We start from the raw sequence: 114,166 nt of genomic DNA, 5'->3' as shown, positions 1-114,166 counted from the left end.
CTTGGCGCCGATCGCAGCCCCGTATCCATAACCCATGGTCCCCAGACCTCCACTGGTCAGGAATTTCTTTGGTTTCCTCATATGCAGATACTGGGCTGACCACATCTGGTGCTGCCCCACATCCGTCACATAAATGGTGTCCTCATCACACATATCCGAAATGGTATGCAGGATCTCCATCGGATCCGTCCCGTGATCCATGGTCCGTGGAAGTACCTTCTGTTTCCAGGCAGTGACCCGGTCATGCCATTCCGGATGAGTCGTCTTGGCCACGTCCGGAAGCGCCTGGGTCAGGAAATCCTTCACATCAGCAACACAGCAGGTGTAGGTCTCCACATTCTTGTCGATCTCACTGGCGTCGATATCCACCTGTACGATCCTCGCTCGCCGTCCCCACTTCTTGGTGTTGAGAGCGACCCGATCGCTGAACCTGGCTCCCAGTGCCAGGATCAGATCCGCCTGATCGATGGCTCGGTTGGCAGCCACTGTTCCGTGCATTCCTACCAGCCCCAGATCCAGTGCATCCTCACAGCTGACAACACCATCCGCCATCAGCGTATGAACGGAAGGAATATCGGCCTTGTGAAGAAGCTCTTTGACTTCCTTCTCTGCATCCGAAGCCACGCAGCCACCACCGATATAGGCCACCGGCTTCTCTGCGTTGTTGATCAGCTTGACGATCTCCTTCAGTTGCTTCTCACTGACTTCCGGTTTAGGATCCAGAGGCAACGGTGCCTTGTTGGTAAACTCTGTTTTGGCAGCGGTCACATCCTTGGTGATATCCACCAGCACCGGCCCTTTCCGTCCACTGTTGGCGATACGGAAAGCGTTGCGAAGAGCATCCTCCAGATTATCAATGTCATTGACGAAATAGTTCATCTTGGTGATTGGAATGGTGATGCCGGCGATGTAGATCTCCTGGAATGCATCTCTTCCGATCAGATCGTTGGTAACATTGGAGGTAATCGCGACCATAGGTACGCTGTCCATATAAGCGGTCGCGATTCCGGTGACCAGGTTGGTCGCACCCGGTCCACTGGTGGAGAACACCACGCCTGTCTTTCCTGTCGCTCTGGCATAGCCGTCTGCCGCATGGGAGGCCCCCTGCTCGTGGGCAGTCATCACATGCTTGATCTTGTCACTGTACTTATATAGTTCATCGTAGATGTTCAGCGCAGCGCCTCCGGGGTATCCAAATACCGTATCCACCCCGTGATCCAGCAGGACTTCCAGAACGATCTGTGACCCTGTCAATCTCATAGTTATCTATCTTCCTCTCATCTAATTATTGTCTTTCGCGCACAAAAATGCGTCAAGACAATTATAGCCCTTTTCTAAAAAAAGTCAACTTATATCCCCACTCTCTCAGACTGTCCGGAAAGTTTCCATCGCATGCTGCAACGCATATGGTGTAGTCATGTCATCCTTGATGTAGAACCCGGCGAATTTGTAGTAGTTCTCTCCTGCCGGATATACATAGAACATGCAGACCATCTCACTGTTTCCGGTCTTCAGAATGTATTCGATCCCCTTGACCTTCATCCCCTTGACAGATATCTGTGTTCGAACAGGTCTCACGGACATCTCCTTTTCCTGACTCTTCAGCAGATTCTCGATCAGTGTGTCAAAATACTGATCCAGATCCCCGCCAAAAGAGATAGGCTCCACGTCAAAGTGGGGAACCTTCTTACCCTTCTCGATGTATACATAACTGTGTGCCTCCTGGATCTCGCTCTGGAAGGCTTTGTCCATCTGGAAGGAGTACCCGCCGCGATCGTTATTCACCTCCACGTAGTTCCCGGAAGGTGTACCGGTGCCAGCGGATCCCACGGAAGCTCCCACCGCATCGATAGACTTGTAACTTCCCTCCTCCCTGGTATTGGAAGGCGCCGCTTCCCTGCCAGCCGCAGTGTACTCCTCCGGTATCAGGAACAAAGCCTCGTCCACCTCGCCATCCAGCGCGTTGATCTTCAGGACCTGCTTCTGTCCACCCCGGGTCAGGGCAAAGTACCCCAGCTTGCCATCCTTGTAACCGAACACCGCCTCGTCCTCGCCATCTCTGAAGGTCTCTGTGGCATACTCTTCTCCATCATACTTGACGCTCCCCTCCTCGTAGTCGCCGGAGACACTCTCTCCCGCCGCCATGATGGCATCCGTGCCGCTGGCGATCTGGTCAAGCTGCTTCTGATACGCCTCGTTGATTTCCTCCTTCACCATGGTCTTGCTGGCCGGATCAAGGGTCGTGATCGTCCTTCCATCGCTGAGTATGATCGCCTTCTGCCCACCCGCTTCCACGCTGGCATACAGGTGATCGCCCTTCTTGGCGACTCCGATGATCGTCCTGGAACCGCTATCCAGCTGCTCCACCTCCATGTGAACGCCCGTCTTCTCGGTGATCGACTTGAACGTCTTTTCGGTCAACGACTCCTTGTCACCGCATCCCGCAGCGAGCAGCGCCATCGTACACAAAGCCGTCATCGCCAGGATCCATTTCTTCCACTCTCTACTGAACATAGCAATCCTCCTCTACTATTCCGGCAGAAACTCCACCCTTCCATCCTCCACATGATACAAAGCCCCCACGACCTCCAGGCCCTTTTCGTCCTCGATGGGATGGATCGCAAGTTCGTGGCGGATCCGCTCTACACCGTGCATCACGTTCAGGCAGCTTGCCTTCTGATCATCTGTCTCATCCCCGATGGCCAGCGAGATATCCTTCAGAATGTAGTCGATGAACCCGCCGGAATGTCCGGCGATCACGGAGCCCACTGCGCCACACCGGGTATGCCCCATCATAACGATCAGTTTTGTTCCAAGATGTTCTGCCGCGTACTCGATACTCCCAAGCTGATGGTTATCCAACACATTGCCGGCTACCCGGATCACGAACAACTCACCGATCCCTGCAGAGAATATACTCTCCGGGATCACTCTGGAATCGGAGCAGGTAATGATGATCGCATAGGGATGCTGCCCCTTCTCCGCTGTCTGCAGCCTGATTTCCGGGGAAATGTCTCCCTGCCCTGTTCTGGCCTCTATATATGCCTGGTTCCCGTCGATCAATTTCTGCCTTGCTTCTTTTGCCGAAAGCATATCGTCACCTCACTTCTCCTGAAACAACTCCACCTTCTCTCCCAGAGGTCCGGTAAAGAAAGCGATCCGGATGGGAAATACCGGGTCAGAGTCCAGTTCCACGTCCTTCGGTTCGACCAACACCTCATAGCCAGCCTCCCGGATCCTGGCGATGCATGCGTCCACCTGATCGGTAGCCAGCGCAAAGTGCTCCACGGCTCCGTTCAAAAACACGCCTTCTGTATCCATGAAGATCTCAATCAGTCCACATCCAGTGTCGATCTGGACCCCCCGGTGCCACTCACGCACCACACGCATCCCCAGCACATCGCGGTAGAATGACACTGCCTTCGAGAACTCCTCCGGTGAGTTGCACTGCATTGAAACATGATGGATTCCCTTGATCATAATACGCCTCCTATAGTATTCCTTCGTGTACAAGCAGCCAGCGCTTGTTTTCTATACCACCACCATATCCAGTCAAAGATCCGTCCGCACCGATCACCCGGTGACACGGGATCATGATACAGATGGGATTCCATCCCACCGCACCGCCCACTGCCTGGGCAGACATGCGCCCGGTCGTACTGCGCTTCTGTGCGATCTCCTGTGCGATTTCCCCATAAGTCACCGTTTCTCCATAGGGGATCTCCATGAGCCTGGACAGTACTTCCTTCCGAAAGGGAGTCAACTCCTCGATCCGGATCTTCGGCAACGTGCTCCCAGGATGCCCGGCAAAATAATCGTCCAGCCAGCGTGCTGCTTCCTCAAACACCGGGACTTGTTCTTCCGATACAGGGCTTTGTGCCCCGTTCTGCAGAAAACGCAGTCCGGTGATTGCCGTGCCGTCGCTGGTCAGCAGGATGTCATCCAAGCCCGAGGGGGTGTGATAGACCATGCGATAAAACTCCGGAAAAAAGGTTCTGATCACCTGGCTGTCCGGCCGCCCGATCAGCGCGCTCATGATCTGTTCCCCGGCACAGAGACCGCCTTGATCACTTCCATCGCCCATTTCTCATCTACGATCAGATCCTGTCTGCCCCGCAGATCTGCCATCTGGCCGCCAAAATTATCCACCGTCTCCTGGTACAGTTCCTCCGGAATTTCCAAGGATCCAAGAGGACCCTCCATGCCTATTACCACAAAGACGTCCTTCCCTTCGTCATCGGCATAGTACAGTTCCACATCCCCCAGTTGCGGCTGCTCTGACATGATCCGGTTCTGAAAAAACACCTTCAGCAGTTCTATCACACGGTCATCACGTCCGGCATCAAAGACCCGGATCTTCTCCTCCAGTTGGTTAATATTGAAGATGATCCGCTGCACGTACTCCTTCTGAGCATCGTTCAGGGCCCTGGCAAGCAGGGCCTTCTCCGGGTCCTTCTCCTCCACCTGCAGATCGCTGGTGAAAAAGTCTACCGCCTCCCGGAAAGTCTCTTCTTCCTTGACCATATAGAGCATGAGCCTCTGTTCCACATCGTGATACAGGAAACTGTGATCCACCGTAGCGACTTCCCCGCATTCCGGACATGTGAACTGAAACAGCGAGCGGTCCAGCACCTTCTCCTTCTGTGCGGGGTCCATTCCCGTGTTCACACTGCTCCAAACGACGAAATCGCTCTCCGCACCACACTGCGGACAGGTGATTCGCCTTATTTCATTTCTGGACATACCGTCTCCTTTCCACTCACATATCGAAAAAACTGATCTGATCATCCTTTTCCTGAAATTCTGAAAGAAAACGAAAGCAGTCCTCCGGTGTGTCAATGATCCCGTGTTTCCGGCAAAAGCCATGAAAGAGTTTCATCAGTGGCCGGTGGTTAGGACTTATCAGTTGGTAATTGAGTCCAAAGGAACGAATGTATCGGTCTTTCATTCCTGGAAAATGACGATCCAGCGCTTCGTAGAAATACTCCCGGTTCCCCTCACGCATGGTGACACCCATACCAAAACAGATGATCCCCTGCACTTCAGCTTCTGCACAAGCGGAGAGGATAGACAGCAGGTTTTCTTCTGTGTCGTTAATATAAGGAAGAATGGGTGTGAGCCATACCACTGTTGGGATCCCATGATCCCGCAATATGCGCAGCACCTCCACTCTTCGCTGGGAACTGCACACTCCTGGTTCCAGTACTCTGCACAAAGCCTCATCCCAGGTGGTCAGCGTCATCTGAACCACACATCTGGCTCTCCGGTGGATCTCAACCAGTAGGTCCAGGTCTCGCAGGATGCGGTCGGACTTGGTGATCATAGTCACTCCGAAATCGTGGTTTCGGATAATCTCCAGGCAACGACGGGTCAACTGCAGTTCCTCCTCTAGCGGAATATATGGATCTGACATGGACCCAGTACCGATCATGCACTTTTTGCGTTTGGTGCCAAGGGCTTTTTCCAGAAGTTCCGGAGCATTTTGTTTGACGGCGATGTCCTCAAAGGGATGATCCATCTGGTATACTCTGCTGCGACTGTCACAATAGATGCAGCCGTGGGAGCACCCCCGATAGAGATTCATGCCCACTGCACCGTGATTGTTATTCAGAATGGTCCTGGCATTGATATAATGCATGTTCACCCCCTACAATCCTCAGTTCGTCTGGCTCCACATGGCAGGGAAGGAACAAGATCTGCACGCCCGCCTTCCGGGCATCCTCCATGGCCTCCCCGAAAGCAGGATGCGTAGCCACATTGGGGCGCACCTCTGTTATGCCGTCCATCTGGATGACGAAGGCCAGAGCCGCCTCATAGCCTTCTTCTCGTGCGCGGATCAGTTCCCGGATGTGCTTGACTCCCCTCTCCGTTGGGGCATCTGGAAAGTACCCGACACCGTCGATCTCCAGCGTACAGCCCTTCACTTCCATCAGACAGCGGATATCCTCCCGCTCCATATAGAAGTCGATGCGGGAATCCCCGTAGGTAAACTCAGGCTTCACCACCTCATAATTCTGTTCAGCCAGCCATTCCGCGACCACCTTGTTGGGTGCCTGGCTGTCGATGTTAAACAGCAGTCCGTTGTCCTTCCGCACCGCCACCAGATCGTATTCCGTCTTGCGGCCCGGGGTACCGGGCTTTGTGAGCCAGATCTGGCTGCCGGGGATCAGCAGCTCCCTGCAGCGCCCGGTGTTCTTAACATGCACCCGCTCCTGTCTGCCATCGATCTCCACCTCTGCCACAAAGCGATTAAGCCGACGCAGGAACACTGCTTCTCTGATATTCTCGTACTTCATTCTGTCTTACCTACATCCTGCAGAAGCAGACGAACGGTCTCCTGCTGCTGTGCATCCGCGGAGATCTTTGCCGTTCCGTCTCCTCTCTGCGTGCCGTAGTTGCCAAACTGAGCGTGATTGCCTCCCCGGATCACGTGCTCCCGGAAGTCGGACGAAGCAAATCCCCTGGCTTTCTCCATGCTCGTCATATTCAGCACCCGGTCATGAGAGCCATATATGCTGATTTCCGTAAGTGGATCCGCAAGCTTCTTCGAAGGATAGGAGGCAAGGAGCACGACCCCTTCCACCGCATCCTCATGGTCTGCGGCGTAATCAGCTGCCATCACACCTCCCAGAGAGTGTCCGCCGATGTACCAATGGCGATAGTCGTGCGCTTCTATGACATTCTCTGCCTTCCCTGTCCCAAAAACCGCAAGCCGAAAAGGCATCTCCACCAGCATTGCGTCCATTCCACCGGCAGCCAGCCGGTGCAGCAACGGCGCGTAGGCAGAGGCCTCCACCTTGCCTCCCGGGTAGAAGATCAATGCACTGTCCTCAGAGGGTCCATCGAACCGCCAGCCGTAGGATTCCCTGGAAACCGACACATCGCTGTCCGAAACCAGCGCCTTGTCTGCAGCAGGATCTGCGTGATAATAGTTCCCTGTATATAGGAAGAATGCGGCAAGGCATAGCAGCAAGATCCCAAGCAAGATGGCCGGGATCCATATCCGTCGCCTTCGCATCTCAGTCTCCTTTCCTTCGGTCCAGGAGAAGAAACCCCGCCAGACCGATAGCGATGATCACCAGCGCGATGATCTCTACCTTCTTTCCGAACACCTGTCCCAGAGCACCGGTGATCATAAGGATCACCAGAAAAGCGATCAGCACTAGCAAGGAACACAGTATCGCCGTTTTCTTCATCGTCGCTTACCTCCTGTGTATATCACATATTTTACTATCGTAAGTGATAGGTGTCAACGGAAGGACCGGCGGTGGGGCGGACCTCCTCGAACAGCTTGACAGCCTGTCTGGAAACAGGCGTATCCAGGAATACATAGTTGAACTCCCGCAGGATCTCCCACCCCTTTACCGCAAAGGCGGTCAATCCATCATTCTGGTCGAGCACCGCCTGGTATGCAAAGGTGATCCCCCCTGTATCCCGGACGAGCCGCATCATCAGCCCGAAATTGCTGATGGTGGTGACCATGCGAAAATCCTTTACACTTCGGTTATGCTCTGCCAGCACCTGCTCCAGAATGTTTCTGGTCCCGGAACCCTCTTCTCGCAGGATCAGGTGCTCTTTCCAAAGAGAGTCCAACGGCACGATCTGCCCTGCAAAAGGGTGCTCCTTGCCGCAGATCCCCAGAAAGAGTTCCTCCCGATATAGCTGACTGGCGAACATCTGCCGGTCAAACGTGCCCTCGATCAACGCGAAATCAAGAGAACCATCGGAGAGTTTGCCCAGCAGATGCTCCGTGTTATCCACTTCCACGGACAGACGATTACCCGCCACCGCCAGCCATGCCTCCACATGCTCCGAGATCACGAACTCCCCGATGGTCTTGGTCGCGCCGATAGAAAGATCCCACCCTCTCTGCTCCGCCAGTTGCTCCCGCAGTTTCTTCTCCTGGTACAGAACATTCTCAGCGTATTTCAGAAGCACCTCTCCTTCAGGGGTCATGATCAGCTTCCGCCTGTCATACAGAAACAGTCTGCACCCGTACTGCTTCTCCAGATACTGGATGTGCTGCGTCACCGCCGGCTGCGTCATATTCAGCGCCTCCGCCGTCCTCCGATAGTTCATCAGCCTGCACAATACCACAAATGTCTTTAGCCTCTGGTCGATCATCTCGCACCTCATAAATCTATATTATCACCACATCACAAATAATAATTAGATATTATCACGATACGGTGCTATAATCAACCTTGGAAATCACAGAAAGGAATCAAAAAAATGAAAACAAAGCTACCCGGAATACTTCTCTGCGCGGCCATCGCAGCCATCGCCACCCTCTTGTCCCGCCTGCACATCGGAAGATTCTCGCTGGATCTGGTGGGGGCCCCTGTCTTTGCCATCCTGCTGGGAATGGTCATCACCATGGCCATTCCCACTCTGGCCTCTATGGATACCACCAAGGACGGCATCCGATTCACCTCCAAGAAGATCCTGCAGTACGCTGTGATCATCCTTGGCTTCTCATTGAACCTGGGCACCATCGCCAGCGTGGGGAGCATGAGCCTTCCGGTGATCGTGTCCACCATCAGCACCTCCCTGCTCGTGGCCTATATCCTGCACAAAGCCCTGCGCATGAACGGCAAGATCGCCACGCTCATCGGTGTAGGGTCTTCCATATGCGGCGGCTCCGCCATTGCTGCCACCGCCCCGGTGATCGATGCCGATGACGAACAGATCGCCCAGTCCATCTCTGTGATCTTCTTCTTTAACGTCATCGCTGCCCTGATCTTCCCCACCCTGGGCCATGCCATCGGCCTGGGGTCAGAGGGCTTCGCTGTGTTCGCCGGCACAGCGGTCAATGACACTTCCTCTGTCACCGCCGCTGCCGCCACCGCAGAGAGCATCTATGGAACAGATGGTATCCTGTCTGCCGCTGTCACCGTGAAACTAACCCGTACCCTGGCCATCATTCCCATCACACTGGTGCTTGCAATTTACCACGCTTCCCGCCACAGCCATATCCAGGACCAGGAAAGCAAAACGGGAAGCTACTCCGTCAAGAGCGTCTTCCCGTTCTTCATTCTGTTCTTCATTGGGGCCTCCCTGATCACCACACTGGCAGGCCTCCTGCCTGCCGGCGCCTTCGCCGCCGGCTACATGGACGGCTTTGTGCCGGTGACCAAATGGCTGGCACGGTTCTTCATCGCCATGGCCATGTGCGCCATCGGACTGAATACCAACCTCGTGGACCTTGTCCGCAAAGGCGGAAAACCAATCCTCCTGGGCTTCTGCTGCTGGTGCGCCATCACCGCCGTATCCATCGGCGTGCAGTTACTGACAGGGATTTTCTACACCGACCTGTGATCTACCGCAGCTGGTTCCGTACGTATGCGTACACCTCGTCGGCCTTCCGGCCGTAAACGGACAGGATCGCCTCGGTCTCCCGGTTGATGTCTGCTGCCTGCTTTCGGTCTTTCATGGATCTGGTGTTGATGAACACATTCAGCGCCGCACCTTGCATGGCGGACTTGGCGAAGAGCACACCAACACCGGCATCGCTCACCGCCAGACGGCTGCCCTTGTGGGCAAACGCATCGCAGATCTCGATGACCTCTCGACATCCCCGGACGATCTCCAGCGGCGCATACGTCGCCTCCGCCAACACCTCTTCCATAACACGGGCTTTCTCTTCAGCCTGTTCCGGGGTATCCTCCGGCATACGATAAGCGGCTGACAGGGGCCGGAATGCCTCCGCGTCCTTCTCAGCCATGGCCAGCATCTCCTTCTCCAGCGCATCGCAGCGCTTCATGAGTGTCTGGATCTCCTCCTCCACCTCTGCGTATTTCTTCTTTCCGACAGTCAGATGTCCCACCATATTGGCAAGGGCAGTCGCCAGTGCCGCCACCAGACCGGAGGCACTTCCGCCTCCCGGCACCGGCGCATCGGATCCCAGTTGCGCCACGAACTCATCGCAGCGCAGGGTCGTCAATCTCTCAGTCATTATTTCTCATCCTTTGGTTCTTCCTTGCGGATAGCCTTTGTGCGGATCTCCTCGCAGATCTGATCGACGAACGCGGACAACGGCTTGCTGCCTTCATCTCCGGCGAACCGGCTTCTGACGGAGACAGTCTTTTCTTCTTCTTCCTTGCCGCCAACTACCAGCATGTACGGCAGACGGTCAAGCTGCGCCTGGCGGAGCTTGTAACCAAGACGCTCAGCACTGTTGTCCACAGTAACATCCACCCCGTTCCTGCGGAGTTCCTTGAATACTTCCTGTGCGTAGTCCGCGTATTTCTCGGAGACCGGGAGCACGCGTACCTGCTCCGCACAAAGCCATGTGGGGAACTTGCCGGCATACTTCTCGATGAGCCATGCCAGCGTTCTCTCGTAGCAACCCATGGAAGTTCTGTGGATGATGTATGGACGCTTCTTGCTGCCGTCCTTGTCGATGTAGTACATGTCGTACCGCTCCGCCAGGAACATGTCCAGCTGGATGGTGATCATGGTGTCTTCCTTGCCGTAGACGTTCTTGGCCTGGATATCCAGCTTGGGCCCATAGAAGGCGGCCTCGCCCTCTGCCTCTGTATATTCCAGTCCGATCTCGTCCAGGATCTTCTTCATCATTCCCTGAACCTTGTCCCAGGAGGCTGCGTCCCCGATGTACTTATCGGAATCGTTCGGGTCCCACTTGGAGAACCGGTAGGTCACATCTTCTTCCACACCCAGCGTGGTCAGGCAGTATTTCGCCAGGCGGACGCAATCCTTGAACTCCTGGTCGATCTGCTCCGGTGTGCACACCAGATGCCCCTCAGAGATCGTGAATTGGCGGACACGTGTCAGCCCGTGCATCTCACCGGAATCCTCGTTTCTGAACAGGGTCGATGTCTCTCCCATTCTGTACGGCAGGTCACGGTAACTCTTCTGGGTGGCTTTGTACACATAGTACTGGAACGGGCAGGTCATGGGGCGCATGGCGTAGACGTTGGCATCCGCGTCGTTCTCGATGAGTGCCAGGTCTTCCACGCCGCGGATCTCGCCGGAGCGATCCTCTGCCTTCTCCATATCCTCCTTGCTCTCGTAGCCAAAGGTGAACATTCCGTCCTTGTAGTGATACCAGTGGTCGGAGATCTTGTACAGGGTGGACTTGGCCATCAGCGGTGTACGGGTACGCACGTAGCCCCACTCGTAATCCTCCAGGTCCTCGATCCAGCGCTGCAGCTTCTGGATCATCTTGGTTCCCTTGGGCAGGAACAGGGGCAGCCCCTGGCCGATCACATCTACGGTGGTGAACAGACCCATCTCACGCCCCAGGCGGTTGTGGTCTCTGTTCTTGATGTCTGCCAGGAACGCGAGACGCTCCTCCAGGTCTGCCTTCTTGGTGTAGGCAGTGCCGTAGATACGTGTCAGCATCTTGTTATGCTCATCGCCTCTCCAGTAAGCACCGGAGCTAGAGGTGAGCTTGAATGCCTTGATGGGCTTGGTGCTCATCAGGTGCGGTCCAGCACAAAGCTCGATGAAATCGCCCTGCTGGTAGAAGGAGATGGTCTCATCCTCCGGCAGGTCCTTGATCATCTCGACCTTATAAGGCTCCTCCCTGCTCTCCATCAGCGCGATGGCCTCTTCTCTGGGGAGAGTGTAGTATTTCAGTTCGTCCCCCTTCTTGATGATCTTCTTCATTTCCTTCTCGATCTTGTCCAGGTCCTCTCTGTCCAGTGGACGCAGATCGAAGTCATAGTAGAAACCGTTGTCGATGGACGGTCCGATGGCCAGCTTGGCCTCGGGGAACAGGTTCTGCACCGCCTCTGCCAGCACGTGGGCGCAGGTGTGGCGATAGGCTTCCTTGCCGTGGTCGTCCTCGAAGGTCAGGATGTTTACAGAAGCATCCTTATCGACAACCGTTCTCAGGTCTACATATTCTCCGTCTACCTGGCCGATGCAGGCCATGCGGGCAAGCCCGTCGCTCAGGTCTCTGGCAATGTCGATGACCGCCATGGGCTGGTCATACTGTTTCTGACTGCCGTCTTTCAGTGTGATGATCATGTTTGGTTATTCCTCCTACTCCTAATAATTCTCCGCCGAAAGCGCGGTAAGTTGCATCCTCGCTCCGCTTCGGGCAACTCTCGCGGCTGGCCTACCATCGATTCTGTTATCGCTTCGCTCTACAGAATCGGGTTAGGACAAGCAAAAAATCCCTTCCGACAGATCTGCTGTCAGAAGGGACGTATACTCTCATGTATGCGCGGTTCCACCCATCTTCCGGAGCCTATTGACTCCGACTCTCATTCGGCCTGTAACGCAGCCACGCGGGCATGATTGGTGCCACTCCGAGGTGGTCTTCAGTCCGTTCCTGCCGGGATGCTTCCACCGTCCATCCCTCGCTGCGGCAGGGCCACGAGCCTACTCTCCTCATCAACGTATTGAATATACTATACCACCAAATAAAGGAAATGACAACTTGAAAATCGAGAATTTTTCCTGGTCTTTTACTCTATTTCAACGAACTTCTCACAGTATGCCTTCACCTGCTTGCCTTCCTTTTCGACTACGCTGTCCTTGTATTCGCTTTCGAGCAAAAGCACATCATCGGCAAACCCCTTGATGTAGTACTCTCTGAAAACATATGTGATCGTTGATTCGTCATCATCAGCAACAACAAAACTAACTTTCTGGATGGCTGATGCGCCATCTTCCTTGGAACTACACCCCGTTATTAATGCGCTGCAAATGAACAGTGTAAGAAACACAGTTATTAGCTTTTGGCCGAAGTATTCCATCCCGACACCTTTCTCCGTTTGTATCATTATGATAACTCGAGTACAGGGTATCGAATAATGTAGTGACTGTCAATAATTATAAACATACCATACACTTTTCGCAGTCATATTCTGGCGGAGACAGGTTATGGATATTTCCTCTGATTTGACGATGAAATATCCACTTGGTCAGTTTGAAGAAGAAACACTGTATGCAAGACACGAATATTTATAACGGTAGTTAGATATTCCCGTCTCGATAGGCGGCGAGTCATTCAGCAGGTCTACACGCACTGGGTAGCAGCGGTGCCACCCGGCACCTTGCACAAAGCCATCCTCCCGCCAGGTAAAAAATGTAGCCTCACCAGCAGGATCCGTTGAGTCTTGACAGTACTGACTCTGATCATCCTGCTCGTTGCTCTCTAGAACAGTCCTGTAATTCTTCCTTCATTATCAACATCGATCTTCTCTGCTGCAGGCACCTTGGGAAGTCCCGGCATGGTCATGATGGTTCCTGTCTTGGCTACGATGAACCCCGCGCCGGCATTCACCTTCACCTCGGTGACGGTAATCTCGAACCCTCTCGGTGCACCGAGCAGGGATGCATCATCGGAGAAACTGAACTGTGTCTTTGCCATGCAGATCGGCAGATTGCCGTATCCGTTCTCCTCCAGACGTCTGATGGCCTTGCTTGCCTTCAGTTCGTAGACCACACTGTCCGCATGGTAGATCTTCCGGGCGATCATGTCGATCTTGTCCTTGATGGGAAGATCCAGCGGATAGACGTAGTGGAAGTCGTTCTTTCCTTCCTCGACGAGTCGCAGCACCTCCTCGGCAAGCGCCACGCCGCCTTCGCCGCCCTTGGCCCATACTTCGGAGAGAACTACATCTGCTCCCTGCTCCCGACACATTTCCTGAACCAGGCTGATCTCTGCTTCCGTATCTGTGGGAAAAGCGTTCAGCGCCACCACTGTCGGCAGGCCGTACTCATTCTGAATGTTGGACAGATGCTGCAGCAGGTTTGGCATCCCCTTCTCCAAGGCCTCCAGATTCTCCTCGTTCAGATGGTTCTTGCCTACGCCGCCGTGATACTTCAACGCACGTACCGTAGCTACCAGCACGCAGGCATCCGGCCGAAGCCCTCCCTTGCGGCACTTGATATCCACAAACTTCTCTGCTCCCAGATCTGCCGCAAAACCAGCCTCTGTCACCACGTAATCCGCCAGCTTCAGCGCAGTCCTGGTGGCAATCAGAGAGTTGCAGCCGTGGGCGATGTTGGCGAAGGGCCCGCCGTGAATGAATGCCGGATTGTGCTCCAGGGTCTGGACCAGGTTCGGCTTCAGCGCGTCCTTCAGCAGGGCCGCCACAGCGCCTTCCACCTCCAGTTCTCCCACTGTCACCGGCTGATCGTCAAAATTATAACCCACAACGATGGAAGCGATCCGCTCCTTCATATCCTCGATGTCCTGGGCCAGGCAAAGGATGGCCATGATCTCACTGGCTACGGTGATCTCAAACCCGTCATCCCGGGGGACACCGTTGGCCTTACCACTGAGCCCATCTACAATATGGCGCAGCTGGCGGTCATTCATATCCATGGCGCGCCGCCAGGTGATGGTCCTGGCATCGATCCGCAGCTTGTTCCCCTGCTGAATGTGGTTGTCGATGATGGCGGCGATCAGGTTGTTCGCCGCCCCGATGGCGTGCATGTCACCGGTAAAATGAAGGTTGATATCCTCCATGGGGATCACCTGGGCGTACCCGCCGCCGGCAGCACCGCCCTTGATGCCGAACACCGGCCCCATGGAAGGTTCACGCAGGCAAACAACGGTTTTCTTTCCCAGCTTGTTCATCGCATCCGACAGACCGACAGAGGTCGTGGTCTTTCCTTCTCCTGCCGGTGTGGGCGAGATGGCGGTAACCAGGATCAGTTTCCCGTCTTTCTCGTTGCCCTTCTCGCGCATCAGCGAATAGTCCAGCTTGGCTTTGTATTTGCCGTACTTCTCCAGATGCTCCTCGCCGATCCCCAGTTTCTCCGCAATCTGGCCGATCTCCTGCATCTCTGTCGCCTGGGCGATCTCGATATCACTTTTTATTCTCATCTGTAGTTCCTCCTGTCTATAGATTTTTCAGAAAGGATACCCGGTGGATCCTCGTGATCCCCTGTGCACGTATCCCCTCGTAATGTGCTTTTGTGCCGTATCCCTTGTTCTTCTCGAACGCATACCCTGGAAACTCGTCTGCATACGCGATCATCTGTCGATCTCTGGTGACCTTGGCTACGATGGACGCTGCGGCGATGGATACGCTGGCGCCATCTCCCTTGATGATGGCAGTCTGCGGCTTATGCAGATCATCCAGCGACAAAGCATCGATCAGCACGTGTTCCACGGATGCTCCCGTACGCTCCCGGAGCATGGATTCACAGCCTGCCACTGCCTCCAGCATTGCAAGCTTGGTGGCCTCCAGTATGTTGATCTCGTCGATGATGTGATTGTCCTTCTCTCCGGTGCCCCAGGCCAGTGCGTGTTCCAGAATCTGGTCGTAGAGCGTCTCCCTGCGCTTCTCGGAGAGTTTCTTGGAGTCATCTACCCCCAACACACTGAAATCCGCAGGGAGTACCACACAGGCGGCTACTACCGGCCCTGCCAGCGGGCCGCGACCCACCTCATCCATCCCCGCAATATACTGTACGCCCTGCTCCCGCAGGGCATTCTCGTATTGCTTCATCTCTGCCAGACGAGCGACCATCTTCTGTTCCCGCTCCTGTTTGGTCATGGCGCAACCTCCAGAGTGATCTGACCGATCTTTCCTCCTCTGAACTCATCCAGCACCGTACGGGCGCAGCGCTCATAGTCGATGCGCTTGCCGGGGAGGATAAACCCTCTCTTTTGGGCGATCATCTCCATGGTCTCCACCGGCATCTCTGCCAGTTCCTCCAGCTTGTACCGTTCCATCAGGAGGCCTGGATAGCGCTCCTGCATCTCCGTAATGAAGGAAAGCGCCAGCTCCGCCACATCCAGAATCTCATCCCGGATGCTGCCACAGTATGCCAGATTCAGCCCTACCTGCGGGTCTTCGAACTTGGGCCACAGGATGCCCGGTGTGTCCAAAAGCTGCATGCCACCTGGAATGGTGAGCCACTGCTTCCCCTTGGTGACACCGGGTCTGTCGCCGGTCTGGGCGGACTTCTTTCCTGTCAGCCGGTTGATCAGGGAGGATTTCCCCACATTGGGAACGCCTACAACCATCATACGGAACGGTGTGGATTTCCGCTTGGCAGTGATGGCCGTATGTGCGGATGCACCCTCCGCAGACGCTCCAGTGCTCTCTGCGGCTTTATTCAGTGCCTCCACCCGCTTGCGCTGCGCTTCCTCCAACATGCGCAGCAGTTTCTTGATCCCGTCACCGCTCATACAGTTCAGTTCCAGAACGCTGGTACTCTCTGTAGAGAGTGCATCCATCCACCGTCTGTTTTCTGCCGGATCCGCCAGATCTTTCTTGTTCAGAACGATGATGCGGGGCTTGTCCCCCACCAACTCGTCGATGATTGGATTACGACTGGACTGCGGGATCCTGGCATCGATCACCTCGATAACGATGTCTACCATCTTAAGGTTGTTCCGGATCAACTCCCGTGTTTTCTTCATGTGGCCGGGATACCAGTTGATGTTCTCGATCATGTTTCTTACCTTGTATACAACGCTTTAGTTACATAAAATAAGGGGAACCGCGAGGTTCCCCTTAAGAGTCTATTTAACGACTTTCTTCTGTCTGATCTTAGCAGCCTTACCGGTTCTGCTACGCATGTAGTGCAGTCTGGCTCTTCTGACTCTGCCCTTGCGAACAACCTCGATCTTCTCGACCCAGGGAGAATGCAGTGGGAAAGTCTTCTCAACGCCGATTCCGGACGCGATCCTTCTGACTGTGAAAGTCTCTGCGATCCCTCCGTTCTGGCGCTTCAGTACATATCCCTCAAAGATCTGGATTCTCTCTCTGTTTCCTTCCTTGATCTTGATGTGTACTCTGACTGTATCACCTACACTGAATTCAGGAATATCGTTCTTCATATAATCCTGAGCAACAGCATCTAAAACGTTCATTCTGTGTATCCTCCTTCCTCTCGTAGACGTTCGTGAAATCCTTGGCTCTGCCTCCTCCAGAGGAACGCCCGTAATACATCAGCCATAATATCACATTTTCCATCACAATGCAAGGACTTTTTTGCTGTATGGTGTGTCAGTGTGTCAAAAAGAACCGTCCCCTTTGACACACGCTATGCACGAGGGTGCGTGCGGTCGTAGACATCCTTGATTCTGGTCCTGGTGTTCTCAAAATACGCCTGGGTAGCCAGTATATCCTCGTGCCCCATCATCTCCTGAAGAGACTTCATGTCGATCCCGTTCTCCACCATGTGCATGGCAAAAGAATTCCGCAAAGTCTGCGGAGTCAGCTTCTCAGAAAGATCCGCCGCGTCCCCGTACTGCTTCAGTACCTTCCAGAACCCCTGCCTGGTGAAGGCCTTTCCCACATAGTTCAGGAACAGCGGACTGTCCTCGGTATCCTCTTCCTCCCGAAGCAGCGCCATCCTGCTCTCCTCCAGATAAGTCTTCAGCGCTCTTCGGCACGGCTTACCCATAGGCACGATCCTGGCTCTCCCGTGGTTGCCGTTGCATTTCACAAAGCCCATCGTCAGGTTGATATCCGCCATGGTCAGTTCGATGATCTCGCTGACCCGGATCCCAGTGGCGTAAAGCAGTTCCAGCATGGCTTTGTCACGTTTCCCCTTGATGGACTCGTCCGGGAGCTCCAGCAGATGTTCCACCTCCTCTACAGAAAGATAGGAGATCTCTTTCCGCTCGATGCGAGGCGACTTGATCCCCTCTGTGGGATCCTCCTGGATCACTCCCTGTCCGATAAGATACCGGTAAAATGCCCGTAGGGAAGCCAGTTTCCGGTTCACTGTGGCGCGGGACTTTCCTTCCTTCTTAAGGAGCATGATGTATGCGACCACCTGGGTATTGGTCGCCTTCTCCAGCGTCATGCCCTTCTCCTCCAGATAATGGCCGAACCCGTTCAGATCCTGCCTGTATGCCGCCAGGGTGTTCCTGGAGGCTTTCTTTTTCTTTTCTATATATTCCAGAAATGCAGTTGTCATGATCTTCCTCTCTATCCGATATATTCATCCAACTCACCGCTGTCTACAAGGGCCCTGGTCATGAGGATCCCGATCTGCGTCTTGGCATCCGGGATCTCACCTCGCATACACATGTCAGACAGTTCCCATATGTCATGGTATTCCACATCCAACGCCTCATTGGCATCCAGCGACTGCTCCCCGCTGTTCAGTCCGGTACAAAGATAGATGTAGACCACCTCATCCGTAAACCCAGGAGAAGGCATCATCGGCGCCAGCAGCCGGATGTTCTCAGCAGAGTATCCAGTCTCTTCCTTCAGTTCTCTGCCTGCAGTCACCAGTGGATCCTCTCCAGGATCCGCCTTCCCGGCAGGAAGCTCAAACACCACCTGCTCAAAGGCCTTGCGATACTGCCTTACCATAGGAATTCTTCCGTCCGGCAGCAGTGCCACCATTGCGGCCCCGGCACAGTGCTCAGCTATTTCCCGAATAGACTCACCGTCCACCGTGGTGACCCGATCTACTCGTACATTGATTAGTTTCCCTCTGAACGCATACTCCGAACTGAGTGTCTTCTCTTCAAATATCATGATGGTATACTCCATTTTCCTTGTTTTACAATATTATAGCACTTGTCAACAAAGTTTTTAAGTAATATTCAGAAAAAATCCTATAAATTTTGTTTTTTGGTATTGCATTTTACTTTATCATCCAGTATAATCAAGATGTGGTTATCCCCCTGATAACCTCATTAATCTCTAATCCCAATACCCCTTTTGAACAAAGTAGACTGCTCCCCTGCGGTCTATTTTGTTATTTTTGTCACAACACGGGTATAAGGATAGTAAACCAAGTGTTTTAACCGAGGAGCCAACATGAAAACCATCACAGAACGCTATCGCCTGACACCCTACAGTAGCCGGACGTTTGATATGTACTTCGGTGGTCGGTCACTTTGCATCTTCGATATCGAGACCACCGGCCTCTACCCGCGCCGCGATCAGCTGATCCTGAGCGGGTTGATTTCGATCGACAATAACCTGGCAACGGTAACCCAATATTTCGCAGAGGATCCCTCTCAGGAGAAGGCCGTTGTGGACGCTACACTGAAGCAACTAGCCCTATCCGACGTCATTATCACCTACAACGGGCGCTCCTTCGACCTACCCTTTCTGCAGGCCCGGGCCAAACGATATCGGCTCCTAGCCCCTGCTTCCTTCTGTGACCTGGATCTCTACACTGTCCTGCGCTATCACTCTGACCTGAAGGATATGCTGGGCAGTCTCCGCCAAAAGTCCATCGAAAAGTTCATGGATCTGGCCACCACCAGAGATGACGAGATCGATGGCGGCGAAAGCGTCCGTCTCTACAACCGGTACCTGGAGTCGCCTAACACCGCTCTGGAGAAGACCATCCTCCTGCACAACCATGACGATATCATGCAGCTTTACCGCATCCTTCCGGTCATCGAGAAGTCTCGCTTCCACAGAGCCATGGCCTGCCTGGGATTCCCCGCCGGACAAAGCTTTGTGCAGCGGTGCCAGGTAAAGAAAGACGGTCTGCACATTGCAGCCCGCCTTCCGCAGCCCGTAGACTATATTCACTTCCCAACCGAGGCATTCCCCTGCAGCATCACCGCCTCCAGCGGAGAAGACACCTGCGAGATCCTGGTGCCTGCCATCACCGCCGCGAAAGGGCTTAGCGTTGCCGATGCCCAGAATCTGCTGCAGGACGCAGGAGGCATTCCGGAGGATCTGGCCTGCATGCCCGGCATGGAGAGTGGCTACCTGATCCTCTCTGATCACGGCACATCCAGCGACGCCACCATCAATCGATTCGTCATGTCACTGATGCCGGTGATCGAAGGGATGATACCCCTGGTTGAGTAAAAAATAACTGAAATACTTCTTGGCATTTCTACCCGGTTGTGCTATAATGGTAAAGACGTTTTGCGCCAGTAGCTCAGGGGATAGAGTAGCACACTCCGAATGTGAAGGCCGAGGGTTCGATTCCCTCCTGGCGCACCATCACAGGAACCATTGGAATTTCAACGATTCTATGGTTCCTGTTTTGTTTTTTGGCAAGCTATCGGTGGTCATCCCATTCCTTCCGTCAGTGCCCGCAGGCCTTTCAGATCTATGAGACGCAGACGGCCGCGACCGGTTTCCACCAACCCATCGGCCACGAACCGGCGAATGATCCTGGCGACCACTTCACGCGCGGTATTGATCTCCCGAGCGATCTGCTCATGGGTGATATGGATCTCCGGCACCTGCCCGGACCCGATCCCATTCCCAGCGACCTGATCCAGTAGAAATGCCGCGATCCGCTGATCGATACCATAGAACAGGATCTGCTGCATAGTCCACATCACATCGGAGAAACGCTCTGTCAGGACCTCGTAGATGTAACTGCGGACATAGACGTTCTCTTCCTTCAGCCCCTTCAACACCACCGTAGGCAGGATCAGGATCCGGCTGTCCTCCTCCACCACCATCTCCGTGTCGAAGGTGATCTGGTACAGAATGCAGGAGGCGGTAAGCACATCCGTCTCTCCTTTGTTGATATGATAGAGGGTGATCTCCCTGCCCTCCTCTGAGACCATGTACGCACGAACAGAGCCCTGCAGGACTACCACCATCCCCAAACAGTCCCCATCGGTAGCATGAAGCATACTCCCCGCCTCATACTCCCGGATCACCGCAAATTCCATCAGTCTGGTCCGTTCCCGCTCTGACATATGCGCCCAGAAGGGCATCCTCTCGATCTGGTTTCTCGTCTCCTGACTCTTGTCCATAGTCTCTCCTATCCAAAAAAAACAGATGATATACATCAAGTATACCATCTGTCAAAGGCTATTTTCAATAGTTACATCCGGCAGCTTACTTCATCATCTCCAGGATGCTCTCCTTGGGCTGCACACCCATGGTGTGGCTCACAGCCTCTCCATCCTTGAACACATACAGTGTAGGAATGCTCATGATCCCGTACTGCCGCGCCAGCTCCGGCTGCTCATCCACGTTCACCTTGCCGACCTTGAACTCCGGGTGCTCCTCCGCGATCTCCGCGACCACAGGTCCCAGCATCTGGCACGGTCCGCACCAGCTCGCCCAGAAATCCACCAGTACCGGCACCTCAGATTCCATTACCTCTGCCTGAAAATTGTCCTTTGTCAATACTACTTCTGCCATTGTATTCTCCTTTCCTGCACCCTGCCATCCATTGGCGGCGTGCGCTTTCTTCACTGTTTATGGTTTTATTATAGCGTTTTGGCGAGAGTCGTTCTGTGACCTTGTCACAAAACCTCGTATCCCAATCCCCTCAGATGTGATATAATCTTCTCAGGGACAAAGCCATGGGCTGTCCCCAAGGAGGCAAACCATTATGAAGATCATACTCTCAGGCATTACGACACTGGGCATCGAGCTTTGTGCACGGCTGCAGGACGAAGGCCACGAGGTCATCCTCATCGAGCGGGAACTGCCGCGGATCCGCTACAGTCTGGATACCAAGGACATCCGTGTCATCCGGGGCAACTGCGCCGCCATCAGCGCCTTGCAGGAGGCGGGCATCATGGAGGCGAACATTCTGATCGCCGCCACAGAGTCCGATGAGAAGAATCTCCTCAGCTGCATCACTGCCCACGACCTGAACAGTGAGATCCGTACCATCGCCAGAATACGCACGCCGGACTACTCAGAGACCACAGGGCTCTACTATGACAAGTTCGGGCTGTCCATGACCATCGACCCGGAGCTCTACGCTGCCAAGGATATCGAGTCCTTGCTGGCCTATCCGGGTTTTCTGCATAGGGAACGGTTCGCCAGAGATATGACGGATGTCATGACCCTTGACATTCCGGAGGGCCACCCCCTGTGCGGCCACCCACTGATCGATATGCCCAAGATCACCGGGCTCCGGGCGCTGATCTGTGCCGTGGTACGCAACGGGAAGGCGGAGACACCGGGGGCGGATTTTGTTTTGCAGGCCCACGATCAGGTCTATGTAACTGCCTCTGAGAAGGACCTGAAGACCCTTCTCACCTCCTTTGGCAAACGCAAGAGGACACGTGACGTGATGATCATCGGCGGCGGCGATACCAGCCGCGAGGTGATCCGCCGTCTCAGGTCCAGACATTACCGCCTGACGGTCATCGAGCGAAGCCGCAGCCTCTGCGAGCAACTGGCCTCCAACTTCCACGATGTCACCGTCATCTGCGGAGATGCCAGCCACCTGTCCTTCCTGGATGAGCAGGGACTCGCCCAGCAAGACGCGCTGCTCTGCCTATCCGGCAGCGACGAGACCAACACCATCCTGGGCGTGTATGGAAACAGTCTGGACGTGCCAGAGATCATCATCAAACTGAAAGACGACGACTATCAGCGGATCTTCGGGCACAAGACCCACGGGAACATCATCAACCCCCGAAGGCTTTGTGCTGACAGCATTATCCGTTTCGTCCGGTCGCTGGAGGGCCAGTCCAACGCGGCTGTCTCCGTTCGCACCATCGCAGGAGACACCCAGATCGCCGAGTTCATCATAGGTCCCGGCGCGCGCCACTGCGGCGAGAAGCTGAAGGACATCCGTTTCAAGAGCAACGTATTGCTGGCATCCATCAACCGCTACGGAAGCAATATCCTTCCGGGTGCAGACTCCATGTTCCTCAGCGGCGACCGTGTGCTGGCTGTCTACTCCCGGGATGACATCAAAGGATTCAACGATCTGTTCAGATAAACTATAGACAGGAGACACCATGAACTACAAGAGAATCGGATGGTTCCTTGGAATCGTCCTTTTGATAGAGATCGCGCTCATGCTCCCCTCTTTGCTTTTCACCGCCAACAACGGCGATCACCAGGTGACGGGAGCCTTCCTGAAATCCATCGCGATCACGGGGGTGGCCGCGTTGCTGCTCCTGGGCCTGACCCGTTCGGAATCCAGACGATACGCCGGTTGGGAGATGTTCCTGTGCGCCGGGCTCAGCTATGTGGCTGTCTGCCTCACAGGGGCTCTGCCCTTCTGGTTTTCCGGTCATATGCCATCCTATATAGACAGCCTGTTCGAGATCACCTCCGGTTTCACCACCACAGGCGCCTCACTGCTGTCAGACGTGAGTGACCTGGGCCCCGGACTGTTATTCTGGCGCAGCTTCAGCCAGTGGGTCGGCGGTCTTGCTGTGCTTCTGTTCTTCCTTCAGCTGCTGCCAAACAACTCCTATCGTCGCGGCCACCTGCAGGAACTGATCCAGAGCGCCTCTCTCCGGCACAAAGCCGGGAGCTACCTGCCCATGGTCTCCCGCACCACGGAGAGGATCCTGTTGATCTACGCAGGCCTGACCCTGCTGGACATGCTCCTTCTGAAGCTCAGCGGCATGCCCATGTTCGATGCCTGCTGCATCGCCTTTGGAACGGCAAGCACCGGCGGATTTACCGTGCTGAACACAGGACTGACCAGTTATCCGGTTGCCGCCAAAGTCATCACCCTGCTTTTCATGCTCCTGTTCGGTATCAACTACGCTCTGTATCTATTGGGGAGCACGGGCAACTACAGGCAATTCCTACGGGACGAGGAGCTCCGCACCTATCTTCTGCTGATCCTCCTGAGTTCCCTTCTGGTCGCCTGGAGCATCTATCGCCGGGGTGACGCAGGCACAGCCCTGGGCGCCCTGGGAAGCGCTGCCTTCCAGGTCACCAGCATCATTACCACCACCGGCTTCACGGTGACCAATTTTGCCCAGTGGTCCGGCCTGGCCCTGACCCTGCTCTATCTGCTGCTGTGGTGTGGAGGCTGTATGGGAAGCACCTCCGGCGGGATCAAGATCGGCCGAGCCCTGCTGCTATCCAAAGATATCCACCGCACCATGGTGGAACGGCTGGAGCCCAACCGGGTCATGGTCATCCGCCTGAACGGAAAGACCGTCTCCGAAAGCACGATGCGCCGCATCGTCACCTTCCTGACGGTCTATTTCATGGTGGTCATCGCCTCTTTTCTGATCATCTCCGCAGATCCCAACGGCCACAGTATAGATGCGAACTTCTCAGCAGTGATCGCCTGCATCAACAACACCGGCACCGGCATCGCAGAGATCTCCGCCCAGGGCAGCTACGCCACTTTCAGTCCACTCTCCAAGATCGTTTTGATCCTGGACATGCTGGTGGGTCGCCTGGAATTCTATCCGCTGGCAGCCTTGGTCGCGGCGGTGGTCCGAAAAGGTTGAGTTCTTCCTGGCTTACCAAAAGGCGGCTGTTCCTCGAACAGCCGCCTTGTTTTTTACTGTGTGATCATGCTGCAGATATCCTTGCTGAGCTGCACAGGATCCTCCACTGCAAGTCCGCTCACCAGCGCTGCCTGGTCATAAAGCAGTCTGGCGATCACTGCCGCCCGCTCCTTGCCTTCTGCGCCGTGCGTGAACGCATCCTGCAGTTTCGCCATCACCGCATGCTCCGGATTGATCTGAAGCACCTTCTCCGCGCTGATATGCTCATCGGTAGGCATGGCGTTGATGGTCTTCTCCATCTCCAGAGAGATGCCGCCCTTGCTGATCAAGCAACACGCCGCGTCCGCCAGTTTTGCGGACAGGCTGACCTCGGCCACCTTTCCTCCCAGAGTCTCCTTCACAAAGTCCAGCAGATCCTTGTTTTCTTCCTCTGCCTTCTTGACGGCTTCCTTCTCTTCCTCCGACAGCTCCTCGGTCATGTCCTCGTCAGAAATAGATTTAAACGGCTTCTCCTTGTATTCGTTCACCATGCGGATGGCGAACTCGTCGATCTCGTCCGTCATATAGAGGATCTCATACCCCTTGGCCTTGGCAGCCGCTGTCTGCGGGAGCATGTCGATCTTCTCGATGGTCTCGCCGGGAGCATAGTAGATGTTCTTCTGGTCCTCGCCCATGCGCTCGATGTACTCGTCCAGCGTGACCATCTTCTGCTCCGACGAAGAGTAGAACAACATCAGATCCATCAGGACGTCTTTGTGCATGCCGAAACTCTCGTACAAACCGAACTTCATCTGTCGGCCAAAGTTCTTGAAGAACGCCTCGTAGCCTTCCCGGTCGTCTTTCATCCACTTGACCAGTTCCTTCTTGATCTTCTTCTCCAGGTTCTTGGCGATGTTCTTCAGCTGACGATCCTGCTGCAGTGTCTCACGGGAGATGTTCAGCGACAGGTCCTGAGAGTCCACCAGCCCCTTCACAAAGTTGAAGTAATCCGGCAGCAGGTCCTTGCATTTCTCCATGATCAGCACGCCGCTGGAGTACAACTGCAGCCCCTTCTCATAGTCCTTGGTGTAGTAGTCATAGGGCACGTGACCGGGAATGAACATCAGCGCCGTATAGCTGGATACACCCTCTACGCTGGTGCGGATGACCCTGGCCGGATCCATGTAATCGGTGAACTTGCTCTTATAATACTCGTTGTAATCCTCGTCCTTGACCTTGCTCTTCTGGCGTTTCCAGATAGGCTCCATGGTGTTGAGGGTCTCCAGTTCGTGGATGGTCTCCATCTCCGGCTTCTCATCCTCCTCGGTGCCTTCCTTGGGCTGAGTCTTCTCCACCATCATCTGGATCGGGTAGCGGATGTAGTCCGAGTAGCGCTTCACCAGGTCGCGGATGGTGTACTCGCTGAGATAGTCGCTGAACTTTTCTCCTTCCACGTCCTCCTTCAGATGCAGCACCACACTGGTCCCGTTGCTCTCCATCTCGCTCTCTTCCACGGTGTATCCGTCAGAGCCGGTGGATTCCCACACAAAGCATTCCTCGCTGCCATAGGCTCTGGAAGTCACCTTCACCTGATCAGCCACCATGAACGCAGAGTAGAAACCGACACCGAACTGCCCGATGATATCCGTTGCCTTCTGTGCCTTGGCCCCAACGATGTCATTCTCATCCTTGCCATCCTCTGCATGCTCCTGCTTGAACGCAAGACTTCCGCTCTTGGCGATGGTGCCCAGGTTCTGCTCCAGCTCTTCCCTGGTCATGCCGATGCCATTGTCGCTGATGGTCAGCGTCCGCGCGTCCTTGTCCGCATCGATGCGGATCACAAAGTCAGAGCGCTTGATGCCGGTATCTCCGGACTCCAGGCTCTTGTAATACAGCTTGTCCAGCGCGTCACTGGCGTTGCTGATCAATTCTCTGATAAAGATCTCCTTGTTGGTATAGATGGAATTCACCATCAGGTCAAGCAGTTTCTTAGATTCTGCCTTAAACTGTTTCTTTGCCATTATCTCGCCTCCGATTATTCTGATTTAGCACTCTACATCTACGAGTGCTAACACACATATATACTCTACCACGTTCGCTGAAAAAGTCAAGTCCCTGCAAACAAAAAAACAGGGCTTTGTGCCCTGTAAAAACTATGATCAGTTGTGTACCACCACCGGCATGCCGGCATCCACGTTGTAGTAAAGCTCCTCTGCCTTGCTGTACGGCATGTTCACGCACCCGTGGCTTCCGGAATACCGATAGATGCTCCCGCCGAAGCTGCCCCGCCATGTAGCGTCATGACAGCCGATACCGCCATTGAATGGCATCCAGTAGGAAACCTTGGACTCGTACTTGCTTCCGTCCGCATTCTCTCCCCGCAGCGTGCACGGAGAGACCTTGTAGGCGATCACATAGAGACCGGTCGGTGTTCCGTACCCTTCTGCCTCGTTACCAGTGACCACATCGCTCTTGACGACGGTCTTGCCGTTCACCACGCACCAGAGTTTCTGGCGGCTGATGTCGATCTCCACATAGGAGTTGCCGATGTCGTTGCCGCTCGCCGGTGTCCTTCCGCCCTCATAGAGGAGGTCTCTGGTCACGTTGGTGCCTGCCGCAAAGTCCTTCTTCAGCTGCTTGTACTCCGCAGAGGTATCCACATAGACACCGTAGTTACCGCCGCTGACATGGACATGGCCGCCCACCAGATCCAGGTCATACTCCCCGCCGCTGACACTGAAGTTCTCCCGGAGCTTCTTGACGTATTTCTTGAGTTTTTTCTTCTTGATAATGCGATTCCCCTGCGCATCCGCCTCGATGAACTTGTTCATTTCCTTTGGCGGAATGGTGTAGGGACCCTTGAAGGTGTTCAGCTTGATCTCCTGCGACAGGTACTTCTTGCAGTACTCCAGCCGCTGCTGGATCTCCGGGCTGTTGGCCTTGATGGTGGGCTGCAGTCGGAAATCGTCCGGATCGTACTGGAACTCCATCTCGTTGGCACCGACACTGTCCATCAATGCCTGCTTGAGTTTCCTGGTATCAATGCCGTTACCGTAAACCTCGGACACCACGTTGAAATCATGAGTCGTCAGATCCACGTAGGCGTTCTTGGTCTCCTCGGTGCCCTTGGCATGCTTGACGATATCCAGGGCCGCGAACTGCTTGTTGAAGTTCTTGTCCTGATTGATGGGCTTCAGATCGATCTCGTACTCACGCTGATCCTTGTCGAAGAGCCTGGTGAACTTCTTGGGGAATCCCGGGTACAGGCACTTGCTGATCTTGTTTCCGAAATCATAGTTGAACTCAAAATCGCTGATCGTGCCAATGGGTTCCCCATCCTGATAGAGCCGCAGGGTCTCACTGTTGATGTAGTCCCTGACCTTCGTCTGGGCCTGCTCCTCTGTCAGCCCGGATACGTCCACGTCGTTGATGGTGCTGTCCTTCTGGAAGGTGTTCGGGCTCATGAGGTAACGGTCGGACAACACGTAGCCCGCACCCAGAAGGATGGCCAGTATGATCAGGACCGCTGCGATTTTCAGCCCTTTCCCGCGGCGCCTGGACTCTTCCTCCCGGTCTTCTTCCTCAAACACCTCAGAGAAGGTCAGTCCCTTCCCTTCCGGTTTTGTCGAAGGTTCCTCGGCCGGGGCTTCCTCTTCGGCTGGCGCCTCCTCATCGGCCGGGGCTTCCTCTTCGGCTGGCGCCTCCTCTTCGGCCGGGGTTTCCTCCTCGGCTGGCGCCTCCTCTTCGGCCGGGGTTTCCTCCTCGGCCGGGGTTTCCTCCTCGGCTGGTGCCGCCTCTTCGGCCAGGGCTTCCTCTTCGGCTGGTGCCGCCGGTGCTTCCACCTCCTCGGCTGCCACAGCGACCGCTTCCGGTTCCTCGACAGGTTCCTCGACAGATTCCTCTACCTCGATATATGGTTCTTCCTCCACAACCACAGGGTGGCTGTAAAGCTTCTTCCTACGCTCATTCCGCTTGGCCTGATGCTTGTTCCTTGCGATCTGACCATGCTTGGCATCGTGCTTTCCTCTATTTCTTGCCAAATGTCTGGTCCCCCTTTGTTTCTAAACACATACGAGACATTATACTCTATTTTCCCTGCTAATTCAAGCGCTATCCTCGACTATTTCGACAGTTGCTGTGTGTGATATAACCTGGCGTACTCGCCCCCTCTGTCCAACAGTTCCTGATGCGTGCCTTCCTCTGCGATCTGCCCGTGTTCGATCACGATGATCCGGTCCGCATCCCGCACGGTGGACAGCCGGTGTGCGATCACCAGACTGGTACGACCTTTGGACAGCTCATCAAAACTCTTCTGGATGTGCTGCTCGGTGATGGTATCCAGCGCCGAGGTGGCCTCGTCCAGAATGAGGATCTTCGGGTTCTTCAGAATGATACGGGCGATGGATACCCGCTGCTTCTGCCCGCCGGATAACTTTGTGCCACGTTCTCCCACGTAGGTCTGGAACTGATCCGGCATCTCCATGATATCGTCGTAGAGCTCCGCCTTTCTGGCCGCAGCCACCACTTCCTCGTAAGAGGCGCCCGGCCGCCCGTAACGGATGTTCTCAAAGATCGTGTCCGCAAAGATGAATACCTCCTGCTGTACGATACCGATGCTTTCGCGGATGGATGTCTTGGTGACGTCGCGGATATCGGTACCGTCGATGAGGATGCGGCCCTCCGTCACGTCATAGAACCTGGGGATCAGCTGACAAAGCGTTGTTTTGCCGCCGCCGGAATGCCCCACCACGGCCACCGTCTCCCCCGGATGTACGTGCAGATTGAGATGGTCGATGACCTCTGCCTTTTCGTTGTAGGCGAAGGAGATATCTTCGATGCGGATATCCCCCTCGGAGACTCTGAGCGGCATGGCATCCGGTTTCTCTGTCACATTGGGCCGAAGTGCCATCAGTTCCATGAACCTGGACAGTCCCGCGGTGCCATTGGCGAAGACCTCCGCAAAATTGGAAAGCTTGCGGATGGGGGTCACAAAGGTGTTGACGAACAGGGTGAAGGTGATCAGGTCGATGTAGTTCAGGTGCCCTTTCATGATCAGGTAACCACCGAACGTGATCACGGCCACCGGCATGATGCACATGAAAAACTCCTGGCTGGCGTTAAATGTGCCCATGGCCTTATAATAGTCGCTCTTGGCCCCCACAAACGTGTCATTGGATTCCGAGAACCGCTCCCTCTCCACACCCTCGTTGGCAAAGGCCTTGCTGGTGCGGATGCCAGAGATGCTTGTCTCGATCTCCGCGTTGATGGCGGCTAGTCTGACCTTCACTTCCTTGGACGCCCGGGCCATGTTCCGCCGGCGGTTCATGACGATGATCAGGAAGATCGGGATCAGCACCGCCACCACCAGCGCCAGCCTCCACTCGATGGTAAACATGAAGGTCAGCGAACCGACGATAGTGAGCACAGAGATCAGCAGATCCTCCGGCCCGTGATGCGCCAGCTCCGTGATCTCGAACAGGTCCCCGGTCACCCGGCTCATCAGCTTGCCGGTGCGGTTGTTGTCGTAGAACTCAAAATCCAGTTCCTGCAGATGGTTGAACAAAGCCGCCCGGATGTCTGCCTCCACCAGCACCCCGAAGGTGTGACCGATGTATGTCATGAAATAATAGCAGAGAGATCTGAGCATGTAGAACACCGCCACCGTAGCCATCAGTCCAAAGAACACGCCGAACATCTGGTTTGGAAGCATATTGTACATAGCGTGCCTGGAGACCAGCGGAAACGCCAGATCCACCACCGCCACCATGATGGCACAGAACAGATCGATGGCAAACAGTTTCCTGTGCGGCCGGAAATACGTCAATAGAGTTCTGATCATACTCATGCACTCTCCTCCTTTTCTATCGTATTGCTGCCACTACAGCATATCTCAACTTATAATACCCCCGATCGAATGGGTCCAAACGCGGAACTGGCAATAAAAAAATCGTTGAAATTTCAACGATTTAGATGGTGCGCGATGAGGGACTTGAACCCCCACGGTCTCCCACTAGAACCTAAATCTAGCGCGTCTGCCAGTTCCGCCAATCGCGCAAAATATCGCCCCAACGTAGCAATTATATCATATCGGTGGTGGCAGAACAAGATGTGGCGGAAAACTTTTTGGCGGACTCTCCCTACTCTTTCCTCATCCGAGCGATACATCCAGCGTCATCATGACGGAGAATCCCACCGCAAACAGAAGCACACCTACATGCGAGTGCTCCCCTTCGGTCATTTCCGGGATCAGTTCCTCCACGACCACGTAGATCATGGCCCCTGCCGCAAAAGAAAGCAAATACGGCATGGCCGGGAGAATCACACTGGCGGCAAGCACCGTCAACAATCCAGCCGCCGGTTCCACAACACCGGACAGGAACCCATCGACGAACGCCCGGCCCCTGCTCCTTCCGGCAGCATACAGCGGCATGGAGATGATGGCTCCTTCCGGGAAATTCTGGATCGCGATCCCTGCGGCAAGAGCCAGCGCGCCACCTGCCGTGATCATCCCGGAGCCGGACACATACCCGGCATATACGATCCCTACCGCCATTCCCTCTGGGATGTTATGCAGCACCACCGCCATGACCATCATGGTGGTTCTGGCCATATGGCTGTGCATTCCCTCAGCCTTGCTTTCGTTCACATGCAGATGCGGGATGAGGTGATCCAGCAGGCACAGAAACAGCACCCCCAGCCAAAACCCCGCCACCGCCGGAAGAAAGGCAAGCCGCCCCATGGCGTTTGCCTGCTCCAGCGCAGGGATAAGAAGACTCCAGATGGAAGCTGCCATCATGACACCCGACGCGAATCCCGCCAGCGCCTTCTGCACCTGCATCCGCAGCCCGCGCTTCATAAAAAACACACAGGCGCTCCCCGCCGTCGTTCCCGCCAACGGGAGCATCAGCCCCAGTAATACCTCTTGTGACAACATGTATTCCTCCTGCTCATACGGATCGATTTCTAACAATTATACCCTATCCCTTGTATTTATTCAACCACAAAGCAGAAGCACACCACCCTTCCCGGTGGTGTGCTCCAGACTGTAGACAAACCTGCTTACGAGGGAGATCAAGACATGCGCAAAGTGATGTGTGGAATGATTATATCGACATTTTCAACATTTTTAGGATTGCAAGCAGATATGTGGAACTATTGTCTTGGATTTTTCAACATTTTTGGATTATAGAACTGATATGTAGAATTGCTGTCTTGGATTTTTCAACATTTCTAGAATTAAAAATGGATATGTGGAATTATTATCTTTATTTTTTCTACATTTTATAATTATAAATCCGATATGTGGAATTGCTGCCTGTGATTTTTCAACATTTTTAGCGTTCCATGGATAATCTGTGGAATTCCCGCGCTGAAGTATTCCACATCTTCAGGAAACCAAAGGCAGTATGTGGAATTATGAGTCGCATGAAAATTGTGAGAAGCGTAATTTCAGGCTCTATCTACCGACTTTTCCAAGCGGCCCTGTCGACTATAGCCAGAGCACACCATCTACCGATGGTGTGCTCCTTGCTTCTCTCTATTTGACTCTCGCAACCTTCAGACCGCTCCATATGGAGTAGTAATCCTGTCTTTTAAACTACTTTATAAAAATTATAACCGAAACAATCCTATATTGCAACGAAAAGTTGGGTGTTTTCGTATGTCATATTTGAACGCTCCCACCACTTAATACACTGACGCGTATTTGAAGTGGGGGATTCCTGCTTCATCGAGAACTGCAGGTTCCCTTGTGAACTCCGTCTTACAATCTCTCCACAGGCTTTACTTCCCGTGCGACCCACGGTACGATATTTCGTCCCAGAGGCTCTATGCCGCCAGGATCTCCTTCCCTTTCTTCAGTATATTGATCGCTGCATTCACATCTCTGTCATGCAGCGCTCCACACACCGGGCACTTCCATCTCCTGACCGAAAGATCCTTGACCCCCGTGTTTCTCTTTCCACAGCATGAACATTGCTGGCTTGACGGGAATGTCCGCGGTACCTTCACCAGTACCCCGCCATGATCTGCCAGCTTGTATTCCAGCATCCGGTAGAACTCCCCCCACGACGCGTCTCCGATGGACCTGGCGAGCCTGTGGTTTTTCATCATCCCTTTTACATTCAGATCCTCTACGCAGACGACTTGGTTCTCGTTCGCCAGCCGACAGGTCTCCTTATGCAAATAGTCTCTTCTGATGTCTGCTACCTTCTCCTGTTCTCTCGCAAGTTTCTTCCTTGCCTTCTCCCGGTTCTTCGATCCTCTCTTCTTTCTCGAAAGCTTCTTCGCAAGTCTTGCGATCTTCTTCTCGTGCTTCTTCTGTGTCCTTGGGTTCGGAACGCTCTTCCCGGATGAATCAGTATACAGGACCGTCAGCCCAGCATCCAGCCCCGTTTCTCCTCCTTTGTTCGGAAGCACTTCTGCCTCCTCCTCTACCTGCAGCGTGATGTAATACCTCCCGCTGGCTGTCATGGATACCGTGGCCGACAGGATCCTTCCGTCAAAGACTCTTGTATTTCGGATCTTAACTTCTCCCGCTTTCGGTACCCGGATCCGGTCTCCTCCGATCCGGATGCTGCCATTTACATTCATCGTTCGGTAACTCTGAGCATGCCGTTTGCTTTTGAACTTCGGATACCCTCCTCGCTTCTGAAAAAAGTTCTCATATGCTTGTTCCAGGTGTCTCAGGGCTTGCTGCAGCGCGATGCTGTCAGCTTCTTTCAGCCATGGTGCCTCCTTTTTCAGGTGATGGGACAGATCTCTGCTTTCTTCTGTGTATTTCAGCGTGTCATGACACTCCTCCCAAAACGTTTTCTTCTGTTCAAGATAGTAGTTATATACAAAACGACAGGCCCCAAAGGTCCGTGCGAAGAACGCCTGCTGTTTCCGGTCTGGATATGCGCGATACCGGTATCCTCTGATACGCTTCATGATACACCTCCGAACGTATGTTCTTATCGTATCACATGTCATCCGTTTATGCAATATCGAAACAGGAAGTTCCTATCATTTTACTCAGAAATGGCTCTCCTGCAGAGCGACACTCGAGGGTATAGCCGTATAGCATTCTTTGGCCCATACCGAACGATTCATCCCTCCACTTGCAGAAGTGGGGGTTTTCTCGTTAAGCTTTTAGATAAAAACATATACAATAAAAAACCCCAGCCACCGCCGGGATTCTACTGTTACCTCACAGATCGATCATCCACACTCAACCAACCTCCACCATCTTCCATGTAGCATGCCGCAGGTTGAACTGGAGCACATAACTGTGCATGTGCCCCCCGATCAGTCCGCAACACTCATAGTTCCACACTCGGTCGCCAAACACATTCAGCAATCGGATATCCCTGATCTCCCCGATGCGGTACTCATACCGCTCGCCATCCAGGCCCTCGATCCTGAACCGATGCGGTTCCGGCGGCTCTCCGATGCGAAAAGTCGCAATGACGTCGATCTCCTTCTGCACTTTCCTCACCTGAATCACCTCCACCGCAAAGCATGCCACTCCGGCTCGCAAGCCTTCCGCTGGCACTTCTCTCTTCCTTAACCTCGTACCAGTATTATAGCACCTCCACAGCAAAAATGCAAACATATGTTCGATATTTTTTCAGCCCTGTGCCATTTCCGACAGAACCTCGTAGAACTCAGGTTGTTCCCTCTTCAATCGGATCGGTCTCCCCTCTTCATTCACAAAGCAATGTTCCGAGTGTCCCTCGCACACGGTCTTCCCATGCTGATTGGTCATCACATACCGCAGCCGCAGCCGAACCCCCTTCAGGGCTTCCACTTCCACGCTGATCTCCACCACGTCAGCAAACGTGGTAGCTGTCGCATATTTGCACTCGATCCCGATCACCGGCGAGATCACCCCCATCTCCTCCAGCCTCGCATAGTCCCATCCGATCTGCGCCAGGAAATCTACCCTTGCCTCCTCCATCCAGCGAATATAATTCGAGTGGTGGGTGATCCCCATCCTATCTGTTTCATAGTATTGGACAGTGTGTCTGTATGGTTTCATTCGATGCTCCGTTTCTTTACTTTTCCAGTTTCTTCAGACGTTCGGTGGCGGCGATCTGGTCGATGATGAGTTTCACGGTTTTGTCCAGAGCGGAGTTCTTGCTGTAGTCCGCCTTCAGAGCGAAGTTTGCCCGGTTCTCGTTGATCAGCCTCTCCGCCTCCTTGCGATCCTTCTCGTAGACCACGATAGAATGGCCGCCGTTGGTTCTGGTCAGTTTCATGCAGGGAACGTCCGTGTCCCCATCCCCGAAATAGATCATGTTCCGGAACGGAACCCTTCGGTCATCCTCCGGCACGTACTGGTTCAGCTGTTTCTGCTCCGTCACATCGAACACGCCTTTGTTGATGCGGTAGAGAAACTGCGTCTTGCTGGTGTAATTCACCGCCATAGCCGGCCACTTCGCCAGCCCGTCCTCCCCATAGAGGAACTCCGCGGCGTAGACTTCCTTGAACTCCCCTGCGATCTCTGTGCCCTCGATGATCTCCTTCAGTCCAGAAGAGATGATGTAGTGCTCACAGCTCAATCCCTGCGCCTCGCAGTACTCGTTCATGCGCCCAAACCAGTTTCTCACCCCAGGAAACAGTTTTACGCTGCGGCCCAGCGCCTGAAAGTTCTCCCTCTTCAACAGAAACTGGTTGTGCCCCTTCTCCAACATCATATACATATAGGAAAGGATGCTGTCCATGTTGTTCTGCTTTGTCAGCGCCGAACAAAGCGACCAGAACTCCTCGCTGCTCACGTCCAGCCCCTGCATGAACCCATAATCCTGCATATTCTTCGGCGACAAAGTCTTGTCAAAATCATACATCATCGCTACGATCGGTTTTGGCATGATTGTTATTCTCCTCTCATTCAGCAAAAAACTGCCTCATATATTCACGCAATGCAGCATCACATACATAGACATATGTGCCGCGAATCCCACGAGTCATCAGCGTCTGGTAGATATTACACAGATACGCTCGCAGCGCCTCTGGATCATCCGTCACTCCAGCCTTGCCCTGTTTATCGAAATAACAGGATTTGTCTGCGTATATTTTCTTTGCTGTAGAGTCGTATTTCAGGTCTTCCCCGATGATCACGCCGCAATAGTTCAGGTCATACCCCTGCACGGTATGTATGCATCCCACCTCTTCACTTGCGCCTTTGCTGGTGATCCAATTGTTATAGGTCCGATTCCAGCGGTACTTAACCCCCTGGATCTCGATGGTGTATGCCTCTGGATCCTTCCGGTCCCAGGGCCACGCATAGCCTGCAACGACCCGGCAGAGTCCCATTTGCTTATTCTTCTTTCTGATATCCGCGATCATTTGGGCACAGTCATCATACATCCGAAACTCATAGTTTTCAATAGTTCTGGATGCGGTTACTGTCTGCGTAAGAATACCATGGACATAGTCCGTATAATCAGCGCCTCCCTGACAACGCCATTGCGTATCCAGCGAGAACTGCGCCAAAGGCTCAGCATATCGTTCACAAAGGATGTTCAGAAAGTCTTCCGCATCAATATCACATGGTCTGACTGTCTGTCGCTCATCCCGGAACAAGATCTGCTGATGACTACATCGCATGATCCAGTCCAGTTCTGTTCCCGTTTCTTTGTCCAAACCCAAAGCTCTATTGCATTGATCAAACACCCGATAGTTCGACAGATGCCCTTTGTAGCGGCACTTCAGACGATGCGCCTCATCTACGATCAGCAGGTCGAACTTTCTTCCGGTTTTCATATAGTCCTTCACGACGTCCGCGGGACTAAGCACCATGGTCTTTTCCAGCGATTTGATTCCGGAAAATACATCCTTCAGGGACGTCTGCAAAGACTTCTGGGGGATCACGATCCCGATCTTCTCCATATGCCCCAACTGTTCCAGCGCATAAACGGAGAACGCATCGTCCACCTCAAAATACTCGTCTACAGGTGGTCTCTCCTTAAATCTTGGATCCGCCGCATCCGCCAGGAGTTTCATCAGGTAGATTCCCAGTATCGTCTTCCCGGTACCTGCTCCCCCGCGAATCAATATGGTCAAAGGGTCTGTTCCCTGATGCTCCGCAAGCAACGACAGAACCTCCTGCACGACCGCCTGTTGCTCTTCCCCCAGAGACTTGTAAGGCGAGTACTTGTACAATTCCGAGTTCTCGATCTCCTCGATAGACTTCTGCGTAAGACCAAGCTTGCGCAGTTTGTTCCAAATCCCCTTGAATTCCTCGATATAGCGATGGCGCTCGTAATACTCATGATCTCTGATCCCATTGTTTCCATTCTGTAATGCAAAAACATCATCTGCCGCCATATACTTAATGAGAAAGGATTCCAGATCCAGAACTACCGACTTATTGAAATCGCTGTCACTGATAATACGAATCTCCGTCAGCACGCGCCTCTCCTCGTTCTGAAGGTGCTGCTCGATCCGGCGAGAAGCATTCACTGTCTCGCCAACATACGCCTCCCGCTCATTATTGATCACATAGACGATGGGCCAGTTTTCCCCAATATTATGGTTATAATGACGAAGCTCCTTCACCTGTTTCGGTGTGGATATATCAAACTCAAAACGGTCTATGCTTGCCATTGCCTCACTCCTGTTGCCTATATTAACTTAAGTGCCTGTTTCCCCGTCCTCCGCAAACATTCCGCCGCAAGGTTTACCCAACTCTCGCAACGATCCAGAATCACGGAATCCGATGTAATAACATTATACTTCTGATACAGCGTCCGGTCCACACTTCTTATGATCTGAATATCCAGCGCAAACGGATAGGCCTCCCCGATTTCCGCAATCAACGTCTTCAGCCGCCCGGAGTTCGACACAGGTTCATCCAAAAGAATATTGACTTTTGTCACACCCGCATCCCTCAGCACATCAAACGCCAGTCGTACCGCCCCTTTCGTCTCAGGAATGATGCGATACGTTCCGCGAAGCGCTGCCAGATCCCTGATGCAGCCATCCATCCCCTCCAGCAAAACAGAATCACTCAGCATCACTTCCAATATGATGATCAGATTGAACCCATCGATCCACACCTCTTCGCCGCGCAGCTGCTCTATCTTCCGCTGTTTTTTCCCTCTCCTGTCAAGCTGCTCTATCGTGGCCAGACTCCGAACAACTGCCAAACGCTGCCGCTCCGACAACAAAAAATGGTTTCCCACAAACGTCGAGGCCTGCTTCAGGTCATACCCCTCGTTGATCAGGTAGCCTATATGCCGCGATGCCTTCTTCAGTCTTTCCATCGCTTCTGCAGAAAAGTTCCTCACATCCTCTGGCACAAAGCCTCGCTTGGCATTCACACCCTCACCCCCGTTTTCTTGAGCGATACGACGCTCAAAGCAGAATACCAACCACAACCACCACCGCCAGGATCAACAATCCCAGGCAGCCGGCACCTTTGCTCCGGCCAGTCCTTTGGGTGGTATCCGCGTCAGCGGCATCCTTCTCCGCATCCTCCAACATGATATCCGTCAGAACGAATTCCTCCGGATCGATCTTTCCGTTGTTGTTCCAATCAATCATTTTCTCCAACCTCGATCCTGATCTCAACATCACCGTTCCCCAGCAGGGTCTTCAGTTCCTGTTCCGAGAGATCCATATGGCCAAGCCTGGTGTAACTCCAGGAATTGGATCCGTAGAACAGCACGATCTGATCACCGGAATACAGGACGATATCGCCCGCCCCGGCGGTCATCTCCTCGTCGTCGCTCACAAGGTTTTGTCCGATCGGCCCCACCTGCTCAAAACCTCCGTACATGCTCATCCGGATCGTCAGGGCTTTGTCCTTGACAAGCGCACGCAACGCATCGACGGAGCGGTTCTTCTCCCAGATGACCGGCACCGACCGGCTCCCGATCATTAGTTTCATCTCGCTGCCCGCCGCGGGTTCCTCTGTCACGATCTCGCCAGGCCAGGTGTTGATCCCGCCAAATTCATAGATGTTGGTGTATCCCATGTCCGCCAGTTTCTGTGCAGCCTGCTTGCTGCGATTCCCGCTGCGGCAGTAGATCAGAATGATCTGCTCCCGATCAGGCAGCTCCTTCGGCGGCTCTGTCCCGATGCTCTCGTTTGGGAGCAGGATCGCGCCTGGGATATGTCCGGCATCGTATTCCTCCTGCCGGCGCACGTCGACCACGACATGCCCGTCCTTCTGCTCCATCATCTGCGCCGCTTTCTCCTGGGAGATCTGCTGATAGTTCCCCTCATTCGAGGAGCACCCTGCCAACAAAGCCATCCACGCCGCAATCATAAGAATTACCCCTCGTTTCCACCTAATGCGCATACTATTTCTTCCTCCTACAGCTGGTCATACTTGGCGGCACTGCCCCAAGCCTTCTCCACCGGGTACTTCGCCTCGTTCTGATCCATCTTGGCATTGACGATCTCGTCCACGTCCAGCTCCAACTTGTCCAGCATATTCTGGCAGTATACGATCACATCAGCCAGTTCCTCCTTCACATGCTCCCGGTCGAACTGCGTATCGCTCCACTGGAAGCACTCCAGTAGCTCCGCAGCTTCGATGCTGATGGATTTTGCCAGATTCGCCGGTGAATGGAACTGTTCCCAATCACGGTCGTCCGAAAATTTTCTGATACGGTCAATCGTCTCTTGTTTCATGTTCTCTCCTCTCGCATATCTTCTCCCGGTCATACCACGGCCTATTCACCATGCTCCACCTCACCAAAATAGTATAGAGCACCTTCGGTGAGATTCCCGCCACTCCAGGCGAATGGTTCAGTAGCCCCCGGCAGGACTCGATGCATTTCAAACTCTTCTTTGTCACTCTCCGAGAAATACCAAAAGTCACGCCCTGCTTCTGCCATTTCCGGCTCCAGATATACGCAGACATCCAGTCTTCCGTATTGATCCTGCGCTGCTCTCGCGCGGTCCGACCAGGAGATCCTGTATATCGGCGCCTTTTCGTCCTTCACTACGGTTTTGGAGCAATGCTGCTTGTCCGGCACATGGTATCCGCCGTCTTTGTTCTCCTCCGCCACCTCGGGGAGCGCCTCATAGCGCTCGTCCAGTAACGTCTGAAGTCCCGCGCCGGTGCCGATCTGTTCCATGACAAGGTCGCCGGGCTTCAGCACAAAGTCTTCCTCGTCGCTTGTCATCCACACTCCCCTCATGACCTCGATGTAGATGTTCTCGATCCAGTGCACCGCCTCGGCAAGATCAAGTCTGCCGATCCCGCGCACCATCCTATTCCCCTCCGGCTGTCTGATCTGGCGGTATGGGATCAGTTTCCCGATGTAGTTGCGTGACAGGACGTAGATCCTTCCCTCGTCCCCGGAGAAGAAAGGATGCAGCTTCCGGCGCAAACGTTCGGCCTGTGCCCGAAACCTCTTTCCCTGTTCCTCACTCACAGCCTCCCGCATCACGACGTTATACTCCATCAGCAGCGGTCTCTCTGCTTTCGCAAAGGCGCGTATGTCGCCGTCGTAATACGTCCCAAATACAGCGTCCCCCTGGGCCTTGGTATAATCCTGAAATACAGAAGATGTGACCGTATACTCTGAAAGGAGGATATCCTTCCCGAGCACCTCCTCCGTGGATGGGCGGACCAACTGCTCCCGCAGTCCCGTCAGGATCTCCTCCGCCTGGTGCGTGTCCGCGTACTGTTCCGCCTCGCGGTCCCATAGCACCGTGCTCCCATCAGACATCCGAAAGACCATCTGATTGATCTTGGTGGGCAGGATAGCGGTCGTATCGCCCCATGTCTTAACGGAAACCACATCGACCTCTACGCCATACTTATTCTGATAATATGTCAGCGCGCCACGCTCCCCTTTTGCCCTGATCCAGCCATTTTCACAGGCGGCCAGCAACAGAACGGAAAGGACGATCAGCATGAGCACGGAAACTCGCCTGGTTCGGCTTTCGGCTATTTCGGATCTCGACAGTGTACGAAGCATGTCTCCCTCCTTGCTTTTCTTAAGCTTCAAGTATCAAAGGACTTTTCCAGTATACACTATCCCTACTAACGCCGAACAAACATATTTTCCATTTACGCCCGCACCACTATATACCCATGCTCCGCAGCCTCCAGAACACGCCCGAAAAGGTCCGTTGCTCTGATCCTGAGGCTCGACGTATTGATGCACGGGTGGCAACCAACCCACTCCGCCTTCAGGACATCCTCGTCCACCAGAAGCTGCACCTGCTTGTCCTTGTCATTGATCAACCCCATCACACTGGCGGAACCGGGCGCGCAGTCGATCAGGGCCTCCATGTATTCCGGCTCCGCAAAATGAAGCCTGGAACTGCCCGCCTGCTTCGAGATATCGCTGCTCCTGAACCGCTTGTCGGCCGGGAGCATCAGCAGGTAGAACCTGGTCCTCTGCCGATTTGCCAGAAAAAGATTGTTGCAGATCTGTGCCCCGAGCGTCTCCTCGATCGCACTCTTCAATTCCGGAGCATCGCCTGCCGCCGGAGCATGGTCGATCCTGTCATACTCTATTCCAAACCTATCCAGGAAATCATACACCCGGATCTCCTTCTCCAGCCTGCCGGTTTCCTCCTCCGGCCTGCCTTTTCTCAGTTCCATCTCCATTCCTACTCCTGCACAAAGCCTTCCTGTTCTTCTTATGGCGCCTCAAACCTTCGATGGTGGCGCCTCGCACCTACAATGATGACGCCTCGCACCTTCGATGATGGCGCCTCGCACCTTCGATGGTGGCGCCTCGCACCTTCGATGGTGGTGACTTGCGTTTACGATGATGGCGCCTGTCGCGTGCGATGATGGCGCCGCCACTACTATATTCGAAAACCGCCACTATCACTTCGGAATTATGCCCCATTCCGTATGGTGATATCCGCGTGAGGTAATGGCGCCGCCAGTACTATATCCTGAAGCCGCCAGTATCAGGGTAATCACTTCAAGCAATAAGTTATTAATTAGATCAATCGTTCTCTGTTCTACCTTCAATAACAACTATTCTTTGGATACTATTACTTCATCTTTTGTTCTTTCCATATCTGTACACTCCAAATTAATCTGTAATTATATCACAATCTTCGACGTCAACCACATCATCAGGATTACATATAGTATTGATTCTAACCTCTTTTTCTTCAATAAATCGCTTACTGTAAAAGATGTCCGCATAACTAATGACTTTGCTCATCTGCGCTGTGTCAAATAACGCTCCAAATACTCCACCAACTACAGGCATGGCTCTCCCAGTAGACTTAAGCGAAGCCTTCTTGCCTAACTGTTCAAGAATACTTTTAAATACACTTTGCTCCAACCCTTTTTGTCCAGCCTTCTCAAGAGCATTCTTTGCCGCCTTATTGGATAGTGCCCTTATTTGTGCAATTATCAACGATAACCCGCCACGGTTAATCATTTCTGCCCATGTTTTTTTTGATGTCTGTCGAACAGCTGTTGTCTCGGTAAATACCATGAATTTCCCGACTGCCGCCGTCAAACCATTGTTGCCCACATCTTTACCTGGTGAAATCGAATTCATCATTACGGCCGATGCAATCTCCATTTCTTTTGCATCATTTTTTACATCATATCCATAAAACATGGCAACAGACTGTACTGCTCTGAAATACAAGAATGTGCTCGTAACAAAATTTGGAATCAATCCCACAAACCCAAGCGCACCAGTTGATGCACCTTCTACTGCAGCGATTATAGTATCAGATTTTTTATATTTGTTCACAATCTTTGAAAGATCATAAGCTCTTGCGAAGCAAATCTCATCCAAGGAAGTGATCTCACCTTGTGGGATAGTCTTATTCGCCAGTTTAAGTACAGTCTTTTCACTTATAGTCATATTAGCAGCCAATTCTTCAAGAATCTTAAAACCCTCTGCTGCATAATTCAAAGCCTGTTTAATGAAATCTTGTTCACTGACTGCATCTTTGACTTTAACTCCTGCATCTTTTATGCTATCTGGTAGAATGTCCGTTGCTTTTGAGGACAACTTTTTCAAACTATTTGGCTCAATAAGCTTGTTATATCTTTTTTCAAGATCATCCAAACAATCAATTTCATGATTATCCAACACAGGGTTTGGATAAGGTAAACTACTACTCATACTCGTCCCCACTTTCTCTGAAATATCCCGTCTCAAAGTCTTTTCCATATCGGATCTTTCTATAAGGCTCCGCATGCTACACATCCATTAATCTTCGTCCGCTCCACTCTTTGGACTCGCTTGATGCATCGTCAACCCACTATTCTTCAAGGCCATTTGAATCTTCCTCTTTTCCTTGTTAGACAGTTTTATATATGGTTCCCCAAAAACGTCATATGAAGCCAAATCATATAATGACTGACCTTTGCTATCTCTGCTCGCATAATCCTTCCAGACAGAACTCTGTAACATCTTCAACCTATCATTAAGATCCTTTTTCTCCAGGACAGCATTCTTCATTTTATTATATCCTTTGGAAAACCGATCATTCCGGAAATGCCCTGTTCCATAATTGTTGATGATGCGTCTGTAACATGGGGCTCGCGATATCAGGATCCTTCCCTCTGGCATCCTCGGTAAAGTCAAAATCAATATCGATCTCCATATATTCTCAAACCTATAGTTCTGCTTGATTTTTGGGGTATTTCTACCGGCCCATCTCAATGATTACATATTCGTTAATACATAGCCATCATTATTATACTACGAGTATCATTACCTGACAATTCTCATAACCAAATACAGATACTTACTTACCGTCTTTTGTTTACTCTTCTACAAATCTATAAAATTCACCTTCCCTTTCAATATACAAACCCTCAAGTCCACCAATGCATTTATAGCCAAAACAGCTCCCGACCATCAACCTGGCCGGGAGCTGTCTATCATCCGTTCACTTTCTCAAACCTATACCTCTGCCTGATCCCTGGGTACTTCTCCCGATCCACTTCTCCGAGAAACATTTCCAGCGGCCGGGCATATTTCTTCCCCTCCCCATACAAGGCTTTGTATATCATCAGTTCCTCGCCGGTCTCAGTGTGCTCCGCCACACCGACGATCTCATACAGATACATCTTCTCGTCCCGCTCTTCCGGGCTCAACGTCTCCCACTTGAAGTGACAGACAATATCCCCCGGCCGAAATCGCTCCGCTCGACCAGCCTCCTTGACGCCTGCATCAAGCAACCACTCCTGCAGGCACAAAGCATGATTGTGCTCCCGATCCCGCGCTCCATAGAGCAGTGTCACGTTCTCCTTCTTCAGATGCTCCCGAACCAGCTCCAGAAATCCTGCTGCCGTGTCAGAAGCCTCCAACTCCAGCCAGTACTTGGCTTTGAACTCTGCAAAATGTGCGGGGTCGTGTGCATACCACTTCCGCAGTTCAGTAGACGGCGCAATGTCCCTTCTCCAATATGCCAATGCAGCCCGCTCTTTGCTGATCCCTCTCGGCCAAAGCCGATCCACCAGAATCCTACATCCGTCCTCTGGTGACTGCGCATCATAGATTCTCTTACAAAAAAGTCTCATACTCCCCATCCATTTCAGAAAACACTGCCCGCCACTCAGCGGACACTCTATCATACTGGTGGCAGCAATAGCCTAACTTTCCTTCTTCATCACAATGGTAATCAGAATGTTATCAAACACCTCATCCTCATCGAAATCATAAGGCTTGTCCAAACTGACATCTTCTAAAAACAGCACTGAACTACTATTGGAAACCGGGTACAGCCGGACCAACTGTTCGCCTTCTTCGTCTTTGACAGCGAAACCTTTCCATCCCTGCAAGTCGCCTTTGAATCCATCTATATCAAAATCAAAGGAGGACACATCGGTCCCACCATATGCAGCAGAACTTCCATCGGCTGCCTCCGTGTAGGTATTATCACTCAACACGGCTGTGACCTTGCCCTTCTTGCCTTCTATCTTGACATCGTTATAATGTCCTGGTACTGGAGTGCACGGAAAACTCGCGATCTTCTCCCATGAATGATTTTTCGGATTCACATGATATACATTGAATACTATATCTTTACTCTTGACTTCATTAAGGTCATACCCCAGGTTTGGATCATACTCAAGTTCACCAGAAGAGCATCCTGCAAAGATCAGCATCATCACTGCTGCTATAACTATTATACGTACTTTTCTCATACTCATAAGCACTACCATATCTTCATCCATACCCATGATCTTTGTGCTTCCACTTGCCACCTTTATCTCTGGCAAGGATCCACTGCCAGCCGGTGTACGTGTCATTCGGATCCAGCGAACCATCGCCGCCTTTGCTGTCCGTGGTGAACTCCGACTCCAGTATGATGACTTCGTCAACACCATACTCTTTCGCCCATTCCTCCATCGAATCCTTACTATCATCGCCGGCATACTTGACCTCGGTCATATTGCAGCCGGAGAATCCCTTGAAGTAATCGAACACCACACCGCATGCTTCTTCATAATCCTCCTGGGTATAGATCTCCGACTCGATCGGAACGATCTTGCAGTCGGATGTCTTCCCTTGTCCGGAGCACGCACAAAGCCCCACTATCACCGCGATACCTATAACCAGGATACTGATTCTTTTAACCATCCCTTGACCTCCATTTCTCACAAGGATCCGTTTCATCTGTATTCGCAGTCCTCCAGATGATCGTTCACAATGCCGACCGCCTGCAGAAAAGAATACGTGATCACCGGTCCGACATAAGCGATCCCGCGTTTCTTCATATCCTTCGCCATCGCTCGGGAAATCTCAGATTCTGTCGGAACCTCCTCCAGCCTCTTCCAGTGCCCGTCGATCTGTTCGCCCTCAGTGAAACTCCAAAGGTAAGCATCAAAACTCCCGAACTCTTCCCGGATCCTCTGCACGGCCTGCGCGTTCTTACGCACACTGAAGAGCTTGTTACGGTTCCGGATGAGCCCGGTATCCGCCAACAAAGTCTCCAACTCCCGATCCGTCATTGCCGCACATGCATCGATGTCAAAGTCATGAAAGGCTGCCCTGTACGCCTGCCTCTTATGCATGATGATCGCCCAGGACAATCCGACGCTCGCGCCTTCCAGACAAAGCATTTCGAACTGAAACTGATCATCGTGATTGATCCTGCACCACTCGCTATCGTGGTAGGCTTCCAGTATTGGATCGCCTTCACTCCATGAACGACACGAATTATTCCCCTGCATTTCCTCATCCTCCCTTTCATTACCAGGCACAGTTCTATCACCAGTTCACAGAATCTTCACCTCAACAAACTCTTCATTTCAGCATATGCCTCGCCATCTCCACGATCGCCTCAACTGCCTTTTCCGGCGCCAGGATCCGCATCCCTCCATCAAACTGAAAGACCCATGCATAGAACGTGGGGCTCAGGGACACCCCTACGGTCACTTCGAACCGGTCATCCGATACGATCTTCGTTTTCAGACCGGTTCCGAACCGGTCCACGATGTACTTGGCCAGATCATTTCTGACCTCCAACCTGACCGCAACACGCTCCTTGCCCTCATACATATCAAAGATCGGCTTGGAATAGTCAGCGACACTGAACCCTTCCGGACGCGGCACCGCCTTTTCCTCCAGCATCTCCGGCTTCACCATCCGGTCCACGCGGAAGGTGGACACATTCCTATGTTTCTCGGACCACCCGACCACGTAATAATAATCCTCATTCCAGAGAAGGGCGTACGGACTCAGTTCATATACCTCGCCCCCTCCCCGGAGCACCGGCTTCAGCTCCGGCGAATAGTCGCCATACTGAAACGCGATCTTTCTCCGCTGGTTGATAGCCTCATTGATCGTGTCCACCATGTAGTAGATGGACTCATTGCCAGACTTCACCCGGTTGGTTGCCTGGATCTGCCGGTGCAGCGCCTTCTTCTGCGGCTCACTGGCCAGACCACTGATCTTCTGGCTCAGGTCCGCGCTCTTTTTCTTTGTGATAAAACGGGAGGCAGAAACCGCATCGATCAGCAGCTTCAGCTCCGGCATCTCAAACTGCCGGTCCCCCCAGAAGTACCGGTTCGGTCGGCTGATGATCTTCACGATATCCATACCCAGCTCCTGCAGGAGTCGGATGTCCCCACGCAACGTCTTCTCATTGGCCGGCACGCCATGGTTCTCCAGATATTCCAGGATCTGCGGACTGGTCATGGAATGCTCTTCATCCGTCAGCGTGTAGAACATCCGGGCCAGTACCACCAGACGCGCCTTGATCATGTTTTTGTCTTTTGGTTTTCCTGCCGGCATGAGCTTACTCCTTTTCCTCTATTGCAGCCTTTCGGCCATCTCCCGGATCTTCTCCAGAACATCCTTATCATGGTTGGTGAAGATCCCAACATCCTCCAGTCCCAGATAGCCGAGGAAGTCGCCGTCGTAAGAGAACTTTGCGCCTTCGTACATGTCATCATCCCCGGAGCTCAGGAACATGGCCACCTTCTTCAATGTTTCCGGCGCTTTCGGATACAAAGCCGAATAGAACCGGTCGATCACGCATTTCAGCTGGCCGGAGATGTTGTGGTAGTAGATCGGCGCTGCCAGCACCAGCATCTCCGCATCCCTCAACAGGTCATAGATCTGCTGCATGTCATCCTTCTGGATGCAGCTACCCTGCCCCTTGCCATGACAGTATTCACAGGCCATGCAGCCCTTGATATCCAGTCTGCAGACATCCACCGCAACAACGCTTTGTCCCGCATGCTCCGCCGCCTCTTTGAAGACAGCCACCATCTCCGCCGTGCTCCCCTTCGGACGGGGACTTCCGTTCAGTACAAGTATTTTCATTTCTCGTATACCTCCTTATGAGTTCCGATTCAACACATACCCGGCCACCGATCCTACGACTCCGCCGATCAGGTGTCCCATATTGGATATATTGTCTTCCACAAACATTCCCTGATACACCTGCTGTCCCAGGTAGAGGATCGCCACCAGCACCACGGTCAAAGGGATCTCCCCCTGCCGGAAACTCGTGAACGACGTCATCATGATGAAAGCGAACACCACCCCGCTGGCGCCGCAGAGCGCCGTCTCCGGAAACAGGATCCAGTTGACGATCCCCGTAACCAGCCCCGTGATCATGATCACCGCCACGACGATCTTCGGCCCGTATTTCTCCTCCAGCATCGGTCCCAGCAGGAGGAGATACATCATGTTACCGATGTAGTGACTCCATCCCCCATGCCCCAGCACGTGGGTGAAGAACCGCACATACGTCATCGGCGAAGTCAGCGGCGAGTGATACGTCATGAACAAAGCCTGGTTGCTCCAGCCCCCTGTCACGTAGTTCGCCACCATCGCCCCGAAGCTGATGAGCACAAAGCCCAGTACCACCGGTGAATTGAATGTGATCTGTCGTTTTTTCATGCTACACCCCCATCTCGATCTGCTCGCCCCCATCATGGCAGTAAGCATAGTACCAGCACTCATAGGGCTTGGTGCACTGCTCGCCCACGGGCACCTGGAGCTCTTCGCGCTGCTTCTGCATTCGGTTCAGGTCCCAAATGTGCTCATTGACCCAGGGGGCATAGCCCTTCGCCTGCTCTGTCATATCATTGAGCACAAAGGGTTCTGCCTCCCCTTCTCCATGTGTCACGATGTAAATGTTCCCAATCTTGACCCCGCATCGATGGATGATGTAGTACTGGAATCCGGCGTCCCGGACGAACTGCTCCCGCACCCGCGGCGCATTCTTCACCTCGTACAGATCGTAGCCGGTCTCGGTCTTCCGCAGGATGTCCACGGCACAGTAATTGTTATAGTTGCTGAAGGCCGCCTCACAGATCACGGTAGTGCCGCGGCGCAGATGCTCCTGCGTCCTTGCGATCATTTTCTTCTTATCCGGGATGGTCGTTCCCGGCAGATAGACCGTCATCTCCTCATATTCGCCGAACATGGCCATGGCCCTGTCGCCGAAATCGTTCCCCGCATCCAATGCCCTCTGCACCTCCGGCGGGATGACCTTCAGACCTGGCTTGTGCCGGTCCAGCCAAAGCATCTTGGGGCACTGCATGCCCCGCATGAAATCAGTTTTGGTAATTCCCATAGTATTCTCCTCCGTCCTTGCGGCCGCACCTCATATCACTTCCCGTGGAACACCGATCACCCCATCTTTATTCTCCGCCGCATAGACGGCACAATTCCCGATGTATGTGGACCAGTATTTCCCGTTGGCATCCGGTGTCAGATACTCCAGCAAGCCCTTCATGGCGATGGCATGGGTGGAGAGCAGGATGTTGCCCTCCAGGTCCCGTATCTCCTCCAGGAACTCTCCCGCGCGGGCTACGACAGAAGCCAGGTCTTCCATCCCTTCCGGCGCCGGATTGTGCACAAAGTCCTGAAAGAACGTGATCACTTCCGGTGCGGGGTCGTTCAGATCCATTCCCTCATAGGGTCCATAATCCATCTCGATGAGCCTCTCATCCACAACCGGCATCACACAGGGAACCACGATCTCCGCGGTCTGGATCGCCCGGGTCAGAGGACTCGTGAAAACATGTTCGAAGCGGATCCCCATCTCCTTCAGTTTCTGCGCTGCCTCCCGGGCCTGCCCCATCCCCGTCTCGTTCAGGGGATAGTCGCTCCTGCCCTGCAGGACCTTCGCATTATTCAGTTCCGTCTGTCCATGTCGAATGATATAGATCATGGCTTTCACTCTCAACTTTCGTTCATTAGTTCTCTTATGTTGCTTATTATCTCCTGGGCCATGTCAGCACAAAGTTTATGGAACGGTGCATTCATAATAGGAACGAGTGCCAGACAAGGCTGCTTGTTCCACTTGCGTGCAACATTGCATGGAGCCTGAGAATCGAACCATGCTTGTATGGAATCGCTCATCTTCCAGTCTGAATCACTGATCCCCAACCAGAATGGAGTCGTGACAGATTCAGGATCCTCCCAATTAGCCTTGTCAAATAGTATAGCACAGCAGTAATCACCTACTCTGAGGTATCTTGCATATCCATTCGAATAACGAGTTGCTCTTAGGCCCTTGGTCGATACACTCAGAGAATCATCCCTCTTCAATAGCTCTACCACTCCATCCACTATTTCGAAATAGGTATCACAGTATTCAGGGGAATGATACTCATTATCACTTTCAGAATAACCAAATGATTGATTCTGATATGTCTCATCGCATTCGATGGCTCGCTGCATCCTTTCAGCTCTTCTTCTGACGAACCGTAAATTCTTTTCCAGCCATACCAAATGCTCCCCCGCTGTCCTTGGTAATGGTGTTGTCTTCGTCAGGGAACAGTCATCCTGCCAGAAGATCACACTTTTGTAATCAGTTGTGACGCAATCCTGTAGGAAGAAGAACTCCACATATCCCTTGAAATCCACGAACAGTTCATAAAACTCTCTGTCCCGGTTAAGCACCTCCGAGAGAGGGCTGTCTTCTCCCAGATAGAACCTTCTGATGCATTCCATCGTAAGGTCCCACCGATCCATAATGTATGGATTGGTCCCTTTCTGCTGGTTCATGCTGTTGTCATGTTTAGGGAATATGATCTCTCCGCCAATGGTCCAGGTGTGATGCTGGAAGTCTTCCACATACTCATCATAATCACGCAGGATCCTCTTCAGTTCAGGAACAGAATTCTTCGCTCTCTGGAAGAACAAGCCATTGGCAAATGAATCGCTGCCAAACTCCAGGTCCTTCCACTTCAGATATCCGCCATTATCATGAGTAAGCTGCATGATCTCGCCATTTGGAAGTGGCTTGCTCCATAATAAACGATGATAGTGCCGGAGAGTGGGACTGGCTATATCCGGATCCTTGCCACCACTATCGTTTCGGAAATCATAGAAGATATCAAAAACAGGTTCTTTTCTGTTCATCACTAACTTCGTCATCTACAACCTCTCCGTCATGGCACAAAGCCCATCTGCCTTAGTAACCGTTCCCTGTCATTGATGAACATGGAAGTGATCTGATAACTGTCCGTGTCTTCGTATTCAATCGGATGGATCACACCTCCATCAAAGCTCAAGATCTCCGCCTCGGGAAATCCGAGCAGGATCGGCGAGTGCGTTACGATAATGAACTGCGACCCCTCCTTGATACAGCGGTCGATCTCCATCAGGAGTGTCAGCTGCCTCTGTGGAGACAAAGCCGCCTCTGGCTCGTCCAAAATATATATTCCGTCAGGACGGAAGTTACTCTGCGCCAGTGCGAGGAAACTTTCCCCATGGGATTGCGCATGTAAATGCAGAGGGTTCCCGCCAGGCTCACGGCTGTATTCCTCTTCCTTGGTCGCGACATTATAGAAGCTCTCCGCACGCAGGAAATAGCCGGTTTTTGCCCTTCTGACACCCCGCGAAATCCTCATTGCCTTGTAAAGCTCCGAATGAGAATCATACGTCGAGAAGCTATAGTTCCTAGTTCCCCCTTCTGGATTGAAACCATATGATACTGCGATCGCCTCTAGCAGCGTCGATTTGCCGGAGCCGTTCTCCCCCACAAAGAATGTGACCGGCCTTTGGAACTGGATCTCCTCCACATCCCGGAGTGCTTCTATTTCGCGCAGGTAGTTGTCCGATTCAATTCTATCCCATTCTATGATGGCCCTATCAATGAATAAAGAAGTCATCATGAACCCCCATGGATCACGCGGATCCGATAGACGTGCTCCGGCGCCTCCTCAATGATCCGGTCCAAAGCCTTCACGGCTTCCTCCGCCTGCATGCCGTGGATATCGATCTCAGTTATGCTGTCGTACTTCATCTCTCTACCCCCTGTACAAAGCCTGGTGCTCCCATACAGTCTCCGAAACTTCAACTTATCTGTGGTTTACTGCTCTTATAGAAGCAGATCCCCTACTCCCTGACAAAACCGATCTCGTGATCCTGACACCATTCCTTTGCAAGCTCCACATAATATATATGCCGATACGCATAATACTCGTCAGCGATTCCATAATGGTTCAGGGTGTTTTTGAATCTGCGGAAGGCACCACGCCCTTGAAGTGCTTCGTATAGTTTGTGTCCAATTTCACTGGCTTGCTCTTTTGAAACGTATTTCAAACCGCCTCCTGCAAAATCAGCAAATTCCTCCATGATGCGATATTCGTTGATCTCATATTGGTTTGGCAACCGAACAAACTGCTCTCCTTCCTCAATCATGGAAATGATTTCTTCCCACTCATCAGGATCATCACATATCCCCTTGCTTTCTGGTACAGCAATGATCCTCCCTGTATCTTTGTTCAAATACTGCTCCCAACCATCAAATGACTCCTCAAAAGCATCTGCAAGACTGGGAAGTCTGATTTTTTTCACACTCATTTTCTCACTCTACTACTTCCCAATATCCACCATGGTCAGATCCATGTCTGACTAATTTCCCTCTATCCTTAAACTTCTTGATAATACGCTCAACTTGCCGGCTGGACAATCCGATCTGTTCTGCTGCTTTTGCCGCGCTGAGTTTCGGGTTATCCCGCAAAAGCTTCAACAATTGCTTTTCATTATCTCCGACATTATCTCCGACATTATCTCCGACACCCTGAGTTGCCGCCTTAATTTCAAGCAAAGCATCCTTGAGCAACCGCAGCATATACTCAACAAACGGATTAATATTGTCGCAGTTATTCGCCTTCCCCAAAGCATCGTAATACTCCTGCTGGCTATCATGGATCAATGACTCAATCGGCACCCAGGCAAAAAATGGTTTCCACTTTGATAGAATCAGCGTGTGCCAGAGTCTTCCGATTCTACCATTTCCATCTGCAAATGGATGAATGAATTCAAATTCATAGTGAAAAATGCAGGCTTTGATAATAGAATGCAAAGTGCTCTTCTTCAGCCAGTCAAACAGGTTGTCCATAACTTCTGGAACGTAATTTGCCGGAGTTCCGGCATGTACCAGGGTTTCTTCATCATAAACACCTGCATTCTTTGACCGAAATCTTCCTGCCTCCTTGATCAAATCCTTCATCATTACTTCATGAGCCAGAAGCAGATCCTCCATGGACAGCGGATTCAGATCATCCAGCCTGTCATATATTTCATATGCATTCTGGACCTCCTTAATATCTGCAGGCGGAGCAAGGACTCGCTTCCCGTTAATAACGTCGGTCACCTGGTCAATCGTCAATGTATTCTGTTCAATGGCAAGGGAAGAATGAATCGTTCTGATGCGATTCTCTCTCCGCAGTTTCGGATTTGTTGTCAATCCCTCATAGACAGATATCTCACCTGCAAGTTCAGCGATTTCTGCCGTCAGATTTGCAATTGTTTCCGTCATTTCAAATGGTGGCTTATAGTCACTCATAACAAAATGTCTCCTTTCCCTTCCCTCTCTTGTCCACGGTCTCCTGTCCGTCCTTTACCGCAAGCCTATCTTGTCTGCCCATTCCTTCAGACTCCCCGCATCCAAAGGCAGGTTCACCCGCGCGTCCACGATCTCGGCCCCCTCCACATAAGGCTGCAGCCTGGCCGCAGTCTTGCCGATCCCGCTGCCGCCGGAGGTCGCGAAGATGCCGATCTGTTTACCCTTCCAGTCATAGCCTTTGGCAAAGGAATTCACCACATTGGGCGCCGCTCCGTACCAGATGGGAAACCCGATGAGCACGACATCATACCGGTCGAAGCCATCGATGCTCTCAGCAACCGGTACGTCCTTCCTGCCAAACTTTTCTTTGTTGCATCTGGCCAGCGGATTCTTCCAGTTGACGTCCGCGGCCGTGTACGGCCTCTCCGGCACGATCTCAAACAGATCCGCATCGGTGACCTGTGCCAGTGCCCGCGCCACCTCCGCAGTGTTCCCTGATACGCTGAAATATACTACTAATGTTCTCATAGCCAAATCTATCCTTTCTATTCATCCTCCCGAACACCTTCTCTTCCCAATTTGATTCATATCGCATCCATCTACCACTCCCGGAGCACGATCTCCGTGATCCCCGGGTTGCTCCCGCCTTCCATACGGAGCACCCTGTCCGAGGTATGGAAATAGTCGAACTCATCATAGATGGCCCGCTGCAAAGCATTCCCCCTGCGATACCCATGGATCACGCGAATCCGATAGACGTGCTCCGGCGCCTCCTCAATGATCCGGCACAAAGCCTTCACGGCCTCCTCCGTCCGCATGCCGTGGATGTCGATCTCGGTTATGCTGTCGTACTTCATATCTCCTCCCTGCACAAAGCTTGGTGCTCCCATACAGTCTCCAAAACTTCAACACTCTTATGACAAAGTTGAAGTTTCTACCTCAAAAGTTGAAACTCTCAATTGAAAGTTGAAACCAAGTCCTTCAAGTTGATACTCCTTCTATCTCCATTGAAATTTCAATCTCTGTCCATCTCATTATTATAAAAAAACGACACTCATCATTTTTGATCTTTTCTCCATCACCCCAATATCAACACATTTCTTATTTACCACAGATGCTGAATTTTCAACGATTCCAAATGTGTCTGCCACAGTTCTCCGATTAAAAACATAATCATATCGATATTTCTTAAATAGTTCAACTAACTGTGTGATTCTCCCCTCCCTAAAATTCCTAATACGTTTTCAGATACACCGCCTCGTCATCTATCAGCATCAGTTTAGGCTTGTTGAAAATATCATCCATTTCCCTGACACCATCCACAAATTGTTTGACGCCACTACTTCTGCTGCCTTTGAAAATATCCATCAATTCGTCACTTTTCTTATCATTCAATTTGTCGAGTTTTCGTCCTGCTTTGATAAGAGAATCATCAAGGGGAGTCTTCTTTACGAGCGGCACCTTAGCCATTGCGTGTCCCACATTTTTGCTGAAGTTCGCAGTTCCATCCAGAACATAGGACTCCACTGTTGTATCAACTAACTTCTCAAGTTTATTATAAACATCAGTGTAGAACAATCTGTATTCATATGACAACTCTTCAATCTCTGAAGCAACACTATATAAATACTCCGAGGATCGCTTGTCCAAAAACAATGCCTCGAGGAACGAGGAGAATGCAAAAACATACACTGCCAGTCTATAATACATGAGATTCCTGTGCACCTCTTTCACTCGTTTTTCTATCATGCTGGATTTCTTGATCGGCTCGTGCTTGTTCAGCAAATCAGCAATTTCCTTCCGATAGAACAAAATCTTCTGTCTTGCTGAACGTTTGATGTCTCCGGCTTCCTTGTGCTTGTTTATTCTATAGGTTTCACTGTCCCAGTTGTATTTATACTCATTGGCGAGAGCTGTAAGGGTCTTCAGATCTCCTTCCAGTTTCGACGCTTTATCATTATTAAGAAAGCCTATTATTCTGCTCTGTGTTTCCTGAATCGAATCCAGCTTATGTTCAATCCTCATCAACATCGCAGCCGCAAAAATCATCGATGGATTATAAGGTAGAGTTGTAACTTGTTGCACAGTGTCTACCGGGGTAAACCGTGCCTGTCCCACAAGATGATTCCCAGAATCAAAACACGCTCCCAGTAATCCTGATCCGTTATTTGCTGCGACCATATGTGTTCCGACAGGAATCTTCGCCTGAAACAACCCTGCAACCTGTACGTTCTGCGTTGCTGTGCGAAAGGCATTTGGCAATGACCCAAACGCCACCCCTAATGCCTCCAGTTCAGCAAATGGGACTTTCATGTAATCATTTGATCTTATTTCTTCCTCTGTAATAGACGGATAGTAGTCGAGTCTGATTATCTGCTCTTTCTCATTCATTCTCATTGCTTTCACCTTTCTCCTTCAGTCCCCTATCCCCCAATACTTCTTCAATCGCTCAACCGTAAACTCCCACTTCTCAGTCAAAGGCCTGCAAACAGAATTCTGATTTCCGAAGAATCCCAGTTCTCTGATAGCACCTGCTTCCGGCACAGTTCTGATCCACCGCACCTTAACTACATATTCCGCCTTCTCCGGGGTGTCTTCACTGTAGAAGTAATCACCCTTCAAAGGCAGCTCCCTCATATTCTTTTCTTCGCCCTCTACCACAAAACTAACGTCTTTCGCCTGCTGCACTTCATCCATCACAATCCCTACACCCACATAGCCTGTATGGGGAATGTTGACCCAGACACGGTCTCCCGGAGAAAGCATTCCCAGTGTATTCGAGTACCATTCACCACCACCGGCAGAAACAAAACCATATTGAACAGCATCCTCCCAGTTCCGAAATTCATCGTCTATCCCAAAGGAAACATAATACTCCCCATTCCATGGATTCTTGGTGCTCGTTTTCGACGGAATCACATCCTCAACATCTTCGCGGAACCATGCTCGACTGATGATTCTTTGCTCACCACACTGGAAAACTTGAAAGAACAATATATTGATGTCTACCTGATAAGTGTCTCTGAGGAAGGATATAATTCTTTCCGTACTTCTGTCCATTTGGGTAGCGACAATCACCATCTTCACATGCTGATTGACGTTCTCTGCATCCAATGCCTTGCCATATTTTTCTTTATAAGCAACATCCAGATTCTTTACCCCTGCAGAGTGCTTCAGATACAGTTGCGCAATCTCTTCAACCGTCATTGCTGAAACACTCGCAGCATAGTCAATGACCTGTGCCGTTACATCTCTGGGAGTCATATCCTTCTTCAATTCCACGATAACCAGATCTCCATCGTGATCCAGGCACAGAATATCAATACGCTTACCGGCATTAGTCGTGACCTGATGTCCGATCACCAGCCAGCTATTGTTCAGGATCTCTATATTATCTAGAAGAAGAGTTTCCAGTTCTTCCTCATTCCTTAATTCCGCACTCATCAGCGGTGCTTTCTCGTCCAGAGACCATACTGTGTGTTCAATGCTCATTTATCATTCCCTTTCTCGTTTACGACACATCCTTTTCAATTTCATCGTTCCCTCTACCACTCCCTCAGCACGATCTCCGTGATCCCCGGGCTGCTCCCTCCTTCCATTCGGAGCACCCTGTCCGAGGTATGGAAATAGTCGAACTCATCATAGATGGCCCGCTGCAAAGCATTCCCCCTGCGGGACCCATGGATCACGCGGATCCGATAGACGTGCTCCGGCGCCTCCTCGATGATCCGGCACAAAGCCTTCACGGCCTCCTCCGGCCGCATGCCGTGGATGTCGATCTCGGTTATGCTGTCGTACTTCCTATCTCCTCCCTGCACAAAGCCTGGTGCTCCCACTATTGCCTCTGTGATTCCCTCATATAATTCTAGTCAGGTTCCTCTTAATCAGGGTTGCACCTGCCACAGGGAGATAGCCCTCTTTCAAGAGCCGCTTTTCGGGGCACAGCATAAGCATTGGTTGTTGTACTGCACCCTAAAGAATGGTAATGCTTTCCAGTAGGAGTGATATATACAGTTTCATTCAACCATCTTTCTCTTTTTTCTTCTTTGCTTTCTTTTTTGCTTTTTTCTTGGTCTTTTCTTCAGCAGCTTTTTTTGCCTCTTCTTTGGCCTTTTTCGCCTTTGCCTTCGCTTCTTTCTCAGCCTTTTTCGCAGCCTCTTTCTCTTCCTTCTCTTTCTAAAGAGCCGCTATGCGATTATCCGCTGTCTGAAGATCTTTGTTGTGCGGTCTCATCATTTTGGACAATTCCCTATGTCCCAATATTTCTGCAAAACTTAGAAGAAAAGGCTACTTCAAGAAGACCACATCATTATGATATTCAATAAACCTCTGAACTAATATGGCAATTGAATACTTGAGTATTCCGGTGTGGTTTCCCGCACCTGTCCGGCGTGAGGAAATCACCATTCTAACGGAATGGAAATCACCCTTCCGGTCATGAAATCGGCCTCATATAATTAAAATATGCACCACGGCTGTAAATTCAATATGCGGAGGTCACAACTATGACCAAGTATCACGAGATCCTGAGACTTACAGCCTTAGGATTATCATAGCGAGCGAAATACTCAGTTCTTCCGAAAGACCTTCCCTGGTATTCCAGGGAGCATGCATTTTCATGAACGGTACATTCTAGCCAGTATATAAAAGGATTTAAAAAACTATACCTGCATCACCGACCTGCAATCAGAAACTAAATGGCAAGCTATTAGATGCGGAGAAGTTGTTAATTGCTGCCTTTACTGTACCCACGCTATCAGGCATATACTCCTTCGCATATTCAATTGTCTGTCCTGCCAATTGTTCTGCTTTATTCCCTAATTCACTTGCAGTGCTTGATCCTATTTCGACAGCAGTTTTATATGCACCTGATGCTACTGCACAGCCAACCATGCCTCCAACGAGGCCACCAGCAACGGTTCCTACTCCAGGAGCTACCATTGTTCCAATCGCAGCGCCATATTGCATCCCAACCATTCCACCAGCCACCTGCGCTGCATTATCGCCCAAATCATATGCGAGTTCAGCCCCATCAATTTTTCCAGTAGAATAATCAAGAATATCTTCATAAGATTGAACACCAAATAATACTACCGCAGTGGGTACCCCTGTACCCGCAAGCGATTGGATCATTTCGTTGCCTGTTGCTCTCATCCCCATTGCAACGCCTTCACTGATAAAACCGGTTCCATATCCAACAGCACCTGCAACAGCGGTTTCTTCAGTAATGTTTGCTACCATCTCATCAGCAGTGATTTCGCCAGAGGCAAACTGAACTGCATTATCAACCGTGGAAATAGCAAACGTTAATTTGGCCGCCTCTTTGCCCTGCTCGAAACCACGCTGATGCATAGGTAACACTCTCTCCTGTAGAGGTGACACAGTATTATGAATGCGTGTTAAACCCTCTTTGGCTGTAACCACAGCCTTACCTTTTATGTCCCAGTCGTCATTGTAAATTTTCCTAAATCTCTTTAACTCCCCATCCAATTTATAAGGTTTCCCATCTACTGTTATTTTGAATTCAGCAGACGTGGGCCTGCGATCCTTACCAACGTAATTTGACTTTACCTCGTAATCAACAGTATGCCCTGCTTCCTTCAGTTCTCTAATGTGATTTTCTACTCTTTTGAATTGTGACTGATTGACCTCTCCAAGTTGCGGCACTATGTTTTCTTTAGATGCAGGTCCCCCAAAAATGTCTGCGATTAGGTGTCCACGTTGATCACCCACTCTGTAAGAATCATCTCTCAAATGCTGACTTAGCGGTTCCCTGCCTTCACAGATTTGAAGATCTACAATCTTGTTACTTATAGGTCGTCCCATTGCATCTGTTTTCACAGAGAAATTCCCTTTTTTTATCTCCGTATTAGGTTTCAAATCAAAGGAATGGGCCACGATGGTATTTCCGTTTCCTTTCACAGACGTTTCTGTGAGATACGCAATTCCATTATCATCATAGCGAGTCACTTTCCAAGCTTTATCTGCTATCTTTTCTCTGGATTTTGTCAGGATTCCATCCTGAAAATAATCCTTTTTGACATGACCTAATTCATTGCGCGACAGTTTCTCGATAAGTTCATTACCCTTATCAATTTCTGTCACACCGAATACACCTTTGGCAAGAGAAAGCGAAGAATGAAACGCACTGTTTAAAATTGCCATTTTCTCATTCCGATCAAATCCTGGGGCATCAATTTTTACCTTGTCCAGTCTTTCAATTATTGCTGTATTCATTCCTCCACCGCCTTTGTCAACACATTGCAGATTTCATCTATTTCTTCCATATTGAACCCTTCTGTCCGACTAATAACCAGCGTTCTCAGACTATCTGGATTCTGTTCCAACAGCAAGCTATCAAATTGTGAATCTGTCACGCATAATACTGCTTTTAAACAATCTTGTAGTTTTGGAATGTCTTTGAGTTCCCAGAATAATTTCCCGCCAAGGAAAACGTAATCATCGATAAACCCTGCAATTCTATTTCTCTGCACTGCTTGTAGATCGAGAACTTTCAACGAACTCAAAAGATCCACTCTTCTCAAACGTTCCCGATCTATCCATGGCTGCATCAAAGCACATATGACTTCACTCCTTGCCTGTTTCAGCGTTTTGATGATCTCTGGATGTTCATTCACATAAACATGTTCCTGGACATTTGCTTTGTCGATGATCGTGAGCACAGGACTCACCCAGTTGTTTTGGTAAACAACCGCAACACCGCTTGGGAGTTTTGCGATTTCATTGACCTGATCTTCTGTCAGACCCATCGAACGACCAATTGCTTCTCGATCATTTGCCTCTGGCGTGCGTAATACGATTTTAGTATTTGTATTCTTTATTGCGGCGATATCCACTGATGAAGGAGACTGATCGACAATGACAAAGCCCTCACCATATGTTCGGATTTCCGCAATCGTCTGGGTCAGCATTTCGACGGATTTTCCAATCAGTTCCGATTCTCTGCCGGATGTGTTCTTAAGAAGGTTATGTGCCTCTTCCAATACAGTGACATGTTCTAACCCCCGGTTGCTTCCCTTTCTTTGATCTACTCTGTACTCATTAAGGATATAGACCATCAATCCCATGAGCAAAGCCTTTGTCTCAGTAGATTTCACTCGGCTGATATCCAGGATACAGTTCTGATCAAAGAGAACTGTATACGGAGTTTGATCCGATGTGAACATATACTTGTTCAATCCCACGGTAAGGGATCTTACTCTCGTAATCAACGCTCCTCTGTAGTTTGATTTGATATCTGAGGCATAATCAGATGCACTTATTAATTCATCAAGTTTCTCCGCAAGTAACTCAAAGTCTGGGTATTCATGCTCGGTACCATCAAAGGTCGAAGTTCCGAGATCCCAACCTACAGCCTCATACGATCTTAATATTGCATCCTTGAAAAAAGCAGGCATCGCATCGTACATTGGCCAACAAACGCTAAAAATCTCTACCAGGCCATCCACATGTTCGAGAACATGAATTGAATCCGGGAATCTAAACGGGTTCAGATGGATAAGCTGCGCAACTTTAGGGTTAGTGGAGAACACATTTACATCAGGTAGATTCCCAAAGACATCTTTGTATTCCCCCTTAGCCGGCTCAATAACCAGGAAGGAAATCCGATCCTGATATAGTTCGTTCAGCATCTGATACACAGTATTACTCTTTCCGGAGCCTGTAGACCCTGTGATAAATGTATGCATATTTAGGCTCTTATTCTCCAGTTCGACTGCCTTTCCGGTTTCCTTTCCAAGGTCAAATACTTTTCCTAATGTTATCCTCTCTTCTGGCCCAAGTTCTTTCTTCTGAGACCGAAGATTGTACGAAGTGACTTCTTTCCCGAATTCTGCATGTCGAATCACCGGAAATCCGGAAACTGACGAACGTGGAAGACCCATATGTATGCCAAGTTCTTTCCCGCTGATCCATGTCGATGCATCTGTTAGAGCGTCATCGACATCTACCCCATAATAGAATTGCGGATGGATAAATCTGGATAATGACAGTGCAAGATTATTATAGTCTTCCTCTTCCACTTCAGTATCGTCCTTACGCCATGAATTGATTGCAGACACCTCTCGACCAGAGTTTTCTCCATTCATGAGTGAACGATAATTACTCGCTGCAATCTCCGCCGCCGACATATCATCCGATACAAAATATCCAGCAACATTCCACATCCCGTAACTGTCAAACTCTTTTGTCCGTTGTATAGCATCGTCCAACATCTGGAGAACATCAGTAACCTCTTTATTCTCTACTGTAGATGACTCACTGATAGACATCGAATGATTAAGCTGCTCATTGGGTGCGAGTGAATTAAGAAATCCGCTTAAATGACCTGCTATCGAGCCACCGATCATTGCACCTGTAGCCCCTTCAGCAACAGCTCCAACAACTGTCCCTGCAATTGCTGCAAATGCTCCGGCGATCATTGCTGCTTTCTGTTTCCCGTCCATCTCTACAAATGAATTGGTTCTACTTTTACCATCTGTCAGGCTTTTCGAAGTCTGAACCTTCTGATAAGGCGATAGCAAGGTATATTGTGTCTGATAATTTTTTCTGATTCTGGCAACTGTCTGCTGGGTTTGATTTTCGGCAATTATAATCCCGGTAAATGCTCTGCCTTGCATGGCAAGTGCCAATTTCTCAAGACCTTGTACGAATTGATCATTGCCTTGAGTCTGCTCTATTTTTCGGTCTGCAACCACGCTAACAGAAGCAACATTTTTCTTCTGATTGATAGCGTTCGATAGCACCTCTATTCTACTCCGATCAACGTTCTCAAGTTTTATTCCCGGAAAATTTCCCACTAAAGTGTTCTTCAAAGTATCTCCCAGAGTTACAGTGGATCGTTTATACCGGTCAATTAGTTCCCCGTTCCTGACTCCAATATAGAAATCCACTTTCTCTCCATCGGAATCGATAAGGATAAACAAAGATGCTTTATATGTTGACAGAGTATTGAACACCGTTGTGAATTTTTCTGTGATTGGTTCCCCTTTCTGATAGACCATCTCTGAGATCTTAAATAATCTGATATTATCAACCAGATCTTCTTCAAGCGGAGGCAAATCAAACAACTCTGCAGGATCAGCTACTTGTAATTCTTTTAATCTGGAAAGATACTGTTTCCTTATTACCTCCTCTGTGACTTGAAGATAGTTTTCGATCGAAAACTCTTTTGCTTTTATCTCGCCATCCTGTATGCTTTGTAGTTCATTCATTCGTCTACTCCCTCTCAATTGCCATCAGCTGTTCTTTAAATTCCGCAAGCCATTTATTATCGTTTTGGATAACCTTTTCTTCTCCGGTGAGTTGGTGGGCGATGGATTCTTTTTCCTCCGTTTGCTGTTCGATTAGTTCAACCAGATGCTTGTGGTACTGCTCAGCAATTAATGTATCATATCCACGCAAGGTTTCGGTCCTGTCTTGAATCAAAGAATCCATTCTGGTTTCAACCACATCCCTGGCATATTCACGCCATTCCTGGATATTATATGTTGTCACCATCTCTATCTCACCATTGTCATTATCCTCTCCTGGTGATCTGAAAAAGAAAAACTGTTCCTTTGGTTTAACTTGTACAACTTCATTCAATTGCATCAATTGCTGATGAATATCAGGGACACTTTGTTTGATTCCAGGATCATCAAAAGTATCAATCGGAGAAAATTCTTCATCGTATTCTGCAACATCGTATAGACCCCTCAATGATAATGCAATCTCTGCAGACCTAGTATTTGATATTTCCCCAACAATAGTCGTGTAATCCTTGAACACACGCTTGATTTCGTCGCTTAATTCTCTAGACAATTGTACTGCTTCAGCCTCAATTGTGGTCTTCGTTTTCTTCTTTCTCCATTCGGATATCTCATCGAGGAGGCTGTTTTTCTTTTGTTGAAATACATTAGGATCATCAATATTATCTCTGTTGAGAAGGCGACTGTCTGATTCTTTTAACTTTTCTATAACATTATCAATCTCATCCATTCTTTTCATCGTCTCAGAGTATGATCTTTTCCCCTGTTCATTCTCTTTTTGCAATCTGGACTGTACTATATCTGCAGCATCTCGGAGTACTTGTATAGCCGAATTAATAAAATCTGTTTCGGGGTATAACTGGAAATATTTTTGTATGGATTGATCATCTATGGAATCCACTATGTTAAGATGGACAAATCCGAGATCATGAAGAGTACGTTTCAATGAATCAGCATTTAAACTCTTGTCAAAAATGAAAAACACCTGATTGTCGGAAACATCCTTACGATTCTTCAAAAAAGAGGTTATACCTTGCAACTCGAAGATATTCCAACCGTCAATGAACACAACGATCGGAATATGCTTCAAATCATTCTTTTTCAACTCATCCACATCATTGATTTCCTCTATTGAAACGCGTTCCCAATCGATGCTTAGAGCGAGACTGTTCTTGCTTTTCAATAGCTTAAGCGGGTATGCATCATGATATAAATGCTCATTACTTTCTCGAAAAACGATTCCATTAAAATTATGATTCGGATTATCACTGAACCACTTCAGAAGATTTTTAATCCTATCCAATTTTTCATGACGTCCCTCCAGTTCTCCCTTATGGAATATTTCGACCTGATCCTTTGTCACTCCAGCCTGTTCAAAGGCTTGAACAACCTCTTCGCAGTCAAGCTTTGGCCCTGAAAACTCCAATTCGAAATCATATCCATTCATTTCGTTATAAAAGATTTCAGGAACCTCTTTGACCCAGTCTTGCAGGTTTGCGTTCTGATATTTTTCTACAAGACTGTTTATTCTCGGCTCTCTTCCGTTGAACTTTATCTCTGTTTCTAAAAGGTACGGGTTATATGACAGCTCGGCTTTAATCATGTCTTCACCTCGTTAAGTGTCCATATCTTGTTCAATTACAACGATTCAACTACGTCTACTTAATCAAACCATGCAATTTGGCCTGTCTGATTACCTCTGAAAAAGCTTTCAGGGAAAGATCAAGATCGTATTTGTGAACAAAGGCAATAAATTCTGCAGGACTTTTATCATCAAGTATTTTGTCAACTTGTAAATGGTGCTCCCTGACCAGTTCCAGGAAACCATTTGCTTTGTTAATCCTCGTACTTAATATGCTCGGCAACGGTAATGGAAACTTTACTTCCTCTCCGAATCGAACCTTTTAAGTCATCACGCAGCAAGCTATTTATGTTATCTATAATTTTCATATTACCTCTAAAAAACAAACAGAAAACACATCTCATCAATCTAACTATTCAACTATATATTATACCTTATTTTACGTTTTCTGACAATTCCCATATTATGAAACGGGCATATACTTACCGTCTTCTGCATGTAATTGCACGAGTTGATATAATCATTCTTCCATCAAAAAACAGTTAGTCTCCAAATCATTCCCCCCCCGGGAGCACGGCTTTGTGCATGCAAAAAGCACCTCCTGCGAGGTGCTCCCTGCATCCTTTCGGACTGGTCCCTCCCCAGCAAATCACCGGAGACTTCCGCCACCAGGATCGTGAGGCCGGCAGCCGGAAGCTTGTCGGCCTGTTCTTCCCAGAGGGGAAGCCTGCTTTGTTCGTCGAGAACATCGAGACCAATGGATACTAAGCAATGCTCCATCCGACGCTCTCGCTCTACAGCTGCGCCATACGCCGGAAAGCTTTGTGTCATTCTCACCGATCGCAAAATGATAAGGGGAAAGACTTCCTATTACGACTATTTTGCAGGTTATTGACGCCTTAAGGTAAAGTTGTTATCTTGTATCTCCATCGGTGGTTTTTGTCACAATGCTATGCTATAATGGAGGCACAGAATGAAGATCAACAGGAAGAACAAGGACCGACTTTTTCGCTTTATCTTTGGCGATGCGGAGCACAAGGAGCGCGCTCTGGAACTCTACAATGCGCTGAACGGGACGGCATATCAGGATCCGGCAGCCCTGGAGCTCACCATGACAGAGGGCATGTTGTACCTGTCCATGCGGAACGACGTAAGCTTTCTGCTGGACACGGAGATGAACCTGCGGGAGCACCCGGCTGGTACTCCCAACGCCGCGGTATTACGTGTTCTATAACGGGGATGCGGACCTGGAGGACGAGGGAGAACTCCGTTTTACAGATCTGGTGGACAAGCCGGAGCTGAGCAGCATCGAGATCACGGCTCGGGTGCTGAACATCAATGCCGGGCATAACCAGGCACTGATGGAGGCGAGCCGGCATCTGCGGGAATATGCGGAGCTGATCCTCCGGCTGAAGGTGGCCTGCAAGGGAAAGAAGACCCCGGAAGAAATCGTAGCAGCGGTCACCCGCGTGGTGGAACAGTGCATCGCCGATGGCATCCTGGCAGAGATCCTGAAACAGAACAAGGGGGAGGTCATAGAAATGTTTTTTACAGAATACGACGAGAAAGAAACCATGCGACGTCTGGCACGTGATGAACGCCAGGAGGGCCGCAAGGAAGGACTGCAGGAAGGACGCCAGGAAGGACGCATGGAAGAGCGCATTGAATTGCTTTCTCAGCTGACCGAGGAAGGACTGATCACCGAAGAGATCGGCGCGCAGAAGGCCGGCATGGGACTGAGCGACTACAGGAAGGCAATGGAAGAGTACCGCAAGAGGGCCGCCTCGATCGTCAGCGACAATACCAGACAGTCCGAGTAACGAGCCCCTTTCGTTCTATTGATTGGGGTGACCTTGACCGGGTTGTTCGTGGTCGGACGGCGCACCGGGCTACACTTTTCCAGGTAAAGCGGGTTTTTGTAGTAGGTTTTAGGGGCGACCTGCTACAAAAACACCGCACCTGCCCAATCGTGTAGTTTATTTTGGGTCAATTTACTACAAACCCATCCAATCTGCCTGATCGTGTAGCAGGTTCCCTTTGATAATTCCCAGTATATGGAAATTTTTAGCCGCCTCCCACGGAAACCGACTACACTTTTCCCTCCTCTCTGATTTTTTGTAGTCGTTTCCCCCCAGAACCTACTACAAAAAACCGCCCCACCGCTAATTCTGTAGTCCACCGCCGACCATCTCTTTCCGAAGCTCTTCTAGAGCCAAGTCGCTGGGTATTGACATTCTCTGGAACTCCACAACGCACTGAACGGGCAGCGGTCACCCGCGTGGTGGAACAGTGCATCGCCGATGGCATCCTGGCAGAGATTCTGAAAGAGAACAAGGGCGAGGTAATAGAAATGAAAAGGAAATCATGCGGCGCCTGGCACGAGACGAACAACAAGAAGGGCTCTAGGAGGACCGGGAGGAAGGCTTCCAAGAGGGGCATCTGGATATCCTGTCCCAGCTGACCGAGGAAGGACTGATCACCTGACGTGCTCGCACGTCGAGGACGAAACGATCGCCAGGAGCCTCAGCTCCTGGCGATCGTTAATGCGTGCTCAGCAACCGAAAAGGCTTGTATTTCCAATTACAGCAAAGCCTTTTCGGTTGCCGAGATGCAAGGTTTAATGACCAGTTTTTGAAAAACCTTGCATTTCAGCGATTCGGAAACGGCCGAATCGCTGAGCACAAGCATCAAGTAGTGACTGCCAGCGTTGATGAAATCAACGCTGCAGCGAAGATCACACAGTGATCTTCGCTCAATAAGTCCGACGGGGACTTATTGAGCAGGCACTAGTTATCTTCTTGCAAACACATTCAGCCAGCGGAACTGGTCTCTTCCCAGCAGGTCTCCGGTGGCTTCCACCTCCAGGATCGTGAGACCGGCGGCCTGGAGCTTGTCGGTCAGGTCTTCCTGGGTGTAGTTGCGGAAATAGCGGCCTTTCTCGTCGGGGCCGGTCTGGATGCCTTCCTTCACAGACACATACAGGATTCCTCCCGGCGTCAGGTTGTACCGCAGGTTATGGAGAAACTGCTTTGTGCCCTCCTCTGGCAGATGCAGAAGCGACGCGCAGCACCAGATGCCGTCGAAAGGCTCTTCGCTGATCCATGTGGTCATATCTGCCGAGAAGACCTGGATCCCGAGTTTGCGAAAGGCCATCTGGGCAAGCTCCTCCGAGGCGTCCAGGCCTTCCGCCTGAAATCCCATCTTACAGAAGGCCTTCACGTCCCGGCCGCTGCCGCAGCCAACATCGATGATGCGGGCGTGCTCCGGAAGGTAGGCGGCGAACCTGCTGCGCATCCTGTCGAAATCCACATCGATGGTGGACTCGTAGTAGTCGGCCGCGTTCAAATTGTAATAGTCGATCGTGTTCATCATCTATCGTATACCCACTCCCGAAATCCCATATTCTTTGCGGAATCGTAGATCGGGAGCATAATCTCCTCAAGTTGGTTGGCGAAGTGCTCCCGGCTTTGTCCGGGCTGATAAAGCCGGTATCGGATCTCTTCGCTATTCAGATTCTCCCTGGTGCACTTGTTGAACAGCTGGCTCGCCTTCTCGTCCTGCGCCGTGAGCAGATACGCGTCGTACTCCGTCCTGGCAAGGCGCTGGAAGTAGGTGCTCCAGTTCGGCAGGTGGTTGCTCTTGCTGCTGTTGACGCTGCGGATCGTGGGCACCAGGTTCCAAAGCTCATCGCTTGCCACGTAGGACCACGGGACGAAATGATCGATGGAAAGGCCCCTGGTGGTCAGGAGGTCGCCGGTGTAGATATCGATCACAGGCTGCTTTCGGATCATGTACTTCCAATACCCGGTCACTGCAGTGAGCTTCCGCTCCTGCGGCGGGTAGATCTTGCTGGCGATTCCCGGCACCGCCGGATTCCTTCGCTGCAGGTACATGATCAGGTTGTAGTCCGTCCAGCCCAGAAGGATCCCCAGATTGCTCTGCAGGTATTCCATCCAGGGCTGGGTGATCACGATCCGGCTGTCCAGCGCACCGTCGCGATAGATGGTGTACATCACGCCTGTCTGGGTGTTGATGTAGTCTGTGATGGCGGCGGTCTTGTACCAGATCTTCTGCCCAGGGTTGGGCATCAGCGGAGCCTGAAGGCGGTACGGCACGTTCAGGGACAAGGTCCTCATGTACTCGCGTACCTGCTTATCCTCCGTGCTCCGGAGATAGTTCAGGAGCACCTCCTCCTTCTCGGTAGGACGGAAAGGCTCCTGCCCGGCGATATAGAGGACGGTCTTCTCCAGGGTGTCCGATGGTCCCAGGTTCAACTTGTATTCGCTGACCATGTACCAGGCATCTACGATCATCCGCTGGATCAGTTCCCGGAATGGGATCTCTCTTCTGCCCCGGGCCACCTCGTGGAGGATGGCCTTGAACCAGAAGAGCTTGTAACTCTCACTCTTGTTGTCAAATAGTCTGGCGAGGCTTTGTGTATTTACTTTTTCGGATTGTGGGATCTGCATGGTGGTTACTCTCAACACTTTAATTACGGAGCATGGTTGTCCAGATTGTAAATGAGGCATTATTTGTTCCCAAAATACCCTACTTAGGAACCTTTGGATACGGCTTTTTTGAAAATCTGGTATCCAGGCGATCGGCATGAAGCAAAGCGGGAACAATATTTGAGGAATATAGGTTTTGGGCAACGGATCTGGGATTGGCGTGAAACTACAGCGCCCCCTTGATCTTCTCGATCAGGGTGATGTCGGCGGGAAGCCAGTCCACGCTGTCGATGGTGTCTGCGGTGAGCCACCGGGCGTCTTCGGCCTCCTTCAGCACCAGGTTGCCGGACTGAATGGTGCACCAGAAGCAGTCCATGGACAGGTGGAAGGCCGGGTAATCGTACTCGATGGTGTCCAACAGAGCGCCGACGCGGACGACAGTGTCCAGTTCTTCTCGGATCTCCCGGACCAGGGCCTGCTGGGGTGTCTCTCCCCTCTCGATCTTGCCGCCGGGAAACTCCCAGCGGCCTTTGAATTCGCCGTAACCTCTGGCGGTGGCGAAGATGCGGTCCCCGTCCCGGATGACCGCGGCGACTACACGGATGGTGTTCATAAAATGGATGCCTCCTTACACAGCGATCGTCTTGTTTGCCTTGGGCAGCAGTTCTGCCGGCAGCGGGGTGTGGAGCCGCCAGTGGAAGCTGACGGGCTGCTCGCCTTGGTGACTCACGTAATCTGCATTCCCCAGGAAGACATAGGGCGCTGTGTACGCCCCGAACTTCTTGAACTCCCGGACGAACAGAGATATGACACTGCCCTGCTCACGGTGATGGATATAACGCTGGATCTTGGGGCTCTGTTCCTTGTCCTGGCTCTGGCTTTGCCAGTGAAACAGGGTCTGGTTGATGGCGTAGTCCTCGTACATGGTGGAGGGCGAAAAGTCCTTCTCTGACTTGTTCAGGTTGATCAGGAAGATGTCTGTCTTCTTGTCCTTGAATTGCTTCACTCCCTCGCGGAATTCCGGGGACTCTTCCTCGTTGTAGTAGCCAAAGGCCGCCATGATCTGACTGGTGTTGTAGCTGCAGTGCAGATCGATGGGACACACGTACGCATACTCGTTGGTGCCTGCCACAAAACTCACATGGGATCGGTTATACTGCAGGATCTGCAGCACCTCCTCCCGAATGAACCGCTCGTCCAACACGGCGTTGATCCCCTCGTCGATGCTCCCGTACCCTTCCTTCCGCGGGCACTTCCTGTGGAAGGTGTAGTACAGCATGTTTCGCATCAGGCGCTCGGTCTCGTTCCGACAGGATAGATTTCCCTTCACGTAGCGGATCCAGTAATCCAGCAGGCGGATGGAGTTGATGTGGAACAGACCGTTGAACCTGGCATAAAGCTTTGTGTACCGATCCTCCTCCAATACCTCCTCGCCGGGGAGTAGCCCCGCCCAGTACATGAGCCGGTACAGCGATCGCTTCCCTGTGTTCTGGTAGAAATCGTAGAGGGACAAGTCGTGCTCCGGCAGGAAATTCTCCAGGGTCAGCGGCAGCCCGGTGTCGGCCTGGAAGGTGCGCACCTCTTCTGTCAACACGGACTTAGTGTTGTCTGTCTGCTTCAGATTGTCCAGTATGTGCTCCCTCGCCAGCTTTTCGAACTCGATGTAGCAGCCCTTGGGGAGCTGGGAGAACCCCTCGTCGATCTGCTTCCGCAGCGACTTCCGTCCTTTCCCGACCAGGGCCTCGTACTTGGCCGCAAACTTATATCGCTTGTTGGCGCGCCCCACAAAATCCAGTACCGTCAGGCAGTCCTTCCCTTCCGCGATCCGAAGGCCCCTGCCCAGCTGCTGCAGGAACACCGTGGCGCTCTCTGTGGGCCGCAGGAACAGGATCGTGTTCACCTCCGGGATGTCCACGCCCTCGTTGTATAGATCCACCACAAAGATAAACTTGATTTCCCCCTTCACCAGCCGGCGCTTGGCATCGTCCCGGATGTCGTCTATGCTCTGTGCGGAGAGAGCGATGGAGGGAACCCCCTGCTCATTGAAATACCTGGCCATGTACTCGGCGTGGGCCACACTGACGCAGAATCCCAGGCCCTTCACCTCGGCCATGTCTGCCACGTATTCCCGGACCTTCCGGAGCACCAGCTGGCATCGAGCCGTGTCAGCCGTATAGACGGACTCCAGTTCCCGCACATCGTAACGTCCATTCAGCCAGTGAAGCTTCTGATAATCTACCTGGTCCGTGACACCGAAATACTGGAAGGTGCTGAGCAGATTCCGGTCGATGGCCTCCCCCAGCAGCATCCTGGAAGCGATCCGCCCATCAAAATACTTCAGGATGTCCTCTCCATCCATACGATCCGGGGTAGCCGTCAGCCCTAGCAGGATCTTCGGCTGATAGTGGGTCAACAAGCCCTGATAGGACTTGGCAGAGGCGTGATGAAACTCATCCACGATGATGAAATCATAGTAATCCGGGGAGGTCCACTCTGTCAGCCTGGCGGAGTTGAGGGACTGCACGCTGATAAACAGGTGCTCTATATCCGAAGGCTTCCTCCCGTCCACATATAACTCACCGAAATTGAAGTCGTTCAGCACCTCCTGAAACTTCTCAATACTCTGCTCCAGGATCTCCTTCCTGTGGGCCACGAACAGCAGCCGCGCATGGGGCTGATGCTCCCGGAAGCGTTTGTAATCAAACGCAGCCACGATGGTCTTGCCCACGCCGGTCGCCGCCACCACCAGGTTCTTGTAGTGGCCGTAGTTCTCCCGCTCCGCCTGCAGATTATCCAGAATCTCCTGCTGGTAGGCGTAAGGCCGGAAGGACATGTGAAGCCGCCTGCGATTTTCAACCTCCCACTGGGGCCGATCCAACTCGTCCTGCAGTTTTCGGCGGCAGGCCTCCTCTTCCGGATCAAACCTTTCGAAAGCCGCATCGTTCCAATAGCTCTCAAAGGAGACCGAGAACTTCTTCACGATATCGAAAGACTCCTTCTCCGTCACCTTCACATTCCACTCCAGACCCCCGGTCAGCGCCGGGTTGGAAAGGTTGGAAGACCCGATATACGCGGTGGAAAACCCGGTCTCCCTATGAAAAAGATAAGACTTGGCATGCATCCTGGCATGCCCTGTCTCGTAGTTGATCTTGACCTCTGTGCGCGGAAGCTTCGCCAGCTCCATGATGGCTTTGTAGTCGGTGGCCCGGGTGTATGTCGTCGTGATCACCCTGAGCCTCGCCTCCGGCCGGGCCGTGAAAGCCCGCAGCTCCGTCAGCAGCGGCCGGATTGCGCTCCACTTGATAAAGGAGACCAGCAGATCCACCGAATCTGCGCTGAGGATCTCCCTCTTCAGTTCGTTCATCATGCTGGGTTCCGTTGGTGCTCCGGTGAACAAAGCATTCTCCACGATGGATGTCTCCGGCCGAATCACCTTCTGCACGGAAATGCTCCGCACGGAATTCAATTTCTCATAGAGTGCCGTCAGCACCTCTCCCTTCTCCAGGATCCGTTTGTCCCGAAAATCCGGTTCCTCGGTATGCGCCGCTACCTCTTCGATTATATCGTTACAAAGCCTTATCTGCGCACTCAGTGCCTTCGCATCTTCCCTGCTTGGATAGCTGTCCCTGATATAGCGTAGCCCCTTCTGGATCACATAGGAGATATAGATCGTCAGGATCTTCCTGGCATCCTCCGCCTGAAGGTTTTCCAACTGAATGTCGTACTTCTCAGGATCCAGCTCTGCCAGTTCCCTGTTGATCCTTGTGTTTACGATCTGTTCGTAAATTCCGTTCCTTAGCATAATCGTTCCTCACATATGCGTATCGTCTGTCTCTCAATTATACTGCACTTGCAGGCCAGAGGCAATATCCGAGGTGTTGTCCATTATTCAGAAAAAAAGCTTTGTGCAAGCAGACGAGAACCTCTGTCAATGTGCCTTTCGATCAATCTCGTGGGCGACACCCACGAAAACAAAGCAATCGCCCACGAAAATCGATGGATATCCACACATTTACTGGGAGAATTCATACAATTTGGCTGGTGGCGCCCACGAAAAACAAGGGACCCACCCACGACTCATTTAAAGTCGAAAAAAACTATGCAACCCGATGCTTTCGATCAGATCAGCGATATCTTTTTCGTCGTCTACAACCAAAATCTTCTCCATAAATATCAACTCCTACTTTGGCTTACGGAACAACAATAGTATTATAGCAGTTCCAAAAAAGCAATTCTCAAACAGCTGCTTAAGGAAATGTTAAGAATGTCCTTACAGCTCCTTTCTCTCGAAAACGCGAATAGTTATTTTCATAGACAAAAGAAGTATAGCAATATCAACGCCAAGAAGGATCGGAACTATAATGGCCGGAGGATCTTGCAGGAACGCTATGATCAATGCCATATCCGGATGGAGCATGCTGGCAACAACGGTCGGAAGAAGACAAATGAACAGCAAGCCGAATGTAAACACGTGACGCGCCTTGGTGATGCTGTATCGTATGACGACCGGCATATATATGCCATAAAGGATCAATCCAATCAGCAGAAGTATCAGAACCTCCAACAGGCTCAGAGGACTAAGCCTGGGATAGAGCAATGCGACAATGGAATACGCTGCAATACACGCTGCACAGAAAAGCAGATAGCAAATATACTTGGCAATGATGTAACTCTTACGTGAGTATGGCGCTGCGCAAACAAGGGCTGTCGCTTTTGGGTTCTTCTCCTCCTCTGTTGCCACTGCCTGCATATAGGAAAGATCAGTTAGTACCGCCATATAGAGAAATGCCAACGGCCCCATCTGTGCATGGGTCGAATCACCATCCGGGATCATGATCAGCACCGGGACAAGGATACATATCCCCAAAAGGATCAAAATATTCCTCCTTACCAAAATATAATCTTTTCTCACAAGACTAGCGTTCATCATTCTCACCTCCAATGTATCCGAGCATGATGTCCTCGATGGCTGCCTTCTCCAGCAGAACATCCGGCATTTCTTTCTTCAATTCCAAAGCATGGTCTGTGACCCCTGTGAAGCCAAAGGAGGAAATCCTAAGGTTCCTTATGAGCTTTCTGTTTTGATCGTTGAGCAGGGCGGGATCTCCCTTGATGATACGGAAGGTGTCGAGCAGATTATCCTTGCTTTGTTGAAAAACGATTCTACCCCCGTGAATGAGAACGAGCATGTCTGCGATCTTGTCCAGGTCAGAAGTAATGTGTGTCGAGAAGAAAACGCCCTTGCCGCCGTTGTTCATATAGTCCCTGACGATCTCCAGGAACTGACTTCGTACCAGCGGATCAAGCCCACTCGTCGGCTCGTCCATGATAAGCAGTTCGGCCTGATGAGAGAGAGCCAACACAAGGGCGAATTTCATGATCATGCCGCTGGAAAGCGAAGCAATCTTCTGCCCCGGATCAAGCGCAAACTTCTCCATATAGAATCGATAATCCTCATCGCTCCATCGGGAATAGGCCGGTGCAATGATGCTTTTCATTTCCTTCATGGTCAGGTCCTTGTAGAAATAGCTGCCGTCCATGACGACACCGATCCGGTCCTTGATCTCCTGTTCGTATTCCTCCGCATCCAAACCAAATACTCTGATCGTACCGGCATCTTTGGGTGCGAGGTTCAGGATCGTGCGGATCGTCGTCGTCTTCCCCGCGCCATTGGCTCCAATGAAGCCGGTGATGCATCCCTCCGGCAAGGAAAAGGAAACATCGTCAAGGGAAAACTTGGAATAGTGTTTCACTAGACCAGACACTTCCAGGATATTATCCATAGTTAATCCTCCTCATACAGAATATCCAACATTGCGTACAGGTCGTCCTTCTCAATATCAAACAGTTTCGCATTATGAACAGCCTTCTGTAAGTCCTGTTCAATGATGCGGCGTTTGGAATCTCGGAGCAGTTCCAGATTTCCCATAGATACGAAGGTGCCTCTTCCTGCCTTACTGACAGCAAAGCCTTCCTTCTCCAATTCCTCATAGACACGGCGAATCGTCAGGACGCTGACTTGTACGTCGTTTGCAAGGCTGCGGATAGACGGCAGCAGCGCCCCCTCCTCTAACTCGCCTCTCAGGATGGCGTCCTTGATCTGCTCCTTGATCTGCATATACAGCGGAGTGTCTGATGAATTGGATACGATTACGTTCATGTTCTTCCCCTCCCCAAACTGTGTATTTATCACATACACAGTATATACTTAATGTACAGATTTGTCAAAAATTCATTTTTAACTTTGGGGTGTTCCGCAAATTCAACAAAAAACAGTAAGCGCGGAACAATTGTTCCGCGTACTGAGAAAAAACTGCACATTGCGGAACAGACGTTCTCGCAACCTGGAATACGCTCCCTTTCAGCTACCGTGCCGTTACCGGGTTCTACAGAAGAGGTGCTCCCTGGGTGTCCGATATGGCTTTGTGCCGGAATCTTCTTCAGCGCTGCCCTTTCCCTCCGCGCCGCTTATAGTCCTCATCGATGCGCTTCTTCCAGTCTGCGCCGATGGGGGCTGCCGCTGCACGCATCTCGCAAACGGTGTCTGCGAGGACCTCATAGTTCAGCACTGTGCCTTCGTGGTCGCTGTTGTAGTTTGCCGCGCGATCTGCGGAGATCCCGAAACGTCCGGCGGTTTCGATGGCGTCGATATTGGCCCCCAGGAACAGAAACTCCCAGCCGTACTTCTCCTTCTGGCGCTCGACCATCCTTTTCACACGATCGTAGGAATACTTGCGGCTGGCATTTTCCATCCCGTCCGTGGTGATCACAAAGATCGTCTTCTCCGGCCGGTCTTCCTCCCGCGCGTACTTATGAATATTGCCGATGTGGTGGATCGCGCCGCCGACAGCATCCAACAGCGCTGTGCAGCCTCGCACAAAGTATTCCTTGTCTGTCATCTGCGGCAGTTTCTCAAGGGGCACACGATCGTACAGCACCTCGCTGCGGTCATCAAACAATATTGTGGATACCAGCACCTCACCGTCGGCCTCGCGTTGCTTCTTCAGCATGCTGTTGTATCCGCCAATGGTATCGCTCTCCAATCCTGACATGGATCCGCTTCTGTCCAGGATCATCACCAGTTCTGTTAAGTTCTTTTTCATATCTGCAATCCCTCCTTGTTCTTTGATGATACAAGTATATCGGATCTGCAGATGTAAGTGGTCGCTTGCAAAGCGACAGAAATCAGCCCAGGATCGGCTGCTGGAATTGGAACAGCAGTGCATTCACCTCATAGATATCGTAAATGCCATTCTCTATACAGAAGCTCACGATCACGTCGGATTTGCTGTTATTGGTCAGCATGAGTCCTGCGCTGGCCAGTAGATCTCTGGTGTCATCCAGGTTTAGCCGCAGCGCGATCGCAAGGGCAACGATGGTTTTCTTCTTGGGTATGTAGTTCTCGTTGCACCGGATCTTGGAAAAGAGCTTGCGGTCAACATTTGCCCGCTTATACACTTCCGGATCTGTCATCCCGCGCTCATCGATCATGCGCAGCAGTCTTGCCTGAAAGCTTTCCCCCAGATTGTTTAGCACATCCTCCAGAGAGGCCTTCTTCTGTTGTGGAGCATACTCTGGTTCCGCGTCCAATGTCATGCTCTCTGCCAACAGTCTGCGCCTGTATCTCTCTCCCGAAAGGGTTCCAATAGGTCCGCCGTATTCCTCTTCCGCGCGCTCGGAGACGTAGTTTTCATCGATGTATTCTTCGATCTGCTCTGTCAGTCCCGCAGCGATCTGATAAGAACTGCGCCCAAATACCACCAGAACGACGTTCAGATCGGAGTCCTTCAGGTGCTCCCGAATGATCTCCAGGGCGATCTCCAGGGCCTGATCCTTCGGGAAGCCATAGACACCGGTTGCGATCAAAGGAAAAGCAATGCTCTCACAGCCTAGCTGATCTGCAATGAGCAGGGACTTCCTGTAACAGGAGCGCAAAACATCATATTCTCCGTGACTCCCATCGACCCAGGCCGGGCCTACGGTATGGATGATGTATTTTGCGGGAAGCTGAAATGCGTCGGTGACCGCTACCTCCCCCGGCGCGATCCTGCCGATCTTTCGCCTTTCTGCCAGAAGCTCATCCGCCCCTGCTGCCATGTAGATGGCTGCATCTGTGCCGCTGGCGTATATTGGCTCCGGGTTGGCAGTGTTCACGATAGCATCCGCCTTCACCTTCGTTATGTCATTTCTGATGATCTTAAAAGGCAAATCGTCATCCCCCTTCTCTGATTGCAATATATCTCCGAGAAATTGTATCATATTTCAATTGTCGTGCCAACCCGGCTTTGTGATGAAATCCACGGCTTCCTGGATCCCGCCGCATTGCCGGAAACTGTCGGATATTGTCTCTGCCGCCTGTTTGAAGCGCGGCTCCCGGAGCACCCCCTCGATGGAAGTCACGATATCTTCCTCTTCAATGGAAGGAAGCCTGAGCCCGGCGCCGAGTTCCTCAGTCCTCCTGGCGACCGCATCCTGCTCCGGGGTCTGCGGGAACAGAATCAACGGGACGCCGAAGTACAACCCTTCCGATGCCGAGTTCATCCCGCAATGGGTGAGGAAGGCATCTGCGATGGAGAGCACCGCCATCTGGTCGACGCTTTCGTAGAGCTCAATATTCTCAGGCACGCTTTCAAAATGATCTGTATTGGCCCCCATCGAGATAATCACCTGATACTCCGTCTCCCCAAGTGCACGGATGCAATTGCGGTAGAACGCCCGGTTCTGGTTAACCGTACCCATGGAGATGTAAACCGTCTTGTCCGCTTTCTTCTGAAACGGCTTTGTGATCGGCCGGATCGAAGGCCCGATGAAATGATACCTGTCGGAGAATGTCTCGGAGCACGGCTGAAAGTACCTGGATGTATAGACCACGGTGTTTGTGTCGTTATCATTCTGCACGATATCCAGGAGGCCTTTCACCGGGTACCCTCTCTCCTGCAACCGCCGGATCTGCTTGTTGACCTTGGGCATGGAGAAAAGCATTTTCAGTGTCTCCCCTATCCCGTGTTTCATGTACTTTGCGGAATAACGGTTGAAGGCAAAGGTGGTGGTGGAGGAAATGTAGGGGATCCCGTGCTTCAGTGCTGCCAGCTTTCCCCAATAGGCGACGGAATCTGACACGATGACATCCGGCTGAATCTCTGCGATCTTCTGTGTCACCATCTCATCAAGCGCAAGGGTGGATGAGACGAGCAGCTCGACCGCAAAAGCCTGATCCTTCCCTACGCGATCCGCATTCCCCTTGTCTTCCATCTCGAAATCATATCCGTCACATGGGATGAACACTGCGCCGGCGCTCTCGATCTTTTCCCTGAACATCTCGAAAGAAAAATAATAGATGCTGTGTCCTGCCTCCGTCAGTGCCTTCACAAGCCCGAGGGTCGGATTGGTGTGTCCGTGGGCAGGGATACAAAACCATGCGATCTTCATTGTGGGACCTCCTCATCTTCAAATGCCAGACCGAATAGTTCAGAGAATGCTCCCTTCGGCGGTATGGCGATACCGCGTTTCTCATCTCCAAGCAACAAAAGCGTATCTCCAGGTTTGATATCAAACACATCTCTCGCCTGCTTGGGGATGACGATCTGTCCTTTCTCCCCAACGGTGGCTGTCCAGGCGTATTTCCCCTTCGGTGTGTTCATGTGAGTTCCTCCTTTGGCTCCTCTCTTCTGCGGTATGATTTGTATAACTTATCATACTATAAGGTGGGGAGGATTGTCAAACTGAGTGATGGACAGTTGGTCGTGCGTTGAAGCCGGAGTGCCCGCCGCCTATAGCGAGGGATATCTGGCGCTCATTATATAATTATACGTCTCGACAAACTACTCCCGTACCTCACCTTCTCAAACCTTCACCAAATGATACAAAAATGCCAAAGGCTCCAAAAAACCTCTGGCATATACTACTATTTCTACTTAATTCCTCCAGAAATCTGGGCGTCAGGTATACGAAAAAACATGCATTTTTGTGCATGGCCTGAAAAAGTGGATATTTCGTCACAAAACCATGCAAAATATCCACAGCCTATATCCATAGCCAGCTACAACAAGATCCAACCAGTTCCAATTACACGTCCATGCCCAGGCACCCTGCCCTATAGGCTTCGGCCATGGCCTTGGTGGACAGTACCTCCCCCTTCTGCCAGACTCTCTCGCCCCAGATGATCTCTTTCACAGTGTTTCCAAGTTCGCTGAATACTCTGGTCAGTTCCTCGCCGACAAGGGACAGCCCTTCCTTTCCATCATGCCCCGTAACGATCAGGTACACGTCGTGACCGCCAAGATCCTGCCACTTGGGGAGAAATCGGTCTATCGTAGTCTTCAACATCCCGTTCATTGTCATGAAATAGGTCGGGGTCGCCACGACGAGCACATCCGCAGCCTGTATCTTCTCCAGGAGTTCTTCCATATCATCCCGGAGCACGCACTCCCCCGTCTTGAAACAGGAGTAGCATGCCCTGCAAAATCCGATTTCCTTGTCATACAGGTAGATCTGCTCTACACTGTGCCCCGCTTCCTCTGCTCCTTTCTGAAACTGCTGGCAAAGGATATCCGAGTTCCCATTCTTTCTCGGACTTGCCGAAAGAATCAATACCTTTTTCATATTGATGCGTCTCCTTTCTTAATAAGCATGCTCGTTTTTGCCATAAGTTTTTTGTGATTTCGGGGGTTTTCTTATGGCAGAATGGCTCATGTTTATGGCACTGCCATAAGTATAGCCAAATCTACCATAAGCCCTTCTCTTCCCTCCCCTACGCCTCTTCAATGACTCCGACGGGGCAGCTGTCCTTGGCTTCGGCGGCACTGTCCAGTGCGTCGGCCGGCACCTCCTCGCTGATGGCCACTGCGACGCCCTCGTCTGTCATGGAGAACACCTCCGGACAGGTTGCTTCACAAAGTCCGCATCCGATGCATCCATCATTCACTACATACTTCATACTCTTTACCTCCTGTTCTTCTTTTCTTCAGTATAACAATGGAGCGCAGGCAGGTATGTGGCCTGAACCACGTTCAGGGAAACCTTTATCTCTCTCGTCACTTCTGCTTCCCCTGCACGTCGATGATGCAGAACTCTGACCTGGTGCCTGTCTTGAATTTGATAGCCCAGTCCGAGATGCCGGAACTCACCAGGAAGGTGGTTCCCTTCCGTGTTTCCATTCCGTAATTTCGGTCGTTTGCCCTCATCAATTTGCTGGCCAGATCGATGAAGATCATCTGGCCGCCGTGGGTGTGCCCGCAGAGTACCAGATCTGCCGCCGTGGCTGCCTCTGCCGCAAAATCATTTGGCTGGTGGTCCAACATGAGGATGTATCTGGATGGATCCAAGGGCGAGATGAGGTTGCCAGCCTCCTCCCGGCTCGGATCCGAACGGTCTTTCCTTCCCACGATATAGAACCTGTCGTCCACCAGGACCGCCTCGTCCTCCAGCACCTCGACGCCGGCATGCTCCGTCAGTTCTGACTCAAGCTCCCGCCAGGAAAAGTTCCTGTAGTTGTAGTAACCCTTGTCGTGGTTGCCGTAGATGAAATACTTGCCCAGAGGCGCATCGAACTCTTTCAGCGCCTGGCAACAGCGAAGCATGTCCTCCCGGCTAGTCCCGTCATCCACGTAATCGCCCGTGATGACCAGGATGTCCGGGTGTGTCTTCTGGATCCGCGCCATGTGCCGAGCGAACCCTTCGCCATCAAAGGTCGCCCCCACATGGGAGTCCGTCACCTGGGCGATCCGAAGTTCCTTCCGTCCCAGATCCTTGGTGGTGGTCAGCTGGTAGTCGGTCTCCCAGACATGGTGATCCAGGTACCAGCCGGTTGTGAAGTAGCACACCTCGATGCAGAGGACGATCACGCCCACCCAATAGGGGCGGAAGGCTTTGTGCGCCTGATCCTCGCGAGGATCCCGTCCGCCGCGGATCCGCCGGATCCCCCAGGCGATCAGCTCGGCGATGGCCCAGTATGCGGCCATGTGCACCAGAACGATCACCGTGTTCACCGTGTCGAGCCATGCGAACACGCCAAAAAACGCCAACGGGAGCAGCGCCAGCAGCCTCCGCCGCCATGTCCGCCCTCCCGCCAGTTTCTGCACAAAACCAAATTTCTGGAATCGCGTCCACAGGAATACCACACCTGCTACGGCTCCGGCTATGGCAACGAGGAGTATTGCAATCCACATCACCATACTATTAGCCTCTCACCATCGATACGCCCAGATCGAACGCTTCCTGACGTTTCTCAGGAAACACCGTCTCGTGCTGTCTGTACTTTGCATCCGGATCAAACAGCGTCCAGGGCCAGTCCGTCTTGCTGTAGTCCTTCAGCTGGAGAGTGTTTCCGCACACAAAGGTCTTGGTAGGGCCCACAAAGGTGTTCAGGGTCTGCTGGTATCCCCGGATGAGCCCCTGAAAAGCATCGTCCGGTGCGTTGCTGGTCATGATCAGCAGCACGGGGATCGGATGCTCGTTGCAACACGGGTTTTCTACCGCGTAAGTCAGGTTCTGGAAGATGAGGCGCTCGTACAGCGCCCGGAAGGATGCCGTCATCTCGCTGAGATAGTTGGGCGATCCGATGATCAGGCCGTCGGACTCCCGGATGGCGTCCAGCACCTGTGTCAGTCCATCCCGGCAGATGCAGTGGCCCTTGAACTTCTCCCGCTTACAGCCGAAGCAGGAGATGCAGCCGGTGTACCTGTCCAATCGAAAAAGATCGAACTTCTGTACTTCTGCCCCTGCGGACTCCGCTCCTCTGGCGGCTTCTGTGATCAATGTGTCTGTGTTCCAGCCCTTCCGCGGGCCGGCGTTTACTGCTATGATTTTCTTGCTCATATAATCCCCCTATGCATTATAATGTAACATAATTCACTCGTTGTGCCAACCCGGAAACCGCAGTATAATGCAATTAAAAAGACAGGAGGTACAGAATGAGCAGTTACGTGTTGAATCCAAACATCCCGCATCAGCGGTATTTCGAAGATATGACCAGGATCCCCCACGGCTCCTACCACGAGCAGGCCTACAGCGATTATCTGGTCCGGTTCGCCGAGGACCACGGTCTCCGCTACAGGCAGTATGACTCCGGCAGTGTCATCATCTACAAGCCAGCGGCGTCCGGTTACGAGGACCATACCCCTGTCATGCTCCAGGCCCACATTGACATGGTCTGGGAGAAGACTCCGGAAAGCACTCACGATTTCGAAAAGGATCCTCTCACTCTGGTGATCCGGGATGGCCAGCTCTGGGCGGATGGCACCACCCTGGGGGCGGACGATGGCGCCGGCGTGGCCTACATGCTGTCCATCCTGGAGAATGCCTCTCTTCCTCATCCCCCGCTGGAGTGTGTGTTCACCGTGCGTGAGGAGGCGGACATGGCAGGCGCCTTCTCTGTACAGGCAGAGGATATCGCCGCCCGCAGGATGATTGGCCTGGACGACATGGGTGGTGGCAAGACCACTTACATCACCAGCGCCGGTGGTGCGGACGGAACGCTGTCCCTGCGTTTCCCGGTGCAGGCCCCTGATGCGCCTTGCTACCAGCTACAGATCGACGGCCTCCTGGGCGGCCATTCTGGAGTCTACATCGATTCCGAACTTGGCAATGCCATCAAATGCGCGGTCCGCATCCTGGCGGCCCTTCGCGAGGTGTCCCCCCTCTGCCTCGCCTCCCTGAAGAGCGGACTCCACGACAACGTCATCCCCCGGGACTGTGAGGCAGTCTTTGCTACGTCCCTGCCCCCAGCCCAGGTCCGGCAGATCGTCAGGGAAGTGACGGTCTCTCTCCAGAAAGAACTCCGCAGCAGCGATCCGGATCTCTCCGTCTCTCTGCACAAAGCCTCCTGCGCCAGCACCCTCACCGAATCTGATTCTGCCACGCTGTTGGATCTGCTGTACCTGTTCCCCCATGGGCGCCGCCACAAGAGCATGGAACTGCCTGGTCTCATCACCGCCTCGGAGAACCTTGCGGCGGTGGATCTGCACGACGGAGAATTCTCCCTGCTCTATTCGGTGCGTGCCATGTTTGAGTCCCATCTTGACATGCTGGAGAACGAGATCAGGATCCTGGCGGGCCTGTTTGGGTGTGACCATCGCATCGGCGACCGGTATCCTTCCTGGGAATACAGGAAGGCTTCTCCCATCCGAGAGTTGCTTCAGACCCTGGTCAGGGAGCGCACCGGCGAAGATCTGACCCTCCTGCCGGTGCACGGCGGACTGGAGTGCGGTGTGTTCAGTAGGATGCACCCCGATATGGAGATCGTCACCTTGGGACCACTGATGTATGACGTCCATACTCCTGATGAGCATTTGGACCTGCAGTCTTTTGACGAAATCCACGACCTGCTCCTGGAAATGTTGAAGAGACTGTAGAGAGGTGTTATGGCAAAAGAGAGTATGCTTATGGCTGTGCCATAAGCATACTCTCTTTTGCCATAAAGATTTCGCGGTTTCGGGGGTTTTCTTATGGCAGAATGGCCTATGCTTATGGCACTGCCATAAGCATAGCCAAATCTGCCATAACCACCCTTCCCACGGCTTAATCGATCCATTTGATAAACTTGGCCGGCACACCGCCTACGATGGCACGAGGTGGTACGTCTTTGTTCACCACAGCCCCGGCGGCCACCACCGCATCGTCACCGATGGTCACACCGGGAATGACCGTAGCGTTAGCCCCGATCCACACCCGCTTTCCGATGTGAATGGGCGCAGGGTGGAGCTGTTGGCGTTTGGCCGGATCCATGTCATGGTTCAGGGTGGCCAGGACGACGCCGTGGCCGATCAGCGCCCCGTCGTCTATGTAGATACCTCCCTGATCCTGAAACTTGCATCCTGCATTGATAAACACATGGTCACCCACGGTGATGTTCTTGCCGAAGTCCGTGTAGAATGGCGGGAACAGGCCGAACGCCTCTCCCACCGGCTTTCCGATAAGCTCGGAGAACAGCGATGCCAGTTCCTCTGGCTCGTGGTACACGGTGTTGATCTCCATGGTGATCTTTTGCGCCTGGCGGCTGTAATACCGCATCTGCTGGATCACCGCCGGATCCTCCCCCAGTGTATCTCCGTTGTTAAAATGTTGTAGCAGTTCTTTTAACTCCATAGTCACCTCACTATTCTATTCTATGATCTCGATGCGGCCATCACCGTAGGGATCCGAATAATCATTTCCGATCGCGCCGCCCAACGTATCCGTGATGTAATCGCGTAGCACCTGGCAGTCCAGCGTCTCCGTTTCCTCCAGAAGCTTTGCGTCGTCAAACATGGTAAACCCGTCGCCCTTCTCCATGAGTGTGTAGTTGAACCCTGCCACTTTGTATTTTCCTGCGGGATCCAGTGGCTTCCCGTCGATCTTAACATTCCGGACACGACGCTTGCCGTCGATCTTCTTGAACATCCCATCTGCATCCCGTTTACAGGGAGAAGGGATGTCGCTGCGAACCTCGTAAGTCAGCCCGGATACCTGCAGGAACCCTCCATCCTCGCCGGGGATGCACTTGCTTCCCCACTCTAGCGCATCCAGGATCTGTTGTCCCGTCGCTTCGAGCACGACCAGGTGGTTACCAAACGGAAATACGTCGATGAGATTTCCAAACGTGACCTCTCCTTTCGCCACGTTCGATCGGATACTGCCTCCGTTCACCAGAGCGATATCCGCTTGTCCCTGGTCCCGACAGGCATCTGCACAAAAATCCCCAAGACTGGTCTCCGCGAACCGAACTGTACGCAGCGGTTCTCCCGTTTCTTCGGTTTCCCTGGGATCGTTGATCGTCAGCTCCACGCGGCTGTTTCCTATCACTGCGTTTAGCTGTTTGTCGAGCTTGGAATTCGCCTTGTCTACCTTCTCCCGGATATCGTTCTGGAGTCCCATCAGGTCCGCGACACACGTATCATTTGTCCAGCTCCAGAGACCGGTCTCTTCGATCCCCTTCTCAGCAGTGATGTGGCTGTAGCCAATGGCGCTGAGTTTGGTGCCTGCGGCGACACGGACTACATCCTTCCCGGCTTTGTCCTTCATGACCACCTTCTCGCTGTCGTGGCTGTGGCCGTCCAGGAACACATCGATGCCTGTGGTGTGTTCGATAACATCCGCATAAGTCCATGGCGTATCGTCGGCCTCCATGCCCAGGTGACCCGCCACGTAGACGTAGTCCGCACCCTGGGCACGGGCATCATCCACCGCCCTCTGCACGGCTGCGTAGAGCGCCTCGCCGTTGTCATCCTGCAGGAAATCATACACGTATTTGCCCGTCTCATCCTGGAAATAGGTAGGCGTGGACTTGGTGATGGTCCGAGGAGTCGTTACACCGACAAAGGCAATCTTCCGATCATCCACTTCAAGGATGGTATACGGCTCGAAGACCGGTTTCCCCTCATGCCGGAAATTGCAGCAGATGTAAGGAAACTTCGCTTTCTTTGTCAGCGACAGGAACTGGTCCATCCCGTAGTCAAACTCATGATTCCCGGGAACAGCTACGTCGTACTCCATGGCGTTCATGAGGTCTGTGATCGTCTCTCCCTTGCTCATGGTGCCCAGCGTCTCCCCCTGGATCGCGTCTCCCACATCCACCAGGATCGTCTCGTTGTCCTGCGCCTCCAGTGTATCTCGCACCTGCTCCAAGCCAGCATATCCGAACCCCTGGTCGACCCCGCAGTGCACATCACTGGTAAAGAGAATATAGATATCCTTCGGTGTCTTCGCGTCCTCGATCGCCTGCTTGTTGGACTCCGAGCAGGCGGACAGGCTGACCGTCAGCACCATCGCCAGTAGAAGAAGCAGCCATTTCCTGATGTTGTAGTTCTCTCTCGTCATCATGGTACACTTCACTCCCTCAATCAGAACATCTCATCGCCTGACTTGCCGCCGAATAGTGGCACGCTGTCATAACGCACAACGCCTACCAGGGTATTTGGACCGACGGCCTTCTTGATCCTGGCCACGCCTTCCACACCGAACCCTGGACACAGATCAATACAGTCACAGCCTATTTTCGACAACTCCAGCGCGATCGCCTCTGCCTGGTCATAATTACTGACGCCCACCACATACATGGGTGCATCTTCCGATGGGATCACCGCATGCTGCTTCAGCGGATCCAATCCCGGTGCGATATACATGAATGCGCAAGTGATCATAACTAGCCTCCTATGGTTCTTTCTCGTCCTACTCTTCCTCGTCTGCTCCGGGCATGCGCTGTTGGAACAGCATCCCGTTGTAGACAGCATTTGCTTCCTCGTTGGTCTTCTTCTCTTTCCACGCATCGATCTCACTTTTGATCGCCAGCATCTCGTCCACCACCAGCTCCACATCGTCTGGTCTGGCGCTTCGCAGATAGGCCGTCATCCGCTGGATGGCCCGAGGGCTTCCCAGATGCCTGGCGATCTCCGCCCCCAGCTCCCGCGGAAAACCCAGCGCGCAGATCTCCTGGACCAGTTCATCCCTGGCACTGGCCCATTCCCTCTGATGTTCCATCCTATTGCCCCCTCATTCCCATTACCACGCCCGAGAAATACGGGATCAGCCAGATCGCCCAGACCAGCACGCTGAACCGGTGAAAGGTCCGCTTCTCCCGTTCGCGGTTTCGGATCAGGACGATCGCCGCCCAGACAGCGTGGAATGCCATCAATACGATAGCTGCCGCGCCAGTGCTTCCGTGCAGGCTCAAGAGCAAACTCCCTGCCTGTGTCGCGCCACCTTGGGCAAAAGACGCCATGAGCATCGTTCCGGCGATGTCACAAAGCAATCCCAGGCAGAAAAACACCAGATGCCTGCCGGCGAGTTCCCGCTCCAGCCGCTCCCACCAGACGCCGATGGTATAGAACAAAAGCGCCATCGTGATGGCAACTACCGCCGCGATCAACATTGTGTTCATCTCTATCTCCTTTGTTTATGTTCCTTCGCAAGCAGCCAGGCCATGACGTGTACCGACTGCTGGAAATTGCCTGTGCGGATCATCTCCTCGATCTCCTCCGCCGTGCGCAGTTCCATGTTCAGACACTCGGTCTCGTCCAGGTGCTGACTCCCTGCCTTCCGGCAGTTTTCCGCCAGAAATACATAGGCGTAATTGTCTGAGATCGTTGCGTTCGCCGGAATCGTGATCAGGTGCGTCCACTGATCGGACACAAAACCGGTTTCCTCCATCAGTTCCCGCCGGGCACAGTCGAGCGCGTTCTCCGCCGCGGCTTTGTTGCCGTACTCCAGGCCGTCACTCTGCTCGATCCCTCCCGCCGGAAACTCTGTCGTCACCTCACGGATCCCCTGCCGGAACTGGCGGACACATAGATATCTGCCCGCCTCATCTGAGGCCACGATCACCGTGTAGTCCCGACGGCTGTAACTATAGAACGGTTCGAACACCCGCCCGTCCGGATACCGGTACGCTGATTTCCGGAAGTCGATCCACTGATCTGTAACGATGCTCTCCCTGTGCAGTTCCTCCCACATCAGATCCTTGTCTTTCAATCCTCTACCTCACTGTTTATTTTTTGGTTGTCCCGCCTCCACTCATCTGCTACAATCAAGGCAAAAGGAGGCATACCATGACTTATCTTTATAAAGGTGATTTTCTGACTGATTCGTTTGATTTCCGCGCAGACCCGGCCAAGTGCATCCACTGCGGCCGCTGTCTGGACGTCTGCTCCTCCCAGATCCTGTACGAGGATCCCGGGGATCACACCGTAAAGATGCGGGCAGAAGCCGATGGCGTCTGTGGCTGGGCCGGCTGCTATCGATGCCAGCGCTGCATGGCGGTCTGTCCCGCCGGTGCCATCACCATCCTGGGCAAAGATCCGGCATCGTCGGTCCGTCCGGAAGATGCCGCCACCGCAGACCAGCTTGCCGCGCTGATGCGCATGCGCCGCAGCTGTCGCCACTTCCTGGATAAACCCGTCCCCCGGGAGGAGATCGATGCAATGCTGACCCTGCTTGAGAACGTCCCCACCGGCAGCAACCGGCAATCTCTGCAATTCTCCGTGGTTTACGATAAAGAAACTATGGACAAATTCCGAAACCTCGTCCACGACCGTGCCTTCCAGCTGGCGGAGGAAGGAATCTACCCGGGCGCCTTCGATCAGGCAGACTGGGAATCCCAGATCGCTCTGGAGCCTACCCGTAATCATGGGGATATGTTCTTCCTGAACGCACCCCATATTCTGGTGATCCACTCCCCCAGAAACCTGGGATGCTGGCACATCGATCCCCATCTGGCAGCGGCCTGGTTCGATCTCATCTGCGCCAGCCGCGGCCTCGCCTCGATCATCATGACCATGCCTGTGGGAGCTTTGTCCAAGATGCCGGACGTGCAGGCCCTGCTGCAGATCCCGGAAGACCGTTACTTCGGGACGATCCTCGGCTTCGGCTACCCCGCCGTGGAGTTCGCCCGCGGCGTGCAGCGTGAAGGGATCATGCAGACCCACGAGATCAGATTCTAGCGGTAGTTCGCCCGCATATAGGCAAACCAGTCTTCCGTTTCCGGGTTCCGGGAGCGGAAGGCCAGCAGCCGTTCCAGATAGCCCTGCTCACCGGCGATCTCCCGGCTCACTGGGTACACCAGCTCAAAACTCATACATATGTGTGCCACAAGGTAATCGATGGGCGTCTTCTTCAATTCCCGAAGCACAGATGTCCGGCTCCGAAAGCAGTCTTTCACTTCCTCGCTGACCGTTGCGTTCTCCAGCGCCTCTCTGCTTACGTTATAAATATCCTCCAGGGGCGTTTCCCAGATGACTCGGAATATATCGATCTTGTCCGCGTCCCGCAAGAGCTGGCAATACCGACGTTCCGCCTCCGTCAGTTCCTCCGGCAGGCGGTAGAGACTGTGGCTTCGGATGCTCAACTCCAGCAGATGGCTCTGCTCCTCCGAAAGCCCCGGCGCCAGTTGTTCGAGCAAACCCTCCCGAAAGAGAAGATCCGCGCCGAAGGCCGCATGCTGCACGGACCTGGCGTCGATAAAGGTGTGATAGCGTCTCACCTGTTCAAAACGCCCGATGTCGTGAAGCATCCCCATCACCCAGGCCAGGTCCGGTTCCGTGCCCGGCACCTCCTCCGCGATCCTCGCACAAAGCCCTGCGACCCGGTACGTGTGGTCGATCTTCAGTCGGATCTTTGGGTCCCCTGCGTCGTAATCGGCCACGTAACGGTCAAAAGCCTTCCTGATATATGCTTTGTCGATCATGTCGCCTCCGTTATCGCACCTGAATCTGGCAGGAACGCATGGTCTCCAGCGCAGCAAGATGTTTCTCCGGTGTAACACCGGCACAGCAGGAAGCATCTACGCTGATCTCTACCTCTGGCATCATCGCCTTCAGCAGGAGTGCGTTGGACACGACACAGATATCTGTACAAAGCCCGATGAGCTCGATCCGTATCTCCTCTTCTCTGGCAATATCCGCAAGATCAGCTGCCAGTCTGGTACTTCCGAATGTGGGTTTCTCGTAGATCCTGGCCCCGGGCATAAGCGCCGCGATATCCGAACGGATCTCCCATCCTTCTGTGCCCTTGATGCAGTGCAGGACGGGGAGGTTCTCCCCTTCCTGCGTGTTCATATAGTCCTCGCCGTGGGTATCCATCGTAGCGAACACATCCTCCGGCGCATATGTCCGGATCTTCTGCTTCACGTTTTCCACGATGGCCTCTGCCTCTGCCGTCCCCAAAGAACCATCCACAAAATCATTCTGCATATCGATGACGACAAGTATCTTTCTCATTGTTATACCGTCCTTCCTGCGAGTATCGATCATGCTCCAATCAATCCTTCAGTAGCAAAACCATACTCGCTGAAGTGCCTTCTGGTTGACATAGTCATTCAAAAAAAACATAAGTCTACAAAAGAATTCTACCATAGATCGCCGCATCGCGCCACTGCTTCTTACAAACACACGTCGCTGTACCCTGAAGATAAAAACAAGCACCTATCACAGATGCCTGTCATATCAGAGCCTGTCAAGTCATTCAGAACACAGGGTCCCGTGTTCTTCGAAAACCAAATCGTTGTCATCCCTCACAGGATCATATGGACCTTCCTCCAGGATCACGTATCTTCCATCTGGATAAATATCAACCGTGCGCCGTCCCTTCTTCAAACTGACTCTGTCACAGCTCGTGAACTGATACTCCTCAAGTTGCTGTTCTTTCATAAATTCAATAAGTCTTTCGCACGTCATAAACTGCTCCTTTCAAAGTTGTAACGCATTATTGTTCGCACAATTATTATATCACATCCTGGGCATATCAAACGGTCTTTAAATACCCTTTTGGAAACAATAAAAAAACCTGCAGACATTGTATTTTCAACGTCTACAGGCTATATAATGTGGTGACCCCATCGAGAATCGAACTCGAGTTACCGCCGTGAAAGGGCGGTGTCTTAACCGCTTGACCATGGGGCCTTGTAAAAAAAATGATTGAACTGGCAGCGTCCTACTTTCCCGGGCAGTCTCCCACCGAGTATCATCGGCGCTGAAGAGCTTAACTACTGTGTTCGGGATGGGAACAGGTGTGACCTCTTCGCTATTGCCACCAGATTCAATCATTTCTCTGAGAGTTGGTACCCTCAAATCCGAATAACCTTGCAAGTCCGCTCACTCACCTTCTTTGCCATTTGCTGGCCAAGCTCTCGGTCTATTAGTATCGGTCAGCTCCATACATTACTGCACTTCCACCTCCGACCTATCAACGTGGTAGTCTCCCACGGACCTTACCTTGCGGGGGAGATCTCTTCTCGTGGGGGGCTTCGCACTTAGATGCTTTCAGCGCTTATCCCTTCCCTGCGTAGCTACCCAGCTGTGCCCTTGGCAGAACAACTGGTGCACCAGAGGCAAGTCCGTCCCGGTCCTCTCGTACTAAGGACAGCTCCACTCAAATCTCCAACGCCCACAGCGGATAGGGACCGAACTGTCTCACGACGTTCTGAACCCAGCTCGCGTACCTCTTTAATGGGCGAACAGCCCAACCCTTGGGACCTACTCCAGCCCCAGGATGAGACGAGCCGACATCGAGGTGCCAAACACCCCCGTCGATGTGAACTCTTGGGGGGTATCAGCCTGTTATCCCCAGGGTAGCTTTTATCCGTTGAGCGATGGCCCTTCCACTCGGTACCACCGGATCACTAAGCCCGACTTTCGTCCCTGCTCGACCTGTTTGTCTTGCAGTCAAGCTCCCTTCTGCCTTTGCACTCTTCGCGCGATTTCCGTCCGCGCTGAGGGAACCTTTGGGCGCCTCCGTTACTCTTTTGGAGGCGACCGCCCCAGTCAAACTGCCCACCTGCCACTGTCCCGGTACCAGATCATGATACGCGGTTAGAACCCCAACACTACAAGGGTGGTATCCCAACGGTGACTCCCTGAATACTGGCGTACTCAGTTCTCTGTCTCCCACCTATCCTGTACATGCAGCGCCGAGGCTCAATATCAGGCTGCAGTAAAGCTCCATGGGGTCTTTCCGTCCTGCTGCGGGTAGCCGGCATCTTTACCGGCACTACAATTTCACCGAGTCCATTGTCGAGACAGCGCCCAGATCATTACGCCTTTCGTGCGGGTCGGAACTTACCCGACAAGGAATTTCGCTACCTTAGGACCGTTATAGTTACGGCCGCCGTTTACTGGGGCTTCAGTTCCGTGCTTCGGTTGCCCTGACACTTTCCCTTAACCTTCCAGCACCGGGCAGGCGTCAGCCCCTATACTTCAGCTTACGCTTTCGCAGAGACCTGTGTTTTTGGTAAACAGTTGCCTGGGCCTTTTCACTGCGGCCAGCTCTCGCTGGCACCCCTTCTCGCGAACTTACGGGGTGATTTTGCCGAGTTCCTTGACAATAGTTCTCTCGCTCACCTTAGGATTCTCTCCTCATCTACCTGTGTCGGTTTGCGGTACGGGCACCTTGTACCTCGCTAGCGGCTTTTCTTGACGGCGTGAAATCAGCTGCTTCAGACTCTTTCGTCACCCCATCGCGCCTCAGTTTCGCTATGATGATTAAACCATACCTGCCTCGACGCTTGGACACACTCTACCAACGGTGTGCTCAGCTTATCCTTCCGTGTCCCCGCCTCGCTCATGCGGTACTCGGTGGTACAGGAATATCTACCTGTTGTCCATCGACTACGGCTTTCGCCCTTGCCTTAGGCCCCGACTAACCCTGAGTGGACGAACCTTCCTCAGGAAACCTTAGATTTTCGGTGGACAGGATTCTCACCTGCCTTGCGCTACTCATGCCAACATTCTCTCTCGTATGCAGTCCACCATCCCTTACGGAACAGCTTCTGCCCGCATACGATGCTCCCCTACCATACCCATAGGTATCCGTAGCTTCGGTAACAGATTTCAGCCCCGTTCATCTTCGGCGCAGGGTCACTCGACTAGTGAGCTATTACGCACTCTTTGAATGAATGGCTGCTTCTAAGCCAACATCCTAGCTGTCTGTGCAACCCCACATCCTTTTCCACTTAATCTGCATTTTGGGACCTTAGCTGACGGTCTGGGCTGTTTCCCTTTCGACCATGAATCTTATCACACATAGTCTGACTCCCGTGTTTGATATTCTGGTATTCGGAGTTTGATAGTCTTCGGTAACCGGTGAAGGCCCCTAGGACATTCAGTGCTCTACCCCCAGGTATCACCACACGAGGCTAGCCCTAAAGCTATTTCGGGGAGAACCAGCTATCTCCGGGTTCGATTGGAATTTCACCGCTATCCACACGTCATCCCAACCTTTTTCAACAGATACGGGTTCGGTCCTCCATGTCCTTTTACGGACACTTCAACCTGCACATGGATAGGTCACCCGGTTTCGGGTCTACAGCATGCAACTTTCGCCGGTTATGACTCGGTTTCCCTTCGGCTCCGGTGCTCCAGCACCTTAACCTCGCTGCATACCATAACTCGTTGGCCCGTTCTACAAAAAGTACGAGGTCACTTTCGCTCCCTCCGATTGTAGGCATATGGTTTCAGGTTCTCTTTCACTCCCCTCCCGGGGTTCTTTTCACCTTTCCCTCACGGTACTATTCGCTATCGGTCACTGGGTAGTATTTAGGCTTGGAGGGTGGGCCCCCCTGCTTCAGACCGGGTTCCACGTGTCCGGCCCTACTCTGGATCCTGCCCTGTGTCTCATGTTTTCGCATACGGGAGTTTTACCCTCTATGCTCTGACTTTCCAACCATGTTCTGCTAACATGTCAACATCCTTTGGCAGTCCTCAACCCCAGGTGCAAGCACCTGGTTTGGCCTCTTTCCCGTTCGCTCGCCGCTACTAGGAAAATCGCGGTTGCTTTCTCTTCCTGCGGGTACTTAGATGTTTCAGTTCCCCGCGTTACCTTATCCGTACCTGCTTGACTCAGTACGGTATGACTGAACATTACTTCAGCCGGGTTCCCCCATTCGGACATCTACGGGTCAACGGATATGTGCTCCTCACCGTAGCTTTTCGCAGCTTGTCACGTCCTTCTTCGGCTCCCAGTGCCAAGGCATCCACCTTATGCCCTTCTTTGCTTGGCCAATTGAGTTCCTCTCGGTTCTCTTAGCTTGCCATACATGGCGCTCATGTATGGACTTTCTTGCTTTTGTCAAAGAACATACTGTTACGTTGTTCTTCTCCTGGCTTCTCGGTTGAAATCGTAGATTCATACCCTCTTGCTTAGTCTTTACTTACTAATACCTTTCAGATATTGATCTCGATCTCTTACTGTGATGCATTTCTTGCAAGTTATTCGGTTTTCAAGGTACATGCGCTTACGCGCTTACCATATCCATAAAGGATAATGGTGGGCTTGGGAGGACTCGAACCTCCGACCTCACGCTTATCAGGCGTGCGCTCTAACCACCTGAGCTACAAGCCCATGTAAAACCCATAGACAGTATCCAGTGTCTCCCTAGAAAGGAGGTGATCCAGCCGCACCTTCCGATACGGCTACCTTGTTACGACTTCACCCCAGTCACCAGTTTTGCCTTAGGCAGTCTGATTAGTTGACCGACTTCGGGCACCCCCGGCTTCCATGGTGTGACGGGCGGTGTGTACAAGACCCGGGAACGCATTCACCGCGGCATGCTGATCCGCGATTACTAGCAACTCCGGCTTCGTGCAGGCGGGTTTCAGCCTGCAGTCCGAACTGGGACCGCCTTTGGGGGTTCGCTCGGGATCGCTCCGTCGCCTCCCTCTGTGACGGCCATTGTAGCACGTGTGTCGCCCAGGACATAAGGGGCATGATGATTTGACGTCATCCCCGCCTTCCTCCGGATTGTCTCCGGCAGTCCCATTAGAGTGCCCAACTTAATGATGGCAACTAACGGCAAGGGTTGCGCTCGTTGCGGGACTTAACCCAACATCTCACGACACGAGCTGACGACAACCATGCACCACCTGTCTCCTCTGCTCCGAAGAGGGGACCGGCATTACCCGGTCTTTCAGAGGGATGTCAAGCCCTGGTAAGGTTCTTCGCGTTGCTTCGAATTAAACCACATGCTCCGCTGCTTGTGCGGGTCCCCGTCAATTCCTTTGAGTTTTACACTTGCGTGCGTACTCCCCAGGCGGAGCACTTAATGCGTTTGCTCCGGCACCGAACTCTTATGAGCCCGACACCTAGTGCTCATCGTTTACGGCGTGGACTACCAGGGTATCTAATCCTGTTTGCTACCCACGCTTTCGTACCTCAGTGTCAGTTACTGTCCAGAAGGCCGCCTTCGCCACTGGTGTTCCTCCTAATATCTACGCATTTCACCGCTACACTAGGAATTCCGCCTTCCCCTCCAGCACTCAAGCTCTGCAGTTCACAGGGCGAACGACGGTTGGGCCGTCGCCTTAAACCCTACGCTTACAGGGCCACCTACGTACTCTTTACGCCCAGTAATTCCGGATAACGCTTGCCCCCTACGTATTACCGCGGCTGCTGGCACGTAGTTAGCCGGGGCTTCCTCCAAAGGTACCGTCAGAGTTCTTCCCTTTGGACAGAAGTTTACGACCCGAAGGCCTTCTTCCTTCACGCGGCGTTGCTGCATCAGGCTTTCGCCCATTGTGCAATATTCCCCACTGCTGCCTCCCGTAGGAGTCTGGACCGTGTCTCAGTTCCAATGTGGCCGTTCACCCTCTCAGGCCGGCTACTGATCGTCGCCTTGGTGAGCCGCTGCCTCACCAACTAGCTAATCAGACGCGGGACCATCCTTCACCGATAAATCTTTGGCATCATGGCCATGCGACCTCGATGCGTTATGAGGTATTAATCGAAGTTTCCCTCGGCTGTCCCTCTGTGAAGGGCAGGTTTCCCACGCGTTACTCACCCGTCCGCCGCTTTCCTCGCCCTGAATCTACCGAAGCGTCATCAGAGCGATTCTCGCTCGACTTGCATGTGTTAAGCACGCCGCCAGCGTTCATCCTGAGCCAGGATCAAACTCTTAATGAAAATGGTATGTTAACGCTCTCGCGTTATCATCTCTTTCCGTTTGTATCCGGTCAGACGCTTGCGTCTCTTGTTACCGTATTACTGTTTTGGAAATCTTGGGGATCATTCATGTCTCAATGATCCAGGTTGGTTAACATGTAACCTGTAATTGTCTTGTTTGACTACTAGATTTCTGTCTATGGAGTTTTCAAAGTACACCGGGCTTTCGCCCGCGTTCGCTTACCGCGACCGTATTTTATATTACCACGTCTGCGATTCGTTGTCAACAAGTATTTTAATCTTTTTTTAAAAAACTTTATCTGACAATCGGCTGTCTTTCAGCAGCGAACTCGTATATAATAGCATCTTACCTCCTGCTTGTCAACACCTTTTTTCAGGATTTTTTTATTTTATATCTTCTTCTATTGTGGTATGATATATATATATAAGGAGGTGCTGTTATGCCACTTATGGTGTTAGGTGTAGTGTTCGTGATCGGACTATTCGTATACTACCTGCTCTCGACAAGCGGAAGCAAGGACGAACCCCCTGCTCCGCCCAAACCCCCCAAGAAGGATGACATCCGTGAGGAGGATAACGTCATCTATCTTTCTGATGACATCGATAAGATGAAGAAGAATCACCGTGTCGAGCGGTAGCCGTAAGTGATCTCACTCCATTATTGTATTAGAAAGGCCGCTGCACAAGCAGCGGCCTTCCCTTCCCTACTCTCATATACTATACGTTAAACAGGAACGTGATGATATCCCCATCCTTCACCACATATTCCTTACCCTCGGATCGCAGCAGTCCCTTCTCCTTGGCCTTGACCATGCTCCCGTCGCATTCAGCCATGAGAACGTCATAGTTGATGGTCTCAGCCCGGATGAAACCTTTCTCGAAGTCCGTGTGGATCTTGCCGGCTGCCTGGGGGGCTTTGGTTCCTACCTTGATGGTCCATGCTCTCGTTTCATCCTCCCCGGTGGTCAGGAAGGATATCAGATCCAGCAGGCGGTAGGAAGCCTTGATGAGCTTGTCCAGCCCTGACTCCTCGATGCCCATCTCTTCCAGGAACATAGCCTTCTCATCATCCTCCAGTTCTGAGATCTCCTGCTCCAGTTCTGCACAGCAGCAGATCGCCTCTGCGCCTTCACTGGCTGCAAACTCGCGCACCTTCTGTACGTACGGATTGCCCGCCTCATCTGCCGCGTCATCCTCTGACACGTTGGCTACATATATGATAGGTTTGTAGGATAGCAGGCCCAGTGTCTCTACGAATGCAGCCTCCTCCTCGTCCAGTTCCATGGCCCTGGCTGACTTTCCGGTGCCCAGGAACTCGTTGACCTTCTTCAGCATGGCAAGTTCCGCTGCCAGGGCTTTGTCGTTGCGAGCCCCCTTCGCCGTCTTGGCGATGCGCCGCTCCAGCACCTCCATGTCGGACAGGATCAGCTCGGTGTTGATGGTCTCGATGTCCGACAACGGATCGATCTGGCCGCTGACGTGGACGATGTTGTCGTTCTCAAAGCACCGCACCACGTGGACGATGGCCGCCACCTCACGGATGTGTCCCAGGAACTTGTTGCCAAGCCCTTCCCCCTGGGATGCTCCCTTCACCAGACCGGCGATGTCGCAGAACTCGATGGTGGTGTAGATGGTCTTCCGTGACTTGTTCAGCTCTGTCAGCACGCGGATCCGCTCGTCCGGCACGGTCACCACGCCCACATTGGGTTCGATGGTGCAGAACGGGTAGTTCGCCGCCTCCGCTCCCGCCTTGGTGATGGCGTTGAACAAAGTACTCTTACCGACATTTGGAAGCCCGACTATCCCCAGTTTCATATCTATATTTCCTCCTTGCGTTCTCTATGGTCGACCTGCGTTTTCTTACGCGCCTTTAGTATTATAGCACCTCAGAGAGAATTGCTCAATACTTTCCTTTCCCTCCTTGCGCAGGCAACACCCACGCGAACGCCTTTGCGGTCCTGCGGTCCGGATCTCGGAAGTGGTTCCCCGGATTCCACTCCAGCGTGCTCCGGATTCCCTGCTCCTGCAGAATCTGGTGGATCTCACGGATACTATCCCCCACTCGGGCCATGACCTTGTTTCTGGTCTTTTCCTCCTTGTCACCCAGGCTCAGACAGACGGCCTCCGTCTGGACTGGATGCTCCCGCAGGTGCTCCACGATTCCAGGAAACCAGACAGAGGGGGAAGCCGCGGCCACCCCCTGGAATCGATCCGTTTGGCTGGCTGCCCACAGGGCAAACAAGCCCGCCAGGGAATAACCGCCGATGTAGTAAGACTTTGTGCGGTCCTCGGTCAGAGGGAGAATCTGCGAAAGCGTGTCCCCCGCTCCGCCGCCAAAGCCTTCCTTCCCGAACACCGCCGGCGCTTCCCATGGAGACAGGTCGTCGTTCCAGCCGCGGACCTTTACCGCCTTCAGGCAAAAATCCTCCCCCGAAAGCGCCTGCAGCATCGCGACCTCGCTCTCGATCACCGAAAGATCGTGATCGTCCACCATCTGGATGAGTACATTTCGGGCACTGGAGCATCCGTACTCATAGATCGGAAGCCCGTCAGTTTCCTCCCGTGCTCCCGTGTATTCTGCCAAAAGCGCCTCGCATCCTTCTGTCACGTCCCGCCAGGTGGCATCAAAATCCCCCGTGTACCAGGGGTCTGCCACGTCCTGCCCAGCTCTCCGGGTATGGTCCAGAAGCAGCGTGATCTTTCCTGCAGGGTCACCGCCCGCGATCCTGGTGGCGTTTCGGATGTTGGCCCGGTCCATGCAGACGATGCTGTCGTAGCGGTCGTAGTCGGCTCTGGTCATCTGCCGCGCATGGTGTCCATCGCAGGCGATCCCGTGCTCCCCCAGTTTGCGACGCGCCGGTGGATAAACCGGGTTTCCGATCTCCTCCCGACTGGTTGCCGCAGAGTCGATCACAAAGCCTTCTGCCAGGCCCCGCTTCCGTACCATATCCTTCATGATAAACTCCGCCATCGGGCTTCTGCAGATGTTGCCGTGGCACACAAATAATACTCTTATCATTCCCTCTCTCCTGTGGTCAGTTATAATTATGCTTTGTTGAATTGTTCTTTCCCCTGCCTGCATCTCGGGCACTTCCAGTCATCCGGCAGGTCTTCGAACGCGACGCCATCATGCTCGGACGGATCGTAAACATATCCACAGACAGCTTGTTCTCATACAAAGCTTCGTCCACGTAGGTGAGTTCGGAAATGACCTGATCTCACCCGAGTGGTCACTGTGTCTGTGGGTGAGCAGGATCCTGGTTACCTGTTCCGGCTTATACCCCAGAGCAGCGAAGGCTTCCATGTAACTGCAGATATCCTTGCCGGTAAACGCGATACTGTCCTCATCCGGAACCTCTTCCGGAGTGCCCGCAGGAAGGCCGTTATCTACGAGGATCACTTCCTCCCCTGCGTCGATCAGATAGTTCTGAAGGCTTCCGCGATATCTGATATTCTTGTCAAACCTGTCCAGTCCTTCTTCGCCGCCAAAGGCCATCGGCTGCGTATAGAACCCGTCTTTAAGGTTCAGTTCTGCCAGAGGTTTTCTGTACTGACGTATTACCTCCTTCGCGCAGGCGTAGAGGGGAAAGCACCGCTGGTTTTCCAGTCGAAGGCTCTCGTATTTACTAATTGTCTTCATGTTTGTCACCTTCACACAAAAGGCTGACACCTGCGAACATGTGTCAGCCTCTTCCGTTGTTCATCAGTCTCCCAGCTGCTCGATCAGATAATTCTCGATCCCATTTTTCCATTACAGATACCTCCGTCTTTTGATCTACATTGTTGTGCACGTTCTTGTTGTGCGCAATTACAATTCTTATTATAAAGACGGAGGCAAAACATTCAATTCAGAAAATCACTCCCATCTCTCAATTCGAGAGAAAAACAGAATAATCTCTCAACTTCTAATTACCCTGCGTACACCTGGACCTCTTCCTCCCCGTCCAGCACTCTGCACGCTCCTTTCGCCAGTGCCAGCATCTCATCCTCTCCGGGCAGGACGCTCACACCGGCGATCCAGTCGGTCCGCTCCTTGATGGCCTCGCAGATCCGCTCGTTGTTGGCGATGCCTCCCGTCAGGATGATCTGGTCCACCTCTCCGCAGAGGACCGTGGCCATGCTGCCGATCGCCTTGGCAATGGTGTAGACCCCTGCCTCCAGCACCTCTGCGACGGCTTTGTCCCCGGCATCGGCCTGCTCGATGAGATCGTGGACGTTGCTGGAGCCTGTATAAGCGATGAGTCCGCCCGTGCCCATCATATGCTTCTCCAGTTCCTCCTGGGAGTATTCACCGCTGAAACAAAGCCGGATCACCTCGGAGGTGGGCAGCATCCCCACCCGCTCCGGGGTGATGGGCCCTTCACCGGTGGCTCCGTTGGTCGTATCGATCACCTTGCCCTTCCGGTGGGCACTGATGGTGATCCCACCACCCATGTGGCAGACGATGAGATTCAGATCCTCGTACCTGCGGCCGATCTCTGCCGCGTAGTCCCGTCCCATGGCCTTGGCGTTCAGGGCGTGGAAGATGCTTGTCCTTCTCACCAGAGGACTTCCCGTATACTTCGCGATTGGGAGCATCTCATCCACCACCGGAGCATCCACGATGAACGCAGGGATCCCAGCCTCCTCGGCGATCCGCTTCCCGATCGGTGCCCCCAGATTGCACGCGTGGTGTCCAGAGACACCGGCCTCGCAGTCCGCGATCATCTGCTCATTGATGCCAAAGGTCCCACCCGGCAGCGGCGCGATCAGGCCCCCTCTACAGACCACCGCGTCCAACGACTCCATCGAGATCTCGTGCCTGGAAAGCGTCTCGAGGATGCAGTTTCTGCGGAACTCCTCCTGGTCGCTGATCTGCGGGAATACAGACAACTCCTCTGCGCTGTGGCGGATCGTCTCCTGGAACAAAGCCTCCTCCCCGTCGTACACCGCGATCTTGGTCGATGTAGACCCGGGATTGATGACAAATACTCTTTTGCTCATAGTCTCTCGTCCTTTCTCCGTGATTCTGCTGTATGTTCTTTTCTCAGTCGACGATCCGGACCGTCTTGATCACCGGCTGCTGCGCCTTCTCGATCGTGCCGTTGTCATCGGTGGGTTTGGCGTCTTTCGCGATCTTGTCCACGATCTCCTGTCCCTTGGTGACATGTCCAAAGGCAGCGTAGTCCCCATCCAGGAAGGGGGAATCCTCCACCATGATGAAAAACTGGGAGCTGGCGCTGTCCGGATCCTGCGCTCTGGCCATGGAGATCACGCCTTTCTTGTGAGAGATCCCGTTCTCCACCCCGTTGGAGGAAAACTCTCCCTTGATAGTCTTCTCCGAGCCTCCGGTCCCATCGCCATTGGGATCACCTCCCTGGATCATGAACCCGTCTATGATCCGATGGAATGTCAGCCCGTCATAGAATCCAGCCTTCGCCAGATCCAGAAAATTCTGTACGGTGATGGGCGCCGTATCTCCATCCAGTTCCAGACTCACCGTTCCGTAGTCCTGGATCTCGATCTCCGCATGATGGGTGCCAATGCCCTGTACGGCAGCGGCCTTGCTCTCTGCCTCGCCTCCAGCCTCGTTGCTGTCTCCTGTATCGCTGCTACATGCCGTCACGGCAAAGATCATAAGCAGGGATACGATTGCGATCAGTAGTCTCTTCATCTTGTCTCTTCCTCCGTGTGATGTTTTCTCGAAAGCCACAGGTAGCCCGCCAGACAAAGCAGAAACACTGCCGTGCTCAGCACCTGTGCCTGCCGGAACGTGCCGATCATCAGACTGTCCGTACGCAGCCCTTCCACCCAGAAACGTTCCAGGGAATACAGCATGCCGTACAGAAGGGCGATCTGCCCAGGGAACTTCCTCCGCCTGTCCATCCAAAGGAGGAACAGAAACAGCAGAAAGCACCAAATCGACTCATATAGGAAGGTGGGATGGACATGCTGGCCATTCACCACGATCGCCCAGGGAAGATCCGTCACCGTCCCGTGCGCCTCGGAGTTGAAGAAGTTCCCCCATCTTCCGATGGATTGAGCCAGCGCTACCGACGGCAGGATCAGATCTGCCAGTTCCGGAAACGAGATATGCTTCCGCCTGGCAAATACATACGCCGTAATGATGCCGGCGATAATCCCTCCGTGGATGGCTAGCCCTCCCCCGCGGATATTCAGGATCTCGGCCAGACTGCCTCTGTACATGTTCCAATTGAAAAGCACGTAGTAGGCTCTGGCTCCCACCACCGAGAGAGGGATCAGCCACAGTGCAAGATCCAGGATCCGATCCGACTCGATCCCGTGCAAGGGCGCCCTCCTGTAACAAAGCATGACAGCCAGAGCAAACCCGATTCCGATCAGGATCCCGTACCACATCACATCGATTCCAAATACCGAAAAGGCCACTGCGCCAGGTGAGCTCATTCTTCTTCTCCTATTCTAATCCAAGTTTTGGCTCTGTCTCTAAATATACCATCATTATCCAGAAAAAACAAGGGGCGCGTCCCATGACACGCCCCAGGCTGTCTGCAGATCTTCAGCTCATCTGCAAGACCGGATTGGAAACCTGACCCTCCGCCGATGCCTCTTCATCCCAGATCTTCTGCTCCCCCGGCTCTTCCCATGCAGGCAGGAGCAGGTCCCTTTCTCGGTCGAACCGATAGACCGTGTCTGACAGCACGTCGCCCGGTTCCACCAGATTGCGATTCGCATCTCTCACTGTCTCCCGAAGGAATGACAGCCTTGCCTCGTTCACGGGGAGTACCATCACCTCATGAATGGAGGAAGCCGCCAGGAACAGGTCTGACTTGCACCGTCGGGCGACCCACCGCAGCTGGCTTTTGAATAGCAGGACGTTGGCTCCCAGCAGATGTTTCTTGTTGGTGAGCAGGTAGACCCCCTCCCCCAGGTGCTCCCGCTTGAGCGGCATGAGACGTTTGGTGTTCTCCAGCGCCAGTTTGTGGAGCCCCTCCACAGACAGATCCATCTTCTCCAGTTCGCTATCGTCCACCGTCGCCAGATTGAAGGTCCCGTCCGGGAGAGCGATATAGTGGCGATATATCACCGAGAGATCCAGATAATCGGTGTGGGGCACGCTCTGGAGCATCTCCAGGTTCCGCTCCGTGTTGATCACCTGGGCGATGATATTGTCCTCTCGTTCACAGGCCCTTACGGAAAGATCGCTCATGGATCTGGCGTAATCCATGCCATAGCTGAAGATCGCTGCGCCGGACTGCAGCACATCCTCCAGTGGCGTGCCGTCCCTGTACATGGAATACAGCTCATCCACATACACGTTCGGACTCGCCTCAGGGATCATAGGATTCGCTATCCTGAGACTGTCCCGCATACAGTTATTCTTGGGGACCTGCTCAATGGAGATCTCGTACTCCCGGTATTTTTCAGGCAGGAACTCCCGGATCTTCTCGATGACCATCTTCTTGAATTCCTCGTACGCTCTGGTGTCACATCCTTCTCTCGCCTCCTGTAGCCTCCGCGTTCCCTTTCTGATCACATATCTGGTGTTTTTCATGTCTCTTCCCTCCTACATCAATGACAGGTTTTTCGCTACCTGAAACAGAAACCTCTGTTTCCACAGTTTCCAGATCTTGGTGGTGTACCCATAATTCGATTTCTTCTCTGCCACGTTCAGCAACACTGCCTCCCGGTAATTCTCCGGAACCACACTGAGTGCCTCTCTGATGGCTCTCACCCTGGATTCCAGTATCACCTTCTCAATCGCGCTCCGCTCGGTTGTGCTATCACCCTGATAGGGGCGCTTTCCGTCGCTAACGTAAAATGATCGGGATACCTCATCCCTCGGTTCTGCCTCCAGTTCATCCAGCCTGTGTTCCATCCTCTTCAGGTCTCTCACCGCCCAAATCGACTGGTAATACACGGCATCCGGCATCACATATTCTCTTTGTCTGGTTTGTTGCCATTCCCTCATGACCAATCCTCCTTTCCTTTTTGATATCCGGGATACCAATATCCCATCAATGTGCCAGAAAGTCAATCTGTTGGTTATGTTTACGTTAAATTAAGGAGCATTTATGTTATATGACGCGCATTTCTCGTTTATGACCTGCGAGGTTTGTGGCTGTTCATTCCCGGCATATTATGATAAAATAAGAAAAAACCTAAGCGAAGGGAGGCACAAGTCATGAAGAAAACGATCCGTATATGTGTTGCCGATCCTGCCGGAAACATCACCATCTTCGTATATGACAGGTTTCCCCGGGAGCAGTACCAGCAGGTAGCCACCCAGCTGCTGGCCCACCGGGAACTGGCTGCAGAACAGGTGGCTTTTGTGGAGGATTCAGTCACCATGTGCATGTGCGGCATGGAGTTCTGCGGAAACGCCTCCCGGACCTTTGCTCTCCTCTCGGCCCGCAAGCAGGGGATCCAGGGATCTGCCCACATACAGGTCAATGTCAGCGGCATGGAGGAACCTGCAGAGGTGGATGTGGATACCAGCAGCAACTATGCGAGGATCCGTATGCCTCTTCCTGTCTCTGTGACATCTTATACCGATACGGCTATTCCAGAGACAGAGGGTGGGACCCTGGTCGATCTGGACGGCATCGTGCATCTGGTGCTCCATGACGCAGCGGCTGACAGGGCTTTGTTCGACAGGATCCGGGAAGACTTCTACACCAGAGACGATCCGCCGGCCTTCGGCGTCATGTTCGTAGATGACAGTAAACACTCCACCACGCCCTATGTTTACGTGCGAGATGTGGATTCCACTTATCTGGAGGGAAGCTGCGGATCCGGGGCAACAGCCGTTGCCATCGCCTGCACAGAGAGGTTCACGGATGGAGAATACACAGATCACATCCAGATGCCGGCGGGCACCCTCACCACTACGGTCACAAAAAAAGACGGCCATGTGCATGCCGTCTACATAGATAGTACCGTTTCGATTTCTCCGGATATGGAGATCGAAATCGACCTTTGAAGAAAAGGGGCTCTCGGCCCCTTTTCCTATTCTCTGTGGTTCACTGCCGTTCCCAGACCGATGGTGGCCTTCTCCAGTTCCTGGACCACGTTGTTGATCCGCGTCAGTTTCTCCTCGGACATCTTCTTCTCCATAGCCATGTCTGCGTTGCTGAGGATGTTGGCCAGTTCCTCCCGGATCTCGGCGATCTTCAGGCGGACCTTGGTCACGTCCTCATCCTGGGCGCCTGCGGCCACAGCTTCCTCCATGTTCACAACAGAGACCTCTTCCATGTCCAGTTCAAACTCGGAATTGCCCAGCACCACGATGGGGCTGTATCCCAGTTTTTCGTTAACGATCTTGGCGAAGTCCCACTTGGACTGTTCCTCTCCATGGACCAGGAAGATCTGTTTTGGCGGGATCTGGAAACCTCCCAGCCACGCCAGCAGTCCGTTCTGATCCGCGTGTCCAGAGAATCCCTGCAGGTTATAGATCTCCGCAGCCACGTGGACTTCCTCGCCGAACAGGGTCACGTCCTTGGCACCGTCAAGCAGCATACGGCCCATGGTGCCCTCCCCCTGGTATCCCACAAACACAATGCTGTTGCGAGCATCCCACAGGTTATGCTTCAGGTGGTGGCGGATCCGGCCGGCTTCGCACATGCCGCTGGCGGAAATGATGATCTTGGGCGAGGTGTCGAAGTTCAGCTGCTGAGACTCCTCCGTGCTCCTGGTGAACTTAAGGTTCTTGAAGTCCAGAGGGTTGTCGCCTTTCAGGATGTAGGCCTTGGTCTCCTCATCGAACACCTGCGCGTTGTTGCGGAATACCTCCGTGGCGGTGGTCGCCATGGGACTGTCTACGAACACGTTGATATTGCTAAGTTCCTTCCTGTATTCTGGGCTTGTCTCCTCGTAGAAGCGATTCAGCTCATAGATCAGTTCCTGTGTCCTGCCCACAGCAAAGGCTGGGATCACCACAGTGCCACCGCGCTTGGTAGTCTTCAGGATGATCTCCATCAGTTGATCGATGCTGGTGGAGTTGTCCGGATGGTTGCGGTTTCCGTAGGTGGTCTCCATGATGACGCAATCGGCTTTCTTGATGATAGTCGGGTCTCTCAGGATCGGACGATCCATGACACCCAGATCTCCCGAGAAGACGATCTTGCTCTCCTTGCCATTTTCCTTTACCCACAGTTCTGTGATGGCGGAGCCAAGGATGTGGCCGGCATCGTTGAAGACGATCTTCATGTCCTCGTTCAGTTCGATCTGCTGATCATAGAGGATGGGCTTCACGTATTCCAGAGAGCGCTTGGCGTCCTCGGTGGTGTAGAGAGGATCCACCGGCTCCTTGCCTGCGCGAAGATTGCGCTTGGTCTGCCACATGGCATCCTGCTCATGGATGTGCGCACTGTCCAGGAGCATGACCTCCAACAGGTCTGCCGTGGCATCTGTGCAGTAGATCTTCCCCCGAAAGCCCCGCTTGACCAGAAGCGGGATCCTGCCGCAGTGATCGATGTGCGCGTGGCTCAGGATCATGCATTCCACTTCCGCCGGGTCGAAGGGAAATGGATCAAAATTCAATCTCTCCTGTGCCTTGCCTCCCTGGAACTGCCCACAGTCTAGCAGTACGTTGTGATTCTCCGTCATGAGCAGGTGACAGGAGCCGGTCACGCCTGTCGTTGCTCCGCAAAACATTATCCTCATATGCTACCTCCTGCTGCTTACTGAAGCTCCAGCGACCATAGATCGGTCTCCCCCGTGGATACCACGTTGGCACCGGCCTCGATGGCTGCCTTCACCTCTTCCTCTGTCTCAGCCAGACCGCCCGCGATCAAAGGCACATCCACAAGATTCGAAAACTCAGCGATCTTCTTGGTGACGATGGCCGGCATGATCTCCACGATATCCGGCTTGGCAATGCGGATGGAATCCAGGGATGTTCCCACCGAGTGGGAGTCTACCATGAAGAACCGCTGCACGGTCACCAGACCCAGGTCCTTTGCGATGCGCACCAGATTGGTACGGGTGGTGCAGATTCCGTCAACGCCCAGGCGTTTCAGATACTGCAGTCCGGCTTTGTCCTTGCCGAGCCCCTCCGCGAAGTCTACGTGCACAAAAGCCTTCTTTCCAGCCGCATGAATCTCCCGGATGGAAGGTTGCAGTGTCATGATATTGGTGTGGAGCAGAAAGATCATGTCCACCTTGGACCGCAGCGCCTTGCTGAAGTCCCTCTCTGTTCGGATCGCTGCAGCGATCTTGTTTCCCATAAATTCGAGTTCCGCCATTCTCCCTATCTCCTTTCTGCGTAACTGACAACTTACTCACTCAAATTCCGGTCCATGATAGTCCGAACCTTCTGTCACATGCAAGTGGTATTTCTCCGCGAATTTCACGAGCCTGATCCCCTGTTCATGTGTCGCCGAGGGATGGAAGCACTCCAGCCCCTTCAGTCCCGCCTTCTTGAGGGCACGGAGGATCCCATCCAGGTTCTCGTAGAACTCCTCTGAATCCGGTTCCCCGATCCCCTTGATCTTCAACGGGTGTGCCAGGGACGGGATCCCGCCGGCTTCCCGAAGCAACTTGACCGCTTCTATGGAATCAAAGGGTTCCTTCCGTACCGCCTCTGCCTCCGGTGAACCCAATAAGTCCTTGCTCTGGAAGGCATCTGCCGGTTTCTCTACCAGGCCCATCTTCTGGAAGGCCAACGCAAAATTCGGTTTTCCCACATAGGTCTGCCCCGGTCTCTGAAGCAGATCCTCGTAGGTTATGTCAATGCCCTTATCCTGAAAGACCTTCAGGAGCTTCTGGTTCCGCTCGACCCTGGCAGCCAGGATCTTCTCCAGTTTCTCGTTCAGGGCTTTGTTCTCGATGTCGATATAGTAGCCGAGGATATGCAGTTTGGTGCGGCCCTCGAACAGGGTTGAGAGCTCGATCCCCGAAATCACCTGCACCCCCAGCGCCTCACCTGCGATCTGCGCTTCCTTGACTCCGCCGATACCGTCATGGTCTGTCAGCGCGATCAGGCTGTACTCCTCCGCGTGATATTTCTTGACAAGATCTACCGGACGCATCGTACCATCCGAAAAGGTAGAATGCATGTGCAGATCCATCTTAAGTCCCATACCTTCTGTCCTCCTGATAAACAAAGCAGGGATAGGCCAGGGCCTATCCCATCTCTCGTCAATATCTCTTACTCAACGATCTCACAGATGCATCCGCCGCCCATGGCTGCCGCGTTCGCCTCGTCGGTATCCACATGGACCTCTGCCACATAGCTGTCCTTCACTCTACATACGACGTCGTCGTAGATGGTGGTTCTCTCCTCAGTCTCGATCTTGATCTTGATCAGGTCGCCGTTCTTGACGCCGGCTTCCTCTGCCTGATCAGGTCTGAAGTGGGCGTGTCTCTTGGCAACGATCACACCGTACTCCAAGTCGACTTCACCCTTAGGTCCGATGATCTTGCATCCCGGGGAACCGGCCACATCGCCCGACTCTCTGATCGGAGCCTGGATGCCGATCTGTCTGCAGTCGGTCAGAGAAAGCTCAAGCTGCGTATCCGGCCTCACCGGTCCCAGCACGCGGACACCCTTGAATGTGGTCTTGGGTCCGACGATGTCGACTCTCTCCTCGGAAGCGAACTGTCCCGGCTGTACCAGATTCTTCTTGACGGTCAGCTCGTAGCCCTTTCCGAACAGTGTATCCAGATCCTCCTGGTCGAGATGAATGTGTTTGTTGGAAGCGTTGCACTCCAGTTTGTAGCCCATGATTCTATACCTCTCTTTTCATAAAATAATATATATGGGGGATGTGCCCCTATTTACAGACAGCACAACACAGCCTCCCCGACGGGAGACCGGCACTTCTGTCTATAGATCGCCTGGCTCCAGGTAACTAATGTACGGGAGGTTTCTGTATCTCTGATCATAATCCAGCCCGTACCCGATGATGAACAGGTCTTCCACCTCATAGCCGATGTAGTCCGGCTTCAGATCCACTCTGCGTCTGGATGGCTTGTCCAGCATGGTGCAGATCTTAACATCCTTGGGATTCCGATCCTCCAGGTATTTCTTCAGATAACTCAGCGTCACACCGGTATCTACGATATCCTCAACGATGATGATGTTCCGATTGTAGATATCCATGTCGATATCCTTGGTGATGGTCACCACACCGGAGGTGGTGGTGCCGGAACCATAGCTGGAGGCTGCCACAAAATCGATCTTGGTGTCCAGATCAATGTACTTCATGAGCTCAGCCATCCACATGATCGCGCCCTTCAATGTGCCAAGGAGGATCACTTCCTCTCCGGCATAGTCCTTGGTGATCTGCTTCCCCAGCTCCTTCGCCTTCTTCTGGATGTCCTTGTCTGTGTAAAGGATCTTACCCTTGATATCTTTCTCTGCCATGTTCTAGTCCTCTCTATGATCTTCCTCAGGGTGGGATGCGGACGCATCGTCCTCTACAGTAAATTCTACACCATCCACTATATCTTTGTCACTAAATTTTTTTGACAAATCTTCTTTTTTCTCGCCCTTCCAGTAAACGTCCAGTTCGTCCCTCAGGTGAATGATCACGAAGAGGAACAAAACCAGGTCGTCAAAGGGGAAGACGGGCACAAAGTCAAAGGGCACCAGGATATAGATCGCGCAGGCAACCACCAGGATCTTCTTGCGAAGTGGCACCGTCTTGTCCCGCAGGAAATGCGGGATGACCTTGAGTCTGTTGAACAGCACGCGCAAACCGATAAAATTCATAACCTCAATCCTCCAGGATCTCTTGGATGACGGTCAGCAGTTCCTCCTGCCCCGTCTTCTTCAGAGCAGATACCGGGATCACCACATCCTCTGGTCCCAGCTTCAGTGACTTTCGGATCATGGCGATATTCCTGTTCAATTGGTTCTTCGACAGCTTGTCCGCCTTGGTGGCTACTACGATCCCGTCCAGCCCGTAGTGACGGAGATACTCGTACATCTGCAGGTCCTGTTTGGAGGGCTCATGCCGTACATCTACCAGTTGGACCACCTTCCGCAGCCCCTGTCTGCCCTGCAGGTACTTATCCATCATCGGACCCCAGTCTGCGGACATGGACTTGGAGACCTTGGCGTACCCGTAGCCAGGGAGATCAACGATGCGAAAGGCATCGTTGATCAGGTAGAAATTGATGGTTCTGGTCTTTCCAGGGGAACCCGACACCTTGGCCAGTTTCTTCCGTCCGGTGAGCAGGTTCAGCAGGGAGGATTTCCCTACGTTGGAGCGCCCCGCAAAGGCAATCTCCACCATATCATCCGGCGGATACTGGGCGGGTTTGACGGCTACCGCCACGATCTCTGATTTCTTGATTTTCATGCTACTCCTATCTGATGAGCGCCTCATCCAGCGCGTCGTCCACGCAGTCAATGAGAACGAACTCCATCTCTTTCCTGACGACTGCCGGAACATCCTCCAGATCCTTGCCGTTGTCTCTGGGGAGCAGGACCTTCTTGATCCCGGCTCTGTGGGCGGCCAGCACTTTCTCCCGGATGCCGCCTACCGGCAGGACCTTTCCGCGCAGGGTGATCTCTCCGGTCATTGCCACATCTCTGTGTACCGGGGACTGAGTGAGCGCCGATACCACAGCGGTGCACATGGTGACACCTGCAGAGGGTCCATCCTTGGGAACCGCCCCTTCCGGTATGTGGATGTAAAGATCGAAATTCTTGTGGAAGTCCTCTGGTAAACTGTACTTCTCCGCTACCGTGCGGATATAGCTCACGCCTACCTTGGCCGATTCCTGCATCACATCGCCCAGCTGTCCGGTGAGAGCCAGCTTGCCGTTTCCGGGTACCATAGCGGACTCGATCTTCAGCGTGTCGCCTCCTACGATGGTCCATGCCAGCCCTGTGGTAACACCGATGGGATCGGTATCCTCTACCACATCGTAGTGGAAGGTATGCTTGCCCAGGTATTTCTCCAGGTTTCTGGGGGTGATGCTGCAGCTCTTGTTTCGCTCGTTCACCACCTTCCGGGCTACCTTCCGGCACAGACTGCCGATCTCTCTCTCCAGATTACGAACACCGGATTCTCTGGTGTAATAGTTGATCAGATCCCGCAGTGCGTTCTCCGAGATGCGAATATTGTCTTTCTTCAGGCCGTTCTCCTTCACCTGTTTTGGAATCAGGTACTGCTGCGCGATCCTAAGCTTGTCTTCCTCTGTATAGCCCGGCACCTCGATGATCTCCATTCTGTCCAACAGCGGCCGCGGAATGGTGTCCGTGGTATTAGCTGTGGTGATGAACATCACCTTGGACAGGTCAAAGGGGATCTCAAGGAAATGATCCGTAAAGGTGTTGTTCTGCTCTGGATCCAGTACCTCCAGCAGTGCGGAGGCGGGGTCTCCCTTGAAGTCCGCACCGATCTTGTCCACTTCATCGAAGAGGAAGAGCGGATTGTTGGTACCTACGTCCTTGATCCCGTTGATCACTCTTCCGGGGATCGCTCCGATGTAGGTGCGTCTGTGCCCGCGGATCTCGGCCTCATCCCGTACACCGCCCAGGGACATACGGATGAACTCTCTTCCGGTAGCTCTGGCGATAGACCTGGCAATGGAGGTTTTTCCTACACCCGGAGGCCCGACCAGGCAGAGGATCGGTCCCTTGATCGCCTTGGACAGGTGCACGACAGCCAGATACTCCAGCACTCTCTCCTTGACTTTTTTCATACCGTAGTGATCCTCGTCCAGGATCTTCTCCGCCTTCTTCAGGTTGGTGTTCACCCTGGAGGCTTTCCGCCAGGGAAGTTCCAGAATGGTCTCCACATAATTGCGGATGACAGAACTCTCTGCAGAAGAAGGCATCATCTTGGCAAACTTGCTGATCTCCTTGCGGATCTTCTCGTCTACCTTCTTGTCCAGCTTCAGCTCGTCCAGCTTGTCCATCCACTCGGCAGCTTCCACGCCGGCATCTTCCTCGACGCCCAGCTCTGTCTGGATCGCCTTCATCTTCTCACGCAGGTAGTACTCCCGCTGTCCGTTGTCGATGTTGTCTTTTACCTTCTTGGAAAGCTCCCTCTCCATGACGGCGATCTCGTTCTCCTCGACCACCATGTTCAGAAGGATCTTCAGTCTGGCGGAGAAATCAAGTTCCTCCAGTACCTTCTGTTTCCGGTCGGCGGTGACCACCATCTCGCTGGCCAGCTTGTCCACCAGCACCAGCGGCTCCTTGATGGCAAGGATCTTGTCAACTACCTCATCGCTGATCTGGGTGGTCAGTGCGGCATACTCCACAAATGCGTCCATGATCAGCCGAAGAGTGGCTTTGTCCTCCACTGTCATACTCTCTTCGGTCACATTCTCCTCGAACCTGTGGATCACTCCCGAAATGTAACTGGTCTCCGGCAGCGCCTCCTGAATGGTGGCCCGGCAGATACCCTCTACCAGCACGCGGACCGCGTCTCCCTGGATCTTCAGCATCTGCTTGACCCGGACCACGGCACCTACCTTGTACATGTCATCCACGGTAGGGATCAGGATGTTATCGTCCACCTGGGTCGCCACGTACATGAGCTTGTTGCCGCTCATAGCACGTTCCAACGCGCGAATGGATTTCTCTCTGCCGATATCAAAGTGAACTACTGTGTTCGGAAAGATGGATACCCCCCGCAGCGCGACGCAGGGAAGGATTTCCAGTTCCGACTCCATTTCCGACTCTGCGGCGAACATGGTTTTCGGTTCTTCCACATCAAATATCCTATCATCCGTCTGCATGTTTTTGCTCATAGATTACTCCTTTTGATGTTCTCTGTATGTAAGGTGCCCGCTATTTCAGCACCAGTTCGGGCTTTTGCCCATCTACGATGGTCTCCCGCGTCACGATGCACTTCTGGATGTCATCTCTGGAAGGGATCTCGTACATGATGTCCAGCATTGCCTTCTCGAATATGCTCCGAAGTCCCCTGGCCCCTGTCTTTCTTTCCAGCGCCAGGTGGGCGATGGCCTTCACCGCCTCCTCCTGGATCTCCAGCTCTACATCGTCGATGTCGAACAGTTTGGTGTATTGCTTCACCAAAGAGTTCTTGGGTTCCTTCAGGATGCGCACTAGCGCCTCCTCGTCCAGCTCGTCCAGGGAAACGATCACCGGCAGTCTTCCGATGAACTCCGGGATCAGACCGAACTTCAGCAGGTCCTCTGGCTCGATCTTGGACAGCAGGTTATGCTCCTCCTCCGCCGAGATCTTCACATCGGAGTTGAAGCCGATGACCTTGTTGCCCAGCCGCTTCTTGATGATCTTTTCCAATCCGTCAAACGCGCCTCCGCAGATGAAGAGGATGTTGCTGGTATCGATCTGGATAAACTCCTGATGGGGGTGCTTGCGGCCGCCTTGGGGCGGTACGTTGGCAACAGTGCCCTCCAGGATCTTCAGGAGTGCCTGCTGAACGCCCTCTCCGCTGACATCTCTGGTGATGGACGGGTTCTCGCTGCGCCGGGAGATCTTGTCGATCTCGTCCACGTAGATGATGCCTCTCTGGGCCTTCTCTACGTCAAAATCCGCCGCCTGCAAGAGCCGAAGCAGGATGTTCTCCACGTCCTCACCGACATAGCCCGCCTCTGTCAACGCCGTCGCATCGGCGATGGCAAAGGGAACCCGCAGGATCTTTGCAAGCGTCTGGGCCAGCAGGGTCTTTCCGGAACCGGTGGGCCCAATCATGACGATATTACTCTTCTGGAGTTCTACCTCGTCACGTTCTGCCTTCCCCAAATTATTGATTCTCTTATAATGGTTGTAGACCGCCACAGCCAGCGCTTTCTTGGCACGATCCTGCCCGATCACGTAATCAGACAGCGTGTCATAGATCTCAGCAGGCTTCTTTAGTCCGCCGGAGCTCTTGCATGGCAGGCTCTCCTGGGGATAGTCTGCCTGAACCAGCAGATTCCCGAAGAGCTCCACGCATTCATCACAGATGAATATGTCCGAGTTCGGTCCTGCGATCAGCTTTCGCACCTGGCTCTGCGGTTTTCCACAGAACGAGCAACAAAGCTCATTTTCTTCGTAATATCTGTTGTCTGCCATTGTTTACCCCTGTCTGGAAGCGATGACCGTATCGATGAGTCCATACTCCCGTGCTTCCTCTGCTCCCATGAAATTATCTCTGTCTGTATCTTTCTCTATGACGCTCAGGTCCTGCCCGGTATGCTCACTCAGCAGCCTGTTCAATTTCTCCTTGGTTTTGGCCAGCCAGGCAGCATGGATCGCGATATCCGATGCCTGCCCTCTGGTACCGCCAAGAGGTTGATGGATCATGATCTCCGCATTGGGAAGCGCGTAACGTTTCCCCTTGGCCCCTGCGGAAAGCAGGAAGGCGCCCATGCTGGCAGCCATGCCGACACAGATGGTGGAAACGTCTGGTTTGATGTAGTTCATGGTATCGTAGATCGCCATACCGGCCGTCACCGATCCACCGGGGCTGTTAATATAGATACTGATATCCTTATCGGGATCCTCCGCCTCCAGAAACAGAAGCTGCGCGGTCACCAGACTCGCCACCTGGTCGTTGATCTCCTCTCCCAGGATGATGATCCTGTCCTTCAACAATCTGGAGAAAATGTCATAGGAACGCTCCCCCATGCCAGTCTGTTCAATTACATAAGGCACTAATGCCATACTAACCCTCCCTTAAAAAATTGCCGGGCATGAATCGATCATACCCGGACCTGTCTGTCTTGTAATAGATCCTGTGGGGACAGACGATGCCTGCCTTCCTCTTGATCAATCACGTTTACTTACTCTTCCTCTGCTGCCTCTTCCGGCTTCTCGACCTCCTCGGTCTCCGGAGCAAGCGCTGATACCTTGCTGATCTTGGCATTGTCATACAGCATATCGATGACCTTGGTGGTCAGGATGTCCTTCTTGAACATCTCCATGCTACCAGCCAGCGCACTCTTCACGTTGTCCAGCTCCATGCCATAGGCATCTGCCAGCTTCTGCATTTCAGCGTCGATATCTTCCTCGGTAACCTCCATGTTCTCAGCGGCTGCGATGGAACGCAGGACGATTCTGGTCGCTGCTCTCTTCTCTGCATCCTCTCTCACGTCCTCACGGAAGCCAGCCATATCCTTGCCTGTGAACTGCAGATACTGCTCGAAGGACAGTCCCTGCATTCTCATATTCTGGTCCAGCTCGTTGGCCATGTTATCGATCTCTTCCTCGACCAGCGTGGCGGGTACTTCCACGTCGTTCGCCTCGGTGACCTTGTTGACCAGCGCATCCTTGGCTGCATTGACAGAGGTCTCGTCCTTGGTCTTCAGGATGTCTTCTCTTGTCTTCTCTTTCAGTTCTTCCAGAGTGTCATACTCACTGACGTCCATGGCGAAATCATCGTCCAGTTCCGGCAGCTGTTCTTCCTTGACCTCGTGGATCTCACAGTGGAACACGGCGTCCTTGCCCGCCAGATCAGCAGCGTGGTACTCCTCCGGGAAAGTGACCTTCACGTCCACCTTGTCTCCGGCCTTGGCGCCGACAAGCTGCTCCTCAAATCCGGGGATGAAGGAACCGGAACCCAGTTTCAGTTCCTGTCTCTCAGCGGTGCCGCCCTCGAACTGCTCTTCACCGACAAAACCGGCATAATCCAGAATCACGGTGTCATCGTTCTGCGCCTCTCTGTCAACAGAAACCATACGGGCGTTTCTCTTCTGGAGAGACTCCAGATGGTTGTCGATCTCAGAATCCATGACGACGGACTCATACTGGTCCACCTCAACGCCCATGTAGTCCTTCACGTCTACGATCGGGAAGAGCTTGACGGTCATGGTCATGGTCATCGGCTTGCCGTGTCCGATCTCGCTGAAATCCGCATCCGGGCTATCTATCACATCAAGTCCCAATTCCTCGATAGCGCCTACATAGTGATCTCTGAACATGTTGTTGATGGCATCTTCAAAGAAGATCCCCTCACCGTAGTGCTTCTCGATGATGCTCCTGGGAGCCTTTCCTTTTCTGAAACCGTTGATCCGGAACTCCCCGCGGCTCTTCTTGTAGGCAGCATCGACAGCCGCGTCAAACTCCTCCGCGGTGAACTCCATAGCAAACTTAGCTTCGTTATTTTCCTTTGAGACAAGTGTTGTTTTCATCAGTATATATCCTCCTAATATTGCAATCCCTCTTACTGCGGCAATAGAAAACCGCACATGAGCCACATTATTATACACTCATTTGCGGTCAAAGTAAACATAAATACTATCAATTTCACCGTTTCAACACAGTTTTTTTGGTTTATAAGGTAAAAAACTCACCTTATGAGGGCAAATCCCCTCTGAAACTTGCTAATATCGCAGGGTCTCAGGTCAAATTTGCCTGCTATCTCCT

General features: G+C 52.5%; 115 protein-coding genes, 4 tRNA genes, 3 rRNA genes and 2 pseudogenes (2 of these 124 running past the window's edge). 12 read left to right on the top strand and 112 right to left on the bottom strand.

Annotated features, from left to right (window positions below; translation table 11 throughout):
* From ilvB to P156_RS11125, 11 genes are all read right to left on the bottom strand, one after another.
* Window positions 1-1,260 carry the 5' portion of a biosynthetic-type acetolactate synthase large subunit gene (gene ilvB, locus P156_RS0101730; protein WP_027868672.1) on the bottom strand. It extends 399 nt beyond the left edge of the window, so only the first 1,260 of its 1,659 coding nucleotides appear in the window; it begins with the start codon at window positions 1,258-1,260; its stop codon lies off the left edge, out of view.
* 105 nt (window positions 1,261-1,365) lie between these two features.
* The gene (locus P156_RS0101725) at window positions 1,366-2,514 is read right to left on the bottom strand and encodes a hypothetical protein (RefSeq protein ID WP_027868671.1); all 1,149 of its coding nucleotides are present in this window, start codon (window positions 2,512-2,514) and stop codon (window positions 1,366-1,368) included.
* Between the two features lie 15 nt (window positions 2,515-2,529).
* A complete protein-coding gene (locus P156_RS0101720; protein WP_027868670.1) occupies window positions 2,530-3,093 on the bottom strand; it encodes a carbonic anhydrase in 564 nt (187 codons plus the stop codon).
* A 9-nt stretch (window positions 3,094-3,102) separates the two neighbouring features.
* On the bottom strand, window positions 3,103-3,480 hold the full coding sequence (locus P156_RS0101715) for a VOC family protein (RefSeq protein WP_027868669.1): 378 nt from the start codon (window positions 3,478-3,480) through the stop codon (window positions 3,103-3,105).
* 10 nt (window positions 3,481-3,490) lie between these two features.
* A complete protein-coding gene (locus P156_RS0101710; RefSeq protein WP_304413040.1) occupies window positions 3,491-4,084 on the bottom strand; it encodes a methylated-DNA--[protein]-cysteine S-methyltransferase in 594 nt (197 codons plus the stop codon).
* Window positions 4,033-4,743, bottom strand: coding sequence for a CpXC domain-containing protein (locus tag P156_RS12615; RefSeq protein ID WP_027868667.1), 711 nt, complete (start codon window positions 4,741-4,743; stop codon window positions 4,033-4,035). The genes P156_RS0101710 and P156_RS12615 overlap by 52 nt, the downstream gene beginning before the upstream one ends.
* A 16-nt stretch (window positions 4,744-4,759) precedes the next feature.
* Window positions 4,760-5,638 carry a radical SAM protein gene (locus tag P156_RS0101700; protein ID WP_027868666.1) on the bottom strand — a complete coding sequence of 293 codons (879 nt, stop codon included), beginning with the start codon at window positions 5,636-5,638 and terminating at the stop codon, window positions 4,760-4,762.
* Window positions 5,604-6,296 (bottom strand): DNA/RNA nuclease SfsA, encoded by a 693-nt coding sequence (sfsA, locus tag P156_RS0101695; protein WP_027868665.1) that lies wholly within the window; start codon window positions 6,294-6,296, stop codon window positions 5,604-5,606. The genes P156_RS0101700 and sfsA overlap by 35 nt, the downstream gene beginning before the upstream one ends.
* Window positions 6,293-7,018 carry an alpha/beta fold hydrolase gene (locus tag P156_RS11130; protein ID WP_034802051.1) on the bottom strand — a complete coding sequence of 242 codons (726 nt, stop codon included), beginning with the start codon at window positions 7,016-7,018 and terminating at the stop codon, window positions 6,293-6,295. The genes sfsA and P156_RS11130 overlap by 4 nt, the downstream gene beginning before the upstream one ends.
* A 1-nt stretch (window position 7,019) precedes the next feature.
* Window positions 7,020-7,196: a hypothetical protein gene (locus P156_RS13275; protein WP_185752117.1), complete on the bottom strand. Its 177-nt coding sequence runs from the start codon at window positions 7,194-7,196 to the stop codon at window positions 7,020-7,022.
* Between the two features lie 34 nt (window positions 7,197-7,230).
* Window positions 7,231-8,136: a LysR family transcriptional regulator gene (locus P156_RS11125; RefSeq protein WP_081818397.1), complete on the bottom strand. Its 906-nt coding sequence runs from the start codon at window positions 8,134-8,136 to the stop codon at window positions 7,231-7,233.
* An 87-nt stretch (window positions 8,137-8,223) separates the two neighbouring features.
* On the opposite strand from P156_RS11125, the gene P156_RS0101675 reads away from it, so the two are divergent.
* Window positions 8,224-9,318 carry a YeiH family protein gene (locus P156_RS0101675; protein ID WP_034802048.1) on the top strand — a complete coding sequence of 365 codons (1,095 nt, stop codon included), beginning with the start codon at window positions 8,224-8,226 and terminating at the stop codon, window positions 9,316-9,318.
* A gap of 1 nt (window position 9,319) precedes the next feature.
* Here P156_RS0101675 and P156_RS0101670 read toward each other — a convergent pair whose 3' ends face one another.
* The 10 genes from P156_RS0101670 to P156_RS11120 all read right to left on the bottom strand — a co-directional run bounded on the left by P156_RS0101670 (window position 9,320) and on the right by P156_RS11120 (window position 18,434).
* Entirely contained in the window at window positions 9,320-9,955 is a 636-nt protein-coding gene (locus tag P156_RS0101670; RefSeq protein ID WP_034802045.1) for a cyclodeaminase/cyclohydrolase family protein, read from the bottom strand.
* Window positions 9,955-11,994, bottom strand: a complete 2,040-nt coding sequence (gene thrS, locus P156_RS0101665; protein WP_027868662.1) for a threonine--tRNA ligase — start codon at window positions 11,992-11,994, stop codon at window positions 9,955-9,957. The genes P156_RS0101670 and thrS overlap by 1 nt, the downstream gene beginning before the upstream one ends.
* Window positions 11,995-12,437: 443 nt before the next feature.
* Window positions 12,438-12,728 carry a hypothetical protein gene (locus P156_RS0101660; protein ID WP_027868661.1) on the bottom strand — a complete coding sequence of 97 codons (291 nt, stop codon included), beginning with the start codon at window positions 12,726-12,728 and terminating at the stop codon, window positions 12,438-12,440.
* Window positions 12,729-12,991: 263 nt separating this feature from the next.
* Window positions 12,992-13,114, bottom strand: coding sequence for a hypothetical protein (locus P156_RS13635; RefSeq protein ID WP_255344207.1), 123 nt, complete (start codon window positions 13,112-13,114; stop codon window positions 12,992-12,994).
* 15 nt (window positions 13,115-13,129) lie between these two features.
* Complete coding sequence (locus tag P156_RS0101655) at window positions 13,130-14,809, bottom strand: formate--tetrahydrofolate ligase (protein WP_027868660.1); 1,680 nt, start codon at window positions 14,807-14,809, stop codon at window positions 13,130-13,132.
* Between the two features lie 16 nt (window positions 14,810-14,825).
* On the bottom strand, window positions 14,826-15,485 hold the full coding sequence (locus P156_RS0101650) for a ribonuclease HII (RefSeq protein ID WP_027868659.1): 660 nt from the start codon (window positions 15,483-15,485) through the stop codon (window positions 14,826-14,828).
* Complete coding sequence (gene ylqF, locus P156_RS0101645) at window positions 15,482-16,390, bottom strand: ribosome biogenesis GTPase YlqF (protein WP_027868658.1); 909 nt, start codon at window positions 16,388-16,390, stop codon at window positions 15,482-15,484. The genes P156_RS0101650 and ylqF overlap by 4 nt, the downstream gene beginning before the upstream one ends.
* A gap of 69 nt (window positions 16,391-16,459) precedes the next feature.
* A complete protein-coding gene (gene rplS, locus P156_RS0101640) occupies window positions 16,460-16,810 on the bottom strand; it encodes a 50S ribosomal protein L19 (RefSeq protein WP_027868657.1) in 351 nt (116 codons plus the stop codon).
* Between the two features lie 173 nt (window positions 16,811-16,983).
* Window positions 16,984-17,865, bottom strand: a complete 882-nt coding sequence (locus tag P156_RS0101635; RefSeq protein WP_034802041.1) for a tyrosine recombinase — start codon at window positions 17,863-17,865, stop codon at window positions 16,984-16,986.
* An 11-nt stretch (window positions 17,866-17,876) separates the two neighbouring features.
* Window positions 17,877-18,434: an NUDIX domain-containing protein gene (locus P156_RS11120; RefSeq protein WP_034802685.1), complete on the bottom strand. Its 558-nt coding sequence runs from the start codon at window positions 18,432-18,434 to the stop codon at window positions 17,877-17,879.
* A 285-nt stretch (window positions 18,435-18,719) separates the two neighbouring features.
* On the opposite strand from P156_RS11120, the gene P156_RS0101625 reads away from it, so the two are divergent.
* Window positions 18,720-19,733 (top strand): ribonuclease H-like domain-containing protein, encoded by a 1,014-nt coding sequence (locus tag P156_RS0101625; protein WP_027868655.1) that lies wholly within the window; start codon window positions 18,720-18,722, stop codon window positions 19,731-19,733.
* A 62-nt stretch (window positions 19,734-19,795) separates the two neighbouring features.
* Window positions 19,796-19,871: transfer RNA gene (locus P156_RS0101620), tRNA-Arg, on the top strand.
* Between the two features lie 68 nt (window positions 19,872-19,939).
* On the opposite strand, the gene P156_RS0101615 is transcribed toward P156_RS0101620, so the two are convergent.
* Together P156_RS0101615 and trxA are read right to left on the bottom strand one after the other, a co-directional pair.
* Complete coding sequence (locus tag P156_RS0101615) at window positions 19,940-20,641, bottom strand: Crp/Fnr family transcriptional regulator (protein WP_027868654.1); 702 nt, start codon at window positions 20,639-20,641, stop codon at window positions 19,940-19,942.
* 85 nt (window positions 20,642-20,726) lie between these two features.
* Complete coding sequence (gene trxA / locus P156_RS0101610; protein WP_027868653.1) at window positions 20,727-21,035, bottom strand: thioredoxin; 309 nt, start codon at window positions 21,033-21,035, stop codon at window positions 20,727-20,729.
* A gap of 193 nt (window positions 21,036-21,228) precedes the next feature.
* On the opposite strand from trxA, the gene trkA reads away from it, so the two are divergent.
* A complete protein-coding gene (gene trkA / locus P156_RS0101605; protein ID WP_027868652.1) occupies window positions 21,229-22,578 on the top strand; it encodes a Trk system potassium transporter TrkA in 1,350 nt (449 codons plus the stop codon).
* Between the two features lie 19 nt (window positions 22,579-22,597).
* Window positions 22,598-24,061 carry a TrkH family potassium uptake protein gene (locus P156_RS11115; protein WP_051600501.1) on the top strand — a complete coding sequence of 488 codons (1,464 nt, stop codon included), beginning with the start codon at window positions 22,598-22,600 and terminating at the stop codon, window positions 24,059-24,061.
* Window positions 24,062-24,114: 53 nt separating this feature from the next.
* Here P156_RS11115 and htpG read toward each other — a convergent pair whose 3' ends face one another.
* The 39 genes from htpG to P156_RS0101390 all read right to left on the bottom strand — a co-directional run bounded on the left by htpG (window position 24,115) and on the right by P156_RS0101390 (window position 63,121).
* Window positions 24,115-26,061 (bottom strand): molecular chaperone HtpG, encoded by a 1,947-nt coding sequence (gene htpG, locus P156_RS0101595; protein WP_027868651.1) that lies wholly within the window; start codon window positions 26,059-26,061, stop codon window positions 24,115-24,117.
* 138 nt (window positions 26,062-26,199) lie between these two features.
* The gene (locus P156_RS12610) at window positions 26,200-28,080 is read right to left on the bottom strand and encodes a L,D-transpeptidase (protein WP_051600498.1); all 1,881 of its coding nucleotides are present in this window, start codon (window positions 28,078-28,080) and stop codon (window positions 26,200-26,202) included.
* 80 nt (window positions 28,081-28,160) lie between these two features.
* The gene (locus P156_RS0101585; protein WP_034802037.1) at window positions 28,161-29,885 is read right to left on the bottom strand and encodes an ABC transporter transmembrane domain-containing protein; all 1,725 of its coding nucleotides are present in this window, start codon (window positions 29,883-29,885) and stop codon (window positions 28,161-28,163) included.
* A gap of 126 nt (window positions 29,886-30,011) precedes the next feature.
* Window positions 30,012-30,094, bottom strand: a tRNA-Leu gene (locus P156_RS0101580).
* Between the two features lie 94 nt (window positions 30,095-30,188).
* A complete protein-coding gene (locus P156_RS0101575; protein ID WP_185752116.1) occupies window positions 30,189-30,974 on the bottom strand; it encodes a ZIP family metal transporter in 786 nt (261 codons plus the stop codon).
* An 893-nt stretch (window positions 30,975-31,867) separates the two neighbouring features.
* Window positions 31,868-32,971, bottom strand: coding sequence for an IS200/IS605 family element RNA-guided endonuclease TnpB (tnpB, locus tag P156_RS0101570; protein ID WP_034802034.1), 1,104 nt, complete (start codon window positions 32,969-32,971; stop codon window positions 31,868-31,870).
* Window positions 32,972-33,251: 280 nt separating this feature from the next.
* The gene (locus P156_RS0101565; RefSeq protein WP_185752115.1) at window positions 33,252-33,518 is read right to left on the bottom strand and encodes a hypothetical protein; all 267 of its coding nucleotides are present in this window, start codon (window positions 33,516-33,518) and stop codon (window positions 33,252-33,254) included.
* A 132-nt stretch (window positions 33,519-33,650) separates the two neighbouring features.
* Window positions 33,651-34,061: a thioesterase family protein gene (locus P156_RS0101560; protein ID WP_027868646.1), complete on the bottom strand. Its 411-nt coding sequence runs from the start codon at window positions 34,059-34,061 to the stop codon at window positions 33,651-33,653.
* 16 nt (window positions 34,062-34,077) lie between these two features.
* A complete protein-coding gene (locus tag P156_RS0101555; protein ID WP_034802031.1) occupies window positions 34,078-34,893 on the bottom strand; it encodes an HAD family hydrolase in 816 nt (271 codons plus the stop codon).
* Window positions 34,894-34,909: 16 nt separating this feature from the next.
* Window positions 34,910-36,631, bottom strand: a complete 1,722-nt coding sequence (locus P156_RS0101550) for a DUF2075 domain-containing protein (protein WP_027868644.1) — start codon at window positions 36,629-36,631, stop codon at window positions 34,910-34,912.
* Between the two features lie 17 nt (window positions 36,632-36,648).
* Entirely contained in the window at window positions 36,649-37,347 is a 699-nt protein-coding gene (locus tag P156_RS0101545) for a DUF434 domain-containing protein (protein ID WP_027868643.1), read from the bottom strand.
* A gap of 34 nt (window positions 37,348-37,381) precedes the next feature.
* Complete coding sequence (locus P156_RS0101540) at window positions 37,382-37,570, bottom strand: hypothetical protein (RefSeq protein WP_027868642.1); 189 nt, start codon at window positions 37,568-37,570, stop codon at window positions 37,382-37,384.
* A complete protein-coding gene (locus P156_RS13490; protein WP_242838679.1) occupies window positions 37,563-38,297 on the bottom strand; it encodes a cyclophilin-like fold protein in 735 nt (244 codons plus the stop codon). The genes P156_RS0101540 and P156_RS13490 overlap by 8 nt, the downstream gene beginning before the upstream one ends.
* Window positions 38,298-38,344: 47 nt before the next feature.
* Window positions 38,345-38,665 carry a nucleotide pyrophosphohydrolase gene (locus P156_RS0101525; RefSeq protein WP_027868641.1) on the bottom strand — a complete coding sequence of 107 codons (321 nt, stop codon included), beginning with the start codon at window positions 38,663-38,665 and terminating at the stop codon, window positions 38,345-38,347.
* 41 nt (window positions 38,666-38,706) lie between these two features.
* Window positions 38,707-39,963: a hypothetical protein gene (locus tag P156_RS0101520; RefSeq protein WP_027868640.1), complete on the bottom strand. Its 1,257-nt coding sequence runs from the start codon at window positions 39,961-39,963 to the stop codon at window positions 38,707-38,709.
* 92 nt (window positions 39,964-40,055) lie between these two features.
* Complete coding sequence (locus P156_RS0101515) at window positions 40,056-40,595, bottom strand: prolyl-tRNA synthetase associated domain-containing protein (protein ID WP_027868639.1); 540 nt, start codon at window positions 40,593-40,595, stop codon at window positions 40,056-40,058.
* A 445-nt stretch (window positions 40,596-41,040) separates the two neighbouring features.
* The gene (locus P156_RS0101510) at window positions 41,041-42,147 is read right to left on the bottom strand and encodes an EcsC family protein (RefSeq protein ID WP_027868638.1); all 1,107 of its coding nucleotides are present in this window, start codon (window positions 42,145-42,147) and stop codon (window positions 41,041-41,043) included.
* 716 nt (window positions 42,148-42,863) lie between these two features.
* The gene (locus P156_RS13485; protein ID WP_185752114.1) at window positions 42,864-43,505 is read right to left on the bottom strand and encodes a DUF1653 domain-containing protein; all 642 of its coding nucleotides are present in this window, start codon (window positions 43,503-43,505) and stop codon (window positions 42,864-42,866) included.
* Window positions 43,506-43,577: 72 nt separating this feature from the next.
* Complete coding sequence (locus P156_RS0101490) at window positions 43,578-44,162, bottom strand: hypothetical protein (RefSeq protein WP_185752113.1); 585 nt, start codon at window positions 44,160-44,162, stop codon at window positions 43,578-43,580.
* The gene (locus tag P156_RS11090; RefSeq protein ID WP_034802668.1) at window positions 44,155-44,568 is read right to left on the bottom strand and encodes a hypothetical protein; all 414 of its coding nucleotides are present in this window, start codon (window positions 44,566-44,568) and stop codon (window positions 44,155-44,157) included. The genes P156_RS0101490 and P156_RS11090 overlap by 8 nt, the downstream gene beginning before the upstream one ends.
* A 32-nt stretch (window positions 44,569-44,600) precedes the next feature.
* Complete coding sequence (locus P156_RS0101480) at window positions 44,601-45,161, bottom strand: DNA-3-methyladenine glycosylase I (RefSeq protein WP_027868634.1); 561 nt, start codon at window positions 45,159-45,161, stop codon at window positions 44,601-44,603.
* Window positions 45,162-45,234: 73 nt separating this feature from the next.
* A complete protein-coding gene (locus P156_RS0101475) occupies window positions 45,235-46,224 on the bottom strand; it encodes a YafY family protein (protein ID WP_051600494.1) in 990 nt (329 codons plus the stop codon).
* Window positions 46,225-46,242: 18 nt separating this feature from the next.
* Window positions 46,243-46,758, bottom strand: a complete 516-nt coding sequence (locus P156_RS0101470; RefSeq protein ID WP_027868632.1) for a flavodoxin family protein — start codon at window positions 46,756-46,758, stop codon at window positions 46,243-46,245.
* A gap of 15 nt (window positions 46,759-46,773) precedes the next feature.
* On the bottom strand, window positions 46,774-47,340 hold the full coding sequence (locus tag P156_RS0101465) for a rhomboid family intramembrane serine protease (protein WP_027868631.1): 567 nt from the start codon (window positions 47,338-47,340) through the stop codon (window positions 46,774-46,776).
* 1 nt (window position 47,341) lies between these two features.
* A complete protein-coding gene (locus tag P156_RS0101460; protein WP_027868630.1) occupies window positions 47,342-48,019 on the bottom strand; it encodes a hypothetical protein in 678 nt (225 codons plus the stop codon).
* A 30-nt stretch (window positions 48,020-48,049) separates the two neighbouring features.
* Window positions 48,050-48,619: a histidine phosphatase family protein gene (locus P156_RS0101455; protein ID WP_027868629.1), complete on the bottom strand. Its 570-nt coding sequence runs from the start codon at window positions 48,617-48,619 to the stop codon at window positions 48,050-48,052.
* Window positions 48,620-48,630: 11 nt separating this feature from the next.
* Window positions 48,631-49,830 carry a hypothetical protein gene (locus P156_RS13260; RefSeq protein ID WP_185752112.1) on the bottom strand — a complete coding sequence of 400 codons (1,200 nt, stop codon included), beginning with the start codon at window positions 49,828-49,830 and terminating at the stop codon, window positions 48,631-48,633.
* 14 nt (window positions 49,831-49,844) lie between these two features.
* A complete protein-coding gene (locus P156_RS0101445) occupies window positions 49,845-50,567 on the bottom strand; it encodes an AAA family ATPase (RefSeq protein ID WP_027868628.1) in 723 nt (240 codons plus the stop codon).
* Window positions 50,567-50,701, bottom strand: a complete 135-nt coding sequence (locus P156_RS13040; RefSeq protein WP_081818393.1) for a Smr/MutS family protein — start codon at window positions 50,699-50,701, stop codon at window positions 50,567-50,569. The genes P156_RS0101445 and P156_RS13040 overlap by 1 nt, the downstream gene beginning before the upstream one ends.
* A 92-nt stretch (window positions 50,702-50,793) precedes the next feature.
* A complete protein-coding gene (locus P156_RS11080; RefSeq protein ID WP_185752111.1) occupies window positions 50,794-51,255 on the bottom strand; it encodes a UPF0158 family protein in 462 nt (153 codons plus the stop codon).
* Between the two features lie 10 nt (window positions 51,256-51,265).
* The gene (locus P156_RS0101430) at window positions 51,266-52,249 is read right to left on the bottom strand and encodes a Fic family protein (protein WP_027868627.1); all 984 of its coding nucleotides are present in this window, start codon (window positions 52,247-52,249) and stop codon (window positions 51,266-51,268) included.
* Between the two features lie 54 nt (window positions 52,250-52,303).
* On the bottom strand, window positions 52,304-52,777 hold the full coding sequence (locus tag P156_RS0101425; RefSeq protein WP_027868626.1) for a flavodoxin: 474 nt from the start codon (window positions 52,775-52,777) through the stop codon (window positions 52,304-52,306).
* 71 nt (window positions 52,778-52,848) lie between these two features.
* Entirely contained in the window at window positions 52,849-53,106 is a 258-nt protein-coding gene (locus tag P156_RS0101420; protein WP_034802656.1) for a Smr/MutS family protein, read from the bottom strand.
* Between the two features lie 376 nt (window positions 53,107-53,482).
* Window positions 53,483-54,640, bottom strand: coding sequence for a hypothetical protein (locus P156_RS0101415; protein WP_185752110.1), 1,158 nt, complete (start codon window positions 54,638-54,640; stop codon window positions 53,483-53,485).
* 24 nt (window positions 54,641-54,664) lie between these two features.
* Window positions 54,665-55,741: an endonuclease NucS domain-containing protein gene (locus P156_RS0101410; RefSeq protein WP_027868623.1), complete on the bottom strand. Its 1,077-nt coding sequence runs from the start codon at window positions 55,739-55,741 to the stop codon at window positions 54,665-54,667.
* 53 nt (window positions 55,742-55,794) lie between these two features.
* A complete protein-coding gene (locus tag P156_RS0101405) occupies window positions 55,795-56,067 on the bottom strand; it encodes a Smr/MutS family protein (RefSeq protein ID WP_185752109.1) in 273 nt (90 codons plus the stop codon).
* A gap of 868 nt (window positions 56,068-56,935) precedes the next feature.
* Window positions 56,936-58,486, bottom strand: coding sequence for a DNA/RNA non-specific endonuclease (locus tag P156_RS0101400; RefSeq protein WP_027868621.1), 1,551 nt, complete (start codon window positions 58,484-58,486; stop codon window positions 56,936-56,938).
* On the bottom strand, window positions 58,483-61,482 hold the full coding sequence (locus tag P156_RS0101395) for an ATP-binding protein (protein WP_027868620.1): 3,000 nt from the start codon (window positions 61,480-61,482) through the stop codon (window positions 58,483-58,485). Before P156_RS0101395 ends, P156_RS0101400 begins: the two co-directional genes overlap by 4 nt.
* A 4-nt stretch (window positions 61,483-61,486) precedes the next feature.
* Window positions 61,487-63,121 (bottom strand): hypothetical protein, encoded by a 1,635-nt coding sequence (locus P156_RS0101390; RefSeq protein WP_027868619.1) that lies wholly within the window; start codon window positions 63,119-63,121, stop codon window positions 61,487-61,489.
* Between the two features lie 564 nt (window positions 63,122-63,685).
* On the opposite strand from P156_RS0101390, the gene P156_RS13255 reads away from it, so the two are divergent.
* The 3 genes from P156_RS13255 to P156_RS0101370 all read left to right on the top strand — a co-directional run bounded on the left by P156_RS13255 (window position 63,686) and on the right by P156_RS0101370 (window position 64,920).
* Window positions 63,686-63,868 carry a hypothetical protein gene (locus tag P156_RS13255; RefSeq protein ID WP_185752108.1) on the top strand — a complete coding sequence of 61 codons (183 nt, stop codon included), beginning with the start codon at window positions 63,686-63,688 and terminating at the stop codon, window positions 63,866-63,868.
* A 205-nt stretch (window positions 63,869-64,073) separates the two neighbouring features.
* The gene (locus tag P156_RS11075) at window positions 64,074-64,334 is read left to right on the top strand and encodes a hypothetical protein (RefSeq protein ID WP_051600487.1); all 261 of its coding nucleotides are present in this window, start codon (window positions 64,074-64,076) and stop codon (window positions 64,332-64,334) included.
* Window positions 64,324-64,920: a hypothetical protein gene (locus P156_RS0101370; protein WP_027868616.1), complete on the top strand. Its 597-nt coding sequence runs from the start codon at window positions 64,324-64,326 to the stop codon at window positions 64,918-64,920. Before P156_RS11075 ends, P156_RS0101370 begins: the two co-directional genes overlap by 11 nt.
* A 970-nt stretch (window positions 64,921-65,890) precedes the next feature.
* On the opposite strand, the gene P156_RS0101355 is transcribed toward P156_RS0101370, so the two are convergent.
* The 15 genes from P156_RS0101355 to P156_RS0101280 form a co-directional block, all read right to left on the bottom strand.
* Window positions 65,891-66,472, bottom strand: coding sequence for a bifunctional 2-polyprenyl-6-hydroxyphenol methylase/3-demethylubiquinol 3-O-methyltransferase UbiG (locus P156_RS0101355; protein WP_027868613.1), 582 nt, complete (start codon window positions 66,470-66,472; stop codon window positions 65,891-65,893).
* Window positions 66,469-67,569: an HNH endonuclease domain-containing protein gene (locus P156_RS0101350; RefSeq protein ID WP_027868612.1), complete on the bottom strand. Its 1,101-nt coding sequence runs from the start codon at window positions 67,567-67,569 to the stop codon at window positions 66,469-66,471. Before P156_RS0101350 ends, P156_RS0101355 begins: the two co-directional genes overlap by 4 nt.
* A 205-nt stretch (window positions 67,570-67,774) precedes the next feature.
* On the bottom strand, window positions 67,775-68,161 hold the full coding sequence (locus tag P156_RS0101345; protein ID WP_027868611.1) for a (deoxy)nucleoside triphosphate pyrophosphohydrolase: 387 nt from the start codon (window positions 68,159-68,161) through the stop codon (window positions 67,775-67,777).
* A gap of 15 nt (window positions 68,162-68,176) precedes the next feature.
* Window positions 68,177-71,350, bottom strand: a complete 3,174-nt coding sequence (locus tag P156_RS0101340; protein WP_027868610.1) for a DEAD/DEAH box helicase — start codon at window positions 71,348-71,350, stop codon at window positions 68,177-68,179.
* 468 nt (window positions 71,351-71,818) lie between these two features.
* The gene (locus tag P156_RS0101330; RefSeq protein ID WP_255344218.1) at window positions 71,819-72,475 is read right to left on the bottom strand and encodes an ABC-2 transporter permease; all 657 of its coding nucleotides are present in this window, start codon (window positions 72,473-72,475) and stop codon (window positions 71,819-71,821) included.
* Window positions 72,465-73,331 carry an ABC transporter ATP-binding protein gene (locus P156_RS0101325; protein WP_027868608.1) on the bottom strand — a complete coding sequence of 289 codons (867 nt, stop codon included), beginning with the start codon at window positions 73,329-73,331 and terminating at the stop codon, window positions 72,465-72,467. Before P156_RS0101325 ends, P156_RS0101330 begins: the two co-directional genes overlap by 11 nt.
* Window positions 73,332-73,333: 2 nt before the next feature.
* Window positions 73,334-73,708: a GntR family transcriptional regulator gene (locus tag P156_RS0101320; RefSeq protein ID WP_027868607.1), complete on the bottom strand. Its 375-nt coding sequence runs from the start codon at window positions 73,706-73,708 to the stop codon at window positions 73,334-73,336.
* A gap of 280 nt (window positions 73,709-73,988) precedes the next feature.
* The gene (locus P156_RS0101315; RefSeq protein WP_027868606.1) at window positions 73,989-74,651 is read right to left on the bottom strand and encodes a vWA domain-containing protein; all 663 of its coding nucleotides are present in this window, start codon (window positions 74,649-74,651) and stop codon (window positions 73,989-73,991) included.
* A gap of 82 nt (window positions 74,652-74,733) precedes the next feature.
* Window positions 74,734-75,756 carry a macro domain-containing protein gene (locus tag P156_RS0101310; protein ID WP_027868605.1) on the bottom strand — a complete coding sequence of 341 codons (1,023 nt, stop codon included), beginning with the start codon at window positions 75,754-75,756 and terminating at the stop codon, window positions 74,734-74,736.
* Between the two features lie 54 nt (window positions 75,757-75,810).
* Entirely contained in the window at window positions 75,811-76,977 is a 1,167-nt protein-coding gene (locus P156_RS0101305; protein ID WP_027868604.1) for a macrolide family glycosyltransferase, read from the bottom strand.
* A complete protein-coding gene (locus P156_RS0101300) occupies window positions 76,974-77,189 on the bottom strand; it encodes an AbrB/MazE/SpoVT family DNA-binding domain-containing protein (RefSeq protein ID WP_027868603.1) in 216 nt (71 codons plus the stop codon). The genes P156_RS0101305 and P156_RS0101300 overlap by 4 nt, the downstream gene beginning before the upstream one ends.
* A 424-nt stretch (window positions 77,190-77,613) precedes the next feature.
* Entirely contained in the window at window positions 77,614-78,150 is a 537-nt protein-coding gene (locus tag P156_RS0101295) for a flavodoxin family protein (RefSeq protein WP_027868602.1), read from the bottom strand.
* A 148-nt stretch (window positions 78,151-78,298) separates the two neighbouring features.
* A complete protein-coding gene (locus P156_RS0101290; RefSeq protein WP_027868601.1) occupies window positions 78,299-78,484 on the bottom strand; it encodes a ferredoxin in 186 nt (61 codons plus the stop codon).
* 97 nt (window positions 78,485-78,581) lie between these two features.
* Window positions 78,582-79,721, bottom strand: a complete 1,140-nt coding sequence (locus P156_RS0101285; RefSeq protein ID WP_027868600.1) for a metallophosphoesterase — start codon at window positions 79,719-79,721, stop codon at window positions 78,582-78,584.
* 4 nt (window positions 79,722-79,725) lie between these two features.
* A complete protein-coding gene (locus P156_RS0101280; RefSeq protein ID WP_027868599.1) occupies window positions 79,726-80,364 on the bottom strand; it encodes a flavodoxin family protein in 639 nt (212 codons plus the stop codon).
* Between the two features lie 95 nt (window positions 80,365-80,459).
* On the opposite strand from P156_RS0101280, the gene pepD reads away from it, so the two are divergent.
* Window positions 80,460-81,899: a beta-Ala-His dipeptidase gene (pepD, locus tag P156_RS0101275; RefSeq protein ID WP_027868598.1), complete on the top strand. Its 1,440-nt coding sequence runs from the start codon at window positions 80,460-80,462 to the stop codon at window positions 81,897-81,899.
* A gap of 166 nt (window positions 81,900-82,065) precedes the next feature.
* Here pepD and P156_RS0101270 read toward each other — a convergent pair whose 3' ends face one another.
* The 6 genes from P156_RS0101270 to P156_RS0101245 are packed head-to-tail and all read right to left on the bottom strand — an operon-like array spanning window position 82,066 to window position 85,992.
* Window positions 82,066-82,632, bottom strand: coding sequence for a DapH/DapD/GlmU-related protein (locus P156_RS0101270; RefSeq protein ID WP_027868597.1), 567 nt, complete (start codon window positions 82,630-82,632; stop codon window positions 82,066-82,068).
* Between the two features lie 15 nt (window positions 82,633-82,647).
* The gene (locus tag P156_RS0101265; protein WP_051600485.1) at window positions 82,648-84,345 is read right to left on the bottom strand and encodes a bifunctional UDP-sugar hydrolase/5'-nucleotidase; all 1,698 of its coding nucleotides are present in this window, start codon (window positions 84,343-84,345) and stop codon (window positions 82,648-82,650) included.
* A gap of 20 nt (window positions 84,346-84,365) precedes the next feature.
* Window positions 84,366-84,665 carry a DUF6506 family protein gene (locus tag P156_RS0101260; protein WP_027868595.1) on the bottom strand — a complete coding sequence of 100 codons (300 nt, stop codon included), beginning with the start codon at window positions 84,663-84,665 and terminating at the stop codon, window positions 84,366-84,368.
* Window positions 84,666-84,693: 28 nt separating this feature from the next.
* Window positions 84,694-85,002: a hypothetical protein gene (locus P156_RS11070; RefSeq protein WP_034802024.1), complete on the bottom strand. Its 309-nt coding sequence runs from the start codon at window positions 85,000-85,002 to the stop codon at window positions 84,694-84,696.
* Between the two features lies 1 nt (window position 85,003).
* A complete protein-coding gene (locus tag P156_RS0101250; RefSeq protein ID WP_027868594.1) occupies window positions 85,004-85,402 on the bottom strand; it encodes an HsmA family protein in 399 nt (132 codons plus the stop codon).
* Between the two features lie 2 nt (window positions 85,403-85,404).
* A complete protein-coding gene (locus tag P156_RS0101245; protein ID WP_027868593.1) occupies window positions 85,405-85,992 on the bottom strand; it encodes an NUDIX hydrolase in 588 nt (195 codons plus the stop codon).
* Window positions 85,993-86,069: 77 nt separating this feature from the next.
* Here P156_RS0101245 and P156_RS0101240 point away from each other — a divergent pair, with 77 nt between their 5' ends.
* On the top strand, window positions 86,070-86,960 hold the full coding sequence (locus P156_RS0101240; RefSeq protein ID WP_051600483.1) for a nitroreductase family protein: 891 nt from the start codon (window positions 86,070-86,072) through the stop codon (window positions 86,958-86,960).
* Here P156_RS0101240 and P156_RS0101235 read toward each other — a convergent pair.
* The 8 genes from P156_RS0101235 to P156_RS11065 all read right to left on the bottom strand — a co-directional run bounded on the left by P156_RS0101235 (window position 86,957) and on the right by P156_RS11065 (window position 93,909).
* Window positions 86,957-87,703, bottom strand: coding sequence for an HD domain-containing protein (locus P156_RS0101235; protein ID WP_034802019.1), 747 nt, complete (start codon window positions 87,701-87,703; stop codon window positions 86,957-86,959). The genes P156_RS0101240 and P156_RS0101235 overlap by 4 nt on opposite strands.
* Before the next feature lie 10 nt (window positions 87,704-87,713).
* A complete protein-coding gene (locus P156_RS0101230; RefSeq protein ID WP_027868590.1) occupies window positions 87,714-88,235 on the bottom strand; it encodes a cysteine hydrolase family protein in 522 nt (173 codons plus the stop codon).
* A 240-nt stretch (window positions 88,236-88,475) separates the two neighbouring features.
* Window positions 88,476-88,664 carry a hypothetical protein gene (locus P156_RS0101225; RefSeq protein ID WP_185752106.1) on the bottom strand — a complete coding sequence of 63 codons (189 nt, stop codon included), beginning with the start codon at window positions 88,662-88,664 and terminating at the stop codon, window positions 88,476-88,478.
* Between the two features lie 177 nt (window positions 88,665-88,841).
* Window positions 88,842-88,916 (bottom strand) — tRNA-Glu (locus P156_RS0101220).
* A gap of 18 nt (window positions 88,917-88,934) precedes the next feature.
* Window positions 88,935-89,051: ribosomal RNA gene (gene rrf / locus P156_RS0101215) — 5S ribosomal RNA — on the bottom strand.
* An 80-nt stretch (window positions 89,052-89,131) separates the two neighbouring features.
* A 23S ribosomal RNA gene (locus P156_RS0101210) occupies window positions 89,132-92,011 on the bottom strand.
* A gap of 264 nt (window positions 92,012-92,275) precedes the next feature.
* A tRNA-Ile gene (locus tag P156_RS0101205) sits at window positions 92,276-92,352 on the bottom strand.
* A 37-nt stretch (window positions 92,353-92,389) separates the two neighbouring features.
* Window positions 92,390-93,909, bottom strand: a 16S ribosomal RNA gene (locus tag P156_RS11065).
* Together the 16S, 23S and 5S rRNA genes with 2 tRNA genes alongside form the textbook arrangement of a ribosomal RNA operon.
* Window positions 93,910-94,349: 440 nt before the next feature.
* On the opposite strand from P156_RS11065, the gene P156_RS0101195 reads away from it, so the two are divergent.
* The gene (locus P156_RS0101195; RefSeq protein ID WP_027868588.1) at window positions 94,350-94,547 is read left to right on the top strand and encodes a hypothetical protein; all 198 of its coding nucleotides are present in this window, start codon (window positions 94,350-94,352) and stop codon (window positions 94,545-94,547) included.
* Window positions 94,548-94,626: 79 nt separating this feature from the next.
* Here P156_RS0101195 and ychF read toward each other — a convergent pair whose 3' ends face one another.
* The 9 genes and pseudogenes from ychF to P156_RS0101155 form a co-directional block, all read right to left on the bottom strand.
* The gene (gene ychF / locus P156_RS0101190; protein WP_027868587.1) at window positions 94,627-95,724 is read right to left on the bottom strand and encodes a redox-regulated ATPase YchF; all 1,098 of its coding nucleotides are present in this window, start codon (window positions 95,722-95,724) and stop codon (window positions 94,627-94,629) included.
* Between the two features lie 766 nt (window positions 95,725-96,490).
* Window positions 96,491-96,928, bottom strand: a pseudogene (locus P156_RS13035) (low molecular weight protein-tyrosine-phosphatase); the annotation flags it as partial.
* Window positions 96,929-96,954: 26 nt separating this feature from the next.
* Window positions 96,955-97,023, bottom strand: a pseudogene (locus tag P156_RS13700) (rubredoxin); the annotation flags it as partial.
* Between the two features lie 13 nt (window positions 97,024-97,036).
* Window positions 97,037-97,549, bottom strand: coding sequence for an MBL fold metallo-hydrolase (locus P156_RS12605; RefSeq protein ID WP_207638239.1), 513 nt, complete (start codon window positions 97,547-97,549; stop codon window positions 97,037-97,039).
* A gap of 269 nt (window positions 97,550-97,818) precedes the next feature.
* Window positions 97,819-98,892 (bottom strand): butyrate kinase, encoded by a 1,074-nt coding sequence (gene buk / locus P156_RS0101175; RefSeq protein ID WP_027868585.1) that lies wholly within the window; start codon window positions 98,890-98,892, stop codon window positions 97,819-97,821.
* Window positions 98,893-98,935: 43 nt separating this feature from the next.
* The gene (locus P156_RS0101170; protein WP_027868584.1) at window positions 98,936-99,562 is read right to left on the bottom strand and encodes a peptidylprolyl isomerase; all 627 of its coding nucleotides are present in this window, start codon (window positions 99,560-99,562) and stop codon (window positions 98,936-98,938) included.
* Entirely contained in the window at window positions 99,559-100,314 is a 756-nt protein-coding gene (gene lgt, locus P156_RS0101165; RefSeq protein WP_027868583.1) for a prolipoprotein diacylglyceryl transferase, read from the bottom strand. The genes P156_RS0101170 and lgt overlap by 4 nt, the downstream gene beginning before the upstream one ends.
* 112 nt (window positions 100,315-100,426) lie before the next feature.
* Complete coding sequence (locus tag P156_RS0101160) at window positions 100,427-101,422, bottom strand: DUF5688 family protein (RefSeq protein WP_027868582.1); 996 nt, start codon at window positions 101,420-101,422, stop codon at window positions 100,427-100,429.
* A gap of 12 nt (window positions 101,423-101,434) precedes the next feature.
* Window positions 101,435-101,839: a hypothetical protein gene (locus P156_RS0101155; RefSeq protein ID WP_027868581.1), complete on the bottom strand. Its 405-nt coding sequence runs from the start codon at window positions 101,837-101,839 to the stop codon at window positions 101,435-101,437.
* Window positions 101,840-102,052: 213 nt separating this feature from the next.
* Between P156_RS0101155 and P156_RS0101150 the strand changes: the two genes are divergently transcribed.
* Complete coding sequence (locus P156_RS0101150; protein ID WP_027868580.1) at window positions 102,053-102,850, top strand: hypothetical protein; 798 nt, start codon at window positions 102,053-102,055, stop codon at window positions 102,848-102,850.
* A 26-nt stretch (window positions 102,851-102,876) separates the two neighbouring features.
* Here the strand turns inward: P156_RS0101150 and P156_RS0101145 are convergent, their stop codons facing one another.
* From P156_RS0101145 to P156_RS0101090, 12 genes are all read right to left on the bottom strand, one after another.
* The gene (locus P156_RS0101145; protein ID WP_027868579.1) at window positions 102,877-104,532 is read right to left on the bottom strand and encodes an MBL fold metallo-hydrolase RNA specificity domain-containing protein; all 1,656 of its coding nucleotides are present in this window, start codon (window positions 104,530-104,532) and stop codon (window positions 102,877-102,879) included.
* Window positions 104,533-104,549: 17 nt separating this feature from the next.
* A complete protein-coding gene (locus P156_RS0101140) occupies window positions 104,550-105,113 on the bottom strand; it encodes a glycerol-3-phosphate responsive antiterminator (protein ID WP_027868578.1) in 564 nt (187 codons plus the stop codon).
* Window positions 105,114-105,149: 36 nt separating this feature from the next.
* Window positions 105,150-105,950, bottom strand: coding sequence for a PHP domain-containing protein (locus P156_RS11055; RefSeq protein ID WP_051600479.1), 801 nt, complete (start codon window positions 105,948-105,950; stop codon window positions 105,150-105,152).
* 68 nt (window positions 105,951-106,018) lie between these two features.
* Window positions 106,019-106,594: a phosphate propanoyltransferase gene (gene pduL / locus P156_RS0101130; RefSeq protein WP_027868577.1), complete on the bottom strand. Its 576-nt coding sequence runs from the start codon at window positions 106,592-106,594 to the stop codon at window positions 106,019-106,021.
* Window positions 106,595-106,696: 102 nt separating this feature from the next.
* Window positions 106,697-107,236: a hypoxanthine phosphoribosyltransferase gene (hpt, locus tag P156_RS0101125; protein WP_034802013.1), complete on the bottom strand. Its 540-nt coding sequence runs from the start codon at window positions 107,234-107,236 to the stop codon at window positions 106,697-106,699.
* A 3-nt stretch (window positions 107,237-107,239) separates the two neighbouring features.
* The gene (locus P156_RS0101120) at window positions 107,240-107,584 is read right to left on the bottom strand and encodes a hypothetical protein (protein WP_027868575.1); all 345 of its coding nucleotides are present in this window, start codon (window positions 107,582-107,584) and stop codon (window positions 107,240-107,242) included.
* Window positions 107,585-107,588: 4 nt separating this feature from the next.
* Window positions 107,589-108,176, bottom strand: coding sequence for a ribosome biogenesis GTP-binding protein YihA/YsxC (gene yihA, locus P156_RS0101115; RefSeq protein WP_027868574.1), 588 nt, complete (start codon window positions 108,174-108,176; stop codon window positions 107,589-107,591).
* 7 nt (window positions 108,177-108,183) lie between these two features.
* Window positions 108,184-110,583, bottom strand: coding sequence for an endopeptidase La (lon, locus tag P156_RS0101110; RefSeq protein WP_242838678.1), 2,400 nt, complete (start codon window positions 110,581-110,583; stop codon window positions 108,184-108,186).
* Between the two features lie 40 nt (window positions 110,584-110,623).
* The gene (gene clpX, locus P156_RS0101105) at window positions 110,624-111,874 is read right to left on the bottom strand and encodes an ATP-dependent Clp protease ATP-binding subunit ClpX (RefSeq protein ID WP_027868572.1); all 1,251 of its coding nucleotides are present in this window, start codon (window positions 111,872-111,874) and stop codon (window positions 110,624-110,626) included.
* Window positions 111,875-111,877: 3 nt separating this feature from the next.
* Window positions 111,878-112,465 carry an ATP-dependent Clp endopeptidase proteolytic subunit ClpP gene (gene clpP, locus P156_RS0101100; RefSeq protein WP_027868571.1) on the bottom strand — a complete coding sequence of 196 codons (588 nt, stop codon included), beginning with the start codon at window positions 112,463-112,465 and terminating at the stop codon, window positions 111,878-111,880.
* Window positions 112,466-112,584: 119 nt separating this feature from the next.
* Complete coding sequence (gene tig / locus P156_RS0101095; protein WP_027868570.1) at window positions 112,585-113,931, bottom strand: trigger factor; 1,347 nt, start codon at window positions 113,929-113,931, stop codon at window positions 112,585-112,587.
* Between the two features lie 158 nt (window positions 113,932-114,089).
* On the bottom strand, window positions 114,090-114,166 hold the 3' end of the coding sequence (locus P156_RS0101090; protein WP_027868569.1) for a CYTH domain-containing protein. The gene runs 586 nt beyond the window's last position; 77 of the gene's 663 nt are visible here — the last part of the coding sequence; the start codon falls outside the window, past its right edge — the gene reads right to left on this strand; it ends in the stop codon at window positions 114,090-114,092.

This window comes from Eubacterium sp. AB3007, from assembly GCF_000688015.1.
In the GTDB taxonomy this organism is placed as follows: domain Bacteria; phylum Bacillota; class Clostridia; order Peptostreptococcales; family Anaerovoracaceae; genus Aminicella.
Note: the sequence above shows the minus strand (reverse complement) of the source record. Positions and strands in the feature narration are given on the sequence as shown.

Excerpts from the sequence above, each read along its gene's own strand:
- P156_RS0101400 (WP_027868621.1), bottom strand. The coding sequence starts at position 58,486 with ATGAATACAGCAATAATTGAAAGACTGGACAAGGTAAAAATTGATGCC.
- lgt (WP_027868583.1), bottom strand. The coding sequence starts at position 100,314 with ATGAGCTCACCTGGCGCAGTGGCCTTTTCGGTATTTGGAATCGATGTG.
- P156_RS13275 (WP_185752117.1), bottom strand. The coding sequence starts at position 7,196 with ATGAAGAAAACGGCGATACTGTGTTCCTTGCTAGTGCTGATCGCTTTT.
- P156_RS0101720 (WP_027868670.1), bottom strand. The coding sequence starts at position 3,093 with ATGCTTTCGGCAAAAGAAGCAAGGCAGAAATTGATCGACGGGAACCAG.
- pduL (WP_027868577.1), bottom strand. The coding sequence starts at position 106,594 with ATGGGCTACAAACTGGAGTGCAACGCTTCCAACAAACACATTCATCTC.
- P156_RS0101350 (WP_027868612.1), bottom strand. The coding sequence starts at position 67,569 with ATGCAGATCCCACAATCCGAAAAAGTAAATACACAAAGCCTCGCCAGA.
- P156_RS0101455 (WP_027868629.1), bottom strand. The coding sequence starts at position 48,619 with ATGATCTATATCATTCGACATGGACAGACGGAACTGAATAATGCGAAG.
- P156_RS0101170 (WP_027868584.1), bottom strand. The coding sequence starts at position 99,562 with ATGAAGAGACTACTGATCGCAATCGTATCCCTGCTTATGATCTTTGCC.
- thrS (WP_027868662.1), bottom strand. The coding sequence starts at position 11,994 with ATGATCATCACACTGAAAGACGGCAGTCAGAAACAGTATGACCAGCCC.
- P156_RS0101280 (WP_027868599.1), bottom strand. The coding sequence starts at position 80,364 with ATGAGCAAGAAAATCATAGCAGTAAACGCCGGCCCGCGGAAGGGCTGG.
- P156_RS0101550 (WP_027868644.1), bottom strand. The coding sequence starts at position 36,631 with ATGGCAAGCATAGACCGTTTTGAGTTTGATATATCCACACCGAAACAG.
- P156_RS11075 (WP_051600487.1), top strand. The coding sequence starts at position 64,074 with ATGAAGATCAACAGGAAGAACAAGGACCGACTTTTTCGCTTTATCTTT.
- P156_RS0101465 (WP_027868631.1), bottom strand. The coding sequence starts at position 47,340 with ATGAAAAAACGACAGATCACATTCAATTCACCGGTGGTACTGGGCTTT.
- P156_RS0101225 (WP_185752106.1), bottom strand. The coding sequence starts at position 88,664 with ATGAAAGAACAGCAACTTGAGGAGTATCAGTTCACGAGCTGTGACAGA.
- P156_RS12615 (WP_027868667.1), bottom strand. The coding sequence starts at position 4,743 with ATGTCCAGAAATGAAATAAGGCGAATCACCTGTCCGCAGTGTGGTGCG.
- buk (WP_027868585.1), bottom strand. The coding sequence starts at position 98,892 with ATGAGCAAAAGAGTATTTGTCATCAATCCCGGGTCTACATCGACCAAG.
- P156_RS0101525 (WP_027868641.1), bottom strand. The coding sequence starts at position 38,665 with ATGAAACAAGAGACGATTGACCGTATCAGAAAATTTTCGGACGACCGT.
- P156_RS0101240 (WP_051600483.1), top strand. The coding sequence starts at position 86,070 with ATGACTTATCTTTATAAAGGTGATTTTCTGACTGATTCGTTTGATTTC.
- P156_RS0101195 (WP_027868588.1), top strand. The coding sequence starts at position 94,350 with ATGCCACTTATGGTGTTAGGTGTAGTGTTCGTGATCGGACTATTCGTA.
- P156_RS0101470 (WP_027868632.1), bottom strand. The coding sequence starts at position 46,758 with ATGAAAATACTTGTACTGAACGGAAGTCCCCGTCCGAAGGGGAGCACG.
- P156_RS0101420 (WP_034802656.1), bottom strand. The coding sequence starts at position 53,106 with ATGAAGTACGACAGCATAACCGAGATCGACATCCACGGCATGCGGACG.
- P156_RS0101285 (WP_027868600.1), bottom strand. The coding sequence starts at position 79,721 with ATGGTGATGTGGATTGCAATACTCCTCGTTGCCATAGCCGGAGCCGTA.
- P156_RS0101585 (WP_034802037.1), bottom strand. The coding sequence starts at position 29,885 with ATGAGTATGATCAGAACTCTATTGACGTATTTCCGGCCGCACAGGAAA.
- P156_RS0101560 (WP_027868646.1), bottom strand. The coding sequence starts at position 34,061 with ATGAAACCATACAGACACACTGTCCAATACTATGAAACAGATAGGATG.
- P156_RS13635 (WP_255344207.1), bottom strand. The coding sequence starts at position 13,114 with ATGATCAGAGTCAGTACTGTCAAGACTCAACGGATCCTGCTGGTGAGG.
- P156_RS0101425 (WP_027868626.1), bottom strand. The coding sequence starts at position 52,777 with ATGAGAACATTAGTAGTATATTTCAGCGTATCAGGGAACACTGCGGAG.
- P156_RS0101345 (WP_027868611.1), bottom strand. The coding sequence starts at position 68,161 with ATGAACACCATCCGTGTAGTCGCCGCGGTCATCCGGGACGGGGACCGC.
- P156_RS12605 (WP_207638239.1), bottom strand. The coding sequence starts at position 97,549 with ATGAAGACAATTAGTAAATACGAGAGCCTTCGACTGGAAAACCAGCGG.
- P156_RS0101315 (WP_027868606.1), bottom strand. The coding sequence starts at position 74,651 with ATGAAAAAGAACTTAACAGAACTGGTGATGATCCTGGACAGAAGCGGA.
- P156_RS0101625 (WP_027868655.1), top strand. The coding sequence starts at position 18,720 with ATGAAAACCATCACAGAACGCTATCGCCTGACACCCTACAGTAGCCGG.
- P156_RS0101230 (WP_027868590.1), bottom strand. The coding sequence starts at position 88,235 with ATGAGAAAGATACTTGTCGTCATCGATATGCAGAATGATTTTGTGGAT.
- rplS (WP_027868657.1), bottom strand. The coding sequence starts at position 16,810 with ATGAACGTTTTAGATGCTGTTGCTCAGGATTATATGAAGAACGATATT.
- P156_RS0101710 (WP_304413040.1), bottom strand. The coding sequence starts at position 4,084 with ATGGGCGATGGAAGTGATCAAGGCGGTCTCTGTGCCGGGGAACAGATC.
- P156_RS0101415 (WP_185752110.1), bottom strand. The coding sequence starts at position 54,640 with ATGAATGAGAAAGAGCAGATAATCAGACTCGACTACTATCCGTCTATT.
- hpt (WP_034802013.1), bottom strand. The coding sequence starts at position 107,236 with ATGGCAGAGAAAGATATCAAGGGTAAGATCCTTTACACAGACAAGGAC.
- P156_RS11090 (WP_034802668.1), bottom strand. The coding sequence starts at position 44,568 with ATGGTTAAAAGAATCAGTATCCTGGTTATAGGTATCGCGGTGATAGTG.
- P156_RS11130 (WP_034802051.1), bottom strand. The coding sequence starts at position 7,018 with ATGCGAAGGCGACGGATATGGATCCCGGCCATCTTGCTTGGGATCTTG.
- P156_RS0101295 (WP_027868602.1), bottom strand. The coding sequence starts at position 78,150 with ATGAAAAAGGTATTGATTCTTTCGGCAAGTCCGAGAAAGAATGGGAAC.
- P156_RS0101430 (WP_027868627.1), bottom strand. The coding sequence starts at position 52,249 with ATGAGTGACTATAAGCCACCATTTGAAATGACGGAAACAATTGCAAAT.
- P156_RS11125 (WP_081818397.1), bottom strand. The coding sequence starts at position 8,136 with ATGAGGTGCGAGATGATCGACCAGAGGCTAAAGACATTTGTGGTATTG.
- trxA (WP_027868653.1), bottom strand. The coding sequence starts at position 21,035 with ATGGCAGAAGTAGTATTGACAAAGGACAATTTTCAGGCAGAGGTAATG.
- ylqF (WP_027868658.1), bottom strand. The coding sequence starts at position 16,390 with ATGATCGAGAACATCAACTGGTATCCCGGCCACATGAAGAAAACACGG.
- P156_RS0101155 (WP_027868581.1), bottom strand. The coding sequence starts at position 101,839 with ATGAGGGAATGGCAACAAACCAGACAAAGAGAATATGTGATGCCGGAT.
- P156_RS0101670 (WP_034802045.1), bottom strand. The coding sequence starts at position 9,955 with ATGACTGAGAGATTGACGACCCTGCGCTGCGATGAGTTCGTGGCGCAA.
- P156_RS0101300 (WP_027868603.1), bottom strand. The coding sequence starts at position 77,189 with ATGAACACACCGAAGGGGAAATACGCCTGGACAGCCACCGTTGGGGAG.
- clpP (WP_027868571.1), bottom strand. The coding sequence starts at position 112,465 with ATGGCATTAGTGCCTTATGTAATTGAACAGACTGGCATGGGGGAGCGT.
- ychF (WP_027868587.1), bottom strand. The coding sequence starts at position 95,724 with ATGAAACTGGGGATAGTCGGGCTTCCAAATGTCGGTAAGAGTACTTTG.
- P156_RS0101120 (WP_027868575.1), bottom strand. The coding sequence starts at position 107,584 with ATGAATTTTATCGGTTTGCGCGTGCTGTTCAACAGACTCAAGGTCATC.
- P156_RS0101250 (WP_027868594.1), bottom strand. The coding sequence starts at position 85,402 with ATGAACACAATGTTGATCGCGGCGGTAGTTGCCATCACGATGGCGCTT.
- P156_RS0101615 (WP_027868654.1), bottom strand. The coding sequence starts at position 20,641 with ATGGACAAGAGTCAGGAGACGAGAAACCAGATCGAGAGGATGCCCTTC.
- P156_RS11120 (WP_034802685.1), bottom strand. The coding sequence starts at position 18,434 with ATGATATTTGAAGAGAAGACACTCAGTTCGGAGTATGCGTTCAGAGGG.
- P156_RS0101270 (WP_027868597.1), bottom strand. The coding sequence starts at position 82,632 with ATGGAGTTAAAAGAACTGCTACAACATTTTAACAACGGAGATACACTG.
- P156_RS11070 (WP_034802024.1), bottom strand. The coding sequence starts at position 85,002 with ATGGAACATCAGAGGGAATGGGCCAGTGCCAGGGATGAACTGGTCCAG.
- trkA (WP_027868652.1), top strand. The coding sequence starts at position 21,229 with ATGAAGATCATACTCTCAGGCATTACGACACTGGGCATCGAGCTTTGT.
- P156_RS13260 (WP_185752112.1), bottom strand. The coding sequence starts at position 49,830 with ATGACGAAGTTAGTGATGAACAGAAAAGAACCTGTTTTTGATATCTTC.
- P156_RS0101395 (WP_027868620.1), bottom strand. The coding sequence starts at position 61,482 with ATGAATGAACTACAAAGCATACAGGATGGCGAGATAAAAGCAAAAGAG.
- P156_RS0101655 (WP_027868660.1), bottom strand. The coding sequence starts at position 14,809 with ATGAGAATAAAAAGTGATATCGAGATCGCCCAGGCGACAGAGATGCAG.
- tig (WP_027868570.1), bottom strand. The coding sequence starts at position 113,931 with ATGAAAACAACACTTGTCTCAAAGGAAAATAACGAAGCTAAGTTTGCT.
- P156_RS0101475 (WP_051600494.1), bottom strand. The coding sequence starts at position 46,224 with ATGCCGGCAGGAAAACCAAAAGACAAAAACATGATCAAGGCGCGTCTG.
- P156_RS0101235 (WP_034802019.1), bottom strand. The coding sequence starts at position 87,703 with ATGATCGACAAAGCATATATCAGGAAGGCTTTTGACCGTTACGTGGCC.
- P156_RS13040 (WP_081818393.1), bottom strand. The coding sequence starts at position 50,701 with ATGAAGTACGACAGCATAACTGAGATCGATATCCACGGCATGCAGGCG.
- P156_RS11055 (WP_051600479.1), bottom strand. The coding sequence starts at position 105,950 with ATGGGACTTAAGATGGATCTGCACATGCATTCTACCTTTTCGGATGGT.
- P156_RS0101510 (WP_027868638.1), bottom strand. The coding sequence starts at position 42,147 with ATGGAAAAGACTTTGAGACGGGATATTTCAGAGAAAGTGGGGACGAGT.
- P156_RS0101260 (WP_027868595.1), bottom strand. The coding sequence starts at position 84,665 with ATGATCACTTGCGCATTCATGTATATCGCACCGGGATTGGATCCGCTG.
- P156_RS0101390 (WP_027868619.1), bottom strand. The coding sequence starts at position 63,121 with ATGATTAAAGCCGAGCTGTCATATAACCCGTACCTTTTAGAAACAGAG.
- sfsA (WP_027868665.1), bottom strand. The coding sequence starts at position 6,296 with ATGAAGTACGAGAATATCAGAGAAGCAGTGTTCCTGCGTCGGCTTAAT.
- P156_RS0101575 (WP_185752116.1), bottom strand. The coding sequence starts at position 30,974 with ATGTTGTCACAAGAGGTATTACTGGGGCTGATGCTCCCGTTGGCGGGA.
- P156_RS0101635 (WP_034802041.1), bottom strand. The coding sequence starts at position 17,865 with ATGACAACTGCATTTCTGGAATATATAGAAAAGAAAAAGAAAGCCTCC.
- P156_RS0101650 (WP_027868659.1), bottom strand. The coding sequence starts at position 15,485 with ATGACCAAACAGGAGCGGGAACAGAAGATGGTCGCTCGTCTGGCAGAG.
- P156_RS0101160 (WP_027868582.1), bottom strand. The coding sequence starts at position 101,422 with ATGAAAAACACCAGATATGTGATCAGAAAGGGAACGCGGAGGCTACAG.
- P156_RS0101320 (WP_027868607.1), bottom strand. The coding sequence starts at position 73,708 with ATGAACGTAATCGTATCCAATTCATCAGACACTCCGCTGTATATGCAG.
- P156_RS13490 (WP_242838679.1), bottom strand. The coding sequence starts at position 38,297 with ATGATTGCGGCGTGGATGGCTTTGTTGGCAGGGTGCTCCTCGAATGAG.
- yihA (WP_027868574.1), bottom strand. The coding sequence starts at position 108,176 with ATGAAAATCAAGAAATCAGAGATCGTGGCGGTAGCCGTCAAACCCGCC.
- tnpB (WP_034802034.1), bottom strand. The coding sequence starts at position 32,971 with ATGAAGCGTATCAGAGGATACCGGTATCGCGCATATCCAGACCGGAAA.
- P156_RS0101145 (WP_027868579.1), bottom strand. The coding sequence starts at position 104,532 with ATGAGGATAATGTTTTGCGGAGCAACGACAGGCGTGACCGGCTCCTGT.
- clpX (WP_027868572.1), bottom strand. The coding sequence starts at position 111,874 with ATGGCAGACAACAGATATTACGAAGAAAATGAGCTTTGTTGCTCGTTC.
- P156_RS0101325 (WP_027868608.1), bottom strand. The coding sequence starts at position 73,331 with ATGGATAATATCCTGGAAGTGTCTGGTCTAGTGAAACACTATTCCAAG.
- P156_RS0101700 (WP_027868666.1), bottom strand. The coding sequence starts at position 5,638 with ATGCATTATATCAATGCCAGGACCATTCTGAATAACAATCACGGTGCA.
- P156_RS0101460 (WP_027868630.1), bottom strand. The coding sequence starts at position 48,019 with ATGGGAATTACCAAAACTGATTTCATGCGGGGCATGCAGTGCCCCAAG.
- P156_RS0101290 (WP_027868601.1), bottom strand. The coding sequence starts at position 78,484 with ATGAAGTATGTAGTGAATGATGGATGCATCGGATGCGGACTTTGTGAA.
- P156_RS0101520 (WP_027868640.1), bottom strand. The coding sequence starts at position 39,963 with ATGCTTCGTACACTGTCGAGATCCGAAATAGCCGAAAGCCGAACCAGG.
- P156_RS0101725 (WP_027868671.1), bottom strand. The coding sequence starts at position 2,514 with ATGTTCAGTAGAGAGTGGAAGAAATGGATCCTGGCGATGACGGCTTTG.
- P156_RS0101140 (WP_027868578.1), bottom strand. The coding sequence starts at position 105,113 with ATGGCGGAACTCGAATTTATGGGAAACAAGATCGCTGCAGCGATCCGA.
- P156_RS0101340 (WP_027868610.1), bottom strand. The coding sequence starts at position 71,350 with ATGCTAAGGAACGGAATTTACGAACAGATCGTAAACACAAGGATCAAC.
- P156_RS0101515 (WP_027868639.1), bottom strand. The coding sequence starts at position 40,595 with ATGGAACTGAGAAAAGGCAGGCCGGAGGAGGAAACCGGCAGGCTGGAG.
- P156_RS13485 (WP_185752114.1), bottom strand. The coding sequence starts at position 43,505 with ATGAGACTTTTTTGTAAGAGAATCTATGATGCGCAGTCACCAGAGGAC.
- P156_RS0101150 (WP_027868580.1), top strand. The coding sequence starts at position 102,053 with ATGAAGAAAACGATCCGTATATGTGTTGCCGATCCTGCCGGAAACATC.
- P156_RS0101305 (WP_027868604.1), bottom strand. The coding sequence starts at position 76,977 with ATGAAGATCGCATGGTTTTGTATCCCTGCCCACGGACACACCAATCCG.
- P156_RS0101410 (WP_027868623.1), bottom strand. The coding sequence starts at position 55,741 with ATGAGCATTGAACACACAGTATGGTCTCTGGACGAGAAAGCACCGCTG.
- P156_RS0101355 (WP_027868613.1), bottom strand. The coding sequence starts at position 66,472 with ATGATGAACACGATCGACTATTACAATTTGAACGCGGCCGACTACTAC.
- P156_RS0101490 (WP_185752113.1), bottom strand. The coding sequence starts at position 44,162 with ATGGATGAAGATATGGTAGTGCTTATGAGTATGAGAAAAGTACGTATA.
- P156_RS0101445 (WP_027868628.1), bottom strand. The coding sequence starts at position 50,567 with ATGACTTCTTTATTCATTGATAGGGCCATCATAGAATGGGATAGAATT.
- P156_RS11115 (WP_051600501.1), top strand. The coding sequence starts at position 22,598 with ATGAACTACAAGAGAATCGGATGGTTCCTTGGAATCGTCCTTTTGATA.
- P156_RS13255 (WP_185752108.1), top strand. The coding sequence starts at position 63,686 with ATGCAAAAAGCACCTCCTGCGAGGTGCTCCCTGCATCCTTTCGGACTG.
- P156_RS0101715 (WP_027868669.1), bottom strand. The coding sequence starts at position 3,480 with ATGATCAAGGGAATCCATCATGTTTCAATGCAGTGCAACTCACCGGAG.
- P156_RS0101540 (WP_027868642.1), bottom strand. The coding sequence starts at position 37,570 with ATGATTGATTGGAACAACAACGGAAAGATCGATCCGGAGGAATTCGTT.
- lon (WP_242838678.1), bottom strand. The coding sequence starts at position 110,583 with ATGAGCAAAAACATGCAGACGGATGATAGGATATTTGATGTGGAAGAA.
- pepD (WP_027868598.1), top strand. The coding sequence starts at position 80,460 with ATGAGCAGTTACGTGTTGAATCCAAACATCCCGCATCAGCGGTATTTC.
- htpG (WP_027868651.1), bottom strand. The coding sequence starts at position 26,061 with ATGGCAAAGAAACAGTTTAAGGCAGAATCTAAGAAACTGCTTGACCTG.
- P156_RS0101555 (WP_034802031.1), bottom strand. The coding sequence starts at position 34,893 with ATGCCAAAACCGATCGTAGCGATGATGTATGATTTTGACAAGACTTTG.
- P156_RS0101330 (WP_255344218.1), bottom strand. The coding sequence starts at position 72,475 with ATGAACGCTAGTCTTGTGAGAAAAGATTATATTTTGGTAAGGAGGAAT.
- P156_RS0101480 (WP_027868634.1), bottom strand. The coding sequence starts at position 45,161 with ATGCAGGGGAATAATTCGTGTCGTTCATGGAGTGAAGGCGATCCAATA.
- P156_RS0101660 (WP_027868661.1), bottom strand. The coding sequence starts at position 12,728 with ATGGAATACTTCGGCCAAAAGCTAATAACTGTGTTTCTTACACTGTTC.
- P156_RS0101265 (WP_051600485.1), bottom strand. The coding sequence starts at position 84,345 with ATGATGACGAGAGAGAACTACAACATCAGGAAATGGCTGCTTCTTCTA.